The sequence below is a fragment of the Nocardia nova NBRC 15556 genome, from assembly GCF_001613005.1.
GTDB classification, from domain to species: Bacteria; Actinomycetota; Actinomycetes; order Mycobacteriales; family Mycobacteriaceae; genus Nocardia; species Nocardia nova.
In genome coordinates this window covers 1-89411 of sequence record NZ_BDBN01000037.1, presented here as the reverse complement: position 1 = coordinate 89411, position 89411 = coordinate 1, and the positions used below count along the sequence as shown (strand labels likewise).

The following is an 89411-nucleotide window of genomic DNA, read 5'->3' as shown; positions in this document are numbered from 1 at the left end:
CGGCCGCGAGTCTCGCTGAGCGGAAACGCCGGCATATGCCGGCGGCGTGCGTGACACAGTGCGGTGGTTGTGATGCTCCACACAGAAGGACCGCCCATGACCACCACGTCCATGCCCGATATCGCCGCCGTCATGCGCGAGCTGACCGGTCCGGGCGGCAGATTCGAGCTCGTCGAGGAGGAGGTTCTCGGCGCTCGCATGCCGGTGCTGCGGCACCGTCGCCGCGCGGTCGCCGAACTGCTCGCCGACTCGGTGCGCTTCGGTGACCGGGACTATCTCGTCACCGAGGATCGGCGGCTGAGCTATCGAGAACACGCCGCCGCGGCCGCCGCGCTGGCCGCCGCGCTGCGGGAGGAGTACGGCGTGGGGCGCGGTGATCGGGTCGCGATCCTGGCCGCGAACACCGTCGAATGGGTGATCACCTTCTGGGCGGCGCAGAGCCTCGGCGCGATCGCCGTCGGGCTCAACGGGTGGTGGGTGCCGCGCGAGATCGAGTACGGACTGGCGTTGACCGAACCGGCCGTGGTGGTCGTGGACGCGAAGCGGGCGAAGCTGCTCGCCGATATCGACACCGCCGCCGCAGTGGTGACCATGGACGAGGATCTGCCGCGTCTGATCGCCGCCCACGCCGGCGCCGAACCGACGGTCCCCGACGTGGCGGAGGACGATCCCGCCGTCATCCTGTTCACCAGCGGCACCAGTGGGAAACCCAAGGCGGCCTTGCATTCCCAGCGCAATCTGCTGGCCGTCACCGGCTATTTCGGTTACACCGACGCACTGGCCGCCGCGTTCACCGGAAAGACCCTGGAACCCGGCGCGCCGCTGGATCTGCGCTGCCTGCTGACCTCTCCCCTGTTCCACATCGCCAGCCTGCACAATCTGGTGGTGCCGCGGCTGGCCACCGGCAGCGCGGTGATCATGCCGCAGGGCGGATTCGACGCCGACCGGATTCTGCGCCTGATCGAGAAGGAGCGGGTGACCAACTGGGGTGCGGTGCCCACCATGGCCTCCCGGCTGCTCGAACACGGCGATATCGGACGCTACGACACCTCCTCGCTCACCGCCTTCGCCCTCGCGTCTGCGCCGTCGTCACCGGCGTTCAAACAACGTCTGCGCGAAGAGGTTCCGTTCGCCGCCGACGCCTTGGTGGACAGCTACGGCCTCACCGAATGCAGTACCGCGGTCGCCGTCGCCACCCCTGCCGACCTCGCCGAATCCCCCGGGACGCTGGGCCGGCCGATCATCAGCGTGGCACTCGAGATCCGCGATGCCGACGGGACACCCGTTCCGGAGGGCGTCGAAGGTGAGGTTTACGTCCGCAGCCCGTTCGTCATGCTGGGTTACTGGCGCAATCCCGAAGCCACCGCGGCGGCGATCGATGCCGAGCGCTGGTTGCGCACGGGCGATTTCGGCGTGATGGAACAAGGTCGCCTGCGCCTGACCGGCCGCCGATCGGATCTGATTCTGCGCGGCGGCGAGAACATCTACCCGGTCGAGATCGAGCAGTGCCTCGACGAACACCCCGATGTCGTGGAATGCGCCGTCGTCGGTGAACCGCACCCCGATCTCGGGCAGCAGGTGGCGGCCGTCGTCGTTCTCACCGAGGGGTCCACGGCGTCGGAGGCGGATCTGCGCGAATTCGCCCGCGAACGGCTGGCATATTTCAAGGTGCCCGAACGGTGGCGGATCACCTCGGATCCGTTGCCGCGCAACATCACCGGCAAGCTGATCCGGTCCGGGATCACGGTCTGACACAGGGGTTTCGAGGTGTCGTCCGGCGCCCGCGACTCGATCCGGTGCCGATATTGCCGAATGTACGCCACGCCGGGCTCTACACTGGTGCGGACCTGATTGCCCTGTGTCACAGAGTGAGTGGTGTGCATGCCTCCGGATCCCGACCAGATGACGGCGGCGTTCGAACGATTATCGGCCCGAATGACGGTGCTGCAGGCCGGAATGCTGCTGGCACCGACGATGCACGAACAGGGTGCCGCCCGCTACGGCCGCATTGTCGCGGCGCAGCTGGCGGCACTCACGATCCGCGGACATGTCGATGTGCATGTCGGTAACGACGGATTCGAGGGCGCGGATTCGCTGCGAGCGGTCCTGCTGCCCGGCCCGCCCGAACCGGTGGCCGCCGAGGAGCGGCAGTTGTTGCGGCATCTGTTCGGCAACGGCTACTCCGTGCGCATCGCCGCCTGCACCGACGGGCCGGGCTGGGATCGGCTGAACGCGACGGTGCGCCGCGAGTTGATCGGCAACGGTTTCGGCTGGGCCAAACCCGATCGATACCGGGCGCTGCGCACGATGGTCCGGCTGCGCCGGCGCATGCTCGATTACGCGGCACAGCGACCGGCGTGGCAGGACAACGAGGCGCTGCACCTCGCGGGCTATCCCTACGCGGTGCTGTTCGCCGTCGACACCGGTCCGGGCCCGCATTGGCCGGGACCGGAGGAAGGCTCGCAGGCGCAGCTGTCCCTGCCGTGGAATCTGCCGCAGGCCTGCGCGCACGCCGTCCGCGATTCCGGCGAGATCGCCTACAGCGCGCCACCGGTAGGCACCGAGGAGCGGCTGGCCGAAGTCGAGCAGCTGCTGATCGCCATGGATTCCCATTCGCAGGGGGTGCGGTACCACCATATGGTCGAGGCCGAGCGACTGCACCGCTTGATCGACGATTACCGCTGGCGCTACAGCTTTCACACGCTGACCACCTCTCCTCGCCCCGAGCTGCTGCGGGCCGCACTGCTGGATCTGGTGCGCGAAACCGAAACCGTGCGCGCGTATGTGCGGCCCGGAGTGCCGGGTCACGAAGAGGCCGTGCTGGTTTGGATGTACGCGGTGCGGCTGTCGGATCTCGTCCTGGACCGCACGCCGTGACCCGAGGTCAGGAGCCGACCACGTCGCGGGCGCGGCCGACGAGGAGCGGATCGGCGGGAGCGACGATGTCGAGTTCCTTGTTCTCGTAGTCGAACAGGCCCAGGACGTGGCGCATCGCGTTGAGGCGGGCGCGTTTCTTGTCGTTGCTCTTGACCACGATCCACGGCGCGTAGTCGGTATCGGTGTGTTCGAAGTTCTCCTCTTTGGCGGCGGTGTAGTCGTCCCAATTGTCCAGCGACGCCAGATCCATCGGCGAGAGTTTCCACTGCCGGACCGGGTCGACCTGCCGGATCGCGAAGCGAGTCCGCTGCTCCAGCGGCGATACCGAGAACCAGAACTTCACCAGGTCGATCCCGTCGTCGACGAGCATCCGCTCGAACAGCGGCACCTGGTTCAGAAAACGCCGATGTTGTTCGGGCGTGCAGAATCCCATCACACGCTCGACGCCGGCGCGGTTGTACCAGGATCGGTCGAACAGCACGATCTCCCCGGCCGCCGGCAGGTGTTCGACGTAGCGCTGGAAGTACCACTGAGTCGATTCCCGGGCGGTGGGCTTCTCCAGCGCGACGACGCGGGCGCCACGCGGGTTGAGGTGTTCCATGAAACGCTTGATGGTGCCGCCCTTTCCGGCGGCGTCACGTCCTTCGAACACGATGACCAGCCGCCGGCCCGTGGCCTTGACCCAGTTCTGCAATTTGAGCAGTTCGATCTGCAGCAGGCGTTTGTCGGCCTCGTAGACCTCGCGGTTCAGGCGTTCGTCGTACGGATAGCCTTCACGCCAGGTGTCGACGACCAAACCGTCTGCGGCGGTGAGCAGTACGGGATCGTCGTCGTCCAGGTCGTCGACGATGAATCCGGTGGTGTCGGTCAGGTCGACGGCGGACTCGAGGTCGGCGACGGCACTGAGATTGCGCTGCATGTCCGCCCTTCAGTCGTGGAATCCGGTGAGCGGCCAGCCACCGGCGGCGAGCTTCGCCGCGACCTGGCGCAGATCGTCCTCGCTCGGTTCGCAGCGGGTCACTTCCACGATCGCCGCCTCGACCTGCTCGCGATCGACGACGTCGGGCCGGCCCGCCAGCAGCAGGCCGAGAATCCGGTCGAGTTCGTCCTTGTTCAGTTGCTTCTTCAGCAGCGCGAGCAGCGGGAAGTAGTCCTTCGGTGGGACGCCGTCCGGGTAGCCGGCGCGCAGCCAATCCAGGATCTGCGCGAGCAAGCCCTCGTCGTTGGTCCTCGAATTCACCTGTGTACTCCTACTTCTCGACCAGGGTCGGATAGATGTGCTCGAAGCTGACCGCCTTGCCGAAACCGGACGCGACGATGATCGTGATACCGACGGCGATCGCGGCGACCACGACGGCGAAGACCACGACGGCCACCGCGGCGCCGAACGGATTGGGCCGGTGGACGGTTCCGTCGGCCGACTCGTGTCCGTCGGCGACCGCGAGACCGCGCACGCCGACGGCGAACAGCGCGGGCAGACCGGCGCCCAGCACGATGCCGACGAGCAGAATCTTCCAGACCGATTCGAGAACGAGCTTTATCGTTTCCATGGTTCTCAGACCTTCGCGATCGTGTCCGCGGGAGCGACCGGCTCGTCCCATTCGGCGTTGACGTTGGTGTGGTCGACCTTCTGCGCTTGGGCGCGCCGGTACATGTAGACCGAGAGCGCGCACAGGATCGCGAAGGCGATCAGCGGGCCCAGCAGGGTCGGGATCTTCGCCGCGATCACCCACATCACCGCGCCCACCACGGCGGCGGCCGGCAGGGTGATGACCCACGCCGCCACCATGCGCAGCGCGATGTTCCAGCGCACCTGCGCACCGGGCTTGCCGACACCGGAACCCAGGATCGAGCCGGTGGCGACGTGGGTGGTCGAGAGCGCGAAGCCCAGGTGGCTGGAGGCGAGAATGATTGTCGCCGAGGAGGCTTCGGCCGCCATCCCCTGCGGCGAACTGATCTCGACCAGTCCCTTGCCGAGCGTGCGAATGATGCGCCAGCCGCCGATATAGGTGCCCAGGGCGATGGCGGCGGCGCACGCGAACTTCACCCACAGCGGCACATTGTCGGTCTCGTGCCAGGCGAGGGGGCCGGTCGACTGCGGATCCGAGGCGCTGTAGCCGATCAGCGCCAGGGTGATCACGCCCATCGTCTTCTGGGCGTCGTTAGTCCCGTGCGCGAGCGAGACCAGGGAGGCGGTGCCGATCTGCCCCCACCGGAACCCGGCCTCGGTGAACCGTTCGCCGATACCGACCACGATCTTGAAGATCAGGAAGGTGCCGACCGCGGCCACGATGCCCGCGATCACCGGTGAGAACAGCGCGGGCATGATCACCTTGCCCACCACCCCGTCGATCTTCCCGTGCCCGATCCACACCACGCCCGCACCGGAAGCGATTGCGGCGCCGATCAATCCGCCGAACAGCGCATGCGAACTCGAGCTCGGCAGGCCCAGCAGCCAGGTCAGCAGATTCCAGATGATGCCGCCGATCAGTCCTGCCATCACGATGATCAGCAGGGCCCGCCCGTGATCCGCGGTGAACTCGGCTTTCGGTGTCCCGTCCTTGTTCTGGATCTTGACCACCGCGTTGGTGACCGTCAACGCGACCTCCACCGACAAGAACGCACCGACCAGATTCAGCAGCGCCGAAAGAGTCACCGCGGTCGTGGGTTTGAGGGCACCCGTCGCGATGGACGTCGCCATCGCATTCCCCGTGTCGTGAAAACCGTTGGTGAAGTCGAAGGCAAGCGCCGTGACGATCACCAGCAGCAGGATGATCAGTTCGCTGTTCACTCTCGTGATGGTGCGGTGTGCAGGCCTCGCCCACAATCCCCTGCCGCTTTTCGGCAACGCCGCCTAGCTGGGCGTTTCATCGACGTCGGGCAGAGGTTCATCGAAAGTTCCCGATGGAATCGTCTGCCTGCCACTTGCCGGAATCGGCGGGGCCTCCGGTGAACTGATCGCCCTGAGGATCTGCGGCGCTAGGCGGCGACGATGGCCTCGGCGACCAGGCGGAGATCCGGCACCGCGCCCCGCGGTTCACGCACCCAGGTCCGGCGCGGGTTGCCAGGGGTGGGGAGCGCGATCAACGCGCCGGGACCGGTCTGGGTGACGAAGCAGCGGAACAGGTCCAGCGACCACCATCCCGCGCCCTCACCACAACGGGGATTCTCGGCCAGAAACGACCACACGCACCGGTCCCCCACCCCGACCCGCATCACCGGCACCGCCAGATCACCGAGTATGCCGAGCACCGAAGCGCCCCGCTCGGCGGGTGTCATCACCGCACAGAGGCGCCCCGACCGCATGACCAGCGCCCCGATCCGTTGTTCGTACCAGGTGTCACCGAATATCTCCCGATATCGCGACTGCGCGGGCGCAATGCACGGAGTGGTCTGTTCGGTTACCTGCTCGCTCGCGTAGATGGCTGTCATCAGCCGATCCTCCAGCCCGTTCGCTATCGGACTGTGGCGGTGGAGTGACAGACGTGCTACAGAACAGCGGGGACCGTCCGGCACAGTTCGGTGGGGGCCGAAGGGTTTCGCTTCTACTCTCCCGGCATGAGTTCAGCTGTGCAGCAGAGTCGTGAGGCCGAGGCATTCCTCGAGGCGCGCCGGGCCATCGCTCCGGAGGTGGTCAGCGCGTGTGCGGGGTGGACGGCGCATGAGGTTACCGCGCATCTCGTGGCCGGGGCCGTCGAGATCAGCCGGCATCTGGAGCCGTATCTGAACGGTGAGCCGGTGCCCGCCACGCGCGGGTTCGAGGAGCGGGAGGCGCCGTTTCGGGCGATGAGCGACCCGGAATTGATGCGACGGCTGGAACTCGAGGAGCAGCGGTTGCGGGGGCTGCTCGGGGATGTTCTGGCCGCCGACCCCGACGCGGTCGTCCCGTGGACCGGCCGGACCATGCCCGTGGCGATGTTCCTGCCGCATCTGCGCAGCGAGTTCGCCGTCCACCGCTGGGACATCACCGGGGACGACGGCATCGGCGACGAACTCCTCGCCCAGCCCGAACTCACCGCCCACGCCGTGCGCGCGCTCGGCCCGATGCTGCTGGCGTCGGGCGTGCGCCGCGATCCGTGTCTCCGGATGAGAATTTCGACGTGCGGCTGTGCTCACCGGGGGCGCCCGATATCCGGCTGTCGGTCGAATCCGGTTGCGCTGCACTGAGTTCGGTCGAGGACGCATCCGACGCCCCCGGCCTCGAGCTGGACGCCGCGGCCCGCCTCCTCGTCCTGTGGGGACGCCGCCCCGAGCCCCGCACCCGCGTCCGCAGCACCCTCACTCCCGCCCAACTCACCAGGCTGCACGCGCTGCTCGCCGGCTACTGACACGAAAGGGCGAAACCGCCCTCGCGCCATCCCCTTTCACCACCAGACGCCACCCGCCCGAGCCCAACTAGGCCGTCGCACCCCCGACCCGGTAGCATCCCCCACGCGCGTGCAGCGCGGCGAGGGGCGGTAGCTCAGTCGGTTAGAGCCGCGGACTCATAATCCGCTGGTCGTGGGTTCGAGCCCCACCCGCCCCACAAACTCTCTCTCACTCGAGGGCCGCCACCCGACTACCGCCCCGCGAGTTCGGCGACGACCGGGGCGAACCGGTCGGCCATGTCGGCGCCGAAGACGAAATAGGAGAAGCCGATCTCTTCGCGGCGTCGTTGGATTTCCTCGAGGGCGGCGGCCGGATCATCCGGGAGTACGTTCAGCGCGTCCGCCGCGCGCAAGGCGGCCGGGTCGGTGTCGGGGGATGCCATGTACGGCGCGACGGTATCGCCGACCACGGGCACGGCGAGTGCGAGCTCGAGATCGCCGGTGGTGCGGAAGTCGCGGGCCAGGCGTTCGACCTCACTTCGAGGTTGGTCCCCCAGCGCGAAGGTGACCGTGTCGGCGACCTCGGCCGCCAGCGCTCGGGCCTTGGGACCGAGGACGGCCATCGCCACCGGGGTGTGACGGTCGGGGCCGTCGAGATCGCGCAGCGCCTTCACCGTCTCACGTACCTCGGCCAGCCGCTCGCTCGGCGGGAGGATGGGCAGCCCTTTGTCGCGCAGCTCGTCCTCGATACCCGGCCTGCCGGTGCCGATGCCCATCTCGAAGCGGCCCTCGGTCAGCAGCGACAGCGAATGCGCTTCCCACGCCGTCTGCCAGGGCGGGCGCAGCGGAGAGGCGTACACCCAGGTGCCCACGCGCAGGTCGGTCAGGGCCGCGGCGGTGGCCAGCATGGGGCCGGGAGCCGGTTGCGTGAGCGGGAAGTCGGGCACCAGCAACGTCGAGTATCCGCTGCCGGCGATGCGGCGCACGCGATCTCGCCACGTCGGCACATCGGTTGTGAGCGGGGCGACGACCCCGAAGCGAAACGGTCTCGTCATGGCTGAACTCCTGTCGGTCGGTGCGTTCGAAAACATGGACGGCGGATCCCCGCGAAATTCATCGGCGCGGCCGGAAAGCGTCCGGCCATGCACCGACCACGTCGCGGGGTGGGCGACGATGAGCGGCCGGTCGGACTGGCGAGGTTCTCCAGCCGTATGCCTCAGCTGTCGCCCACCAACTGCGGTGCGTAATCTTCGGTGGGCCAAGCGTTCTCGCAAGAGGCGGGAGGGAAACCCGCCGCCGTCCGAGCCCAGGGAACTATCGCCGCCCCGCCCGCATCGCTGTCAACTGCGCCGCGCCCTCGCCGGTGAGCCGGTCGAGGGCCGGCGCGCGGCCGGTGATGAGCAGCAGCAGGTCGGCGGCGGCCCCCTCGACGACCGGTCCGGCGCCGGCGGTCCATCGGCAGTCGGAGGCCACGAGGCGGTAACTCCCGAACTTCGAGCGGGCACGGAACGGAAAGCCACCGTTCCATACGCGATCGAGGGCCGATCGCGCTGCGGGTACCGGCATTTCGCGGGGGATGCCGAGCGGGATCGCGATGTCCTGGCCGTGTACGAGCAGATCCATCAGGCGGTCGACGGGCGTCGTGCCGACGGGTGTGCGCCGAACGCCGATACTGTCGTGCAGGTCGGCGAGCAACCGGGTCGTGGTCCGGCGGTCGGCGTGGCGGATGGCGCTGTCGCGGACCATTCGATCGAAGTCGCCTCGGGCTCGGATCAGATGGAACAGGATCGTCCCGAGGCCGGAATCCGCCGACAGGATCAGGTGTGCGACCACATCGCGAACCCGCCAGCCCGCACACAACGAAGGCTGCTCCCAACCACTCTCGGGCAGGGCCCGCAACAGTTCGACCAGGCTCGCGCGCTCGGCGGCGACGGCCTGCCAGAGCTGCTCGGTATCGATCGATGTCTTTCCAGCCATTGTCGGAACTCCTCAGGGTGATCGGTGTTGCCGTACCGTAGGAGTTCCAGCCGGGTGGAGGTTCCAGCAACTGTGACCCACAACACACGTCGCGATGGTCTGATCACCATCGGAGAGCTGTCCGAACGCACCGGCGTCCCGGTCCGCACCATCCGCTTCTATTGCGACGAAGGGGTACTGGACGCGCACCGCAGCGCGGTCGGGCATCGACTGTTCGATCCGGCGACGGCGGTGGATCACCTGCAGCTCGTGCGCCGGCTGCGCACGCTCGGCCTCGGGTTGCAGGCGATCACGGCCGTACTCACCGGCACCACCTCGATCGCCGACGCCGTCGCCGCCGAAAGAGCCACGCTCGACGCCGAATTGGAGGCACTGACCTGGCGCCGGGCCGTGCTGGCGGCGGTCGAGGACGCCTCGCCCGGCCGGCGCGCCGCGCGGCTGGAACTACTGGCCGCCGTCGGCGACAGCCGGCGCGCCCGCGACGATCTGGTCGCGTTCTGGCGCCGAGTGCTCACCCCGATCGCACCGGAGACATTCGACGGTTTCGTCGCCATGAACATTCCGGCCCCGCCCGCCGATCCGACGCCCCGGCAAGTCGTCGCCTACGCCGAGCTCGCCACCGCGGTGACCGATCCGCGCCTGACCGCCGCGATGACACAACAGCTCTGGCGACACGACCCCACGAATATCCGCGACAAACGCGCACTGCTGTCCGGCGTCGCCGAAGCCTGCGAAATCGTGGACCCGCTGGTCGCGACGCGCGTGGAACCACGGCCGGGCGCGGAACTCGACCGGTTTCTCGCCGCCCACGCCGCCGCCCGGCGCGTCCGCCCCACGGCCGAGTTCCGGCGCCGGCTGCTCCACGGCGCCGACGACAACGATCCGCGCATCCGCCGGTACTGGACGCTCACCGCCGAAATCACCGGTACGACCACCACCGGCGCGGCGCAGGACTGGCTGTACCGGGCGCTGAGCCGGTGGTAGCGACGCCGCGCGGCCCTACTTCTCCAGGTAAGCGACCATTCCGTCGATGAGTCCCTGGATGGCGTCGTCGAGGTTGCCATAGGTGCCGAGGGTGCGTTCGGAGGTGATGCCGCGCATGGCGGCGGGGATGAGTGCGGCGACGCGGCGGATTTTGACCGGGTCGACGCCCAGGTCGGCGAAGGCTCGTTCACATGCCTTGTCCCAGTTGGGTTTCCACGAGGCGAGTTCGGCGGCGGTCAGCGGATAGTCGCGTTCGAGTTCGGCGTGGTCGCGAGGCAGGGCGGCGCGCAGGGTTTCGATGGCGAGGGATTCGGGGCGGCGCAGTCCGATCGCCATGGTGTTGATCAGGGCGGCGACCCGTTCGGACAGGGTTCCTTCGGTCGCGATACCGGCGGGCAGGTCGCCGCGTTTGTCGGCGGTGTAGCGAAGCACCGCCGCCCAGAGTCCGTCGATATCGCCGAACTGATATTTCACGACTCCCCAGGTCGCGCCGATGTCGCGGGCGATCCGGTTGCCGGATACGGCCGCGGGGTCGCCGGTGGCCAGCGAGGTGATCGCGGCCTCGAGCATGGCCTCCCGCGATTGGATACCGCGCTTGTTCGCACGCCTCCCGTGCACCGCTACCTCCGTCACGACGGTCGATAATACCGTCCCTGAACTGCGGCATCCAGTTTCAACGAACCCTCTTGTTTTCTTTCATAGAGGCTTCTACTCTTGTGTCGCCGGGCGCGGCGGTCTGCGCCGCGACGTGCAGCCCCTCGCCGAATGTGGAGGATCGAGATGGCAAAACCACCCCTGTCGATGGAGCCGACGGGCTGGTTCCAGGTCGCGTGGTGCACCGAGATCCCCATCGGCGCCGTCCACAAGATGAAGTACTTCGGCCGCGAGATGGTCGCGTGGCGCTCGGCATCGGGGCAGCTCGCGGTATTCGACGCGTACTGCGAACATCTCGGCGCGCATCTGGGCTACGGCGGGCGCGTCGACGGCGAGAACCTGGTGTGCCCGTTCCACGGATGGGAGTGGAATCGGCAGGGGCGCAACGTCTGCATCCCCTACGAGGCACATCCCAACAAGGGCCGCCGCATCCGCAGCTATCCGGTCGTCGAACGCAACGAGGCCGTGTGGATCTGGTACGACATCGACGGCCGCGCACCGTATTTCGAGGTGCCGGACATCTTCGAGGCATTCGGTGACGACAAGACCGCCGCCGACTACTATCCGCCGGTGCCCGCGGCCACACTGTTCCGGCCGGGCCTGGAACTGCATCCGCAGTACATCATGGAGAACGGCGTCGACTTCGCGCATTTCAAGGTCGTGCACAAGACGCCGTTCGTGCCGGAGTTCACCCGCCACGACTTCTCCGGCCCGGTGTCCTACGTGGACTTCACCATCGCCTTCGACGAGGGCATCAGCGAATCGGACGTCAACAGCGGCGTGGAATCGATCAACGCCGGGCTGGGCTGTTCGATCACCAAGAGCTGGGGCATGGTCGACAACCGCACCATGCCCGCGGTGACGCCGGTGGACGAATACACCTCCGATGTCCGGTTCACCGTGTGGATCGGACGCAAGACGGGCGACGACAGCCCCGAGATCAGCCGATACGGAAAGACGATGGCCGATTTCGTGATCGAACAGTTCGAGGCCGACATCAACATCTGGGCCCACCAACGCTACTCCGATCCACCCGCGTTGAGCCGCAAGGAATTTCAGGGATTCACCGCGCTACGCCAGTGGGCGCTGCAGTTCTATCCCGACGGCGGCCCCGCGGGCACCGACCCGCACCGGCCGCACAGCGGCGCCGTACATCCCGCGGCCGACGCGACCGCCTGAGCACCGTCACCCCCGCAGCCACCACACCGAAAGGCACGCGATGAGCACCTCCGACACGATCCGGGTATTCCAGGTCGCCACCGGCAATCTCGGCACCGAGATGATCGGGCGCATCCGCAACCATCCCGATCTCGAGCTCGTCGGGTTGCACTGCTACACGCCCGAGAAGATCGGCCGCGACGCCGGTGAGATCGTCGGCCTCGACCCCATCGGGGTCACCGCGACCGGGACTGTCGAGGAGATCATCGCCGCGCGGCCCGACGTCCTCACCTTCCACGGCGTCTTCCCCGACGAAGATCTCTACGAGAAGGTCCTCGAAGCGGGTATCAACGTGGTCACCACCGCGGACTGGATCACCGGTTTCCACCGCGACACCAACCACGCCCATCCCTCGGGCCGCAAGGTCAGCGAGGTGATCCAGGCCGCCTGTGAGCGCGGAAATGCCACCTTCTACGGCACCGGCATGAACCCGGGTCTGTGCCAGATTCTCGGCATCGTGCACACCGCGGACGTCGCCGACATCGAGAACATCACCGTCACCGAATCGGTCGACGTCTCCTGTCACCACTCCGTCGACACCTGGAAGGCCGTGGGCTACGGCCGCCCGGTCGACGACCCCACGATCCCGGATTCGCTCTACCGCTACACCGCGGTGTTCGCCGACTCGGTCTACCTCATGGCCGACGCCTTCGGACTCGAACTCGACGAGGTGACGTTCGGCTACGAACTCGGCGCCTGCACCAAGGACGTCGACCTCGGCTGGTACTTCATGCCGAAGGGCTCGCTCGGCGCGAGCTACATCAAATATCAGGGCATGGTCGACGGTGTCCCGCGCGTGGAGACCCATCTCGAGTGGCAGATGACGCCGCACACCGACCCGTCGTGGGAGATCAAGGGCTGCTACATCACTCAGGTGACCGGCGACCCCAACATCTACAGCAAGCACATGATCTTCCCGCGCAAGGGTTTCGATCTGTCGAACCCGGAGAACTTCGCCTCGATCGGCATGACCGTCACCGGCCTGCCGGCCCTGAATGCCATTCGATCCGTGGTGGCCGCGCGCCCCGGCATCATCACCAGCGCGGACCTGCCGCTGCGCACCTTCGCGGGACGCTTCAGGATCTGAACGCTCGGCAGCCGCATCCCGGCCCGTCGCGTGGATCGCGCATGCACGGGGTGCGGCTGAATCTTGTTGCGGGCTTTCGCGCTCCGCGCCGGTTAGTGTTGGGCAGGGGTTGCCTAGTCGTCTGATCGGAGGTGTGGGATGGCTGATCTGTTTTCCACCGCGCTGCGGGCTCATCAGTGGATCTACGAGAAGTCGGACGGGTACGTGGGGCACCGGCTGCTGTTCGGGAACCCCACCCTGTTGTTGCGGACGGTGGGGCGCAAGACCGGGCAGCCGCGCACCAGTGCGCTGACCTATGCGCGAGACGGCGACGACTATCTGGTGACGGCGTCCAACGGCGGGTCGCCGCGGCCGCCGGGGTGGCTGGCGAATGTGAAGGCGGCCCCGGAGTGCGAGATCCAGGTCGGGCATCGGCGGATTCCGGTGACCGCGCGGCCGACGTATCCGGACGACACCGAGTACGCGCGGCGGTGGTCGCTGGTCGACAAGGTCAACAAAGGCCGGTACACGCAGTACCAGAAGATGACCGATCGGCCCATATCGGTGGTGGTGCTCAGCCCGCGGAAGTGACGCGGGCGGCGGTCGGACTGGTCACATTCGTCCGGATCGCTTGGTTTTCGGGCAAAGGTTTCGCTATCCTCGCCTCCGAGGGGAGTACTTCCCAAGCGCCACACCGGTCAGTACGGATTCCGCCGTCGGGATCCCCGGATGGCCGCCCGGATATCGGGTGAAGGAGACCTCGGGTGCTTTCGCATACCCGAGGAGACCTGTGAACTCGTCCGTTCTCGCAGCCCAGCAGCTGCACACCATCGGCTCCCCCTGGCTGTGGGCCGCCACCATCGCCGGTGTGCTGGTTCTGCTCGCGCTGGACTTCGTCGTCACTCGCAAACCGCACGAGGTGTCGATGCGGGAGGCGGTCGGCTGGACCGTGTTCTACCTGGCGTTGCCGGTCGCGTTCTTCGGCATTCTGTGGGCCGGATTCGGATCGAAGCCCGCCACCGAGTTCATCACCGGTTATCTGCTGGAGAAGTCGCTCTCGGTGGACAACCTGTTCGTCTTCATGCTGCTGCTGGCGGCCTTCGCGGTCCCGGCGGTGCTGGCGCAACGGGTGCTGCTGTTCGGCATCGTGGGCGCACTGGTGCTGCGCGGCATCTTCATCGCCGTCGGTGCGGCGGCGCTCGCCTCGCTGGACTGGGCGTTCCTGCTGTTCGGCGCGGTTTTGCTGCTCACCGCGCTCAAGCTGATCCGCGACGCGGTCACCGGGCACGAACAGGAAGTCGACATCTCCCGGATGCGCTCGGTGCGCCTGATGCGCAGGCTGATGCCCGTCACCGACGACTACCGCGGCACGAAGATGGCCGTGCGGGAGGCCGGCCGCCGCGCCCTGACCCCGCTCGCCCTGGTGGTCACCGCCGTCATGGCCACCGACCTGGTGTTCGCGATCGACTCGGTGCCCGCGGTCTACGGCGTCACCGGCGACCCGTATCTGGTGTTCGCCACCAACGCCTTCGCCCTGCTGGGCCTGCGCGCCCTCTACTTCGTCCTGCAGGCGGTCCTGGCCCGCCTGGTGCACCTCGCCTACGGCCTGGCCGTGATCCTCGGCTTCATCGGCGTCAAACTGGTGCTGCACTGGGCCCACGGCTACTGGGACTGGCTGCCGGAGATCCCCACCGCCGCCTCGCTGCTGGTGATCGTGGTGGTGCTCGGCGTAGTGACCGTGACCAGCCTGCTGGCCACCCGGGGCGAGAAGGACGGCGACTCCGCCACTGTCGACACGTCCGCTCGATGAGCATCGCGGCCCGCGGGCGCAGGAGTTGTCCGCCGCGCGATCTCGGCCGTACCGTGGGCCGGTGCTGTCCCGCTTCCGGCGTATCGATCCGGTCCGCACCCGGCGCGCCGTCGATGCGCTGCGATTGCCGGAGGCCGTCTTCAAGACCTGTCCCTGGCAGCCGCGGGAATTGGTGGACACCGGTCTGCGGCAATGGTTGCGATGCTGCGGAGCCGCGCTGGCCGACGACCAGGTGATCGGCATGCCGTCCCATGCCGTGGACGAGGCGTGGCACGGTCTGATCCTGTGCACCAAGCGTTACCGGGACTTCTGCGAGGCCGCGTACGGCCGGTTCCTGCACCATTTTCCCGAGGGAGACGGCTACGGCGGCGGCAGCGGTGTGCCGATGGCGACTCAGCTCGGACGCACCGTCGTCGCCTGGTCCCTCGTCGCCGACCCCGGCGAGGACTGCGTGCTGTGGGATCTGGATGTCGTTGTGGGAGTGGAGAATCCGTGGGGAGTCTCGCCGGAGCGGATCGCCGAGGTGGAAACCGCCCTGGGTGAGATCAGCGGAGGTTCAGGGCGCCGCGCTCGGCGGTGACGATGGCCGCCGGTCGCCACGGATTGCTCCTACCGCACAGACCCAGACCGGCGCGAACCGATCGGGTGCGGCGATCCCCCGGGCCGCCCGCGCGTGCCGGCCGAGGTGGCCGTTCGACCTAGCTGCTGCTGCCGCCACCGCAACTACTACCACCGCCACAGCTGCTACCTCCGCCACAGCTACTCCCGCCACTGCAACTACTGCCCCCGCTGCAACTGCTGCCACCCCCACAGCCGCTACCACCACCGCAACTACTGCCCCCGCCGCAACTGCTCCCCCCACCGCAACCGCTGTCCCCGCCGAAGCTGTCCGTACTGCAACCGCCTCCGCCGCAATCACTTCCGCTGAATCTGCGGCCACTGCGACCCGCATCGCCGGCCTCCCATTTCCGACGCCGCGCCGACGGCGATGCTTCTCGGCGAACGGCTGCCACCGAGATCCAGACGAGTGCGCCGACCACGGCCGCGATGACGACGAAGTGCATGAGCGGACGGTAGCCGCACAACCGGGCGTTCGCCCGGTGAGCCGGTTGTGCCGCACCCGGGCGACCTCTCCGGCCGCGAACCTCCTTCGCCGGCCGTTCGTGGCCCGCTCGGCGCAACGGTGCCATGATCGATGGCAGGAGCCCGGTCGCGGGCGTGCCGGGCGTTTCGCATGGTGGTGACGCTATGGACGTTGCGACGTTTGCCGCATTCATCGTGGGGGCGGGGGCGGTGTGCGCCGGGGTCGCGTTCGGGACCGGGTTGCGAGTGGTTCAGCAGTACGAACGCGGGCTGGTGTTCCGATTCGGGCGGGTGCGGGCGGTGCGTAATCCGGGCTTGAGGGTGCTCATTCCGTTCGTCGACAAGATGCACAAGGTGCCGATGCAGGTCGTCACGATGCCGGTGCCGGGACAGGAGGGCATCACTCGCGACAACGTGACCGTGCGGGTCGACGCGGTGGTGTACTTCCGGGTGATCGACCCGACGCAGGCGGTGGTCGAGGTCCAGGACTATCTGTTCGCCGTCGAACAGGTGGCGCAGACCTCGCTGCGCTCGATCATCGGTAAGAGCGAACTCGACGATCTGCTGTCCAACCGCGAACAGCTGAACAAGGGTCTCGAGTTGATGATCGACAGCCCGGCCCTCGCCTGGGGCGTCCACATCGACCGGGTGGAGATCAAGGATGTGGCGCTGCCGGAGTCGCTGAAACGGTCGATGTCGCGGCAGGCGGAGGCCGAGCGTGAACGCCGCGCCCGCGTCATCACCGCCGAGGGCGAGCTCCAGGCCTCACGAAAGCTGACCGACGCCGCCGAACGGATGGCGACCGCCCCGGCGGCCCTGCAGCTGCGACTGCTCCAAACCGTCGTCGAAGTTGCGGCAGAGAAGAATTCGACCCTGGTCCTGCCGTTCCCGGTGGAGCTGCTGCGCTTCCTGGAACGGTCGACCCCGCCGGAATCTGGTGCGGCGCCGGCCGAGAGCCGCCCGGACACGCCCACCGCCGAAGCCGGGACGGCGCACGCGCCGGACACGGATTCCGGCGTGGACCCCCGCGCCGCCGAACCGCCCTGGGCAGACGCCTCGCGATCACCGCAGCACGCACCGATTCGCCCCGAGTGAAGGCCGCCTGCTCTCCAGGCTCCCTCGACCCCGGCGCAAACAGGCGGACCGGTCGCATCGACCGTACGACCGGTCCCTCGCGCCGACGACGCGAAACGCGGCCTACGTCAGCTTCACCCGCGCCGCGACGAAGCGGTTGACGGCCGGGGCCAAGCGGCTGAAGTGGTACTGCAGGTGGGCTTCCGGCGTGACCGGGACGATCTCGCGGTGACGTTCGACCGCGCGCACGATCCGGTCGGCGACCTTCTCCGGGCCGTAGCCGCGTTTGCGGTACAGCGCGTCGTAGCGGGCCTGCTTCGCGGCCTCCGCATCGTCGGACAGGCCCGAGAACTTCGTTGTCGCAACGATATTCGTGTGCACGATGCCGGGGCAGATGGTGTGCACCTCGATACCCTTGCCGGCCAGTTCGGCGCGCAGGCAGTCGGAGAACATGAAAACCGCGGACTTACTGGTCGAGTAGGCGCTGAAACCTTGCTGCGGGCTGTAGGCGGCCATGCTGGACAGGTTGACGATATGTCCGCCGAGCCCCCGCTCGGCCATGGCGGCGCCGAAGGTGCGGCAGCCGTTGACCACGCCGCCGAGGTTCACCCGCAGCACCCGGTCGAATTCGGCGGCGGAGGTCTCGAAGAAGTCTCCGGCCTGGCCGATGCCGGCGTTGTTGATCAGGATGTCGGGCACGCCGTGGGCGGCGATCACCGCGCTCGCGTGCTCGCTCATCGACGCTTCGTCGGAGACGTCGACGGCGTAGGCGTGCGCGATGCCACCGGCCGCCGTGATCAGTTCCACGGTCTCCTTGGCGGCGTCCAGGTTCAGATCCGACAGGACGACCTCGGCGCCGCGGCGGGCGAACGCCAGCGCCGTTTCGCGGCCGATGCCGCTGCCGCCGCCGGTGATCACGACCAGCCGCTCGGTGAACGGCCCGGCTTGCGCGCCGACCTCGGCGCGCCGCAGCGTGCGCGGATACGCACCTGTGTCGACGGCCGTGGCGAGCTCGGTCGCCGAGGTGGCCAGCAACTCCGGATGGGAGAACGGCAGCCAATGCCCGCCCGCGATCTCGCGCCGGAACAGCCGATCGGTCCACTTCGGTGTGTCGTCGTACCCGGCCGGACGCACCGCGATATCGCGGCGCGCGATGATCAGCTGCACCGGCACCTCGGTGTGCCGCTCGCGCGGGCCGAGCATGCGCGGCAGGATGTTGGCGCGGTAGATCCGCATGCCGTCGAAGAAGTCCTGCCGGAACGCCGGGCCCAATGTGACGTTCTCCGGGGAGGTTTCGTTCATCAGGCCGATGAACCGCTTCCACACCTTCTCCGACGACAGCGGCCGCATCACCGCCTTGTTCAGGCCGGGGGTCATGAACAGGAAGGTGTAGGCCGAGGACAGCAGCTGCGTGGCCGGGCCCCACAGCGCGCCGCGGCCCATCCGATTGCGGGTCCACTTCGCCAGGTGGTCGAGATTCGGGCCGGAGACCGAGGTGAACGAGGCCACCCGGGCGGCGGCCTGCGGCTCACACACCGCCTCCCACACCTGCACCGAACCCCAGTCGTGGGCGAGCACGTGCACGGGCCGGTCCGGGCTCACCGCATCGGCCACCGCGAAGAAGTCGGAGGCGAAGCGGTCCAGGCCGTAGTCCTCGGTGCGATCGGTCCGAGTGGAGCGGCCGTGGCCGCGGGTGTCGTAGGCGACGACGTGGAAACGCCCGGACAGCTTGGGAATCACCCGATCCCACAGGTGATGGTCGTCGGGCCAGCCGTGCACGAGCAGCATGGTCGGTGCGGCGGGATCGCCGTATTCGTAGACGGCGATATCGAAGTCACCGTTGCGGACGAAGTGTTCGGAGTCCGGAACGGGGGCGGTGTCGGTCACGAGAATCTCCTCGAAGAGGGCGAGTGGAGGTCAGAGGTCGAGCACCAAACGCTCACCGGCGCACCGTGATACGCAGATGAGCAGTTCGCCCTCGGCGCGCTCGCCGGGGGTGAGGACGGTGTCGCGATGATCGGGCTGCCCGTCGAGTACCCGGACCTTGCAGGTGCGGCAGAAACCCTGCCGGCAGGAGTAGGCGATATCGGGCCGCACGCGCAGCACTTCGTCGAGCACCGAGCGGTCGGCGGGAATGTCGAGCACCTCACCGGTGCGGGCGAGCTCGACGCGGAACGGCTTGCCGTCGACCACCGGCGCGGCAGAGAATCGCTCGGAATACATTTCCACACCGGGCATTTCGCGAACGGCCGCGGCGATCGCCGAGGTCATCGGGACCGGCCCGCAACAGTAGACCGATGTGTCGACGCCGACGCCGGGCAGCAGTTCCGCCGCCGTCGGCACACCCCCCTCGTCGTCGGTGCGCACCGTCACCCGGCTGCCGAAGGATTCTGTTTCGGCGAGGAACGGGATGGTGTCGCGACTGCGGCCGGTGTAGACCATGGTCCAGTCCACGCCCAGCCGATGCGCCATCCGCACCATCGGCAGGATCGGCGTGATCCCGATGCCTCCCGCGACGAAATGCACACGGGCAGCGGAGGATCCGTGGCCCGGCAGGACGAACGGAAAGGCGTTGCGGGGCCCGCGGATGGTGAGTTCGGCGCCGACGCGGAGGTCGTCGTGCACCTCGACCGAACCACCCAGTCCGCCCGGTATCCGGCGCACCGCGACGCGGTAATGGAACCGATCGGCGGGGTCACCACACAGCGAATACTGCCGCAGCCGGCCCGACGGCAGTTCCAGGTCCAGATGGGCGCCAGGTCGCCAGGTCGGCAGTGCGCTGCCGTCGGTGGCGCGCAGCACCAGGCTCACCACATCGGCGTCGTGCGCCTCGATCCGCCGCTCGACCACCCGCACGCGCAACCGGCCGCTGTCGACCGCGCCGGTCACCGGACGCCGATGGATCAGCGACGCCCACCGCATCCGCGCCTCGGCGACCGCGCCGATGATGCCGATCGGCCGGTCCCAGCCGCGCCCGCCGTAGAGGTCGGGCGGCAGCTCGGTGGGCACGGGCCTGCGTGTCGTCACGACGCGAGTGCCTGCGCCGCAGGCGATTTCGCCAGATACGCCACGGCCTGCGCGGTCGATCCGACCGAGGCCGGGGTGTATCCGGGCTTGGCCACCGACAGCGCCGACCACAGCAGCGAGGGAATTCCGGGCAGCGCACCCCGCCACATCGCACCGAGCGCCTTGCCCACGATGCGGGGATACCCCATATTCGGCAGCTCGGCGTCCTGGTGCACCAGATACTTCGTACCGCGCAGCAGCAGCGCCACGAAGATCGGGAAGGTGATCGCCATCAGCGCGCACCGGCGCACGTAGCCGACCTCGAAATATCCGGCGACATCGTGGGCGACGAAGCGGTGCTCGACCTCCTCGGCGCCGTGCCAGCGGTACAGGTCGAGCATGTTGGGCGCGGCGTCGAACCGCTCCAGATCGGCGTTGATGATCCAGTCGCCGAGGAAGGCGAAGAAGTGCTCGAGGGTGGCGATGAAGCCCAGCCGTTCGACGAGGGTCTGGAACTCCTCGCGCGGCGTCTGCCCCTCTCGCGGACCCAGCGCCTTGCGGAAGATGTACTCCATCTGCCGTGCGTAGCTGTCGACGTCGACGCCGTGGGCGCGGAAGACCTGCTGCAGCGAGTCGTTGTGGGTTTCGGCGTGCATGGCCTCCTGCCCCATGAAGCCGATGACCTGTTCGCGCAGCTTCTCGTCCTTGATCAGCGGCAGCGCCTCGGAGAAGGTCTGGATGAACATCCGCTCGCCCTCGGGCAGCAGCAGGTTGAGCGAGTTGAACACATGCGAGGCGATGGGTTCGGCGGCCAGCCAGTGCAGCGGGGTGGCCCGCCAATCGAATTGCACATTCCGCGCGTGCAGCGCCACCTCACCGGGATCGCCCACGCCGCGGTTGCGCATGGGAAGTAACTTCATCGGTACTCCTGGTCGTCATCTCGGCCATCGGTTCCGGCCGCACCGGCACCGTTGCTACAGCAGCGTAGCAATTATCGGGCGGTAAGCGACACCCTGAGTACCACATAATTTTAGCCGCCGGAGCGGTTCAGCGCGGAGTTCTCGGCCAGGTGAAGGTGTGACCGTCGGCATCCACGGTGGTCACCTTGGTGAAGACATTGCCCGGCCGCGCGACGTCGGTCAGCGTCAGATGCACCTTTTTGGTGACGTACTTGCCGGCGGCGCAGTTGGGATCGCAGGTGTTCTCCCGCTCGACACCGTCTCCCTGTGCCTGATCCGGCCCCCAGCTCTGCCACACGATCTGTTCGACCTGAGCACCCAGATCGGCGCAGGCGAGGATCATATTCTCCGGCCGGACCGCCGGCTTACTGAAGGAACAGTCGATAACTTCCGGGACCGTGCTGGCGGTGGTCGCCTTCGGTGCGACCGAGTCGGCCGGGCGAGCGTTCCCCGAGTCGGACGAGCCGCAGCCGGTCAGTATCAGCAACGCGGCGGCCGCGGCCGCGCCGAACAGCGGGCGGCTACCGCGCCGAATCGTGTCACCGTTCATGTCAGTCCCCAGATCTTCGTCGAACTCCACCCGCCGCCCGTGGGCGTGTCTACCAAACCTAGTGGATCGATTCCGCGGCCGTGGGCACGCGACACCGGCGCATACGCGCAACCTCGGCACCTATCGCCCGCTCGGTCGACGACAGCGACTATTCCCCCACCGCGCCGGCGTCGAGATTGCTCGCCGCCCACGCCCACAGCGGTTGCAGCGCCCGCACGAGTTCGGTTCCAGCCGTGGTCAACTCGTAGGCCTTGTCGGCGCGTTTGACGATCACACCGGCGCCTTGCAGGGTCTGCAGGCGCACCGAGAGCATGCTCGAGGAGCAGTTGTCCATGCGCCGGCGCAGCTCGAGGAAACCGAGAGGTCCCGGCGTCAGTTCCCAGACGACGCGCAGCATCCAGCGCTGCCCCAGCAGTTCCATCGCCGCCCGCGGGGCGCCCTCGCGCTCTCTTGCACTTCTCATTTCGAACTACCATAGTGATTCTGAAAGAGAAGCAACGAGTGGGAGTGCGGGTGGATTCACAACGCATCGTGTTGATCACCGGCGCCTCCCGCGGCATCGGGGCGCAGACCGCCCGGATTCTCGCGGGGCGCGGCGATCACGTCGTCCTGAACTATCGCGAGAAACGCAGGCGGGCAAGCATTCTCGCCGATTCGATCGCCGCCGACGGCGGATCGGCGACGCCGGTGGGCGCCGACCTGTCCGATCCCGGGGCCGCCGCGGCCATGATCGAGGAGATCCGCACCCGCTTCGGGCGGCTTGACGTGCTGATCCTCAACGCCTCGGGCGGGCTCGAACACGGCGCCGCGCCCGATTACGCGATGGCGATCAACCGTGACGCCCAGGTGCGGCTGGTCCGGCTGGCGCTACCGCTCATGGCCCCGGGTGCGCGCATCGTGTTCGTCACCAGCCACCAGGCGCATTTCCACGGCCGCAAACCCACCCCGGCGGACTACGAGCCCATAGCGCGGAGCAAGCGGGCGGGCGAGGACGCGCTGCGCGCCATGATCGGCGAATTCGACTCGCTCGGAATCGGTTTCACGGTCGTGTCGGGCGACATGATCGAGGGCACCATCATCGTGCGCCTGCTCGAACGCCGCGATCCGGACGCGGTGGCGGCGCGAACCGAACACGGTGCGCTGCCCACGATCGACGAGTTCGCGACCGCGATCGCCGATACCACCACGGCCGATACCGAATCCGGCCATACGGTCTATGTCGGCGGGACCGACTACCTGGCCGACGCCATCGATCCGGCTACCTGACCGTCGGACGCGGAGCCGGCACCGCCACGGCCACGCTCCGACCCCTCGCTGCGAAGCGGCTACCGTTCGCGGACGGCCGAGCCGACCAGCGGCCGCGGCGCGCCGGCAGCCCGGCCACGATCGGTCCACATCGGCCGCCGCCGGGCCCGCACGATCACCCGTGGGCGTGATCGAACCACTGATACGGGATCGACCAGTCCCATTCGGCCGCGGCCGCTTCGGCGTCGCGGTAGTCGTCGACCTGGCACTCGTTCAGGTAGACCGGAACCATCGCGCCGAAACCCGCACCCAGCGCGGACAATCCGTTCAGCACACAGCGCCACAGAGCGGACTTCTCGAGTCGGTGCACCGGAATCGACCTCCTTGTCGCACTCGGCGAGCGCCCGGGGCGATGCGATCACCCTCGGCGCCTTCGCCGACCAACGCTGTGGGGCAAAACGGTACGCCCGGCAGGCCCCGGCTGTGTCCGGTTTCGGCAATCTTCACAGCAGACCCGCAGCGGTCAGATCCCGGACGTATTTCCCGATCAATTCCCGGCTCAGATGCGGAATGTCGCCGTCCGGGCCGGTTCCCGCCGCCCGCACGGCGGCCCGGAACCGCTCGGCCGGCAGCGCCGATCCCGGAACTGCCGGAGCCGGACGACGGAAACCATGCAGCAGCGGCAGAACCGAATGCCGCCGCTGCCGCTCGGGCAGGGCACGCAGCGCGGTCTCGAAACGCGCCAGCCAGTCGGCGTAGTCGGCGATGCGAGTGATGCGGTGACCGTCGGCGACGAGCCAGTCGACGAAGGTGTCCAGGCCGATGCCGTCGTCGTGCGGGTTGAGCACGTCGAAGGTGTCGAATCCGCTGTCGGCGCCGGGGCCGAGCGCGGTGATGGCGGCGGCGGTGAAGTCCGCGGGAAGGCCGTCGTAGTGGGCGCGGGCGCGACCGCCGTCGGCGGCCGGGCGGTAGAACGATTCCGGTGCGAGGCCGGTGGCGAGCACGCTGAGCAGCAACCGGGTGAACAAGTCGGGCAGATTGAACTGCCCGGCGAATTCGCTGTGCGCGAGGATCATGTCGGACCGGAAGACCGCGACCGGAAGTCCGCACAGGTCGTGCGCCTCGCGCAGCAACACCTCACCGGCCCATTTACTGTTGCCGTACCCGTTGGCGTAGCCGCCGTCGATGACCCGTTCCGGGCTGATCTCGCGGATATCGCCGTCCTCGGTGAAGCGCGCGGGGTCGACCTGGGAGGCCACCGCGACCGTGGACAGATAGGTCACCGGCTTGCGGCGCGCCGTGATCGCCAAGCGGACGACCTCGGCGGTTCCCACCACGTTCGGCCCGAACAGCTGGTCGTAGGGCAGCACGTGATTGACCAGCGCCGCCGGGTGCACCACCAGGTCGACCGTTTCGGCGAGTTCGCGCCACCGGTCCTCGCTCAGCCCGAAATTCGGTTCGCCGATATCGCCCGGCACGACGGTCAGCCGGCGGTCGGCGAGCTCCCGATACCGTTGCAGCAGAACCGGATCCCCGCTGTCGAACGCCTCGTCCAGGCGCGCTCGCGCGGCGTCGGCGTCACCGCCGCGGATCACACAGATCAGGGTGCCGTCGCAGGCGTCGAGCCGGTGCAGCCATTCCAGGCACAGGAACCGGCCGAGGTAACCGTTTGCCCCGGTCAGCAGAACCGTGCGCGGCGGGTCCGATGCGGGCGGCAGAGACTTTGCGGCGGTGAGGGTTTCGTGGTCGATGAACGCGTCGAGGGTCAGATCCGCGGCTCGCACCCGCGGGCCGCGCCCGTGCACGGCGACCAGGGTGGGGCGGCGGCCGCCGCCGCGTCGTTCGGTGTCGATGTGTTCGGCCAAGCGCCGCAACGTATTCGCCGGATGGACGATGGTGCCCACCGGCACCTCCACGCCGAACAGTTCGCTCAGCAGATTCGACAGTGTCAGCGCCGAGAGCGAATCGCCGCCGAGGTCGGTGAAATGCGCCTCCGGCCGGATATCGCCACTCGCGCAGCCCAGCAGGGCCCGCGCGGCGCGGCCCACCGTCTCCAGCACGGGGCGATCGGCCGCACCGTGGCGCAGTGCGGCCAGTTCGTCGGCCTGTTCCTGGGACAGTTCGGCGTAGAGCCGCTCCAGACGCTCGCCGTAGCGCTCCTTCAGTTTGGGCCGCAACAACTTTCCGATCCCCGACAGCAAACCGTTGTCCTGAGTGAACGGTTCGGTCTCGAGCAGGAAGTCGCGCGGAATCTCGTAGCTGTTGAGCCCGGCCTCCTTCGCCAGCTCCTGCAGTGATTCGGCCAGTGCCGCACGAAGATCCGGGAGCGCCTGCGCCTCGTCGGTCGGCACGATCACCGCGAGCAGGTAGGCGCGTTCGCTGCTGCCGTAGACGAAGATCTGACGGATCAGCGCGCTGGTGGAGAACACCGACTCCAGCTTCGCCACGGTGACGAACTCGCCCTGTGACAGCTTGAGCACGTTGTTGCGGCGATCGACGTAGACCAGATGGTCGGGGCCGAGTTCGGCGACCACGTCGCCGGTGCGGTAGAAGCCGTCCTCGTCGAACATCTCCGCGGTGATCTCGGGGCGTTTGAAGTATCCCGGGAACATGGTGGTGGTCTTGAGCAACAGTTCACCGCGCGGATGGGGCTGGTCGGTGCCGAAGTAGCCGAGTTCGGGGACGTCGGCGAGCTTGTAATCCAGCACCGGCGGGCGCCGGACCTTGTTGTCGACGATGACGCTGCCGCCGGCCTCGGTGGAGCCGTATCCGTCGTGCAGGCCGATGGTCAGCACGGATTCCATGAAGGCGCGCATCTCCGGCGCCAGCGGCGCACTGGCGCACATCGCGCCGAGGAAGCGGCCGCCCAGAAGTCGTTCGCGTAGTTCGGCTTTCACCTCGTCCTCGATGACGCCGCGCTCACCACCGGCCGCGATCCGGGCCTCGACCTCACCCTGGTGGTGTTGCAGCAGCATCTCGCAGACGCGCGGAACGAAGACCAGTTCGGTGGGCCGGGTCAGCTCCAGATCCTCGAACAGCGTCGACATATCGCTGCGCGCGGTGAAGTAGGCGGTCCCGCCGCGAGCGAGCGTGCCGCCCAGTTGCAGACGCCCGGCCACATGGCTGAGCGGCAGATAGTTGAGGGTGATCGCGGGCACCGGCGCCTTGGCGGTGTACAACCACATCGCGGCGGCCAAGCGGTCGGTGTACATGGCGCCCTTGGGCGTTCCGGTGCTGCCGGAGGTGTAGATGAGCAGCGACAACGGATCGTCGCCGGGCGCGCTCGCGAGCGGCACGGCCGGGAGGGCGAAACCGTGCTCGACGAGATCGTGCAGCGAGTCGAACGCGATCTCGCGACCCGATTCGGCCAGCCGGGCGCGAGCCGCCGCGACGGCCGCGCGTTCGTCGTCGTCGCCGGTGCTGTCGAAGACGACCAGTTGCCCGATCGTCGCACTCGCCAGCGCGGCCTCGACAGCGGCGTCGAGCAGTTCGGCGCTGCAGGCCAGTACCCGCGCCTCGGTTTCGGCGATGATCGAATTCCATTGCGCGACAGCGGCGGTGGCCTGGAGCGGCACCGCCACGGTACCGAGCCGCACGCCCGCGAGGTCGACGGTGACGTAATCGCTGCTGACGAATCCGACGGTGCACACGAAATCACCGGCGCGCACCCCCGCGGCCTGCCACGCACTCGCCAGCGCGCCGGCGCGTGACCACAGCTGCCGATAGCTCAGGGTTTCGAAGCGCGGCAGCAGCCGCCGCACCCGGCGCCCCTCGGCGTCGACGACGATCTCACCGGCCCGCTGCCCGACGGCCGGACGGTCGGCGTACGCGGTCATGACCGTGTCGACCAGTTCGGCCAGGCGCAGGCCCGGGCGTGCGAGTGCGGCGCTGACGTCCGCATCCGGCCATGCCGCACGCACCTCGTCGTCGGCCATCGCCGCCGCGAGGCGCCGTTTACGCTCGGCCTTCTGCACGTCATCGGGCATGGGTAGGTCTCCCTGGGTCGTCTACCGGCGGACGAGTCGTCCCCACGCGCCACTGTAGCGCGCATCACGGTTAACTTAGCTCCGCTAACTACCCGTTCGTCAAGCCTTTGCGCCAACGATTCGGTAGGCAGCGGCGGAAATGCCTACTCACATGATGGCCGCACCCCCCTGGGCGTCGTTCGATTCCGGTGTGAAGACGTTTCCGTTCCGGCGCCGGGGCGAGACTCCGCGTGGAATAAGTGCGCCACCCACACGCTTCCATATATACCCCCCGGGGTATATGACCCAAGAGAGAAGAGAGAGACATGGCAACTACGACAGTGACCAAGGCGAACTTCGACCAGGTCGTCGCGGGCTCGGACCTGGTGGTTCTGGACTTCTGGGCATCCTGGTGCGGTCCGTGCCGGATGTTCGCGCCGATCTTCGAGCGCGTCGCCGCGAAGCATCCGGACGTCGTGTTCGGAAAGGTCGACACCGAGGCGGAAGAGGAGTTGGCGGGCGCGTTCCGGATCAGCTCCATTCCGACGCTGATGATCGTCCGCGACGGTGTCGTGCTGTACGCGCAGCCGGGCGTCGTCCCCGAAGACGCACTGGAGCAACTCATTTCACGGGCACGCGAGTTGAACATGGACGACGTGCGCCGAGAGATGGCCGCGCAAGCGGCGCGAGTGTGAGCCGGGTCGCTGCCGGATCGCCCCTCGGAACCACCGCGGCTTCGCCGGTTGTTCGGCCGCCGAGAAGCGGTCGAACGGCAGGGGCACGGTGACTTTGTGCCCTCTCGCACCGGGCCGCGCGGATGCGACTGTCCTCCTCATGCAGAACACCGTTTCGCCGGCGGAGCCGATCCTCCAGGTCTCCGCCGGCCGCTATGTGTCGGATGCGGGAGCGGACTACGCGCGGGAGAAGATCGGGCGTGCGCTGGCCCACGCGCCGGAGCCCGTCCTGTCCGCGCGAGTGCGGCTCACCGGTCACGGTGATCCCGCCCTCGGCGGATCGGTTGTCGCCCAGGCCAATGTGAATCTCGCCGGTCGCCCGGTGCGGGTGCAGGTCACCGGCACGAGCACGCGGGAAGCCGTGGACCTGCTCCGGGCGCGGCTCGAGTCACGCCTCGCCCGCATCTCGCGGCACTGGGAAGCCGTACGAGGGGGACGGGGAGCCGGAGCGGTCCACGAATGGCGGCACGGCGCTGCTCCGCGAAACGGATTGCCGTACCACCCGCGTCCGGCCGAGGAGCGTCGAGTCGTGCGGCACAAGTCGTACGCACTGACGAACGAGACCGTCGACGAGGCGGCCTTCGACATGGAACTCATGGACTACGAGTTCCAGCTGTTCACCGAATACGGCAGCCGCGTCGACAGCGTCCTCTATCGCGACGGCGCCACGGGTTACCGTCTGGCGCAGGTGGATCCGCGTCCCGACGCGGTGACCCGCGGCCTGCCGGCATTGTCCGTCAGCAGCCGGCAGGCGCCCCGGCTGAGCGTGCCCGAGGCGATCACCCGGCTGGAACTGACCGGATGGCCGTTCGTCTTCTTCCGGGACCGGGATCTCGATCGCGGCTGCGTGCTCTATCACCGCTACGACGGGCACTACGGCCTGATCACGCCTTCCGACGCCGCAGACCGCACCGACGCCGCGGACCGCACCGAATAGGCCCGGCGCACACGGGAAGAGGAGATACCTATGAGCGGACCGGATACACCGGCGATCGTGGTCGGCGCCGACGGCTCGGAGATCGCATTGCAAGCCGTGGTGTGGGCCGCCGTCGAGGCCGCGTTGCAGCACTGCGCGCTGCACATCGTCACGTCCTACGGCGTAGCGCCGAATCCGGGCCTGACCGCTGCGCTGGCCGCCGCGGAACAGCAGTGGCTGCGCGCGGACGGGGAACGGGTACTGGCCGAAGCGGCTGCGGTGGCGCGCCATGCCACACCCGATGCGACGCCGGCGATCAGCACCGAACTCAGTTTCGACATGATCATCCCCACCCTGCTCGAACATTCGGCGCGGGCGCGGATGGTGGTGGTCGGCAGCCATGGCCGCGGGGCGATCGGGCGGATGGTGCTCGGCTCGGTCAGCACCGCGCTCAGCCGGCACGCGCACTGCCCGGTCGCGGTCGTGCACGGCGATCCGGCCGCCGACGCCGGATGGGCGCGGAAACCGGTCGTGGTCGGAGTGGACGGCACCGCGAACAGCGTCCCGGCCGTCGAACTCGCCTTCGCCGAGGCGTCCCGGCGCGGGGCCGGGTTGGTCGCGGTACACGCGTGGAGCGATCGGAGCGGCTACGACCTGCCCGTGGTCGGCTGGGAGGCGATTCGCGAGACCGAGCGGGTGGTGCTGGCCGAGAGACTGGCCGGCTGGGCGGAACGGTTCCCGGAGGTATCGGTCGAGCGAGTCGTGATGTGCGACAGCCCCGTTCGGGCGCTGCTCGCCCACTGCGAGGACGCGCAACTGCTGGTGGTCGGTACCCACGGGCGCGGCGGGTTTCCCGGTCTGGTTCTGGGTTCGACCAGTACCGCGCTGCTGCATCTCGCGCACTGTCCGACGATCGTCGTCCGGGGCGGCGAGGCCGACGCGGCGGTCACCGAACACGTAACCGCCGGGGCGAAGGGCAGTCGCATGAGTGCCGGCTCGTTCCGCGACGACGAGGGCCGCGGCCGGTGATTCGTCTACCGAAATTGGTCAGCCCTGCTCGGTAGCATCCACCGCATGCCCATCAAACTCGAGAACGTCGGCATCGCCGTTCGCGACCTCGAAGCAACGATCGCCTTCTTCACCGACCTCGGTCTCACGGTTCTCGGCCGGGACACGGTCAGTGGTGAATGGACCGACACCGCCGTCGGTCTCGACGGCAATCACGTCAAGATCGCCATGCTCCAGACCCCGGACGGTCACGGTCGCCTCGAGCTCTTCGAGTACATCCACCCGGATGCGATCGAGACGGAACCCACCCGCCCCAACGAGATCGGCATGCACCGGGTCGCCTTCTCGGTCGACGATATCGACGCAGCCCTCGAGATCGCCGCGAAGCACGGCTGCCATCCGCTTCGCGGCGTCGCGACCTATCAGGACATCTACAAGCTCACCTACCTCCGCGGCCCGAGCGGCATCCTCGTGATGCTCGCCGAGGAGCTGAAGAAGGACTGAGGGCGGATCGCCCGCTCGAGCGAGCCGATCGTGCAAACCGTGGCCGATTCCCTCACCGCGGAGAAGGGCCCGAATACCTCGTGGGCCGGCCCCGGACGTTCCCGCAGCAGCTCCCTGCGAACGACGATGGTGTGCATCATCGGAAAGATCTCGGTGCGCCGGTGATCCCGATGTGGCAGGGAACGTCCCAGCGCCTGTGGGCAGGTGCGGGGGTGAACTAATCGTGCAAACCGCGGCGAGATGTGTCGGGAAAGACGATCTGCGGATTCTTCCCGCCCAGTTCGAGGGTGACCTTGCGGAACTGGCCGCCGGCGCGCGATTTCCGTCATCGTCGGCGAGGTTTGCGCGATTAGTTCAGCCGGACGCGGGGTCGGAGGGGATCGCGGCGAGGCACTATCGTGAACGGCCTGACTATCGCACGGGGGTAGACCATGGATGCGGTGCGAGCGCGGCATATTGCCCGTCCGGACGTGGACCTGCACGGGGAGGAGGTCGGCGATGGGCCGACGGTTGTCTTGCTGCATGCAGGGGGTGAGCGGCGGCAGGTGTGGGCTCCCGTCGTGGAGCGACTTGTCGAGGACGGATTGCGGTGTGTCGCTTTCGATCAGCGCGGGCACGGTGACAGCGGTGGGTCACTCAGGAGGCTGGACGAGTGCGGGGGCGATATTGCCGCGATAGTCGATGCGGAACCCGGATGCGTGCTCGTCGGCGCCTCACTGGGCGGGCTCTCCGCCGTTGCGGCATTGGGTGATCCGCGCACCCGAGCCAAGGTCACGGGGCTGGTGCTGGTGGATGTGGTGCCCAATCTCGATGCGGGCCGAGTGCGGCGCTTTCTCGATGCCGGTGGCCTGTCGAATGTCTACCCGGACTTCATCGACGATGTCTTGGCCCACGTCCCGCGGCTGCGACAGATCACCGCACAACTGGATATCCCCATCCTTCTGATCCGTGCCGGTCGGGGCTCATCGCTCACCGACGTCGAGGCCGACGGGTTGCTCCAGCTGGCTCCGCACGCCACGGTGACCCGAATTCCGGGCACCGGGCATCTGGTCGCCCGCGATCAGCCGGAGGCGTTGGCGCGGACGATCGCGGATCTCACGACACCGTGGCCGGCGCTGGCGCTGCTGCGCGAACTCGGCGCGGCCCGGGTGGCGCATCCCGGTGGGGATCTCCGCGATCATCTCGAGCGGGTGCGGCAGCTGGTCGCCGACCTCGGCGGAGGTACCCGGGTTCGGCTGGCCGCACTCACCCACGCCACCTACGGCACGGACGGCTTCCCACATTCGCTGCTGCCACCCGACCGGCGATCACGCCTGCGCGCGGCAATCGGTCACGACGCGGAAGCGCTGGTCTACCGCTACGGCGCGTGCGACCGAGCCGAGACCTATCCCCACCTCGGCACCACCCCACTTCCGCTCACCGACCGCTTCACCGGCGAGGTGGTCGCCGTAGACGGCACCGACCTCGCGGACTTCGCACTCCTCACCGTCGCCAACGAACTCGACGTGGTGCGCCATGCCGCGCTGACCACCGAAACCGTTCACGGGATCCGGGCTCTCATCACCGCGTGTGCGACATACGTGCCCGATGCCGCCGCTGGGGCCCTCGCCGACCGGCATCTCACCTGAGAACACCGGACACGATTCGAATTGCGTTGCGCCAGAGGGCTGAACTTTCCGTGCAAACCTCGGGGAAATGTGCGGGTTTCCGTCAATGTGGGCGGGGTTTGCACGAAAAGTTCAGACAGATCACCGTCCGGGCCCCAATCGAGCGGCACCCGCCAGGTGCGCCCTCACCGCCAGCGACGACAGATACGCAAGAACCACCGAAGCTCAAGGGAGATAAGGACTTCGGGGCATCTCGACCGTAATGAGCGGAGAGGGCTACGCCCGATCGAACCGGCCGCGCTGGACGCTGGTGGTGAAGAAGGACCGCTCCGAGGGAGTGAACAACAGCGCGGGGCCGGTGGGATTCTTCGAATCGCGAACGCCCACAGCATCATCGAGGAACGCCACCTCGACGCACTCCTTGCTCGCTCCCGAGCGGCTTGATTTGAACCACTTCGCCGCGGGCAGATCGCTGCTCATGGCGTGCGCTCCTTGGTTGGTCACGCGCGATCGAAGTGGCCGCGCTGCACACCTGAGGTGAACGTGGACCACTCCGAGGGGGTGAAGATCAGGGCCGGGCCGGTGGGGTTCTTCGAATCACGAACGCCGACACCATCATCGAGGAACGCCACCTCGACACAGTCCTTCGTAGAAGTGGACCGACTCGACTTGAACCACTTCGCCGTGGAGAGATCGTTGGTGCTCACCGGCTGTGCTCCTTGCAGATTTCGGACATCAACTTCTTCGACTCGACCCCGTCCAACGCTACACGAGTGATCTCGCGTACGACTCGTTGATATCGCCGGATCTCGGTCTCTCGTTCCAGATAGAGGTCGCCTGCGTAACCCTCCGAGTAGACGATCGGAGGAGGCACCAGATTGGCCGAGAGGACTGGAAATTCCACCATCGTGAACGATCCTGCGAACCGCCCGACGTGCGGGCCCGCACTGAACGGTGTGACCCGAATGTCGATGTTGGGGAGCTCGGACAGCGTGATCAGTTGGCGAATCTGCCCCGCGATGACAGCCTTCCCGCCGACCTGATCACGCAAGACCGCCTCCGACAGAAATGCGGCAATGTGCAGTTCCGGATCCTTCAATCGCTCTTGGCGATGCGTCTGCCATTCAATGCGCCGTTCCAGTTGCTCGGAAGGCAGGTCGGGCGATTCTGCCCACGCTATAGCGCGGCGATACTCAGGAGTCTGCAGCAGTCCAGGAACGATCATCAACTGCCAGATCGTGAGTTTGTTGGCGGCATCCTCCAGGGCAAGATAGTGGTCGAATCCAGTAGTTTGCGCGTCCGCATACGCCCTCCACCAGCTGGCCGTCACCTTCCCCTCTCGCGATGCGCGAATCTCCTTCACCAGATCCAGGCAGATGCGCCGCTCCTCATCGGTCGCCCCATAGCTGTCGCACAGTGCGTTCACTTGCAGGCTGGTGATCCGCGTCGTCTGGCCCTCTTCGATGCGGCCGATGGTCTGATGCGACGTTTCCGCGATGCGCGCGGCCTGGGATTGTCCCATTCCCTTGGCATTTCGCAGCCGCCGCAGTTCACGCCCCAACGCTCGTTGCGCGAGTGTGCTCCCTGACCCCATTCGTTAGCTCCCCTATCGATTGTGTCCCGGCTTTCTGGACAGGTCCCCACTGGACAGGTTGCTGGTAGACGAGTTCAAACAATCGGTACGGCAACGGATACCCGAAATCCCCACCATTCGACTACAACTCGCGGCCGAGTCGATGCAACCTCAACGCTGACAACCACTTTCACATCGCAGGGGAAGTATCCACCATGGGACTGCTCAACCACGATCGAATGCCGATCATGACCGTCTCCTACGCGCACATCATCATGCAATTGCATATCGACTGCGCTTTGTGCGTGTGCCCGGTCAAACAGCAGGCGAAGCAGCGGCTCATCGAGGCAAAACACCTGGTGCCGGATTCGGGTCGGGAGTGACGCGGATGTTCTGGGAATTCGTTCTGCTGATCAGTATTCCGCTGACGGTCATCGTGCTCGCGGTGTTCTGGCCCGAGCAGATCTCCAAGCCGGACACACGATATTCGGTGCGCGCCATTCTCGACCGCATCGCCGACGAAGACCGAGCGCGAAAGGCGAAATACCGTGACCGATACCGGGAATAACCAACACTTTCGCACGGCGGCCGGCCCATCGTCGGTGTGGTGGCGGGTCGGCGACCACGGCCGAATCGAGATCACCCACCTCGCCGATCGCGAAACACCCATCGATACCGCACGTTTCACGCACCACGCGGCCACCCCCTACTCCTGCGACGGGGTGATGTTCACCGTCACGCCGACGCTCGCGCAGGCCCATTCACTCCTGCCGGAATACCACCCCCTGTGGTGCGCGGTGAGCGAGGAGTTCCGGCGTCGATTCGCCTCCTGACCGCCGGGCGTCTCATGCGGCCACGAATCCGCAAACCGAACTACAGTCCGGACACCTGTCCGAGATCTTGGGGGCGGGCATACACTGACCCATAGGTGAACCGGCACCCTCGACGCGTAAAGGAGATTCCATGTCCCAGAAGGTTCGCGGCGTCATCGCCCGCAGTGTGGGCGCCCCGGTCGAGATCGTCGATATCGTCATCCCCGATCCGGGCCCGCACGACGTGGTGGTGCGGGTGCAGGCCTGCGGGGTGTGCCATACCGATCTGACCTACCGCGAGGGCGGCATCAACGACGAATTCCCCTTCCTGCTCGGCCACGAGGCGGCCGGCGTGGTGGAAACGGTCGGCGACGCCGTCACCCACGTCCAGCCCGGCGACCACGTGCTGCTGAACTGGCGCGCGGTGTGCGGCCAGTGCCGGGCCTGCAAGCGCGGCAAGCCGTGGTACTGCTTCGACACCCACAACGCGAGCAAGCCGATGACGCTGGCCGACGGAACCGAGCTGACCCCGGCTCTGGGCATCGGCGCCTTCGCCGACAAGACCCTGGTGCACGAGGGACAGTGCACCGTGATCGACCCGGAGACCGATCCCGCCGTGGCCGGACTGCTCGGCTGCGGCGTGATGGCCGGACTGGGGGCGGCGATCAACACCGGCGGGGTGAGCTACGGCGATTCGGTCGCGGTCATCGGCTGCGGCGGCGTCGGTGACGCCGCGATCGCGGGGGCCCGGCTGGCGGGCGCAACCACCATCATCGCCATCGACCGCGATCCGCGAAAGCTGGAGTGGGCCAAGGAACTCGGCGCCACCCACACCCTCGAGGCCGGTGATGACGTGGTCGAGCGGGTGCAGGAATTGACCGGCGGTTTCGGCGCCGACGTGGTGATCGACGCGGTCGGGCGGCCGGAAACCTGGAAGCAGGCCTTCTACGCGCGCGATCTGGCCGGCACGGTGGTGCTGGTCGGCGTGCCGACGCCGGATATGCAGCTGGAGATGCCGCTGATCGACTTCTTCTCGCACGGCGGCTCGCTGAAGTCCTCCTGGTACGGCGACTGCCTGCCGGAACGCGACTTCCCGATGCTGCTCGACCTCTACCGCCAGGGACGGCTGCCGCTGGAGCGGTTCGTGAGCGAGCACGTGGCCCTCGACCAGGTCGAGCAGGCGTTCACCACCATGCATCACGGTGACGTGCTGCGATCGGTGGTGACGTTGTGAGGATCGACCGCGTCGTCACCTCCGGAAAGTTCGAATTGGACGGCGGCAGCTGGGATGTCGACAACAATGTCTGGGTCGTCGGCGACGACCGTGAGGCCGTTGTGATCGATGCCGCCCACCAGGCCGAGCCGATCATCGCGGCCGTCGGCGATCGCACGGTGCGCGCGATCGTCTGCACCCACGCCCACAACGACCACATCAACGTGGCCACCGAACTGGCCGAGGCGCTGCGCGCCCCGATCCGGCTGCATCCGGCCGACGAGGTGCTGTGGAGTGCCCTCTATCCCGACACCCGCTACGAACCGCTGCACGATCGGGAGCGAATTCCGGTGGCGGGCAGCGAGATCGAGGTTCTGCACACACCGGGCCACTCCCCCGGCGCGGTGAGCCTGTACCTGGCCTCGGAGAAGACGGTCTTCACCGGTGACACCCTGTTCCAAGGCGGACCCGGCGCGACGGGTCGATCGTTCTCCAGCTTCCCCACGATCATCGAATCCATCCGCACCCGCCTGCTGAATCTGCCCGCGGATACCACGGTACTGACCGGACACGGCGACTCCACCACCATCGGCACGGAGGCGCCGCACCTGTCGGAATGGATCAAACGCGGTCACTGAAAATCACTGCCGCACAGTCATATACGCGCCGAGGGCCGCACGAGCGATCGTGCGGCCCTCGGCCGTGACACTCTTACCGTGGCGGCCTCGCTCACCCCTTGACGAGCGGGATCAGGTAGACGCGAGCGAAGGCGGCCAGGTCTTCGTCGTTGTGGAATTCTCCGGCACAGTACGGCGCGAGGATGAGGGAATGCACTATGCGGCAGAGCAATTCGGCGCGGGTGAGCAGGTCGGGCGCGTCGGGCAGTAGCCCACGATCCACCGCGCGCTGCAAGACCGCCGCCGTCGCGGAGACGCACATGGCGAAGGTCGTGGCGCCCTCGGCGGTCAGCTTCATGATGACCCGCTCCGGCTCGAGGGCCATCATGCGCTCGACGAGCGGGTTGGTCCGCCAGCGGGTGAGGACGGTGACGAAGACGTCGGTCACGAGGTCCTCGACGGTGTCATGGCGCTCGGGAATCTCGGCGACATCGGTGAGCACGGCGGTGACTTCGCGGTTCACCACCGCCTGCACCACGTCGTCGCGGGAGCCCATGCGCCGGTAGACCGTGACCCGGTCGACGCCCGCTTCGCGGGCGATGTCCTCGATGGTGGTCTTCTTGACGCCGACCTTCTGGAACCGGACCAATGCCGCGTCGAGGATGCGCGCTTCCACGCCATCGGCGACATTGTCCCGGGTAGAGGCCGTTTTCGACGCGCTGATCACACTGTCCACGCTAACAGAGGGACCACCCTTTGCAACATTCTCGAGAAAAATGTTGCGCGCAACATTGCAATAGAAAATGTTGCGCTGTACGTTCCGTGTATGGCTTCGACAGCTGGCGCGACGAGGCGCCCCTACCGCGACGAGGCGCATGCGATCAACGCGCGCGACGTGCACTTCGACTTCGCCACCGTGCCCATGCACTACATCCCCGGTGAGGCGCTGGCCACCCACATCGTCAACGTGATGCACCTGCTGCTGCCGGAAGGTGAGCGGGCGATGGCCCAGGCCCTCGCCGAGTCGTTGCCCTACATCGACGACGAACGGCTCCGCGAGGAGGTGACCGGATTCGTCGGACAGGAGACCATGCATGCCGCTACCCACGAGGCCGCTCGCACGCACCTGCAGTCGATCGGGCTGGACGTCGACTCCTACGTCGGCGCGATCGGCTGGGCCGTCGATCGCATCCTCGGCGACCACGGACTGACCGGCCGCGCCAAGGAGGAATGGCTCAAGGAACGGCTCGGACTGTTCGCCGGCATGGAGCATTACACCGCCGTATTCGGCGAATGGTTGCTCAACGCCGAGGTGCTCGAGCGGAAGGGTATGCATCCGGCCATGCTCGATCTGGTGCGCTGGCACGGCGCCGAAGAGGTGGAGCACCGCAGCGTCGTGTACGACGCGTTCATGCACGTCGACGGCAGCTACGCCCGCAAAGCGCGGACGGCGCTGGTCGCGAGTGCGACGCTGCTGCCGCTGTTCGTGCTGTCGGCCGCGTACATGTATCGCAAGGACCCATCGCCCGACAAGGGCCGGTTCTGGGGATGGCAATTCGTCAGCGCGACCCGTCGCAAGGTGATCCCGAGCTGGACGACGTTCTTCACCGAGATCCCGCGCTACCTGCGGCCGGGATTCCATCCCTCCCAGCTCGGCCCGATGGACACGGCGTTGCGCTACCTCGCACACTCGCCCGCGGCCAGGGCGGCACAGCGATGACCCGCGCGGCGACCAGCGTGCCCGCCGGGCTGCGGGTGCTCGGCGGCGTCATCGACGTCTACAGACACGTGTTCGTCTCGGGACCGGCCGCCACGGTGTTGTCGCGGCCGAACCCGGTGCGGCGCAACGGTTTCGACCTGAACATGGTGGTCGAGTCCGTCGAGCGGGAAGCCGACGACGTGGCCGGCTTGACGCTGCGCGCGTCCGGCGGTGACGAGCTGCCGAGCTGGCGTCCCGGCTCACATCTGGACGTCTTCCTGCCGTCCGGCCGGCAGCGGCAGTATTCGCTGTGCGGCGACCCCGCCGACCGGCAGCGCTACCGCATCGCGGTCCGCCGCATCGCGGACGGGGAGGGCGGTTCCCGGGAAATCCACGAGACGCTGCGAGTGGGCGACCCACTGCGAATTCGCGGTCCGCGCAACGCCTTCCCCTTCGTGGAGGCGCCGTCCTACCTGTTCCTCGCGGGCGGCATCGGGATCACCCCGATCCTGCCGATGGCCACAGCGGCCGGCGCGCGCGGACAACTGATCTACACCGGCCGCACCCGCTCCGCCATGCCGTTCCTGGCCGAGCTGCCTGCGCACGCGGAGATCCGGCCGGACGACGAGTGCGGCGTGCCCGCGGTCGCGGACCTGATCGCGCGGGCCGAGCCCGGCGCGGCCGTCTACGTCTGCGGGCCGCCGCCGATGCTCGCGGCCGCCCAGCGCTGCATGTTCGAGCTGAACCCCACCGGCTCCCTGCACACCGAACGGTTCTCGGCGCTGCCCGTCACCGACGGCAAGCCGTTCCGGATCGAGCTGGCCCGCTCCCGCCGGACGGTGCGGGTGGAGGCGAACGAGACCGCGCTGAGCGCGATTCGGCGCGTGGCGCCGGACGTGACCTTCTCCTGCCGCCAAGGATTCTGCGGAACCTGCAAGACCGGCGTGCTCTCCGGCGCCGTGGACCACCGCGACCGCCTGCTGTCCGACGCCGAGCGCGGCGACCGGATGCTGATCTGCGTCTCCCGCGCGGCGGGCGACGATCTCGTGCTCGACCTCTGAGCGCTCGACCTCCGACACCGAGAAGGGACAACGTTGTCCGAACAAGCGCATGCCACGCCGATCGCGGTACTGCACGGAAGGAACCTGCGATGAACACACCTCGCGAGCACATCGGCATCGCCATCGTCGGCGCCGGATTCGGCGGTATCGGCCTGGCCGTCAAACTTCGTGCGGCCGGCTTCCACAATCTGGTGATCCTGGAACGCGCGGACGACCTCGGCGGCACCTGGCAGGCGAACACCTACCCCGGCTGCGCGTGCGACGTCCCCTCGCACCTGTACAGCTATTCGTTCGCCCCTAACCCCGACTGGTCGCGCACCTACGGCAAGCAGCCCGAGATCCTCGACTATCTCCGCTCGGTGGCGGAACGGTTCGATGTGGCCCGGCACATCCGGTTCGGCACCGAGGTGCTGGACGCCCGGTGGGACGAGGACGAGTCGGTCTGGCGGATCGAGACCTCCCGTGGCTCGCTCACGGCCAATTTCCTGCTGTCGGCCGCCGGGGTCTTCGCCGAAGCGAAGTATCCGGCGCTGCCGGGCCTGGAAACGTTCGCCGGCAATGCTTTTCACTCGCTGCACTGGGATCACGACCATGACCTCACCGGCGAACGGGTCGCGGTGATCGGCACGGGAGCGTCCGCGGTGCAATTCGTGCCCGAGATCCAGCCGAAAGTCGGCAAGCTGCTGCTCTTCCAGCGCTCCGCGCCGTGGATCGTGCCGCGAATGGACCGCGCCACGCTCGGCGCGGAGCGGCTGGTACTGCGCACGCTGCCGATGGCGCAGAAGGCGATTCGCGGCGGCTGGTACGCCACCATCGAGGCCTTCGGCCTGATCTCGCTGGTGGACAAGCGCTTTCGCCATCCCTACGAGGCCCTGTCCAAGTGGCACCTGCGGCGGCAGGTGCGCGACCCGGAGCTGCGCGCCAAACTGACCCCGGACTACGTGATCGGCTGCAAACGCGCGATCTTCTCCGACGCGTACTTCCCGGCGCTGGACCGGCCGAACGTGGAGGTGGTGACCGAATCCATCGCGGAGGTCCGGCCGCACTCGATCGTGCTACGTGACGGCTCCGAGCACGAAGTGGACACCATCATCTTCGGCACCGGTTTCAAGCCGATCCCCTCGGTCTTCGAGCGCTACCACGGACGCGACGGCGTGACGATGGCGCAGCTGTATCACCAGCAGCCGCAAAGCTATCTGGGCATCGCACTGGCCGGATTCCCCAATTTCTTCTGCACCCTGGGTCCGTTCGGGGCGGCGGGCAACCAGTCGGCGATCTACATGATCGAATCCCAGATCACCTACATCGTCGACGCCCTGCGCACGATGCGCCGCAAGGGCGCGCGCCGGGTCGAACTGCGACCGCAGGTCCAGGAGCGCTTCGTCGAGGAGATGCGGGAACGCAGCACCTCGACGGTCTGGCTCACCGGCGGATGCCAGACGTACTACACCACTCCCGACGGCCGCAACGCGGGCCTGTACCCGAACTGGAGTTTCGAATACCGCCGCCGCACAGCCGGTTTCGACGCCGAGTCCTACGCGGTGAACGCATGATCGGCCTCGGAAGACTGCTCGGGCCGGTCGGTCTCGGCGGCGAGCGCTACGACGTGAACGGACGGGTGGTGCTGATCACCGGCGCCGGTCAGGGCATCGGCCGGGAACTGGCCGCCATCCTGCACCGGCGCGGCGCGCGGATCGCGGTGGTGGACATCGATGCCGCGGCGGCCGAGACCGCCGCGCGTGATCTCGGCTCGCGCGCGCTCGGCGTGGGGGCCGACGTCGCCGACCGGGAGGGTATGGAGGCCGCCGTCGCCTGGCTGATCGACCATTTCGGCCGCCTGGACGTCGTGGTCGCCAACGCGGGGGTCGTGCCCGAGGCCGCGACCCTGCGGACGATGACCGGGCCCGCGTTCGACCGGGTGATGGCCATCAACCTCACCGGCGTGTACAACACCGTGCATCCCGCGCTGGACCAGATCGTCGCCCATCGAGGACACGTCGTGGTCGTCTCCTCGTGCGCGGCGTTCGCACCGGGGATGGCCGGATCGCCGTACATGATCAGCAAGGCCGCCGTCGAGCAGTTGGGCCGCGCCCTGCGGGTGGAACTGGCCGGGTTCGGCGCGAGCGCGGGCGTGTCGTATTTCGGCGTGGTGGAGACCGAGATGACGCGCAGCACTCTCGATCGCGATCCCCTCGGCCACGAACTGGACAGCCTGCTGCCGTGGCCGCTCAACGTCCGGATCAGCGCGACCGAGGCGGCCACCGTGATCGCCGACGGCATCGCCCGCCGCGCACCGCGCACCGTCGCGCCGCTCGGCTGGCAGCCCTACGCCCTGCTACGCGGCGCGGTGAACGTCGTACTCGACAGTCGACTGGCCAACGACGCGCGGATGCACGACCTGGTGCGGCGCGTCGAACAGCGGGCCCGGCCATGACCGGCCGGATCGGCGAAAACCGTGCCGAATACCAGGAATTCGCCACCGCCGGCATGTTCCCGGGAGACCACACCGTCACCGCGGCGCCGGCCTCGCCCCCCGCCCGGACACTGCGTCGGATCTCGGCACTGCTCGGGGTGGGCACCGTCCTCGCCGCCGTCCCGGTCGACCGGCGCACCCTCGCTGCCGCGCGCCTGCTGCTCGAACACGGTATGCGCGCGGCCGCGCCGGTGCTCGGCGGGACCGGCATCGACCCGGTGGACGACGGCCCGGTTCCGGGCGAATGGGTGCGCGGACCGCGTGCCACCCGCGACGACGCCGCTGTGCTCTACGTACACGGCGGCGGGTTCGTGGCCGGCTCGCCCCGGTCCTACCGCGGCGTCGCCTCGCGGCTTTCCACGGCCACCCGGCTGCCGGTCTTCACGCCGGCCTACCGGCTCGCTCCCGAGTATCCGCATCCGGCCGCCCCGCGGGATGTCGCGGCGGCCTACCGATGGCTGCTGACCCAGGGCTACAGTCCGGACCGCATCGTGCTGGCCGGCGATTCCGCGGGTGGCTATCTGGCCGCGGACTTCGCGATCACGCATGCGGCGCAGGGTAATTCGCGCCCTGCCTGCCTGCTGCTGTTCTCGCCGATGACCGATCTCTCCCTGGATACCGCCGCGCGCTCCGCCCATCGGGACACCGTGCTGGGCCCGGCCGTCGCCCGCGCGGCCGTCGCGCAGTTCACCGCGCGACCGCAGCGGCTGCGGCCGGTCGCGGGAACGGCTCTACCGCCGACCCTGATTCACGTCGGCGGGGACGAGTTCTTCACCGCCGACGCCGTCGCCCTCGCCACGGCGCTGCGGGCCGCCGGCGCACACTGCTCGCTGCACACCTGGCCCGGGCAACTGCACGTGTTCCACGCGCTACCTGCGGTCGTGCCCGAATCCCGATCCGCCTACCGCGCCGCGGCCCGCTTCGTCGCCGCCCATCTCGATCCGGCCGGGGAGACAGCGGCGGCGACCGCCGCACCGGGCCGATCGGCGCGGTCAGTAGGCTGACTACTCCACGTCACCTCCGGGAAAGAGACCATGTCGCAGTTCGAGAACGTCAGCGTGGCCACGAAGGCCAATGTGTACTTCGACGGCAAATGCGTGAGCCACGACCTCACGCTGCCCGACGGCACCAGGAAGTCGGTCGGCGTGATCCTGCCGTCGACATTGACCTTCACCACCGGCGCCCCGGAGATCATGGAACTGGTGGAGGGCGAGTGCGCCGTGACACTACCCGGCGCGACCGAGCCGACGACCTACCGCGGCGGCGAATCGTTCTCCGTGCCCGGCGACAGCTCGTTCGACATCGAGGTGCGGGAAACCCTGCACTACGTCTGCCACTTCGGCTGAGCAGCCGCTAACCCCGCAGCCCCGAGAACCACTACCACGCAAGGGTTTACCGAAGGAGGGCCGCACGAGCGATCGTGCGGCCCATGCGGCGGCACGGGCCGCCGTTGCTCCCCCGCCACCCCGATGACCTTGTCCATTTCCCGCCGGATCGCCGTCGCTCACGACGGTAAGGTCCGGGCCATGACACCGGACAACAGGACCGTGGTTCAGGCTGCCTGGCGGGCCTTCGCCGGCCACGACGCCGAGCAGATCGCAGCATTCTTCACTCCGGACGCCGAATGGCTGGCGCCGGCCGGCAATGCCACCGCGGTCGCCTTGGACGCTCCCAGCCACATGATCGGGCGCGAGGCCATCACGGAGTTCATCGCGAACGGTTTTCCCCGCCTGTTCGTCGCCGATGTCGCGCTGGATTTTCACGGCTTCTACGCCGAGGGCGACCGGGTGATCGTGGAGGAGACGATGACTGCCACGCTGGCGAACGGAAATCGCTACAGCAACGACTACTGTTTCGTGTTCGAACTGCGCGACGGACTGATTCACCGGGTTCGCGAATACATGGACACCGCGCGCGGGCACCGTGACGTCTTCGGTGAACCGGCGGTCACCGGCTGACAGCTTCGGTCACCGTTCCCGATCGTCGACGCCGACAAGCGCGAGGGCGCACCTCGGTGATGATCAAGGCCGGGTGTCGAGCAAGGGGCGGATCAGCTTCGCGCCCTTGGCGTCGAGCCAGTCCCGGAAGGTCATCAAGCCCGGGTGCAGTGCGCGCAGTTCGTCGACGTCGACGTCGGGGATGCTGCCGTCGCCGCTGTTGAGCAGTTCGTAGCCGCGGGCGAATCGTTCGTTGATGCGGCGCAGTTCCTCGATCGGGCGCTGGATGTACGGGACCGGCCGCCCGAGGGCGGCGCCGACCTGCGCGGCGACCTCCGGCGGCGTGAGCACGTCGCCGACGAGTTCCAGTGTCCGGCCGCGATAGTCGTCCGGATTCCGCAGGGCGAGCGCGGTGAACGCGCCGATATCGTCGAGCGCGATGAATTGCTGACGCACGTGCGCGGCGGCGGCGGTGCGCAGCGCGCCGTCGCTTATCCCGACCGTCGCGGACTGCGTGATCAGATTCTCCATGAAGGAACTCGGCCGCAGCACCGTGGCCGAGACACCCGACGCGGCGATGTACTGCTCGATCTCCCATTTGGTCGGCTGGCCGCCGCGATCGGCACCCAGGCCAGAGCTGTAAACCAGGTGGGCCACACCATATTTCACCGCCGCGTCGGTGACGGCCTTACCTGCCTTCACCTCGTCCTGCTCCGGGGTCAGCGGCCCGGGATGCACGCTGTACACGCCGTAGGCGCCGTCGACGCAGCGGTCGATCGTCGCCGGGTCCTCCAGCGAGCCCGCGATCACCTGCGCGCCCGTTTGCGCCAAGCTTCGCGCCCTGTCGCTGTCGGGGCGACGAGTCAACACCCGCACCTGCCATCCGTCGGCAAGGAGACGATCGGCGACCGCCCCGCCTTGCTGTCCGGTCGCGCCGATGACGAAAACAACCTGTTCCATGAGCCCTCCGTAAGCGAATCTTCGGATCTACCGCGCCGCCGAGCCGCAGTAAACGGAGACCGTTCTCCGCTTCCGCTCACTATACGGAGAGGAGTCTCCGTTTAGCAACGGTGGCGGCTACGATCGAGCGATGGGTAAGGACGCGGGGCAGGTTGCCAAGCCACTGCGCGCCGACGCGCGCCGCAACCGGGACCAGGTACTGGCGGTCGCCCGGGAGATGCTCTCGGTGGACGGCTCGTCGGCGTCGTTCGACGAGATCGCGCGCCGAGCGGGCGTCGGCGTCGGCACCGTGTACCGGCATTTCCCCACGCGTTCCGCACTGTTCGAGGCGGTCGTCGTCGGCCGGGTGGAGGAGTTCACCGAACGAGCACGCCTGCTCGCCGGCACCGATACCGCGCCGGAGGACGCGTTCTTCGACTACTTCACCCACCTCGTCGGCGAGGTCGCCCTCAACCAGGCGCTGTGCGAAGCGCTGGATGACGACGGCGGCACGGCCGTAGCGATCCCCGACGAACTCCGGCACGACTTCATCCGGTCGTTCGACACCCTGCTCTCCCGGGCGAAAGAGGCAGGGGCCGTACGACCCGACATCGATGTCGCCGACGTGCTCGACCTGGTCATCGGCGCGGCGACGGTCGAACGCCGCGCCCGAGCGCGCAACGCGCCGAACCCCCTGATCGCCGTCGTGCTCGACGGCCTCCGCGCGCCCGATCACCGAGCGCCTGCGTGACCGACACCGGTTGCCGGACCACTGCGCTGGGAATGACGCTGGGCCACAACGCATGTCGCGCACACGACCGAGGGCCGCACGAATGATCGTGCGGCCCTCGGTTGTCCCCCAGCCCTTTTCCCCGGGTCTAGGAGTATTCGACCTGCCAGTGTTTGATGCCGTTGATCCAGCCCGAGCGCAGGCGCTGGGGGTCGGAGATCTGGTGCAGGTCGGGCATCACGTCGGCGATGGCGTTGAACATCAGGTCTATTTCCAGGCGGGCGAGGTTGGCGCCGACGCAGAAGTGGGCGCCCGTTCCGCCGAAGGCCAGATGCGGGTTGGGATCGCGCAGCACGTCGAAGTCGAACGGCTTGTCGAAGGCCGCCTCGTCGAAATTGGCCGAGCTGTAGAACAATCCGACCCGCTCACCGGCCTTGATCAGCTGCCCGCCCAATTCCACATCCTCGGTCGCGGTGCGCTGGAACGCGGTGACCGGAGTCGCCCAGCGCACGATTTCGTCGACCGCCGTGCGCGGACGCTGCTGCCGGTACACCTCCCACTGGTCCGGATGGTCGACGAAAGCCTTCATCCCGTGCGTGATCGCATTGCGGGTGGTTTCGTTTCCGGCGACGGCGAGGAGAATGACGAAGAATCCGAATTCGTCCGAACCCAATGCCTCGCCGTCGATATCGGCGCTGACCAGTTGGCTGACGATATCGCCCGACGGTTCCGACCGGCGCGCCTCGGCCATATTCCACGCGTAGCCCAGAATTTCGGCCGAGGCGACCGCGGAATCACCGTATTCCGGATCGTCGTAATTGAGCATCTGATTCGACCAGTCGAACAGCTTGTGGCGATCGTCCTGCGGGACGCCCAGCAGTTCGGCGATGGCCTGCAACGGCAATTCGCACGCCACCTGTTCGACGAAATCGCCGCCGCCGGATTCCTTGGCGGCGCGCACGATTCGCTCGGCCCGCTCGGTCAATGCCGCCCGCAGGCTCTCCACGGCGCGCGGGGTGAAACCCTTGGAGATGATGCGGCGGATCTTGGTGTGCTTGGGCGGATCCATGTTCACCAGCAGCGCGCTGGTCACCGACAACTGCTCCGGCGTGGCGAAACCGGGCAGCCGGATGATGGAACCCTTCTTCTCCGAGGAGAAGACGTCCGAGCGGCGCGAGATCTCCTTGATGTCCTCGTGCCGGCTCACCACCCAGTAGCCGGCATCCTCGAACGGGTAGGACTGCTCCTCACTCTGGGCGTTCCACCAGACCGGCGCGGTGCGCCGCAATTCCGCGAATTCGGCGACCGGACTTCTCTCGGCCCACAGTCCCGGGTCGGTGAAATCGAATCCGGCCGGTATCGACGGAGCAGCCACAGTTCCTCCTCGTGTCCGCTGCACTGCGAATCATGGATTTTTCGAAACGTGTTCTTCCTTGATTAGAACACGTTGCATTGCAGCGGAAAAGAGCTGCGGATGCGCGCATTCCGGAAAAACAGAAGTTATGACAAAACTATTTCGAGCATACGAAAAACCGCCCGATCGGCGAGATTTCCCGATCGTCCGGACGCGCATCGCTCTACGCTATCGGTCTGTATCGCACTGTTCGGTCGGCGAAAACCCGAGTGGCACCCGGGAATTCAACGGCGGGTTTCGTTCATCCGCTCACCTCGGTTCTCCGGTCGCGATGCAGACGGGGCGCGGCCCGCCCCGCCGGCAGCGGCAGATCGAGATAGGTGCGCACGCCCGGTTCGGCCGCCACGACATAGGGGATCGCGTTCACACAGTTGAGCGCCGTGGCGACGATCGAGGGATTGCGCCGGGCCCCCTCGGCCGGATCGTGGGCGTGCAAGCCGGACAGCGTCAGCACACAGCCGGGGTCGCCGCGCACCTCGACCTCGAACCGCTGACCGTTCGGCCCGAAGCTCCACGCCGGGTCGAAGTTCCGCTCACCCATGAACCAGTTGACCGCCGCCGTGATCACCGGTTCGCCGTCGACCGTGCCCTCCCACCGAAAGCGCTGGGCCGCAACCTGTCCCGGTTCGATGACGCCGATCGGTGAGTCGATCGGCGCGGTGGCGACCGCGATGTCGTGCGTGGTGCGGATATCGGGATCCAGATCGAATCCCAGTTCGTCGGCGATCATCAACACCGACTGGCTGTAGCCGCCGGCCAGCATCGCCGCGACGGTGCTTCCCGCGGCCTTCTCCGGATCGGCGCCGAACATCATCCAGTGCCGCACCACATCCGGAGCGCCGTAGGTGCGGATATCGGAGAATTCCTCGGCTCGGACGCCGGTCACCGAACCCGACAGCGCGGAGACCACCAGCGGCAACCGTTCGGTGAGGCCGCCGGGGTGAATTCCGGTGCCGTGCAATGTGACTCCGCCCTCGGCGCAGACCGCGTCGAACTTCTCGCGGTCGCGCTGCCGGGGATAGAACCAGCCCAGCGGGGTCACGACGTTCTTGCCCGAACGCAGGATCGCGCGCAGCACCGAGGTATCGGCGAAGACCGGGCTGTAGATCACGCAGTCGGCGTCGAGGGCGAGCAGGGCCTCGGCGTCGGTGGTGGCGGTGACGCCGATGGGCTCACGCCCCACCAGGGTGCCGAGATCGACGCCGTCCTTGTCGGGGCTGTGCACCCAGGCGCCCACCAGTTCCAGCTCCGGATGGTCGAGGACGCCTTCGATCGCGGCGCGACCCACTCCACCGGTCGCCCACTGGATCACCCTGATCACGAACGCTCCCCTTCCCGGACGGCCGCGCCCATCACTGGTCCCGCACGATCGAGAGCGCCTGGGTCGGGCAGTACCGCACCGCGTTCTCCACATCCGCGCGGTCGGCCTCGTCCACCTCGGGCCGCACGATTTCGACCTTGCCGTGTTTGGGCACGTCGAAGTAGTCCGGCGCCTCGGCCTGGCACATCGCGTGGCCCTGACACAGGTCCAGATCCACTTCGATACGCATCAGCTCTGTGCCTCCTTATCGGCCTGGTCCGGCTCGCGCAACGGGGCTTCCGGCTGCACCTCGACCAGCACCAGATGCGCGCCGCGCGGTGTGTTGACCACCGCGGCGATCGCGGCGGCGAGGTCGGAGGCGCGCAGGAAGAAGGGGTGGCGGGCGAAGCCCCATTTCACCCAGTCGTCGAGCAGTGGTCCGACCTGCTCGGGTGCGGCGTTCATCCCCATTCCGGTCTGGGTCGCTCCCGGCCGCACGATCGAGGCGCGAACACCGGTGCCCTCCAATTCCATTCGCAGCTGGCGGGCCATCGCCTCGAGTCCGGTCTTGGCGGCGTTGTAGGCGCCGTTGCGGGGGCGGACCTGGTCGGCGCAGTCGGAGCCGATGAAGACGAAATCGCCGCGGCGCCGGGAGATCATGCCCGGCAGGATGCGATGGGCCAGCCGTTGCGCACCTACCAGATGGACGTCGACCTGCTTCAGGAAGGTCTGCGGTTCCATCTCGTGGGCCAGACCGAATTCGATGTCCCCGGCGCCGGATACCGCGACCTCGATGGGCCCCAGCGCCTCCTCGGCGGCAGTGACGAAGACGTCGACCGAGGCATCGTCGGTCACGTCGAGCGAACCCGCGAAGGCGGTGCCGCCGTTGGCGGTGATCTTGTCGGCCAGTTCGCGGCAGGTCTCCACCCGGCGCGCACCGAGCGCCACCGGGAATCCGGCCTCGGCCAGCATGATCGCGGTCGCGGCGCCGATTCCCGACGACGCCCCGGCGATGAGAACCGGTCGCACATCCGGGTGCGGATCGAAACGCGGCATACTATGAAACCTCCACGGTGACAGGGAGTTTCGCGAACCCCCGGACATTGGTCGAATGCACCCGCTCCATGGCGGACTCGTCGATCGAGTACTCCCGGACGCGGGAGGCGAACTCGCGCAGGGCGACAACCGTCTCCAGCCGGGCCAGATGCGCGCCCAGGCAGAAGTGCACGCCGCCGCCGAAACTGGCCAGCGCGCTCTTGTCGGTGCGTTCGATGTCGTAGCGATCGCCGTCGGTGAAGACCGCGTCGTCGCGATTGGCGGAGCCGATGAGCAACACCACCTTCGAACCGGCGGGGATCACCCCGTGTTCGAACGGCACATCGACGACCGAGGAGCGCGCCACCATCTGACTCGAATTGTCGTAGCGCAGCGTCTCCTCGACCCAGTCCGGCACCAGGTCGCCGTCGGCGACGACCTTGGCGAACTGTTCGGGGTTGCGGCCGGCCCAGTACAGCGCGTTGCCGAGCAGTTTGGTGGTGGTCTCGTTTCCGGCCACGACCATGAGGAACATGAAACCGATGATCTCGTCGTCGGTGAGTTTGTCACCGTCGATCTCCGCGTCGAGCAGCGCCGAGGTGAGGTCCTCGGTGCGGCTGCGGCGGCGCTGGGCGACCATGTCGGAGTAGTAGACGACCAGATTCAGCGAGGCCTCGATGGCCGCCTCCGGCACGTCGAGCACACCCTCCTCGCGGTGCACCACCAGGTCGGCCATCCGGCGAATCTCGGCGCGATCGGGTTCGGGCACGCCCATCATGTCGGAGATGACGTCCATGGGCAGCTTGCCCGCGAAATCCTCGATCCAGTCGAAACTGCCCTGCTCGAGCGCGGGTTCCAGGTGCTGCAACGTCAGTTCCCGGATCCGATCGCCCATACCGGCGATCCGGCGCGGCGTGAAGCCCTTGTTGACCAGCTGGCGCATGCGCAGGTGGCGCGGATCGTCCATGGCGAGAAAAGACATGGTCTTGTGCGCGTGCGGACCCCACGCGGCCGGGTCCAGGGAGACGCCGTTGGCACTGGACAGGCGGGTGGCGTCGCGGAATGCGGCCGTCACGTCGGCGTGGCGCGACAGCGCCCAGAAGTCCAGGTCCGGGTTGTAGTACAGCGGCGCCTCCGTGCGCAGCCGCCGATACACCGGATACGGATCCTCGTGGAAGCGGTAGTCGTAGGGATCGAATACGACCGGTTGCGCAGATGCCACAGTCATCACACCCACCTCTCGAAATATAACGCGTTCACATGAAGCCTCATCCGCACACCGCCAACCGAGACACAGGACTGGACATGTGTCTGGACGCTACCACCGGACCGGAATCCGGACAATGGGCGAGCCCGAGCGCCACCATCGGCTTCACGATCCCTCGCCGAACAGCGGCCGCAGCTCGGCCACCGACCACGGCGGAGTTTCCGCATGGTCGCGATAACCGATCGACTCGAGCTTCGGCCGGACGAAGCGACCGACGAATCCGCCTGCCGCAACGAAGATCTCGCCCGTCGTGGTGGCAAGATCGGAGGCGAGATAGACATACAGCGCGGCCGCGTAATCGGGCGGCGGCGCGTCCAGCGACGACTGCGCGGTGAACTCGTCGAGCAGCCCCCGCTCGCGCAGCTCGGCGATCTTCGCCTCGTATTCCGGTCCGGTGGACAGTCGCGTCCTGGCCCCCGGACAGATCGCGTTCACCCGGATACCGTGCTCTTTCAGCTCCGCGGCCATGGCCAGTGTCAGGCTCGCGACCGCGCCTTTTCCGGCCGGATAGCCGGTGCCGCCGTAGTCGCCGAGATAGGCGAACGAGCCGGTGTTGACGATCGAGCCGGCGCCGCGGGCCACCATCAGCGGCGCCACCGCGCGGCAGGTGTTGAACACCGTGGTCAGGTGGGAATCGAGCTGGGCTCGCCAGTCCGCGGTGGAGATATCGAGGATCGAGGAGTGCGCGGGTTCGGCGATCCCGGCACAGTTGACGAGAACATCGACGGCACCGAAACTTTCGACGCACCGGCTCACCAGCGCGTCCGCGATCGTTTCGTCCGCGGCCGAGCCCGCGACCGCGACGGCACGACCGCCCGCCGCGCCGATTTCGTCCACCACCGCGGCCACCGCCGCCTCGCTCCGGGAATTGACCACCACCCCCGCGCCCTGGCGCGCCAGTTCGACGGCGACGGCCCGGCCGATGCCGCTCCCGCCACCCACCACGATCGCCGCCTTACCGGCCACCGTCGCATCTCCGGTCATCGCCGGTACCGCCTCTCACCGATTCGATCAGTCTGCAACACGTTCTTGTATTCACAGCTCCGTCCAAACTATATTCCGTACAGGTGTCCAGACAGCCCTATCGGAGAGGCGAATGACGAAACTGCTCCCCCCAGGCGAGGGATCCCGGCTTCTGATCGACGGCAAACTGGTCGCCGGCGGCGCGGGGGTGTTCGCAACGGTCAATCCGGCGACCGAGGAGATCCTCGGCCAGGCCGCCAATGCCGACGCCGCCGATATGGACGCGGCCATCGCCGCCGCCCGCGCGGCCTTCGACAACACCGAGTGGTCGCGCGATCACGCGTTCCGCGCCCGGTGCCTGCGGCAACTGCGCGACGCGCTGCGCGACAACATCGAGGAACTGCGCGAGATCACCATCGCCGAGGTGGGCGCCCCGCGCATGCTGACCAGCGGCCCGCAACTGGAGGGCCCGATCGGCGACCTCGGCTATTTCGCCGACCTGGCCGAAAGTTACGAGTGGGTCAGCGATCTCGGCGTCGCGAAACCGATGGGAATCCCGACGGCGCGCACGCTGCGCCGGGAGCCGATCGGCGTGGTCGGCGCCATCACGCCGTGGAATTTCCCGCATCAGATCAACTTCGCCAAACTCGGCCCCGCCCTGGCGGCCGGGTGCACCGTGGTGCTCAAACCGGCCCCCGACACCCCGTGGGTCGCCGCGCTGGTCGGCACGGTGATCGCCGACCACACCGACATTCCGGCCAGCGTGATCAATATCGTCACCTCCGACGACCATCAGCTCGGTGCCCAGCTGGTCACCGATCCGCGGGTGGACATGATCTCGTTCACCGGGTCGACGCAGACGGGCCGGACCATCATGGCCGGTGCGGCGCAGAGCCTGAAGAAGGTCTTTCTCGAACTCGGCGGGAAGTCGGCCTTCATCGTCCTGGACGACACCGATGTGGCCGCCGCGGCGAGCTACGCGGGGTTCACCGTCTGCGTCCACGCCGGCCAGGGTTGCGCGCTCACCACTCGCCTGCTGGTTCCGCGCGAGCAGTACGACACGGCGGTCGCCGCGGCGGCGAAGTCGATGGGCGGCATCGTCCCGGGTGATCCGAACGAGCCGGGCACCGTCTGCGGGCCGGTCATCTCGGCGCGGCAGCGCGACCGCGTGCAGCGCTACATCGATATCGCACGCGCCGAGGGCGGCACCATCGTCACCGGCGGCGGCAGTCCCGATCGCGACCGCGGGTTCTTCATCGAACCCACCCTGATCAGCGGACTGTCCAACACCTCGACCGTGGCGCAGGAGGAGATCTTCGGCCCGGTGCTGGTGGTGATCCCGCACGATGGCGACGACGACGCCATCCGGCTGGCCAACGAATCGCCCTACGGGCTCTCGGGCGAGGTGTGGGGCACCGACCAGGCGCGAATCGACCACGTGGTCAACGGTGTCCGGACCGGCACCCTCGGCGTCAACGGCGGAATCTGGTACAGCGCCGACGCCCCGTTCGGCGGTTACAAGCAGTCCGGCATCGGCCGCGAACTCGGTGTCGCCGGATTCGAGGAGTACCTCGAAACCAAGCTCGTCGCCACCGCGCAGAAATAGACAGCACGCGACCTCGTCGCGAATTATCGACAGGAGAAGACAACTCATGGCTCGTTTCACCGATCGCGTCGCGATCGTCACCGGCGCGGCCCAGGGCATCGGCGCCGAATACGCGAGGGCACTGGCCGGCGAGGGCGCCACCGTCGTCGTCGCCGATCTCAACGAGGACAAGGGAAAACAGGTCGCCGAGGAGATCAGCAGCGGCGGCGCCACCGCGGTCTTCCATCCGGTCGACGTCTCCGATCCCGAATCGGTCACCACCCTGGCCGACTACACGCAGAACGAGTTCGGCGCGATCAACCATCTGGTCAACAACGCCGCCATCTACGGCGGGATGAAGTTGGACCTGCTGCTGACGGTGCCGTGGGACTACTACAAGAAGTTCATGAGCGTGAATCTCGACGGCGCGCTGAACATGACCCGCGCGGTGTGGCAGCACATGTCGAAGGGCGGCGGCGGGTCCATCGTGAACCAGTCCTCCACCGCCGCATGGGTGTATTCGAACTTCTACGGCCTCGCCAAGGCGGGGGTCAACAGCCTCACCCAGCAGCTGGCGGTCGAACTCGGCGGATCCAACATCCGCATCAACGCCATCGCGCCGGGACCGATCAACACCGAGGCGACGCAGACCGTCACCCCGGGCTCGATCGTGAACGACATGGTGAATCGCCTGCCGCTCAAGCGGATCGGCACCCCGCAGGATCTGGTGGGGGCATGCCTGTATCTCCTGTCCGACGACGCGGCGTGGGTCACCGGGCACATCCTCAACGTGGACGGCGGGCAGATCATCCGATAGCGCGCGACGCCCGTCCCCTCGACGGGCGTCCCAGCGGGCCGGTGGCAGGGTCGGTGCGGTGAGCCGGGCTGGGCCGCTTCACCTTTCGCGATCAGAGGTCGGCGCTGCCGCGACGGACGGTGACCGGCTCGGCCAGGCGCTTCTCATCGCAGACCTGCTGCAGAGTCTCCAGGGTTTCGTCGAGTCCGGGGCCGAGCCGCGGGCCGGGTGTGAACGTGGCCGGCAAATGGCGCATACCCTGGATCACGCCGATCGTGTCGTAGTGCACCGCGCCGCCGGGATCGCACCGGAAATCCGGCAACCGATCGAGCACCGCGACCAGCATGCGCTTGAACACCGTGCGCGCCACATTGGAACCGATGCAGCGGTGGACGCCCAGACCGAAGCTGAAGTGGCGGTTGCCCTTCCGATCCAGGTCGACGGTGTTCGGGTCCGGGAACAGTTCCGGGTCGCGGTTGGCCATCGCCCACGACAGCCACAGCCGCTCCCCTTCCTCGAGCCGGATGCCCGCATATTCGCAATCCGCGGCGATGGTGCGGCCGTCACCGGGTGCGGGAGTGAAGTACCGGAGGAATTCCTCGGTCGCCGAGTTCAGCAACAGGTCGCGTTCGGCGCTGAGGATCGCCCGCTGATCCGGATGCTCCGAGAGCCATTCCAGCGCATGGGCCGTCAGCGCGGTGGTGGTGTCGAAACCGCCACCGATCAGCAGGCCCAGCATGCCCAGGATTTCGATATCCGGCGGCGCGGCGCCGTCGATCTCCAGACGCGTCAGCGCCTCGATGATTCCCGGACGCGGATTCTCGCGCACCTGGGTGAGGTTGATCAGCAGATCCAGGCCCATCGCCTCGTGCTGGCGCCGAACCCGTTCGATATCGGGCGAATTCGGTGGGGTGTACACCGAGGCGTGCGCGGGTTCGCAGTACAACTGCCATTTGCGCAGCGGGATACCCAGCATCGCCAGGGTGAGGACGGCCGGCACGATATTGGCCAGGTCGTCGACGAAATCGATACGGCCGCTCTCGATCCGATCGTCGAGACTCGCCCGGACCACCTCGTCGACGAACGGCACCCAGCGCTGCACCGCGGCCGGCGACAGATACGGATTGAGCGCCTGACGCCACAGCCGCTGCTCCGGCGGATCCATTTCGAGGATGCCGTTGCGGATGACATTCCCGGTCTCGGGAAACGGAATGGTGATGCCGCGGTAGCCGCGGCGCTCCCCGTTCGGATCGTGGTCGCTCGACACGTGTTCCGAGCGCGCGAGGCTGAACACCTCGCGGCTGCCGGCCGCCACCCAGTGCCCGCCGTAGGTCGGCGACCACGCGAGCGGACACTGCCGGTGCATCTCGGAGGTGATCGCGTCGAAATTGTCGCGGTACTGCGGCGCATGCCGATCGAAGTCGTAGCGCGGCTGTCTGTGGTCGTCGGCGTGCACGGTCACGATGCTGTCCTCTCGGGCGTCCCCGGTCTCAGGCTCCAAGCACACAGAATACGGCGAACGGCAATATTGCTCTCCGATTTTGAGAATGCTATTTCAGGCAATATCGACGTCATAGGTATGCGCTACAGTGGCTCGCCGATACGATTCACAGCACGGACGGGGGCACGGTCGATGTCGACACCGACCACGACACAGCGCATTTCGACGAGCCGGGCGCGGTAGGCGATGGCCACCGACGATCGTTCGGATTCCCCGCAGCAGCCGCCGTCCGGCGAACCGGGCCCACCCCCGGCGCCGCCGACCCGGGCCTACCCCGGCGGCGTGCCGGATCCGGGCGCACAGCCCGGCGGGCCCGGCCCGCAGCAGCCGGCTCCGCCGACCCAGGCCTATCCGGGACAGCCCGCCCCGCCGACACAGGCCTACCCCGGGCAGCCGGCGCCGCCGACACAGGCCTATCCCGGCGGGCAACCGGGGCCGCCGCCCGGTTCCCAGGATCCCACCGTGCATGCGGGACAGGGATATCCCGCCGGCGTGCCGTATCCCGGGGACCCGAATCAGCCCCCGATGTACGGGCAGGCATATCCGCCGGGCGGCTACCCCGAAGGCGGATATCCGGGCGCGCAACCGTATCCGCAGCCGTATCCCGACCCGCAGTACGGGGGCGCGCAGCCCTACCCCTATCCGGGTGCGCCGCAACCGAATTCGGGTGGCGGCAAGGTGCTGGCGATCGTCGCGGCAGTGGTCGTGGCGGTCCTGGTCCTGGGCGCGGTCGTCGCGGTGATCGTGGTGCACAACCACAACAAGAACAGCGATACCGATGCGGCCGCCGACCGGTCGACGAGCGCCGGCCCCTCACCGACGTATTCGACCTCGACCGCACCCACGACCCGCGAGACCACCCGCAACGCTCCCCCGCCGCCTCCGCCGACCCCGGCCGACGTCTGGATCGCCGCGGGCTACGACGTCGATACCGGCAAGGTGACCTGGGCGCGCAGCACGGTCAGCTCCGATGACGCCACCAACCAGGTCCAAACCCGTTGCCCCGGTTGCGCACAGCCGGCCGCGTGGGCGCGCAACGCCTGCGTGGCGGTGGTGGTCGGCCAGAACAACGGCTGGGCCTCCACCTGGGGCACCACCGCCGAAGAGGCCGAATCCAAGGCCATCAGCAGCGCACAGGACAACTACGGGGTGTCGGGACCGTTCAACAAATGGTCCAAATGCGCGACGGAGTAGGAACGGCACGGATCTCTTCCCAGCAACGGGAGTAAAGCCTCCCGACGCCACCCTTATGCTTCCGGCAGTGATGTCGGTGGGCACCACCGGGTCGGCGCCGGCGGCGCACACGAAATACCGTGTCGCCGAAGGTGGACGACCTCCCTCCCGTTCCGGGAAGTCCGGTCACCGACGCGTGTCGACTCTGCCTGGTTGAGAGCGAGGCCCCGATGAGCTCCGATGGCACCAGCCGACTGGGCGATCTGCACGAGCTCCCGGACTGTGCGCCGGCGGGCTTGAAAGCGCTTTTCAGCGCCGCGGAAGGGGTTATCCAGGAACAGGTTCGGCTGCTCGGTTCGGGCACGCCGTCGAAGGCGCCCGACCTGCGCGGAATGTTGCGCGGCCAGGGAATCGCCAATCCCGAGGACGAGTCGGCGATGATCGACAAGTACAGCGATCACAAGAGCCAGATGCACACGGCGACGTCCGGCATCCAGCGCAAGGACGCGGGCATCGTGGTGCGAACCGCGGGCATCGGCGATGCCGTGACCGAGGCTTACGGGGCCGTCGATACCGCGGTGGGAGAACTCAACACGAAGATCGACGCCTCCTTCAAATCCGTGCGGACGGTGAAGGACAAGGACGGCACCTCCCACAAGGAATTGCCCAGGGACATCATCGACGGCCTGTTCAAGGGCGTGTGGGAGACCGTCGGCACGACATACGACAAAGTCCACGGTGTTTCCGACCAGGCCGCGGCCGCGGCGCTGAAGATCAAGAGCGACGCCCCGCCGTCCTCCACCGGCAATCCGATACCGGCTGTGTCGCCCGGTTCGAGTCCCTCCGCGGGAGCCACTCCGGCGGGATACAACGGAAGCACTCCGTGGAGCGGCCAGTCGGGATCCATGGGCACCGCGATCATTCCGACCACGGAAAAGCCCACCGCGATGGCGATGATGAAGTACCTCATCGATACCTACCACTTCACACCGGCGCAGGCCGCCGGCATCGTCGCCAACGCGAAATTCGAGTCGGGATTCGACGTTTCCGCCACCGGCGACAACGGATCGGCAAAGGGCCTGTTCCAGTGGCGTTTCAACCGGCTTTCCGGCCTCCAGGCCTTCGCGCAGAGGCCCGGTGAGAATATCGGCGACTGGCATACCCATCTGGATTACATGGTTCAGGAACTGCGCGGTGGCGACTATCAGCAGGCGAACAATGCCGTCACCGCGAACCCCAACGACGCCCGGACCGTGGCCGAGGCCTTCGACAGGTACTACGAGAAGAGCGCGGGCCTTTCGACCAACGACCGGCGCAATTACGCGGCAGGGCTGCTCGAGGAGTACAACAAGTCGGCGCTCGCCGTGTGAGTGCGGCGGCGGGGCGCGGCCGAGGCGACATCACTGCTCCCGGCGTTCGGCGCGCTACTGCTTCGAGTAGTCGGTGCTTAGCCACCGTTCGGGGCGCATCCGGATCACCACCGAGTCCGGGCCGAGGTTCTGCTCGGCGAATGCGGCGCCTTCCTCGGGTCCCAGATAGCGCACCGCGATCGCGCGGACCACCTCGGGCGAGGCCGCGTCGATCGCGGTGACCGAGCCCTCGGCGGTGACATACCGGTACGGCGGCTGTTCCACCTGCGCGGTGATCGAGAACCGCCCGGCGGCCCGGATGAGCCGCTCCTTCAGCGTCCCGGCGTCGGTCCACAGCACGACCTCCCCGCCGGGCTCGTACCCGTACCAGATCGGCACCGCCAGCGGCGCCCGATCGGGCCGCTCGACGGCGATGACCCCCACGTGCAATTCGGCGAGGAACTTCTCACGCTCGGTACGGGTCATGGTCGGCATCGACGGTCCTTTCGCGAGTCGAGTCTGTCTTCCGCGACAACCCGTGGCGACGGCTGTCCTATTCCGCACCGCGGATCAGCAGCGGCAGGGTGGTGTGGCGGCGCACGAGGATGCTCGGGGTCCACTGCAGCGGTGCGGCGAGGCGGATGTCGGTGCTGCGGTCGAGGAGGGTCGTGATCGCGGTGCGGGCTTCCAGTTTCGCCAGGGCCGAGCCGACGCAGAAGTGGAGCCCGCGGCCGAAGGCGGTGTGCGACTTGATATTCGGACGGTGCAGCTCGACAGCGGCCGGTTCCGGGAAGATCGCCGGATCGCGATTGGCCGCGCCCCACAACAGCAGGAGATGGCTTCCGGCCGGCAGGGACACCTCCCCGAGACGGGTATCGGTGGTGACGTGGCGGTAGTGGCCGCGAAACGGGGATTCGAGGCGCAGCACCTCGTCCAGGAAGGCGGGAATCAGGTGCGGTTCGGCGCGCAGCCGGTGCTGAATATCGCTGCGGGTGGCCAGAATTCGGGCCGCGGAGGTGATCAGGCCGGCGGTGGATTCGCCGCCGGCGCCGACCAGTTGAACGAGAATCAGCACCGCGACCTCCTCGGTGAGCGTGCCGGCGCGGCACGCGCGGGCCAGCGCGTCGAGCACGGTGCGTGGCGGACCGTCGGGTTCCGCCGCGCCCCGCGTCCGCCGCAGCTGTTCGGCGAGGTAGCCGGCGAGCAGTGCCGCCGACTGCACCAGTCGCGGGAGACGGTGCGCGTCCACCACGGCACCGAGCATTTCGGTGCTGTCGTAGGCCCATTCGAGCAGTTGTGGCACATCGTCGCCGGGCAGCCCGATCACTGCCGCGACGAGGGCGAGCGGCAGGCGGTCGGCCATCTCGGCCGCCCAGTCGATGCGGCCGTCGCGCACGTGTTCCGACCAGAGCCGGTCGACCAGATCCGCGGCCATCGGCGCGAGTTCCCGGATGCGCCCGGCCAGCACACTCGAGACAAGTTTGCGGTGAACGGCGTGGGACGGATCGTCGGCCGTGGCGAGAACATGCACCGCGCGACCGCCGCCGTCGAGATCGAAGGCGGTCGCGGCGGCTCCCGGATGACGCAGCAGTACCGCGGTGAGGTGGGAGGAGAACTCGGTGGTGCGGGCGGCCGCTTCGGTCACGAGATCCCACGACGACACCAGGTGAAAGCCGGTGCCGGGCACCCGGTAGACCGGCGCCTCGTCGCGCAGGCGGTCGTAGAGCGGGTACGGATCGTCGAGACGGGCGGACAGGAACAGTTCGGATCCGTCCGGCACTGTCGTGGTCATCGGTGAACTCCCTCCGGGAACGGGTGCGCTCACCGTGCGCGCGTTGGAGACGAGTGTCAATCGGTGTCGCACAGTGAGACGTGGAAGGCCGCCTCCGCGCGTTCGTCGACAAGCCCGAACACGTGGACTGCCGTTATCTACGCACTTCACAGGCATATACCGAGAGAGGCAAACCTGAGACAATAGTGCTATGTCGTCTCGTCTCGAGACGCCGCAGAGTGAAGGGATCGTATCCGGCGATGCGAACCACCGAGGTGGACTGGCTTGCGGGCGGGGTCCGGCGCACCGTCGCCCGCTCGCGCATCGAGGCGGCGGCCGCCGACCTCTTCCTGGAACGCGGAATAGAGCGAGTGAGCATCGACGACGTGGCCGAACGCGTGGGCTGCTCCCGGGCCACCGTGTACCGGCACGTCGGCGGTAAGCCGGAACTGGTCCGGATCGTGACGGCCTCGGCGGCGCGGGATATCGCCGAACGCGTGGCGGCGACCGTGGCACCGCTGCGCGGCCCGCGGCGCGTGGTGGAGGCCGTCCTCGCCTCGCTCGCGGCGATCCGCGCCGAACCCACCCTGTCGGCGTTCCTGGCCGGTGCGGGCGCCACCGGCGACCAGGTGGTGGCCACGCCCGAACTGCGCGGCATCGCCACCGCGCTCACCGGAATCGCCGCGGACGACGATGCCGCACAGTGGATCGTAAGGGTGGTGTTGTCGCTGCTCACCTGGCCCCTGCCCGACGCCGCCGCGGAACGCCGGACGGTGGAGCGGTTCGTCGGCCCGCTCGTGATGCGTCCGGCCGCACCGGCGCGGAAGGGATGAGATGAACGTCCCCCTCTTCGTCGGTCTCACCACCGTCGACCTCGCCTACGCCGTCGACGCCTATCCGGCCGAGGACACCAAAACCCGTGCGCGCGACCAATTTCTGGGCGCCGGCGGACCGGCCGCCAATGCCGCGGTGGCGTGCGCGATACTGACCGGCGGGGCCCGGCTGCTCACCGCCGTCGGCCGGCATCCGCTCACCGCGCTGATCCGCGACGATCTGCGGTCCCACGGCGTGGAACTCGTCGACACCACGGCGCGGCGCACCGATCCGCCGCCGATCTCGTCCATCGTGGTCGCGGCCGGCGCCGGGACGAGAACCATTGTCTCACTGGATGGTTCGGGGATCGAGGCGCCGTTCGACCACGCATTCGCCGATCTCGTCCGGGAGGCGCCGGTGGTGCTCGTCGACGGGCATCACATCGAACTGGCCCTCGGCATCGCACGGGTGGCGCGCGACGCGGGAGTTCCGGTGGTGCTCGACGGGGGACGCTGGAAACCCGAACACGCGCAACTGCTGCCGCTGGTCGACATCGCGATCTGCTCGGCCTCGTTCGCGCCGCCGGGCGCCGAGGACGTCTTCGACCACCTGCACCGGATCGGGGTCCGGGCGGTGGCCGTCACTCGCGGACAGCAACCGATCCTCTACTCCGCCAACGGGATTCGAAACGAGATCGCGGTGGGCGAGGTGGACGGCGCGGATACGCTCGGCGCCGGGGACATTCTGCACGGCGCGTTCTGCGCCTACCACTCGCGCGGCCACGACTTCGCCGACGCGCTCACCCGCGCCGCCGCGGTCGCCACCCTGTCGTGCCGGTTCTTCGGCACCCGCGCATGGGGAGACCGGCTCCGTGAGCCGCGCACCCCAAGGCTCACCGACCCGGGCGAATGAGGTAGCCGCCGCGGACCGCGCGCAACACGAGGTCGGCTCGGTCCGCGGACCGCGCGATGAGACGGGCATTCGGCAGATCGCTGCCGGCCACCATGGCTTCTGCCCGATCCGGCGATTTACCGCCGCGCAGATGCCGGCGCAGCAGGCGCTGTTCGATGACCGCTTCCTCGGCATCGAGGTACCAGACCTCGTCGAGATATTCCCGCACCTCCCGCCATCCCGGCCGATCCAGCAGAAGGTAGTTCCCTTCCACGATCGCGACCCGTTCGCCGGTGAAGACCACCGCATCCGGGACCGGGTCGTGGCGGGCCCGATCGTAGACCGGCCACGGCACCGGCACGCCGATCGCACTGTCGCGCAACCGCCGCAGCCGGGCGACGAACGACGCCACATCGAAGGTATCGGGCTGCCCTTTGCGGCCGAGCGCGCCGGCATCTCGCAGCAGTGCCGAGCTCAGATGGAATCCGTCCATCCCCGCCACCTCTGCGGACACTCCCGACCTCCGCACCGCATCCGCCAAACCCTGTGCCAGCGTGGACTTTCCCGCTCCCGGCGGTCCGGCGACACCGACCAGGTACCGGCGTCCGCCCGCATCATCCGCCGCGCGCACGATCCGCGCCGCCAGCTCACCCGGCCCCGTCACCTTCACGATGTTCCCGCCCCTCATTCGACCAGGACGACGATCAACCGCCGGGGCCCGTGCACGCCCTGCACGCGGGTCATCTCGATATCCACGGTCGCCGACGGACCGCTGATCCAGGTGGTCGGGCGGCGCGAGTCGAGACGCGGAACAACCTCCGGCAGCGCGGATTTCACCTGCTCCGCGTGAACCACGCACACGTGACAGTCGGGCACGAGCGTGGGCGCGCGGCGGCCCTGGCCGGCGTCGCCGTCGAGCACGATCGTGCCCGATTGCGCGATCGCCGCGGCGCAGGTGGTCACGACCGCGTCGATCTCGCCCAGCTCGGGCGTGGTCAAGGGCGGGTCGTCGATCACGACCCGGTGCTCGGAGCGGTCCGCCCACAGTGCCGTCCACATGTCCGGCAGTCCGGGTGGCGTCAGCACCACACCGGCCGGCGCACGCCGCAGTTCCCGATCCACGGCGGTCGCGATCCCCGCCGGCGTGGTCCGATGCACCTGCGCCCCATACCGTTGCAGTCGCTGTTCGAACAGGTCCAGGATCGCGGCGCGATCGTCGGGATCGACGCCCGGCGCGGTCCGCAGGTAGTCACGCGGCACGGTGACCGCGTCCGCCGGTTCGCCGATGGCCTCGCGGATGCGCCGCAGAATCGTCTCGCGCGCATTCACGAACGGCCCCCGTCCTCGTTCGCGGTGTCGCGCGGCCCGGGTCCGTCGCCGTGGCGGCCGCCCTCGGTGCGCGCCCACCAGCGGCGGAACGATTCGGCCGGAATGTCGGGTACCCGCCGGCTGTCGGTCCACCCGCTCAGCGGACCGGGCAGATGCCGCTTCGGGACCGCGACGCCGATGCGCGCCGCCGACCGCACGGCCGCGCCCCACAGCGCCGGATGGCTCATGACTCCCGCCATCGCGGCGAAGGCCACCCGTTCGACGCGATGTTTCACCGCCGCCTCACCCTCGGCCACCCGGTGGCGCAGGGCCAGCAGATTCCCGGTGATATCGATGCCGACCGGGCAGACGTCGTCGCAGGCCCCGCACAGCGCGGAGGCATACGGCAGCGCGGCGGTCTGCGGATCGTCGGCACCCTTCAGCAACGGGTTGAGGATGGCGCCGATCGGCCCCGGATAAACCGACCCGTAGGCCTGTCCGCCGGTGCGTTCGTAGACCGGGCAGATATTCATGCAGGCGCCACACCGGATGCAGCGCAACGCTTCCCGCCCGAGTTCGTCGCGCAGGGCGCGGGTGCGCCCGTTGTCGACCAGGACCAGGTGGAAGGCCGAGGGGCCGTCCTGCGCGGTGACGCCGGTCCAGGTCGACACATACGGCGACATCCGCTCCCCGGTCGCGCTGCGGGCCAGCAACTCCAGATAGATCTCCAGGTCGCGCCAGCTCGGAATCACCTTTTCGATGCCGGCCACCGTGATCAGCGTCTCCGGCAGGGTCAGGCACATCCGCCCGTTGCCCTCCGACTCCACCATCACCACCGTTCCGGTATCGGCGACAAGGAAATTCGCGCCGGTGATGCCGACCTTCGCGCGCAGGAACTTCTCCCGCAGGTGCAGCCGCGACGCATCGGCGAGCGCCTGCGGATCGTCGGTCAGATCGTCGGGCGCGGGGCGGCCGTGCTTGCCCATCTCGCGGCGGAAGATGTCGCGAATCCGGCTGCGGTTCAGGTGCATCGACGGCACCACGATATGGGAGGGCAGATCGTCGCCCAGTTGCAGGATGATCTCGGCGAGATCGGTTTCGCGGGTGTCGATTCCGGCCGCGGCAAGCGCCTCGTCCAGCCCGATCTCCTCCGACAGCATGGATTTGGCCTTGACGATCTCGGTTTCACCGGTGGCCAGGACCAATTCGGTGACGACGGCATTGGCCTCGGCCGCGTCCGTCGCCCAATGCACCACTCCCCCGGCGCCTTCCACCACAGCCGCCAATCGCTCCAGATAGGTGTCGAGACGGCGCAGCACATCGTCCTTGACCGCGGCGGCGGCAGTGCGCAGTTCCTCCCAGTCCGGGCGTTCGGCCACCAGGGCGTCGCGCTTGGCGCGGATGGTGTGGGTGGCACGGTGCACAGTGGCACGCAGCTGTTCGTCCGCGGTCGCGGTGCGCGCGGCCTGCGGGAACGGTGGCCAGCCCACGAAACTCTTACTCACGAGCGGGCTCCCGCGGCCACCGGCAGCCCGGGCATCGGCCCGTCGGCCTTCGTGCGCGCCAGGATTTCCACCAGATGCAGATCGCGCACCGGCGTCGCGTCGGCGGCCAGGCGCCCGCCGATATTCATCAGGCACGAATTGTCCACGGCCGTAACCACACTCGCGCCCGTCTCGCGCACGTGGGCGGCCTTGTCGGCGTTCATCGCGCCGGAGGCGGCGGCGTTCTTCACCGAAAACGTGCCACCGAATCCGCAGCATTCGTCGGCCGCGGGCAATTCGATCAGCTCCAATCCGGCCACCGCCCGCAACAATCGGTACGGCCGGTCGCCGATGCGCTGCACGCGCAGCGAATGGCAGGTCGGATGGTAGGTCACCCGATGCGGGAAATAGGCGCCCACGTCGACGACATCCAGGTCGTCGGTGAGGAATTCGGTCAGCTCCCGGATTCTGGGGAGCAGCGCCTCGGCATCGCGAGCCAGCCCGGAGTCACCGACCTGCTCGGCCACCACCCGGTAGAACTCGCGCGGCGCGGCGCCGCACGAGGCGGACGGCACGACGATCCGGTCGTAGTCACCGAACACCGAGACGAAATGCCGGGCCATTTTCGCGGTGTCGGCCCGATACCCGGTGTTGGCATGCATCTGGCCGCAACAACTCTGGGCCATCGGGAATTCGACCTCGACGCCGAGCCGGCGCAGCAAGGCCACCGCCGCCCGGCCGGTTCCCGGATACATGACGTCGTTGACGCAGGTGATGAACAATGCCGTACGCGCCGACATGCGGCCCCTCTCGTCACCGATGCCGCGGGCCGGGCACTGTTTCTGGAGCGGCACCTCGATACGGATACTCGCGAACGATCCCGGCCAGAATACGCCGCACGCACCGCGGCGAGACGGATCTGCGGGCCGTGTGCACCCGCGGATCCGCCTCGCCGGCGGCGTCGGTCAGCTCATCGCCTCCGCCCCGGTGAGCGGCGGCGGCTCGGAATCGAGTTCGGCCACTTCGTCATCGGTGAGCAGCCGGGACCGGATCAGGAACCGCACTCCCTCGGGAGCTTCGAGCGAGAATCCGCTCCCCCGCCCGGACACCACATCGACGGTGAGAAACGTGTGCTTCCAGTACTCGTACTGATCGGCGCTCATCCAGAACGGAGTATCGGCGCCGACCCGGCCGAGCAGCACATCCGAGGCGCCCACGCGGAATTCCCCGCGCGGGAAGCACATCGGCGCGCTACCGTCGCAACAGCCACCCGACTGATGGAACATGACCGGGCCGTGCTGTCGAATCAGGTTGTCCAGCAACGACTCCGCTGCCTCGGTCAGGTCGACGCGGGTACCCATCAGAAGAAGCCGAGTTTGTTCGGTGAGTAGCTGACCAGCAGGTTCTTGGTCTGCTGGTAGTGGTCGAGCATCATGCGGTGGTTCTCGCGGCCGATGCCGGACTTCTTGTAGCCGCCGAAGGCGGCGTGTGCGGGGTAGGCGTGGTAGCAGTTGGTCCATACCCGGCCGGCTTTGATGCCGCGGCCGAGCCGGTAGGCGGTGTTGCCGTCGCGGCTCCATACTCCGGCGCCGAGGCCGTAGAGGGTGTCGTTGGCGATCGCGAGGGCTTCCTCGGTCGAGTCGAAGGTGGTGACCGCGACGACGGGGCCGAAGATCTCCTCCTGGAAGACCCGCATGTCGTTGGTGCCCTTCAAGATGGTCGGCTCGACGTAGAACCCGCCCGGCAGGCCGTCGACCTTGCGCTGGCTGCCGCCGGTGAGGACCTCGGCGCCCTCTTTGCGGCCGATGTCGATGTAGGACAGGATCTTTTCGTACTGGTCGTTGCTGGCCTGGGCGCCGATCATGGTGTCGCTGTCGAGCGGGCTGCCGCTGACGATGGCCTTGGTCCGTTCCAGGCAGCGTGCCATGAACTCGTCGTAGATCGAGGAGTGGATCAGCGCGCGCGAGGGGCAAGTGCACACCTCGCCCTGGTTGAGGGCGAACATCACGAAGCCCTCGACCGCTTTGTCGAGGAACGCGTCGTCGGCGGCCATCACGTCGGGCAGGAAGATGTTGGGGCTCTTGCCGCCCAGTTCGAGGGTGACGGGGATGATGTTCTCGCTGGCGTACTGCATGATCAGCCGGCCGGTGGTGGTTTCACCGGTGAACGCGACCTTGGCCACGCGGGGGCTGGATGCCAGCGGCTTGCCGGTTTCGACGCCGAAACCGTTGACCACGTTGAGAACTCCCGGCGGGAGCAGATCGGCGATCAGCTCGACCACCTTCATGATCGAGGCCGGGGTCTGCTCGGCGGGCTTGAGCACGACCGCGTTGCCGGCGGCCAGTGCCGGGGCCAGCTTCCAGGTCGCCATCAGGATCGGGAAGTTCCACGGGATGATCTGGCCGACCACGCCGAGGGGTTCGTGGAAGTGGTAGGCGATGGTGTCGGCGTCGATTTCGCTGACACCGCCTTCCTGGGCGCGGATGGCGCCGGCGAAGTAGCGGAAGTGATCGACCGCCAAAGGCAGGTCCGCGGCCAGGGTTTCGCGGACCGGTTTGCCGTTGTCCCAGGTTTCGGCGACGGCGAGCTGGTCGAGATTCGCCTCGATCCGATCGGCGATCTTGTTCAAGATGTTGGCGCGATCGGCGGCCGACGTCGCACCCCACGCGTCGGCGGCGCCGTGCGCGGCATCCAACGCCAACTCCACATCGGCAGCCGACGACCGGGCCACCTCACAGAAGGTCTCCCCGTCGACCGGCGACGGATTCTCGAAGTATCTGCCCTCGACCGGTGCCGTCCATTCGCCACCGATGAAATTGTCGTAGCGGTCGGCGTAGGAGACGATGCTGCCTTCGGCGCCGGGCTTGGCGTAGATCATGACGGGTGCTCCTCGATGAGTCACGAAGGGTCGCATCACGACAGGGGACGTCGTGATGTGGACCACTATGAGCCCCGAGGGTTGGCACAAGGTTGAATGCCGCGGGGCGCGTCGCCATCAGCTTCGCAGTGCGCTGTGCAAGCGCGCGGCGGCCACCGCGCGGCGCGCGTCGCGAGCGGGCAGCAGCCGCAGCGCGTGTTCGTGGATCTCGATGTCACCGGGCGCCTTGGCGCCGTAGTCCAGCGCGTATTCGGCCTCGCCGGCCGAGAGCACCGCGGTGCGGATACCGACCTCCAGATATTCGCGCCATTCGACGACGCCCGGGGTCTGCGAGCCCGGCAGCAGCGGGCCGCGATACAGCCGCACGGCGGTGGCGGTATCCCCGGCGGCCAGGGCGGCGAGCATATCGGTCGCATCGCAGGACACCGGTGTGGTCAGCCGATAGACCCGATTGCTGATATCGCCGCCGGTGGCGCGGCGCAGATGCGAGACGTCGGCCTTGAGTGTGCTGGAACCGGTGGGCCGGTCGCCGTAGACGGCCAGCTGCAACCGTTCCGGTGTGTAGCCGTCGGGCTCGAGGGCGAGCAGGGTGAGGATCTCGAGCAACCGGCGGCGCAGGCGCAGCGGCCGCCCGCCCCGGGTCAGCGCGGCGCCGCCGAGACATTCCAGTCGCACCCCGGGTGCCGTATTCGCCACGCCGCCTTGCAGTTTCGCCTCCACCGCCGCGGTGAGCGACAGCACCGTGGACATGGCCAGCGGGTGCGAGCGATCCCAGGTGGTGGACAGATCCAGCACACCGAGCTGGCGGCCGTCGGCAGCGCGGATCGGCGCGCAGTAGCAGACCCAGCCGTGCAGTGCCTCGACCAGATGTTCGGCGGAGAACACGCTGCTCGGGCGGCCGGTGTGCAACGCCAGGGACAGCGCGTTGGTGCCCATGTGGTTCTCGTCCCAGCGACCGCCGGGCGTGAAACCGACCCGCTCGGCGCGGCGGCGCATCACCTGGCCGCCGTCGGACCACAGGATGGTTCCCGCTTCGTCGGTGACGGCGGCGACGAATCCGGCGTCGTGGGTGATGCTGTGCAGCTGATCGGAGAGTTCGGCGATGGGGCCGCGCAGCGGCGAATCGGCCCATTTCGACGCGACATCGCCGGCCACGGCGGGCGCGCAGTCGGTGGCCGGATCGACGAACGCGCGCGAGCGCACCCAGGACTGCGCCACATCGGCCCGGGGCTGCGCCGCCTCGGCATCGGGGGCGTCGGCATCCGGTGCGTCGGAGGCGGCGGGGCCGGATTCGAGAGGACACACGGCCGGGCTCGCCGGGAGATCGCGCGGGCTCGGAACCCAACGCGCCCACTGCCGTTCCAGTGCCGCGCGTCGCCGCAGCAGAGCACTGTCGTGTCCTGATCGCATCCGCATCTCACCCGTCGCCGCTCGGTCCGCACCGTGCGTTCCGGCGGCGCCTGGGGCCGGGCCGCACATCGTCGGCTCGGCCCCATTGTCCAGCAGGTCGGCTCGTCGCGGGAGCGAAACCGGCCGGTGCGGACGATCGAACCCGGCTCAGATGGGCGTCAGTTCGAACAGCCGGAACCGGCGCGCGCCCGCCAGCCGCTGCTCCATGGTGTATCCGGGCCAATAGGCCACCGCGCGGGCCCACGCCTCCTCGCGTTCGGCGCCGCTCAGCTGCCGGACCCGCACCTTGATTCGCTTACCGCCGCTGTGGATTTCGGCATCGGAGGCCGCGGCGAGATTCGCCGACCAGGACGGATGCTCCGGCCGCCCCCAGTTGGACCCGATCAGCAGATACCGCTCGGGCCCATCCGGGACGTACAGCAGCGACACCGTCCGCGGCAACCCGGATTTACGTCCGCGCACCGTCAACTCCATCGACGGCAGACCCGCCAGATCGAGCACTCCGTGCCGGCCGCCGGTGAGCCGGCGGATGATGCGTTCCAGGACGACGACGACCGGACCGGTGCGCATCACCCACGGGATCCGCGCGATCGCCCGTCCGAGAGCGGACAGCGGGTTGCCGATACGTGAGCGACGGGTGCGATCCGACATGACGGCCTACTGCGAGGTCGCGGCGCGCTTGGGCAGCTTCCAGCCCGGCCGTGGGAAGTGGCAGGTGTAGCCCTCCGGATAGCGCTGCAGGTAATCCTGGTGCTCGGGTTCGGCCTCCCAGAAATCGGACGCCGGGGTCACCTCGGTGACCACCTTGCCCGGCCACAGACCGGAGGCGTCCACATCGGCGATGGTGTCGAGCGCGATCGCCTTCTGCTCGTCGTCGAGATAGAAGATCGCGGACCGATAGCTGCTGCCGATGTCGTTGCCCTGGCGGTCCTTCGTCGACGGATCGTGGATCTGGAAGAAGAACTCGAGCAGCGCCCGGTAGTCGGTGCGCGCGGGGTCGTAGACGATCTCCACGGCCTCGGCGTGGCCCGGATGGTTGCGGTAGGTGGGGTGATCGTTGCGCCCGCCGGTGTATCCGACGCGCGTGGAAATCACACCCGGCTGCTTGCGGATCAGCTCCTGCATACCCCAGAAGCATCCGCCTGCCAGAATCGCCTTGCGCGTGTCGGTCACGCTTCCTCCTTCGGATCGGGTCCCCGCCCCCAGTCTCGCACCGGTACAACCCGGGTGCGGGCCCGAAAAGTCCCGCCGCGGCGCTCGCCTCGGCCGCCTTCCGTATTCCGCATACCCGCTCTCCGGGCGGATTAACGGACTATCCCCGGTCGCGCCCTGCGGTCGTCTCCGAACGCGTTGGCGCCGAAGCGATTTCGGCGCGCATCGCGACACGGGTCCCGTCGGCGCCGGTGGTGATCTCGACGTCGCGCACCAGGGCGCGCATGATCGCCAGTCCCCGCCCGCGCACGGGATCCGGAACCTCGGCACGGGGTTCCCAGCTGCCGTGGTCCACGATGGTCAGGTACAGGTCCGAGCCGCTGATCTCAGCACGCAGCCCGACCATGCCGGTGGCGTCGCGGTAGCCGTGTTCCACGGCGTTCGTGCACGCCTCGTCCACCGCCAGCAACAGGTCGTAGATCTGTTCCGAGCCGACTCCCTCGCGCTCGAGCCAGGCCCGCAGATCGTGGCGCACCTCGGCGATCCGGTCGGCCTGCGACGGGAAATTCGCCTCGAAGGGGGCCACCTGTAGCGGGTGCGGCTCGCGTATCGCGGGCCCTGGGGCGGGGTCGCCCGGGGGATCTGGAAATCCGCTCATGTCCTCATTCCGATCGCAACCGATGATCTCCACTCGATGATCTCCTCGGCATCCGCGATACCCCCTTTCCCGTACGCCATGCGGCGCCGTCGGCCTACCTCAGTCGCGCAGCGCCTTCTCGCGCAACTGTTTGAGCGTTCTGGTCAGGATCCGCGAGACCTGCATCTGGGAACAGCCGAGTTCGTGCGCGATCTGTTCCTGCGTCATTCCGCCGAAGAAACGCATGGTCAGCACGTACCGCTCCTTCTCCGGCAGGGCGTCGATGAGCGGCTTCACGGTCAGAGTGTCATCGATCGCCCCGAAGGTCGGATCGACGTCGCCCAGAGTGTCGAGGATCGCATTCCCGGAGCGACTGTCGTCGTCGGAGGTCGGCGTGTCCAGCGACTGAGTCTGGTAGGCGTTGCGGGCGATCAGTGCCTGCGTCACCTCACCCAGATCGGCGTCCATCTCCTCGGCGATCTCGCGCGCCCGCGGCATCCGGCCCAGCCGTTGCGACAGCGACTCCACGGTCGGGCCCAGCGCGGTCTGGATCTCCTTGATCCGCCGGGGCACGCGCAGCGCCCAGGTGTGATCGCGGAAGTGGCGGCGCACCTCGCCCATCACCGTCGGCACCGCGAAGGCGAGGAACGGCGACCCCTGCGAGGGATCGAACCGGTCGACGGCCGCGACCAGGCCGACCCGGGCGATCTGCAGGAGATCCTCGAAGTTCTCGCCGCGCCCGCTGAACTTGCGCGCGATGTGCTCGGCCAGCGGCAGGCAGCGGTTGATGATTCGTTCGCGCAGCCGGTCGCGCTCCGGATCGTCTTCGGGCAGGGCGGCGAGCTCGACGAACAGCGGTGCGACGTCGTCGTAACCGTCGGGGTGGCGGGCGGTGCCGGTACCGTTCTCAGTCGACATCTGTTCCGCCACGTGCCCAGCGGAACTCGACGACGGTCGGGTGCCCGCCCACGGCTGCGTCGTAGTCCGAACTCTCGGTCTTCACCCATTGGGTGAGAGTCGAGACGATGTGCCAGCCGAAGCTGTTGGTGTCCGGGCCACCCGCGGTCGTGGTGACGGCGGCGACGCGCACGTCCATGGTGTTCTCGCTCGCGGTGAATGCGCAATCGATCACGGAACCGGCGGCCGCGTCCACGATCAGCGCGCTGACCACCTCGTCGACGGCGAGACGAATATCGGTGGCCTCGTCGATACCGAAATCGGCGACCAGAGCGACGGTTTCGGTCAACGCCCGGACCATCATCAATTGCGCCGCATCGGCCGGCACCTGGAATCCGACCGCAGTGGTCCCCGCGTCCGGGGACACTTTCTCGACCATGCCCATTCCTTGCTCCCAAATATCGTGCCGCGAGACGATTTCACAGCGTACGCGAGCGCTCGCCGGACGCCCTCCGATCGCGGTGACGGCCCCCGTTCGGATCGCGCCGAAACGGGTATGTTGGTCAGCGGCGAATCGTCGCCACGCCGCGGACAGCGGCGCAGATCGGAATACGCCGGAGGTATCGAAGTGGCGAAATGCGGTACGAATCGCCTCGCGCTGGGGTCGGCCCGATGAGCGGCGAGCGGGTGTCACCGCTGCTGCGCACCGAGCAGCGCACGGAAGGTTCGGCCGTGGTCGTGACCGTGGCCGGTGAGGTGGACATGAATTCCGCGCCGGAGTTGCAATCGGCTCTCGACCGGGCGCTGCAGGCCGAGCCCACCGCCGTGGTGCTGGATATGACCGAGGTCCGTTTCCTCGGATCGGCCGGGCTGAGCGTGCTGCTGGCCACCTCCCAGTCCACCGCGACGGGCGGTCTGCGAGTGGTCGCGTCGCCCGCGGTGCGCCGCCCGATCGAGGTGACCGCGCTGGACGCGTTGCTGCGTCTGTTCCCGACCGTCGCGGACGCGCTGGCCGCGCCGGAGCAGACCACCTCGGCCTGATCCGGCGCCCGCCCGGCGCGTTCCTCGCCGCCGGCGTCATCGCTGTCGTGGCAACCGGACGACCTGAACGAAGAATTCGTCGATGTGCTTGATCGCGGCGATGAATTGATCCAGGTCGACCGGTTTGGTCACGTAGGCGTTCGCGTGCAGTCGATAACTGCGCAGAATGTCCTCTTCGGCTGCCGACGTGGTGAGTACGACCACCGGAATATGGCTGAGGTCCGGATCGGATTTGATCTTTTCCAGAACCTGGCGGCCGTCGTATTTCGGCAGGTTCAGATCGAGCAGAATCAGATCGGGCCGCGGCGCCTGCGCGAATTCCCCCTGCCGGTAGAGGAAGTCGAGCGCTTCCTGACCGTCGTGGGCGACGTGCAGCGTATTGCCGATCTTGTTGTCCTCGAACGCCTCCCGGGTCATCAACTCGTCGCCGGGGTCGTCCTCCACGAGCAGGATGTCGATGGGCTGGCTCACCGGTGCGGTCATGCGTCGGCTCCTTCGGATACGGGTTCGAGCGGTGCGAGCGTGGCGGCCTGGGTCGCCAGGGTGAAACGGAACCGGGCGCCCCCGGTGTATTCGGTGTCGATCCACAGATTGCCACCGTGGTACTCGACGATCTTCTTGCACAGCGCCAGGCCGATGCCGGTGCCGCTGTAGTCCTCCCGATTGTGCAGGCGCTGGAAGATCACGAAGATCTTGTCCGCGAATTCCGGCGGGATGCCGATGCCGTTGTCGGACACCGAGAATTGCCATTCGTCCAGGTGATCGCCCGGCTCGCACTCGATGCGCACGACCGGCGCGGTACCGGGGGTATGGAATTTCACGGCATTGCCGATGAGGTTCTGCCACAACATCGTCAGCAGCGTCGGCTGGCCCGCGACTTCGGGCAACTGCTCCGGACGCTCGATCACCGCGCCGGATTCCTCGATCGCGCCGGACAGGTTGTCCATCGCCGAATTCAGCGTCGAGTCCAGGGCGACGAGCTCGTTGCCCTCGATCACCCGGCCCACGCGCGAGAACGTCAGCAGATCGTTGATCAGCCGCTGCATCCGCTTGGCGCCGTCGACCGCGTAGTCGATGTACTGTTTGGCCCGCTCGTCGAGCTGATCGCCGTAACGCTTCTCCAGCAACTGACAGAACGCGGCGACCTTGCGCAGCGGCTCCTGCAGGTCGTGGGAGGCGACGTAGGCGAACTGCTCGAGTTCGGCGTTCGAGCGGCGCAGTTGGACCGTCTGGCGATCCAGATCGTCGGCCTGCCGGGCGAGCTGCAGCTCCTGCGCCCGCGAGGACCCCAGTTCGGAGACGATGCGCACGCGCATCTCCTCGACCGCGTCGGCGACCGTGGCCAGGTCGGCCGGGCCGTGCGCCTCGATGTGATGATCGAATTCGCCGGCCGAGACCCGCCGGGACGCCTCGGTGAGCTCGTCGAGCGGGCGAGCGACCAGCCGCCGGATCAGCACGGTCAGTGCCAGGCCGGTGAGCAGGATGAGGACCACCACCGCGATCAGCACGCTGTCGCGCACGGTGCGCGCGTGATCGAGGTCGCGGCGGTCCGTGGCGATCGCGGCCGCGGAATCCGCGTTCTGCGCGGCGAACTTCTTGCGCAACTCGTCGAACAAGGCCTTGCCACGGGTGACCAGGGCGGAGGATTCGGCCGGCGATACCTTGCCCGCCGCCGCGATCATCGGCTGCACGTATTCGGAACGCCAGCGCTGGGCGGCGGCCTCGACGGCGTCCAGATCGTCGAGCAGTGTGGTGCGGCCGGCGGCCAGCTCACGCAGGCGGCCCGCGGCGGTGGCCTCGTCGGCGACACCCTGGTTGTAGGGCTGCATGAACTGCTCATCGGCCGAGATCGCGTAGCCGCGCAGGCCGGTTTCCTGGTTGACCAGGGCGGCCTGCAGCCGATAGGCCTCGGTCGCGGCCGGCTGGGCGCGATCGAGCAGCCGGTCTTCGATGGCGTCGGTATGGGCGATCACTTGCGCGGAGGCGATCGCACCGGCGATCACCACCACGAGCATCAGGGCGAGGACCAGCTGAAACCACATCTGTGCGGTGAGCCGGCCGACGATCCCCTCGCGGTGTCGGACGTCGCTCACCGGACCCACTCACCCCCGTGCCAGCGCAGATAGACGATCGCCAAATCGTCGTCGAGTCCGCCGGCCGGGGCAGCCGCGGATTCGACCTGGCCCAGCAGTTCGTCCAGATAACGGGCGGGCTGTTCGACCGACACCCCTTGCGCCATCGCCAGCAGGCCGTCCTCGCCCAGCCAGTCGCCCGCACCGGTACGCACCTCGAACAGGCCGTCGGTGAACAGCACCAGCCCGGTACCGGCCGGCATGGCCACCTCCGTGACCGGCCAGTCCGTCCGGCCCGGCATGAAGCCCAGGGCCGGTCCGCCGGGCACCTCCAGCCATTCGGTGCCGGTCGGCGAGTGGACGAGCATGCCGGGGTGACCGGCCCGGATCACCTCCACGGCGCCGCGACCGGGCGGGGCGTACAGCGTGGTGAGGGTGGCGAAGGTCTGTGGTCCGGTGCGTTCGGCAACCAGCACCTCCTCCAGCAGTTGCAGCTGCCGGGGCCCGGTGATGCCGCTGAATACCAGTGTGCGCCAAGCCAACCGCAGACCCACGCCGATCGCGGCCTCGTCCGGGCCGTGGCCGGCCACATCGCCGATCAACGCGTGCACCGTGCCGTCGGCCTCCTGGACGACGTCGTAGAAATCGCCGCCGAGCAGCGAATGCGCGCGTCCGGGCCGATACCGCGAGACCACATCGACGATCGGCGCACCGCGCAGCAGTGGCTTGGGGAGCAGCCCGCGTTCCAGGCGGGCGTTCTCCTGGGCGCGCATGGTGCTCGCGCGCAGCGCCGCGGTGGTGCGCTCGGCCTGTTTGCGCTGAATCGCATAGCGCACGGCCCGGCCGAACCACTCCGGCTCGACCCGGCCCTTCACCAGATAGTCCTGCGCCCCGGCCGCCACCGCGGCCAGGCCGGTCTGTTCCTCGTCCAGGCCGGTCATCACCACGACCGCGACCTGATCGGTGTACTCGCGCAACTGCGCGAGCGCGTCCAAGCCGTGGGAGTCGGGCAGGTTCAGATCGAGCAGCACACAGTCGGGCAGGCCCGCGGCCAGCCACGCACCCGCTTCGGCGAGCGAGCGCACATGTTCCAGGCGCACACCGGGCGCACCGTCGGCAACGAGTTCCTCGACCAGCAGGGCATCCCCCGGGTCGTCCTCGACCAGCAGGATCGTCTGCCCGAGCGGGGAGGCGGTGCCCAGTGGCGTGACGCCGTCGAGGGGCGGGCGCACGGTGGAGCCGCGGCCGTCGTCTCGAACGGATGCGGAAGTGGGACCCTCGGACGAGTGGCCCGCGGAACGGCCGGATACATCGCGAAACCGCGGGGACTGTTCCATCACCGCGGCCGGGCGGGGCCGCGGGGTCGCGTCGCCGATGCGACGAGGTCGCACGATGTCGGCCCGCAGCGCACCGGCTGCATCGGACCGCGACGAGGGAACAGCAACCGTGCCTGGGACGGCACGCTTCGACAATGCTGCCTCCGATCAACGAAGTGGCGGCCCGAGCGCACGCCGACTTGCTCAGCGGCCCGTTTTTCGACCGTGAGGCTTGCCGATCCTATCGGACCCCGGCCGACCACGCTGCGCGCACCATGGGGCAGGCCACGATCAGGAGGTCGCGTCGGCACCTGCCCGAGATCGGAGGAGAGGCTGGTGCACCACCGTTTTCGCTACGAGAGGCGCCCCCGCGCGGATGGCGGCCGAGGTGCGCCGAAGGCGCAATTTCGCCGTCCACACCGCGACCACCGCCGCGTGCACCGCAATGACGATCAGTGATACCGAGCCGATCACCATGAGCAACGCAACCACGACTGATCCCGGTCCTCTCCGAGTTGGATGTCCTGTGTACCGACGGAAAGATGCCCCGAAACCCCCATACCAAACAGATAACGTGCGCGGGGCACGTCACATCCCGTCCGACCTGGTGTAACAACCGACCGCAATACGGCGGATACTGTGGAACGTGAGTACGGAACAGTCGCCACGCATCGCGCCGCTCGATCCCCTGACGAGCGTGCTCGGCGCCCAGTCCTGCGATCACGTCGGCTGGTTCCGATTCTGGTTCGCCGATCAGCGCTGGGAATGGTCGGACGAAGTGGCGCAGATGTACGGGTATCAGGGCGCCGATACTCAACCCACCACCGAACTGCTCATATCGCACAAACATCCGGACGACCGCGAGGAACTGGCGGCCAGCATCGCGATCTCGGTGAAAACCGGCGACCCGATCTGCGGCCAGCACCGCATCGTCGACGCCGACGGGGACACCCACGACATCATCGTCGTCGGCGAGCAGCTCACCGACGACGACGGCGCGGTGGTCGGGGCCAGCGGATATTTCGTCGACGTCACCGAGACGATCGCCGAGGAGCGCAACGACGCGCTGTCGGAGGTGCTGCCCGAGGTGATCGAGTCCCGCGCGGTGATCGAACAGGCCAAGGGCGCGCTGACGCTGGCCTACGGCATCAGTCCCGAACAGGCGTTCCGGGTGCTGAGCTGGCGTTCGCAGGAGACCAACACCAAGCTGCGGGATCTGGCCGCGCAGTTCATGCAGGAGTTCCGCCGCCTGAACGGGGAGAACACCGCCCTGCGCAGCCGGGTCGACCACATCGTCCTGACCGCCCACCGCCTGATCCCGCACGACTGAGCGCCGGTCGGTGCGGTCAGGAGACCGCTTCGGCGACGACGATCTCGCGGGTCGGGCCGGTGCCGACTGCCGTGGCGTGGGCGTCGATGCGCACCTCGGTGCGGCCGCGGATCGCGCGATCGCAGCGCACGGCCAGGTCGTGACGGTCGGTGCCCGGTTCCTCGATCGGCAGCAGGACGAGTTCGGCGACGATGCCCTTGGCGCGCAGGACGCGACGGGCCGAGTCGAGGAAGGTGTCCACACCGACGAAGCCGGGAACCGTCGACGTCTCGCCGGCGCCGTTCAGATAGCGCAGCCGGATCGGCTGTACCGGCGTGGCGGTGTCGACCGCGGCCTGGAACAGCGCGGGTCGCATCCGGCCGTGCGCCCGGCCACACCAGGTCGTGCCCTCGGGGAACAGGCCGACCCGCTCCCCCGCCGCCAGCCGTGCCGACATCGCCGCGATCACCTCGGGCAGCTGCCGCAACCGATCCCGATCGATCGGGATCACTCGCATGAGCCGGGCCAGCTGCCCCAGCACCGGCCACGACACCAGATCGCCGCGGGCCACGAAGCCCATCGGCGAGAACGCCGCCAACGCCAGCACATCGGACCATCCGACGTGCGCGGCCACCACCAGCAGGCCGCGCCCGGAATCACCCGCAGCACCGCCGCCGCGCACCGCACTCTCGACTCGCACCGCGCCCGCGTCGACCGCGCCCCGCTCGTCGACGACACGCAAAGCGATTCCGCAGCAGCGCAAGGCAGCCCGTGCGTACCGGCGATGCAAGGCCGTCCGCCGGGCAGCCGGCGTCACCACGTTCACCACCGGAAACGCCACCAGCAACCCCACCACACCCGCGATCCGCGCCACAGTCCGCACCGTGCCCGCGGTGTCGGGCACGGCCACACAGCCGGCGCCGCACGGACTCGCGGGCATCCATGCGTGGACCGCCGGTTCCGCCACGGGCCGAGGATCGAACGGCGTCTCCACTGCCGCGCCGGCGGCCTCGGCCGCGGTCCGGCCGACAGTGTCCGCGCCGCTTCGGAAATCGGTTGTCTCGGTCATCGTGCTCCTCCGCCCGTATCGCGGGCCCGCGCGGCATCGCCTTCCGACGCGCGGGCGTCTGTGCCTTCCGACGCGCGAGCGTCCATGGCTCCCGCGGCGCTCTGCAGGCGTTCCAGGTAGCGGGTGTTGATCGTTTCCAGGCCGAGGAGGGCGACGAAATCCGCGACGCCGAAATCCGGGTCGTGGGCCGGTTCACCGCAGATCTCGGCGCCCAGGCGCAGATAACCGCGCAGCAGCGGGGGAAGTTTCGGCCGGGCCGGGGCGGCCAGTTCGTCGAGCCCGCGGCCGTCGACCACGACCGGGCGGTACGGGCGCACGCGGCGGGCCGGATCACCGGCGTGCTTGCTCAGCAACAGATCCCGGACCGCGGCCACGTTCGCGCCGGGCGGATCGGCGGGGGTGTCGCGCATCGGCACCGAGACGCAGCCCATCACCCAGTCGTAGCCGGTGAGCTGGATGTAGTGCAGGATTCCGGCCCACATCAGGGTCAGCACCGAGCCGTTGCGATGGTCCGGAACCACGCAGGCGCGGCCCATTTCGACGATCCGGCGTCCTTCGGGATCCATGGCGCTCAGATCGAATTCGGTGGCCGTGTAGTACCCGCCGGCGGCGCGCACCTTGTCCGGCGGCAGCATCCGGTAGCAGCCGACGAATTCGCCGGAGGCGTCGTCGCGGACCAGCAGATGATCGCAGTGCTCGTCGAACCGGTCGGCGTCCAGGCCCTCGGCGCTGAAGGGAATGTCGAATCCGGGTTCGCCGGCGAACACCCGGTAGCGCAGCCGCTGCGCGGCCCGGCGATGGTCGAGATCGGAGGACACAACCAGGGAGTACTGTGGCGCCGCCACCCCTGGGCCTGTCGTGCGGGTCGGGTTCAGCACGGACGATGGCGTCATGGTGTCGATGAAGCCAGGCCGATTCGGCGAGGCGGCGACGTTCGAGTGTCGAGCGAATGCCAGTCCGGTGAACGAGATCCCCGTCACACCGAACGTTCACTGCGTCGTTCCCCCGAGTTGGCCCACACGCCCGAAACCGCCACGTCGGACGCACCGGCGTGGCGGTAACGAGTAGCGGTCAGGCGTTCTCGCGGGCGAAGCTGCGGGCGCCGACCACCATCAGCAGTACGGCCACCGCAACCGTCAGCCCGGTGCCGAGATAGACCTCGGTGACCGCGAAATCACCGCGGAACAATGCCCGCGCGGCCTCGACGGTGTGCTGGAACGGATTGATGTCGGCGATGATCCGCAGCCAGTGCGGCGCCAGGCTCATCGGCAGCAGGATGCCCGACAGCAGCATCAGCGGCACCGAGACGCTGTTGAGCACCGACGCCAAGGTGTCCTCCGAACGCGCCCACAGCGCCAGCGCATACGACCCCGAGGCCAGCCCGGCCGCCATCACCGAAATCAGCAGCACCGAGGCGATCAGCCCGAAAGCGCTGGGCCGCAACGAGAATGCCGCCATCGCGACCGCGACCAGGACCAGCGCCTGCACGATCAGCACGACCATATCCTTGAGCACCCGGCCCACCAGCAGTGCGCCGCGGTGGGCCGGGGTGACGCGCTGGCGTTCGATCACGCCGGCCCGCAGTTCCTGCACCATCGCGAATCCCGCGAACATGGAACCGAACAGTCCGACCTGGATGACCAGGGCGGGCGTCAGCACCTTCCAGGGGTCGGTATCGGCGCCCAGCGCGGGTGCGATCGCCTTCACCAGCGGACCGAACAACACCAGATACAGCACGGGCTGACTCAATCCGATGATCACCCACACCGGATTGCGCAGCTGCGTGCGCAGTTGCGACCAGAACACCAGCCCGGTCTCCCGCAGAAAACTCATTTTCCCTCCCGCAGCGAACGCCCGGTGACGGTGAGGAACACATCGTCGAGGCTCGGTCGTTTCACGGTCAGCGCGCCGGGCACGATGCCGTGCTCGTCCAGTGCGCGCAGCAGCGGCACCACGGCGGCATCGCCGCGCGCCACCGTCAGATGCACCAGTCCGTCGGCGCGCAGCTTCGAGCGCAACTCCAGCACCGAGTCGGCGATCTCGATCGCGAGATCGGCCTGTGCGTCGGCGGTGTCGAGGCTGATCACATCGCCGGAGATCCGCTGTTTCAACTCGTCCGGCGTGCCGGAGGCGACGATGCCGCCGTGATCCATGACCAGGATCCGGTCGCACAGCGCGTCGGCTTCCTCCAGGTAGTGCGTGGTGAGCACGATCGTCGTGCCCTCGGACCGCAACCGCCGCACATGTTCCCAGAGGTTCGCGCGGCTCTGCGGGTCCAGCCCGGTGGTCGGCTCGTCCAGGTAGACCAGTCGCGGACGATGCACCAGGCCGAGCGCGATATCGACGCGGCGGCGCTGCCCGCCGGACAGCTCGCGGCAGCGCCGACGGCCGAGTCCGTCCAGTTCCAGCGTCCGCAGGAGGTGTTCGGCACTCGCCGTCGCCTCGGCCTTGCTCAGCCCGAAAAGCCTTGCCTGCAGGACCAATTGGTCGATCACCAGCTCATCGTCGTTGGTCATGCCGCCCTGGGCGACGTACCCGATGCGAGCCCGCACCTCGCGCGGCGCCTCGCGGAGATCGGCGTCGGCGATCCGCGCCTGGCCCGCGGTCGGCGCGAGCAGCGTCGCGATCATCCGCAGGGTGGTGGTCTTACCGGCGCCGTTGGGACCGAGCAGTCCCACGATCTCGCCCTCGCGGACCTCGAAGTCCAAGCCGTTCACGGCCTGCACCGGTCCCGTTTTCGTCGTGAACGTCCGCGCCAGCCCCCGCACTCGGATCGCCGAGGTGCGGGTGCGGTCACGAACGGTAGCCGTCGTTTCCATACCGCACACGGTAGGAACGACGGCTCAAATAGTCAAGCTTTACTATTCAGTCTTGATCAACTGCGGCTCCGGCGTCGTCCCGCGGATGCTCGAAGAGGGTGTACGGCGCCGAGGACCAGACGTCCAGCTCGCCGTTCTCGATGCGCTGCAAGGTTTTTCGCGACCACTCTAAGTCGGCGCGGGTATGGGCGGCGGCCAGCGCGATCGCGTCGGCCACGTGATACGGCTCGGTTTCGGTCGGATCGCCGCTGCCGGACAGGATCCGCTGCTCCTCCCGCTCGAAATAGCCCAGATCGGCCTCGAACTTCAGAATGCGGCTGCGCAACGCCGCGATCACATCGCCGCGCGGCGCGAACGGGAACAGCGCCACCGCGGCGTGATACGGATGTTTCGGCTGCTCGGCCGACCACAGACCCTCCCGGATCAGATCGGCGAGCACCTTCTCCCCCTCCGACGTCAGCCGATACGAGGTCCGTTCCGGGCGCGCGCCGTCCTGGCCCACGCCCTCTACGGCGATGAGCCCGTCGCGCTGCAGGGTGTTCAGCGCACCGTAGACCGATCCGGGTTTGACGTTGGCCCAGTCGTCGGCATGCCAGGACAGCAGCTCACGCCGCACGTCGTAACCGTGCACGGGTTGCAGCAGCCGCACCAGGGCCAGCACCAGCAGTCGAGTCGTCGGAACAGCCATACCGAAAATTCTGCCCCCGCTGCCCGGTACCCGCCGCCGCGACCCGGCCGATCACAGCGGGTTGTTCGGATCCCGTTCCGGCAGCGGGCGTTCGGTGATCACCGGGCGGCCCAGCGGATTGCGGACCCGGCGCTTGGCGGCCTGATAGACCTGAATCGTCTCCGCGGCCACCACATCCCAGGCGAAATCGGCGGTCAGCCGCGCGTGGGCCGCGTACGCACGCTGCTGCGCCGCGATCGGATCGTCGAGGACGGCCGTCACCGCCTCGACCAGTCCGGTCACATCCGCCGGTTCGAACGAAGCGCCGGTGACTCCGTCGACGACCAGCTCACCGAGCCCGCCGGCGGTGGAGGTCACCAGCGGCGTTCCGGCCGCGGCGGCCTCGAGGGCGACGATGCCGAACGGCTCGTAGCGGCTGGGCAGCACGATCGCGTCGGCGCCGTGCAGCCAGCCCAGTAGTTCGGCGTGGTCCAGGCGGCCGGCGAAATTCACCGCGCGGGCCACCCGATGGACCCGCGCGCGCTCGCGCAGCCATTCGAACTGCGTGCCCACCCCCGCGATGGTCAGCGTGGCGCCGGGATGTGCGCGACGGATCCGCGGCAGTGCGGCGATCGCGTCCTGCACGCCCTTCTCGTATTCCAGCCGGCCCACGTACAGCAGCCGCGGCGGACCCGAACGCGGCGCGCGGTCGCGAAATGTCCACGCCCCCACGTCGATTCCGTTGCGGATCACCGTCACCGGCACCAGTTCGGGGCCGTAGAGCTTTTCCACCTCGTCCTGCATCGAGGTCGAACAGGTGATGAGGGCATCGGATTCGCGGGCCAGCCACCACTCGACCGAATGGACCTGCTTGTTCACCCGGCCCGAAACCCAGCCGCTGTGGCGGCCCGCCTCGGTGGCATGAATGGTCGAGACCAGCGGCACGTCGTAGTACTCGGCCAGGGCGATCGCCGAATGCGCGACCAGCCAGTCGTGGGCGTGCACCACATCCGGCGTCCAGCCCTCGGCGATACCCGGTTTGCTCAACGCGATACCGGCGCGGACCATCGCATGCCCCATGGCGAGGGTCCAGGCGAGCATGTCCTCGCCGAAGTCGAAGGCGGGCGGATCCTCGGCGACGGCGACCACCAGCACCCGATCCTCGATGAAGGTGTGGGTGGGGTGCGTCGTGGCGTCGGTGCCCATCGGCCGGCGCGCCAGCACCACGACCTCGTGACCGGCGGCCGCCAGTTCGACGGCCAGATGATGGACGTGCCGGCCGAGCCCACCGACAACTACCGGTGGGTACTCCCACGACACCATCAAGATCTTCATGCCGGTCCTTCTGTTGCTCCCGCCGAGCGGTGACCGACTGCGGGGATGTCCGTACCTCGTGCGTCGAGTCGGCGCGCGTCGAGAGCGGGGAAGAATCCGTCGGCCGCGTACCATCCTGCCGCCAACTGCCGTGCTTTGGCGAGTTGGCCCGCGGTGACGGCCCCGGCGATCTCGCGGACGGCGTGCGCGTGCTGATGCGCGCGGTCGCGGGCATAGCCGGCCGCGGAGTCCTTGCTGACCATGAACGCCCAGTCGCTGGAGACGGCCAGAATCGCCTCGCGCAGCAGCTGATCGGCGACCGGATCACGCAGACCGTCGGACTGCGCGGCCATCTTGTCCAGGGTGTCCAGGGCCGCACGCACGATCTCGGCGTTGAGTTCGACCAGGTCGCGGACCTGATCGCCGGCCCACACCCGCCAGTCCTTACCCGAACCCCACGAGGAATCGGCCAGCTCGACGGGTTCGCCGACGAATCCGTCCGCCCGCGCGTCGGCGAGGGTGCCCACGGTGACCCCGGCCTCGGGCAGGGCGCGCAACACCTGTTCCAGCCACTGCGGCCCCTCGTGCCACCAGTGGCCGAACAGTTCGGTGTCGAAGGCCGCCACCACCAGCGCCGGCCGGCCGATCCGCTCGGATTCGGTGATCAGCCGTTCGCGCACGGTCGCCACGAAATCGGCCACATCGCGTTCGATCGCCGCCGCGGCGGCCACGGGATCGTAGGGCGCCTTGTCCGGACCCGCGACCTGCTTGCCGGTGACGCGGGACGGTTTGAGACCGGTCTCGTGGTCGTAGTGATGGAAGTCGCGGTAGTGGGCCTGGCCCGGATATCCGGATTTCGGCGACCACACGCGATAGCTGACCTGCAGATCCCGCCCGAACGCGACCACATCGCTGTCCCAGACGGGCCGGCCGAGGGTGGTGTCGCCGCGCAGCGCCGGACCGTCGACCATGAAATGCGTCACACCCGCTGCGGCATAGCCGCTTTCCATCCCCGGTGTGAAGCCGCATTCCGGCGCCCAGATCCCCGCCGGGGTGCGCCCCCAGCGATGCCGCGCGTCGGCCAGGCCTTCGCGCAACTGGAAGTCACGCAGGCGCGCGTCGAGCAGCGGCTGGAACGGATGCGCCAGCGGACCGCCCAGCAGTTCGATCGCCTCGGCGTCGATCAGCTCCCGCCACACCGGCGAACCGCCGTGCCGCCACCGCTGCTCGAAATCGGCGAGGGCCTCGGCGGCCAGTGCGTGTTCGTAGCCGCCCAGCTCGCGCTTGCCGGCCATCGATGCCTCGTCGGCGCGCATCTGCCAGTTCCCCAGCCAGTGGTGCATGGCCGCCAGCGCGTGCGGATCGTCGAGCTGGGCGGCCAGCACCGGCGTGATGCCGAAGCTGAGCAGATGCGAACGACCTTCCGCGGCAAGGGTTCTCAGCACCCGGGCGACCGGCAAATAGGACGCCGCCCACGATTGATACAGCCATTCCTCACCCACCGGCCAGCGGCCGTGATGGACCAGCCACGGCAGATGGGAATGCAGGACCAGGGTGAACCGGCCCGGCACCGCCCGCGAATCGCTCACGGCTTCACCGCGATGGCGACCAGATCGAGGCTGGCATCGATCTCCGGATCCCACGCCGGGACGGCCGAATTCGAGGCCGGACGCAGTTCGAAATCGTCGGTGCGGACACCGGCCACCGCCGCGGTCAGTTCGGTGGGCCAGGGTTCACCGGCCAGCGCCCGCTCGATCTGCGCGTCGATGAACGAGCCGCCCCACCGCTCGTCCAGAGCGACCAGCGCCGGGCCGTGATGCACACCGGCCATCACGTCGACGCGGAATCCGGCCTGCTCCAGCAGTTCCGCGAGTTCGGCGGCGTTCAGCTCGCGAGTGTGGAAGGGGTTCAAGGGCGTATCGCGACCGGGCGAGAAGGTGATCCGGTTCGGCGTGCTGATCAGCAGCTGCCCGCCGGGGCGCAGCACCCGCAGGCATTCGCGCAGGAATTGGCCCTGGTCCCAGAGATGTTCGATGACCTGGAAGTTCACCACCACATCGACCGAGGCGTCGTCGAGCGGCAGGTCGGCGAGATTGCCCTGGATCATCTCGACCCGGGGGTAGGCCGCGCGCACATGCTCCACCGCGCTGGTGTCGTAGTCCAGGCCGATCACCCGGGTGGCGACGTCGGCGATCATGTTCGCGCCGTAGCCCTCGCCGGAGCCCGCCTCCAGAACCGTTGCCCCGGCGCATCGTTCGAGCAGGCGCGCGTAGACGATCTCGTGTCGGCGGAACCAGTAGTTCTCCTCCGCGATACCCGGCACGGTCCGTTCGCCGGTCAGTGGCAGCGACTCCACCCCGGCAGACTCCCCGCTCACCGGGGAGACGACAGCCTCACTCATTGGATCGACGTTAGCGGTTGCCTGTATCACACCGGCGCCCGGACCGGCCATGGAGAACATCACACCCTAAGTTACCCGTGAGTAACTTAATGTAGGGTAATCTCCCGGACGGAGCTTTAGATGTGACGGAGCTTTTCACGTGGACGTACGGCCACCCGATCGTGCGACCCCACCTCACGTGCCACCAGAACAGGAGGTCGACGAAGACCAATGCCGAACATCGTCGTACTGATCAAGCAGGTTCCCGACACCTGGTCCGAGCGCAAGCTCAGCGATGGTGACTACACCCTCGACCGGGAGGCCGCCGACGCGATCCTGGACGAGATCAACGAGCGTGCCGTCGAAGAGGCTCTGCTGATCAAGGAAGCCCAGGGCGGCGAGGTCACCGTTCTCGCCATGGGCCCCGAGCGCGCCACCGAGGCCATCCGCAAGGCGCTGTCCATGGGTGCCGACAAGGCCATCCACGTCAAGGACGACGCCATCCACGGTTCCGACGCCGTGCAGACCGCGTGGGTGCTCGCCGGTGCGCTGGGCCAGATCGAAGGCATCGAGCTCGTCATCGCCGGTAACGAGGCCACCGACGGCCGCGCCGGCGCCGTGCCGGCCATCATCGCCGAGTACCTGGGCATCCCGCAGCTCACCCACCTGCGCAAGCTGACCGTCGACGGCGACAAGATCTCCGGCGAGCGCGAGACCGACGAGGGCGTGTTCAAGCTCGAGGCGAACCTGCCCGCCATCGTCTCGGTCACCGAGAAGATCAACGAACCCCGCTTCCCCTCCTTCAAGGGCATCATGGCCGCGAAGAAGAAGGAAGTGCAGACGTTCACGCTGGCCGACCTGGGCATCGACCCGTCGACCGTCGGCGTGGGCAATGCCGGCACCGCAGTCTCCGGTGTCACCCCGAAGCCGCCGCGCACCGCGGGCGAGAAGGTCGTCGACGAGGGCGAGGGCGGCAACCAGGTCGCGCAGTACCTCATCGGCCAGAAGATCATCTGAGCCCACCGAGCGCAATCACCACAGACTTCAGGAGAAGCAACATGGCAGAAGTACTCGTGCTCGTCGAGCACGCCGAAGGTGCCCCCAAGAAGGTCACTACCGAACTCCTCACCGCCGCCCGCACGCTGGGCACCCCGGCCGCGGTCGTGCTGGGTGCGCCCGGCACCGCCGACAAGCTGGCCGACGCGCTGACCTCGGCCGGTGCCGAGAAGATCTACGTCGCCGAGTCCGACGACGTCGAGGGCTTCCTGGTCACCCCGAAGGTCGACGTGCTCGCCGGTCTGGTCGAGTCGGCGTCGCCGGCCGCCGTGCTGGTCGCCGCGTCCGCCGAGGGCAAGGAGGTGTCGGGTCGCCTGGCCGCCCGCATCGGCTCCGGCCTGCTGGTCGACGTCATCGACGTCAAGTCCGACGGCACCGCGGTCCACTCCATCTTCGGTGGCGCGTTCACCGTGGACGCCAAGGCCACCGGCGACGTGCCGGTGATCTCGGTGCGCCCGGGTGCGATCGAGGCGGCTCCGCAGGCCGGCGCCGGTGAGAAGGTGACCGTCGAGGTTCCGGCTCAGGAAGAGGGCGTCACCAAGGTGACCTCCCGCGAGCCCGTCGTCGGTGGCGACCGTCCGGAACTCACCGAGGCCACCATCGTGGTCTCCGGTGGTCGCGGCGTCGGCAGCGAGGACAACTTCCACAAGGTCGTCGAGCCGCTGGCCGACGCGCTGGGTGCCGCGGTCGGCGCCTCGCGTGCCGCCGTCGACTCGGGCTACTACCCGGGCCAGTTCCAGGTCGGCCAGACCGGTAAGACCGTGTCGCCGCAGCTGTATGTGGCCCTGGGCATTTCGGGCGCGATCCAGCACCGCGCCGGCATGCAGACCTCGAAGACCATCGTCGCCGTCAACAAGGACGAAGAGGCGCCGATCTTCGAGATCAGCGACTACGGCATCGTGGGCGACCTGTTCAACGTCGCGCCGCAGCTGACCGAGGCGGTCAAGACCCACAAGGGCTGATCGAGACCCCTGCAGGGAGTACGGCTCGCCGAATCGGTACCTCGCGGTATCGGTTCGGCGAGCCGTCTGCGTTCCGTCCGCGTGCTCGGTCCGCGCTGTTCAGTCCGGTGGCCGCTGCGCCTGGTTCCCGCCGACGGTGATGCCGATGACGGTCGGTATGCACAGCGCCAGCCCCCACGGCACCGCGACCCAGAACGGCCAGAAGTACCCGGCGCCGGTGGCCAGCCAGATCACGACGCACAGGATGTTGACGAAGATCCACGGCGTCCACATGATCAGCACCCACGGCGGCACCCGCCCGGGCCGCGCGGCGCCCGGCCGATCCCGCACCGCGGGCAGATCCGACAGGATCGGCGACAACTCCCCGTAGGTACGCGCGGCGTAGACCTGCTGGACCCGATCGTCGAATTCGGCGAGATTCAATCGCCCCTCGTTCATCGCCGTGCGCAACCGCTCGACGATCTTCTCCCGGTCCGCGTCCGAGGCCCGCACGTGCTCGTTTCCCACGGCCCAAGCCTAGAGGCGACCATCGCCACACGCGGGGGAACATCACCCGGAACCACCTGGGGCAGGCGATAATCCGCTTGCGCTCCTCCGCTGCCCTCGGCCAGGCTGAGGCCGTGCCGACTCCGACCGGACCGCCGATCGCACTCCCACCCGAGGTCGTCGAGACCGTGAGCACGGTCTTCGGCGCGCGCGGCCGGACCTGGCTCACCGAACTTCCCGAGCGCGTCGAGGCGCTGTGCGCGCAGTGGCAGCTGACCTCGCTCGGCGCCGCCTTCGCCGGTGGCACCCACTCCTACGCCGCCCCCGTCCGCCGCGCCGACGGTTCGGTGGCGGTGCTGAAGATTCCGGTCGTCGACGAGGAGAACGTCGGCGAGGCGGCCGGCCTGTACTGCTACGACGGCGACGGAGCGGTCCGCCTCCACGACTACGACCCCGGTAGCGGCGCGCTCCTGCTCGAGTGTGCCCGGCCGGGCACGCCACTGCTGGCGCAGCCCGGATTCCCGAGCCTGGAAGGCCTGCCCGAACATGCGGACAAGGTCGATGTGGCCTGCCGGTTGTACCGGCGTCTGCGCCGCCCGCCCGTCGCGCTGCCGGACGGATATCCGGACATTCCCACCGTTTCCGCTGTGCTCGCCGACTGGTCCGTCCGCTTCGGGCAACCGAAATCCGAACTGGTCCACGCCGTTCCGTCCACCCTACTGGACGCCGCGGTGGCTCGATGCGCCGAACTCGCCCGGCCGCAGGGACCGCCGGTCCTCGTCAACCGCGATACCCACCTGGGCAATATCGTTGCCGCCGAACGGGAGCCGTGGCTGCTGATCGACCCGAAGCCGTATCTCGGTGAGGCCGCATTCGATATCGGTTTCCTGATCATGATTCGGATTCAGCGCTTGCCGACCGCCGAGCACGCGAAACGAATGGTCACCGATACGGCCGCGGCCACCGGCGTCGACCCCGGCCGCGCGTGCCGGTGGGCGTTTCTGCGGGCGATGGAGGAAATATCTTGGGCCCCCGACGATCACGCGCCCGCTGACCTGCGGTTACACCTCGCCGTCGCCACCGCCCTGAGCGGAATTGCGCCATCTTTCGAGGTGGGTTGAGCCGCACCGAAACAGGACGATTGCGAAACACCGGCGATGAAGATATTCCTACCGAGCCGTAGATAACGAATCGGTCGCTGCCACACGGAATTGCTGCTATCTTTGCTGTCGTCGGGTGCTGGGGCCGATCGGGATCCTCCCGCCGGTGGGTCGATGCTGAATTCGCCTGTCCGGTAAGCGCTTCGAGGTCTCCTCCAGGTTAGGTGCAGTATCATCCTGCCTGCCGCGTTCCCGCCGTCCGACCTGAGTGTTATCCCGGCCGCGCCGATCGCGGTCGTCGAGTTGGAAAGGACGAAGCGGCCGGAAATCCGGCACCGAGGGAACTGATGAATCAAGCTACCGCCGTGACTCTTTCGTGGATCCTCGCCGCCATTCTGATACTGACGATCGCGGGAGCTCTGTACGCCGCGTATTACGCGTCGCAGCAGCGCGCCCGTGCCCGCAGTGCCGAGGCGGAATTGCGCGCCCACGAGGACGAGCTCGAACATTTCACGAGCACCACAATGGGTTTGGTGGCCGACTCGGTGCGCCGCGCCGAATCGACGGTCGAATTGCCCGCCATCGACCGCGGCGGTTCTCGCTTCGCCCAGCTGCTGCAGCGGCTGACCGAGCGTTACGCCGACGACCTGCACCGAGTGGCCGCCGAAACCCATGAGCGCACCAGCCATGAGCTGGAATACGAGAAGCAGCAGGCGATCTCCGCCACCGAGGCCAGCATCCGCGAGCAGGTCGAGAACGCCTCCCGCGAGGCGACCAGCGCCGCGGTCCGCGCGTTCGGCACCTCCGTGGTCAGCCTGGGCGCCGACGTCGGCCAGGTGGTGAGCGCCGCACTGCGCCAGCACCGCGGGGACGACGTCTACGAGACGCTGATCCGCATCGACCACAGCGTCCAGCAGATGATCCGCCAGGCGCAGTCGTACGTGATCGTCTGTGGCGGTCTGCCCGGTCGCCGCTGGCCGCAGCAGTCGCTGACCGACATCGTCGGCGGCGCCATCGGCCGCGTCCGCGACTTCACCCGGATCCGGCCGCAGCAGCTCGACCGGGTGATCATCAGCCGTGCGGTCGAACCGCTCGTGCACACGATGGCCACCCTGCTGGACAACGCGCTGCGTTACTCGCCGCCCACCTCCTTCGTGGACGTCACCTTCCAGGAAGGCCACCACGGCCTGACGGTGATCATCGACGACGCCGGCGTGCGGATGAACCCCGAACAGATGGAAGAGGCCCGCCAGGTCCTCGCCGGCGAGCGCACCGTCGACATCCACCAACTGGGCCCGACCCCGCGGGTGGGTTTCCCGGGCATCGCCGCACTGGCCCGCCGCTACGGCTTCACCGTGTACATCGACGGACCCAATATCTACGGTGGTATGCGCGCGATGGTCTACGTACCCGAGGGACTGCTGGCCGCGCGGCCCGACAACCTCGAAAGCGTTACGGCGCCACCGATTTCCACGCCGATCGAGGTCGCCGCGGCACCCGCCGCGGTCGGGAGCGCGCATGGCCGCCCCGGCCCCGGTGACCCTCTCCGCGGCACCGGCCGCGCCGGTCGCCGAGGCGGAACCGCTGCCGGCCGCGGA

At 68.2% G+C, this 89411-nt stretch carries 95 protein-coding genes and 1 tRNA gene; 43 read left to right on the top strand and 53 right to left on the bottom strand.

Annotation, left to right across the window (positions count from 1 at the left end; genetic code table 11):
- Window positions 1–96 precede the first annotated feature (96 nt).
- Window positions 97–1752 (top strand): steroid-24-oyl-CoA synthetase, encoded by a 1656-nt coding sequence (casG, locus tag NN2_RS16350; RefSeq protein WP_063014544.1) that lies wholly within the window; start codon window positions 97–99, stop codon window positions 1750–1752.
- A 183-nt stretch (window positions 1753–1935) separates the two neighbouring features.
- Window positions 1936–2877, top strand: a complete 942-nt coding sequence (locus NN2_RS16345) for a hypothetical protein (protein WP_063014543.1) — start codon at window positions 1936–1938, stop codon at window positions 2875–2877.
- A gap of 7 nt (window positions 2878–2884) precedes the next feature.
- Here the strand turns inward: NN2_RS16345 and ppk2 are convergent, their stop codons facing one another.
- From ppk2 to NN2_RS16320, 5 genes are all read right to left on the bottom strand, one after another.
- Window positions 2885–3796, bottom strand: a complete 912-nt coding sequence (gene ppk2 / locus NN2_RS16340; RefSeq protein WP_063014541.1) for a polyphosphate kinase 2 — start codon at window positions 3794–3796, stop codon at window positions 2885–2887.
- Between the two features lie 9 nt (window positions 3797–3805).
- Window positions 3806–4117, bottom strand: coding sequence for a DUF3349 domain-containing protein (locus tag NN2_RS16335; RefSeq protein WP_063909229.1), 312 nt, complete (start codon window positions 4115–4117; stop codon window positions 3806–3808).
- 10 nt (window positions 4118–4127) lie between these two features.
- A complete protein-coding gene (locus tag NN2_RS16330) occupies window positions 4128–4427 on the bottom strand; it encodes a hypothetical protein (RefSeq protein WP_063014539.1) in 300 nt (99 codons plus the stop codon).
- A 5-nt stretch (window positions 4428–4432) separates the two neighbouring features.
- Window positions 4433–5668, bottom strand: a complete 1236-nt coding sequence (locus NN2_RS16325; RefSeq protein ID WP_063014537.1) for an inorganic phosphate transporter — start codon at window positions 5666–5668, stop codon at window positions 4433–4435.
- Between the two features lie 188 nt (window positions 5669–5856).
- Window positions 5857–6309, bottom strand: a complete 453-nt coding sequence (locus NN2_RS16320; protein WP_030518462.1) for a hypothetical protein — start codon at window positions 6307–6309, stop codon at window positions 5857–5859.
- A 126-nt stretch (window positions 6310–6435) separates the two neighbouring features.
- On the opposite strand from NN2_RS16320, the gene NN2_RS16315 reads away from it, so the two are divergent.
- Window positions 6436–7044: a maleylpyruvate isomerase N-terminal domain-containing protein gene (locus NN2_RS16315; RefSeq protein ID WP_082857023.1), complete on the top strand. Its 609-nt coding sequence runs from the start codon at window positions 6436–6438 to the stop codon at window positions 7042–7044.
- Between the two features lie 284 nt (window positions 7045–7328).
- Window positions 7329–7402: transfer RNA gene (locus tag NN2_RS16310), tRNA-Ile, on the top strand.
- 33 nt (window positions 7403–7435) lie between these two features.
- Here NN2_RS16310 and NN2_RS16305 read toward each other — a convergent pair.
- Together NN2_RS16305 and NN2_RS16300 are read right to left on the bottom strand one after the other, a co-directional pair.
- Window positions 7436–8239 (bottom strand): LLM class flavin-dependent oxidoreductase, encoded by an 804-nt coding sequence (locus tag NN2_RS16305; RefSeq protein WP_063014533.1) that lies wholly within the window; start codon window positions 8237–8239, stop codon window positions 7436–7438.
- A 259-nt stretch (window positions 8240–8498) separates the two neighbouring features.
- A complete protein-coding gene (locus tag NN2_RS16300) occupies window positions 8499–9161 on the bottom strand; it encodes a maleylpyruvate isomerase family mycothiol-dependent enzyme (RefSeq protein ID WP_063014531.1) in 663 nt (220 codons plus the stop codon).
- A gap of 72 nt (window positions 9162–9233) precedes the next feature.
- On the opposite strand from NN2_RS16300, the gene NN2_RS16295 reads away from it, so the two are divergent.
- A complete protein-coding gene (locus NN2_RS16295; protein ID WP_063910780.1) occupies window positions 9234–10145 on the top strand; it encodes a MerR family transcriptional regulator in 912 nt (303 codons plus the stop codon).
- Window positions 10146–10160: 15 nt separating this feature from the next.
- On the opposite strand, the gene NN2_RS16290 is transcribed toward NN2_RS16295, so the two are convergent.
- On the bottom strand, window positions 10161–10778 hold the full coding sequence (locus NN2_RS16290) for a TetR/AcrR family transcriptional regulator (RefSeq protein WP_030518457.1): 618 nt from the start codon (window positions 10776–10778) through the stop codon (window positions 10161–10163).
- A gap of 147 nt (window positions 10779–10925) precedes the next feature.
- Here NN2_RS16290 and NN2_RS16285 point away from each other — a divergent pair, with 147 nt between their 5' ends.
- The 6 genes from NN2_RS16285 (at window position 10926) to NN2_RS16260 (ending at window position 17071) form a co-directional block, all read left to right on the top strand.
- Window positions 10926–11978 carry a Rieske 2Fe-2S domain-containing protein gene (locus NN2_RS16285; protein ID WP_063014529.1) on the top strand — a complete coding sequence of 351 codons (1053 nt, stop codon included), beginning with the start codon at window positions 10926–10928 and terminating at the stop codon, window positions 11976–11978.
- Between the two features lie 40 nt (window positions 11979–12018).
- Complete coding sequence (locus NN2_RS16280; RefSeq protein ID WP_063014527.1) at window positions 12019–13104, top strand: NAD(P)H-dependent amine dehydrogenase family protein; 1086 nt, start codon at window positions 12019–12021, stop codon at window positions 13102–13104.
- 138 nt (window positions 13105–13242) lie between these two features.
- Window positions 13243–13674: a nitroreductase family deazaflavin-dependent oxidoreductase gene (locus tag NN2_RS16275; RefSeq protein ID WP_063014525.1), complete on the top strand. Its 432-nt coding sequence runs from the start codon at window positions 13243–13245 to the stop codon at window positions 13672–13674.
- Window positions 13675–13873: 199 nt separating this feature from the next.
- Window positions 13874–14893 (top strand): TerC/Alx family metal homeostasis membrane protein, encoded by a 1020-nt coding sequence (locus NN2_RS16270; protein WP_063014523.1) that lies wholly within the window; start codon window positions 13874–13876, stop codon window positions 14891–14893.
- A gap of 61 nt (window positions 14894–14954) precedes the next feature.
- Entirely contained in the window at window positions 14955–15473 is a 519-nt protein-coding gene (locus NN2_RS16265) for a UCP032817 domain-containing protein (protein ID WP_063014521.1), read from the top strand.
- Between the two features lie 668 nt (window positions 15474–16141).
- Window positions 16142–17071, top strand: coding sequence for a slipin family protein (locus NN2_RS16260; protein WP_082857022.1), 930 nt, complete (start codon window positions 16142–16144; stop codon window positions 17069–17071).
- A 102-nt stretch (window positions 17072–17173) separates the two neighbouring features.
- On the opposite strand, the gene NN2_RS16255 is transcribed toward NN2_RS16260, so the two are convergent.
- The 5 genes from NN2_RS16255 to NN2_RS16235 form a co-directional block, all read right to left on the bottom strand.
- Window positions 17174–18937: an SDR family oxidoreductase gene (locus NN2_RS16255; protein WP_439955855.1), complete on the bottom strand. Its 1764-nt coding sequence runs from the start codon at window positions 18935–18937 to the stop codon at window positions 17174–17176.
- Window positions 18938–18967: 30 nt separating this feature from the next.
- Window positions 18968–20077, bottom strand: coding sequence for a PDR/VanB family oxidoreductase (locus tag NN2_RS16250; RefSeq protein WP_063014516.1), 1110 nt, complete (start codon window positions 20075–20077; stop codon window positions 18968–18970).
- Window positions 20074–20976: a metal-dependent hydrolase gene (locus NN2_RS16245; RefSeq protein ID WP_063014513.1), complete on the bottom strand. Its 903-nt coding sequence runs from the start codon at window positions 20974–20976 to the stop codon at window positions 20074–20076. The genes NN2_RS16250 and NN2_RS16245 overlap by 4 nt, the downstream gene beginning before the upstream one ends.
- A gap of 127 nt (window positions 20977–21103) precedes the next feature.
- Window positions 21104–21565 (bottom strand): hypothetical protein, encoded by a 462-nt coding sequence (locus tag NN2_RS16240; RefSeq protein WP_063014511.1) that lies wholly within the window; start codon window positions 21563–21565, stop codon window positions 21104–21106.
- Between the two features lie 148 nt (window positions 21566–21713).
- Window positions 21714–22028: a winged helix-turn-helix transcriptional regulator gene (locus tag NN2_RS16235; RefSeq protein ID WP_227462808.1), complete on the bottom strand. Its 315-nt coding sequence runs from the start codon at window positions 22026–22028 to the stop codon at window positions 21714–21716.
- 50 nt (window positions 22029–22078) lie between these two features.
- Here NN2_RS16235 and NN2_RS16230 point away from each other — a divergent pair, with 50 nt between their 5' ends.
- Complete coding sequence (locus NN2_RS16230; RefSeq protein ID WP_245658731.1) at window positions 22079–22831, top strand: SDR family oxidoreductase; 753 nt, start codon at window positions 22079–22081, stop codon at window positions 22829–22831.
- Window positions 22832–22985: 154 nt separating this feature from the next.
- Here the strand turns inward: NN2_RS16230 and NN2_RS16225 are convergent, their stop codons facing one another.
- Both NN2_RS16225 and car read right to left on the bottom strand, forming a co-directional pair.
- Window positions 22986–23180, bottom strand: coding sequence for a hypothetical protein (locus NN2_RS16225; RefSeq protein ID WP_030515762.1), 195 nt, complete (start codon window positions 23178–23180; stop codon window positions 22986–22988).
- A gap of 133 nt (window positions 23181–23313) precedes the next feature.
- Complete coding sequence (gene car, locus NN2_RS16220; protein ID WP_063014509.1) at window positions 23314–26796, bottom strand: carboxylic acid reductase; 3483 nt, start codon at window positions 26794–26796, stop codon at window positions 23314–23316.
- A 305-nt stretch (window positions 26797–27101) separates the two neighbouring features.
- Between car and trxA the strand changes: the two genes are divergently transcribed.
- The 6 genes from trxA to NN2_RS16195 all read left to right on the top strand — a co-directional run bounded on the left by trxA (window position 27102) and on the right by NN2_RS16195 (window position 31565).
- The gene (gene trxA, locus NN2_RS16215) at window positions 27102–27470 is read left to right on the top strand and encodes a thioredoxin (RefSeq protein ID WP_030515760.1); all 369 of its coding nucleotides are present in this window, start codon (window positions 27102–27104) and stop codon (window positions 27468–27470) included.
- Window positions 27471–27609: 139 nt separating this feature from the next.
- The gene (locus NN2_RS16210) at window positions 27610–28446 is read left to right on the top strand and encodes a ribosome hibernation promotion factor (protein ID WP_081879512.1); all 837 of its coding nucleotides are present in this window, start codon (window positions 27610–27612) and stop codon (window positions 28444–28446) included.
- Window positions 28447–28476: 30 nt separating this feature from the next.
- Entirely contained in the window at window positions 28477–29454 is a 978-nt protein-coding gene (locus NN2_RS16205; protein ID WP_063910779.1) for a universal stress protein, read from the top strand.
- A gap of 45 nt (window positions 29455–29499) precedes the next feature.
- Complete coding sequence (locus NN2_RS16200) at window positions 29500–29937, top strand: VOC family protein (RefSeq protein WP_063014507.1); 438 nt, start codon at window positions 29500–29502, stop codon at window positions 29935–29937.
- 39 nt (window positions 29938–29976) lie between these two features.
- Complete coding sequence (locus NN2_RS38960; protein ID WP_281208827.1) at window positions 29977–30102, top strand: hypothetical protein; 126 nt, start codon at window positions 29977–29979, stop codon at window positions 30100–30102.
- 275 nt (window positions 30103–30377) lie between these two features.
- The gene (locus NN2_RS16195) at window positions 30378–31565 is read left to right on the top strand and encodes an alpha/beta fold hydrolase (RefSeq protein ID WP_156511350.1); all 1188 of its coding nucleotides are present in this window, start codon (window positions 30378–30380) and stop codon (window positions 31563–31565) included.
- 255 nt (window positions 31566–31820) lie between these two features.
- Here NN2_RS16195 and NN2_RS16190 read toward each other — a convergent pair whose 3' ends face one another.
- From NN2_RS16190 to NN2_RS16180, 3 genes are read right to left on the bottom strand one after another with little or no spacing between them, the layout of a single operon-like run.
- Entirely contained in the window at window positions 31821–32024 is a 204-nt protein-coding gene (locus NN2_RS16190; RefSeq protein WP_063014503.1) for a DUF397 domain-containing protein, read from the bottom strand.
- Window positions 32025–32044: 20 nt separating this feature from the next.
- Window positions 32045–32251, bottom strand: a complete 207-nt coding sequence (locus tag NN2_RS16185) for a DUF397 domain-containing protein (protein WP_063014501.1) — start codon at window positions 32249–32251, stop codon at window positions 32045–32047.
- Window positions 32248–33105: a helix-turn-helix domain-containing protein gene (locus NN2_RS16180; RefSeq protein WP_169812416.1), complete on the bottom strand. Its 858-nt coding sequence runs from the start codon at window positions 33103–33105 to the stop codon at window positions 32248–32250. The genes NN2_RS16185 and NN2_RS16180 overlap by 4 nt, the downstream gene beginning before the upstream one ends.
- A 227-nt stretch (window positions 33106–33332) precedes the next feature.
- Between NN2_RS16180 and NN2_RS37750 the strand changes: the two genes are divergently transcribed.
- The 5 genes from NN2_RS37750 (at window position 33333) to NN2_RS16160 (ending at window position 35780) form a co-directional block, all read left to right on the top strand.
- Window positions 33333–33500, top strand: coding sequence for a hypothetical protein (locus NN2_RS37750; protein WP_167331926.1), 168 nt, complete (start codon window positions 33333–33335; stop codon window positions 33498–33500).
- Between the two features lie 5 nt (window positions 33501–33505).
- On the top strand, window positions 33506–33685 hold the full coding sequence (locus tag NN2_RS16175) for a hypothetical protein (protein WP_146098655.1): 180 nt from the start codon (window positions 33506–33508) through the stop codon (window positions 33683–33685).
- On the top strand, window positions 33666–33950 hold the full coding sequence (locus NN2_RS16170) for a hypothetical protein (protein ID WP_156511349.1): 285 nt from the start codon (window positions 33666–33668) through the stop codon (window positions 33948–33950). The genes NN2_RS16175 and NN2_RS16170 overlap by 20 nt, the downstream gene beginning before the upstream one ends.
- Window positions 33951–34080: 130 nt before the next feature.
- The gene (locus tag NN2_RS16165; RefSeq protein WP_063014493.1) at window positions 34081–35163 is read left to right on the top strand and encodes an S-(hydroxymethyl)mycothiol dehydrogenase; all 1083 of its coding nucleotides are present in this window, start codon (window positions 34081–34083) and stop codon (window positions 35161–35163) included.
- The gene (locus tag NN2_RS16160; protein ID WP_245658730.1) at window positions 35160–35780 is read left to right on the top strand and encodes an MBL fold metallo-hydrolase; all 621 of its coding nucleotides are present in this window, start codon (window positions 35160–35162) and stop codon (window positions 35778–35780) included. The genes NN2_RS16165 and NN2_RS16160 overlap by 4 nt, the downstream gene beginning before the upstream one ends.
- A gap of 91 nt (window positions 35781–35871) precedes the next feature.
- On the opposite strand, the gene NN2_RS16155 is transcribed toward NN2_RS16160, so the two are convergent.
- A complete protein-coding gene (locus NN2_RS16155) occupies window positions 35872–36486 on the bottom strand; it encodes a TetR/AcrR family transcriptional regulator (RefSeq protein ID WP_063014574.1) in 615 nt (204 codons plus the stop codon).
- A gap of 99 nt (window positions 36487–36585) precedes the next feature.
- On the opposite strand from NN2_RS16155, the gene NN2_RS16150 reads away from it, so the two are divergent.
- The 7 genes from NN2_RS16150 to NN2_RS16120 all read left to right on the top strand — a co-directional run bounded on the left by NN2_RS16150 (window position 36586) and on the right by NN2_RS16120 (window position 42950).
- A complete protein-coding gene (locus tag NN2_RS16150) occupies window positions 36586–37479 on the top strand; it encodes a metal-dependent hydrolase (protein ID WP_063014489.1) in 894 nt (297 codons plus the stop codon).
- Window positions 37476–38519 (top strand): PDR/VanB family oxidoreductase, encoded by a 1044-nt coding sequence (locus NN2_RS16145; protein WP_063014487.1) that lies wholly within the window; start codon window positions 37476–37478, stop codon window positions 38517–38519. The genes NN2_RS16150 and NN2_RS16145 overlap by 4 nt, the downstream gene beginning before the upstream one ends.
- An 89-nt stretch (window positions 38520–38608) precedes the next feature.
- Window positions 38609–40072: a flavin-containing monooxygenase gene (locus tag NN2_RS16140; protein ID WP_063014485.1), complete on the top strand. Its 1464-nt coding sequence runs from the start codon at window positions 38609–38611 to the stop codon at window positions 40070–40072.
- Complete coding sequence (locus tag NN2_RS16135; protein ID WP_063014483.1) at window positions 40069–40953, top strand: short-chain dehydrogenase/reductase; 885 nt, start codon at window positions 40069–40071, stop codon at window positions 40951–40953. Before NN2_RS16140 ends, NN2_RS16135 begins: the two co-directional genes overlap by 4 nt.
- On the top strand, window positions 40950–41996 hold the full coding sequence (locus NN2_RS16130; RefSeq protein WP_063014481.1) for an alpha/beta hydrolase: 1047 nt from the start codon (window positions 40950–40952) through the stop codon (window positions 41994–41996). Before NN2_RS16135 ends, NN2_RS16130 begins: the two co-directional genes overlap by 4 nt.
- A 30-nt stretch (window positions 41997–42026) precedes the next feature.
- Window positions 42027–42338 (top strand): pyrimidine/purine nucleoside phosphorylase, encoded by a 312-nt coding sequence (ppnP, locus tag NN2_RS16125; protein ID WP_063014479.1) that lies wholly within the window; start codon window positions 42027–42029, stop codon window positions 42336–42338.
- A 180-nt stretch (window positions 42339–42518) separates the two neighbouring features.
- Window positions 42519–42950: a nuclear transport factor 2 family protein gene (locus tag NN2_RS16120; protein ID WP_063014572.1), complete on the top strand. Its 432-nt coding sequence runs from the start codon at window positions 42519–42521 to the stop codon at window positions 42948–42950.
- A gap of 63 nt (window positions 42951–43013) precedes the next feature.
- On the opposite strand, the gene NN2_RS16115 is transcribed toward NN2_RS16120, so the two are convergent.
- The gene (locus NN2_RS16115; protein ID WP_063014477.1) at window positions 43014–43889 is read right to left on the bottom strand and encodes an NmrA/HSCARG family protein; all 876 of its coding nucleotides are present in this window, start codon (window positions 43887–43889) and stop codon (window positions 43014–43016) included.
- A gap of 130 nt (window positions 43890–44019) precedes the next feature.
- On the opposite strand from NN2_RS16115, the gene NN2_RS16110 reads away from it, so the two are divergent.
- The gene (locus tag NN2_RS16110; RefSeq protein WP_063014475.1) at window positions 44020–44619 is read left to right on the top strand and encodes a TetR/AcrR family transcriptional regulator; all 600 of its coding nucleotides are present in this window, start codon (window positions 44020–44022) and stop codon (window positions 44617–44619) included.
- Between the two features lie 127 nt (window positions 44620–44746).
- On the opposite strand, the gene NN2_RS16105 is transcribed toward NN2_RS16110, so the two are convergent.
- The 6 genes from NN2_RS16105 to NN2_RS16080 form a co-directional block, all read right to left on the bottom strand.
- Window positions 44747–45973 (bottom strand): cytochrome P450, encoded by a 1227-nt coding sequence (locus NN2_RS16105; RefSeq protein WP_063014473.1) that lies wholly within the window; start codon window positions 45971–45973, stop codon window positions 44747–44749.
- A gap of 280 nt (window positions 45974–46253) precedes the next feature.
- Window positions 46254–47333 (bottom strand): NAD(P)H-dependent amine dehydrogenase family protein, encoded by a 1080-nt coding sequence (locus NN2_RS16100; RefSeq protein WP_063014471.1) that lies wholly within the window; start codon window positions 47331–47333, stop codon window positions 46254–46256.
- A gap of 31 nt (window positions 47334–47364) precedes the next feature.
- Window positions 47365–47562 carry a ferredoxin gene (locus NN2_RS16095; RefSeq protein WP_030515738.1) on the bottom strand — a complete coding sequence of 66 codons (198 nt, stop codon included), beginning with the start codon at window positions 47560–47562 and terminating at the stop codon, window positions 47365–47367.
- Entirely contained in the window at window positions 47562–48368 is an 807-nt protein-coding gene (locus NN2_RS16090) for an SDR family oxidoreductase (protein WP_063014469.1), read from the bottom strand. The genes NN2_RS16095 and NN2_RS16090 overlap by 1 nt, the downstream gene beginning before the upstream one ends.
- A 1-nt stretch (window position 48369) precedes the next feature.
- On the bottom strand, window positions 48370–49575 hold the full coding sequence (locus NN2_RS16085) for a cytochrome P450 (protein WP_063014570.1): 1206 nt from the start codon (window positions 49573–49575) through the stop codon (window positions 48370–48372).
- A 144-nt stretch (window positions 49576–49719) separates the two neighbouring features.
- Window positions 49720–50598 (bottom strand): SDR family NAD(P)-dependent oxidoreductase, encoded by an 879-nt coding sequence (locus tag NN2_RS16080; RefSeq protein ID WP_063014467.1) that lies wholly within the window; start codon window positions 50596–50598, stop codon window positions 49720–49722.
- A gap of 112 nt (window positions 50599–50710) precedes the next feature.
- On the opposite strand from NN2_RS16080, the gene NN2_RS16075 reads away from it, so the two are divergent.
- Together NN2_RS16075 and NN2_RS16070 are read left to right on the top strand one after the other, a co-directional pair.
- Window positions 50711–52183, top strand: coding sequence for an aldehyde dehydrogenase (locus NN2_RS16075; protein ID WP_063014465.1), 1473 nt, complete (start codon window positions 50711–50713; stop codon window positions 52181–52183).
- A 46-nt stretch (window positions 52184–52229) separates the two neighbouring features.
- Complete coding sequence (locus NN2_RS16070) at window positions 52230–52979, top strand: SDR family oxidoreductase (RefSeq protein ID WP_030515733.1); 750 nt, start codon at window positions 52230–52232, stop codon at window positions 52977–52979.
- 91 nt (window positions 52980–53070) lie between these two features.
- On the opposite strand, the gene NN2_RS16065 is transcribed toward NN2_RS16070, so the two are convergent.
- Window positions 53071–54423 (bottom strand): cytochrome P450, encoded by a 1353-nt coding sequence (locus NN2_RS16065; RefSeq protein WP_063014568.1) that lies wholly within the window; start codon window positions 54421–54423, stop codon window positions 53071–53073.
- Between the two features lie 222 nt (window positions 54424–54645).
- On the opposite strand from NN2_RS16065, the gene NN2_RS16060 reads away from it, so the two are divergent.
- Entirely contained in the window at window positions 54646–55653 is a 1008-nt protein-coding gene (locus NN2_RS16060) for a DUF4189 domain-containing protein (RefSeq protein ID WP_063014463.1), read from the top strand.
- A gap of 209 nt (window positions 55654–55862) precedes the next feature.
- Entirely contained in the window at window positions 55863–57002 is a 1140-nt protein-coding gene (locus NN2_RS16055) for a phage tail tip lysozyme (protein ID WP_063014461.1), read from the top strand.
- 54 nt (window positions 57003–57056) lie between these two features.
- Here the strand turns inward: NN2_RS16055 and NN2_RS16050 are convergent, their stop codons facing one another.
- Complete coding sequence (locus NN2_RS16050) at window positions 57057–57476, bottom strand: pyridoxamine 5'-phosphate oxidase family protein (RefSeq protein ID WP_174554977.1); 420 nt, start codon at window positions 57474–57476, stop codon at window positions 57057–57059.
- A 58-nt stretch (window positions 57477–57534) separates the two neighbouring features.
- The gene (locus tag NN2_RS16045) at window positions 57535–58773 is read right to left on the bottom strand and encodes a cytochrome P450 (protein WP_063014459.1); all 1239 of its coding nucleotides are present in this window, start codon (window positions 58771–58773) and stop codon (window positions 57535–57537) included.
- Window positions 58774–59012: 239 nt separating this feature from the next.
- Between NN2_RS16045 and NN2_RS16040 the strand changes: the two genes are divergently transcribed.
- The gene (locus tag NN2_RS16040; RefSeq protein WP_063014564.1) at window positions 59013–59585 is read left to right on the top strand and encodes a TetR/AcrR family transcriptional regulator; all 573 of its coding nucleotides are present in this window, start codon (window positions 59013–59015) and stop codon (window positions 59583–59585) included.
- Between the two features lies 1 nt (window position 59586).
- Window positions 59587–60477 carry a PfkB family carbohydrate kinase gene (locus tag NN2_RS16035; RefSeq protein ID WP_063014457.1) on the top strand — a complete coding sequence of 297 codons (891 nt, stop codon included), beginning with the start codon at window positions 59587–59589 and terminating at the stop codon, window positions 60475–60477.
- Here the strand turns inward: NN2_RS16035 and NN2_RS16030 are convergent.
- The 12 genes from NN2_RS16030 to NN2_RS15975 all read right to left on the bottom strand — a co-directional run bounded on the left by NN2_RS16030 (window position 60458) and on the right by NN2_RS15975 (window position 70661).
- Entirely contained in the window at window positions 60458–61144 is a 687-nt protein-coding gene (locus NN2_RS16030; RefSeq protein WP_063014454.1) for a nucleoside/nucleotide kinase family protein, read from the bottom strand. The two genes, NN2_RS16035 and NN2_RS16030, sit on opposite strands and share 20 nt — an antisense overlap.
- Window positions 61141–61785: a LutC/YkgG family protein gene (locus NN2_RS16025; protein ID WP_063014452.1), complete on the bottom strand. Its 645-nt coding sequence runs from the start codon at window positions 61783–61785 to the stop codon at window positions 61141–61143. Before NN2_RS16025 ends, NN2_RS16030 begins: the two co-directional genes overlap by 4 nt.
- Window positions 61782–63269: a lactate utilization protein B gene (locus NN2_RS16020; RefSeq protein WP_063014450.1), complete on the bottom strand. Its 1488-nt coding sequence runs from the start codon at window positions 63267–63269 to the stop codon at window positions 61782–61784. Before NN2_RS16020 ends, NN2_RS16025 begins: the two co-directional genes overlap by 4 nt.
- Entirely contained in the window at window positions 63266–64048 is a 783-nt protein-coding gene (locus NN2_RS16015) for a (Fe-S)-binding protein (protein WP_063014448.1), read from the bottom strand. Before NN2_RS16015 ends, NN2_RS16020 begins: the two co-directional genes overlap by 4 nt.
- A gap of 165 nt (window positions 64049–64213) precedes the next feature.
- A complete protein-coding gene (locus tag NN2_RS16010) occupies window positions 64214–64609 on the bottom strand; it encodes a DUF779 domain-containing protein (protein WP_063014446.1) in 396 nt (131 codons plus the stop codon).
- Window positions 64609–66126 carry an aldehyde dehydrogenase gene (adh, locus tag NN2_RS16005; protein WP_063014444.1) on the bottom strand — a complete coding sequence of 506 codons (1518 nt, stop codon included), beginning with the start codon at window positions 66124–66126 and terminating at the stop codon, window positions 64609–64611. The genes NN2_RS16010 and adh overlap by 1 nt, the downstream gene beginning before the upstream one ends.
- A 117-nt stretch (window positions 66127–66243) precedes the next feature.
- Window positions 66244–67536, bottom strand: a complete 1293-nt coding sequence (locus tag NN2_RS16000; RefSeq protein ID WP_082857025.1) for a transcriptional regulator — start codon at window positions 67534–67536, stop codon at window positions 66244–66246.
- Window positions 67537–67683: 147 nt separating this feature from the next.
- Entirely contained in the window at window positions 67684–68187 is a 504-nt protein-coding gene (locus NN2_RS15995; protein ID WP_063910777.1) for a nitroreductase family deazaflavin-dependent oxidoreductase, read from the bottom strand.
- Window positions 68188–68193: 6 nt separating this feature from the next.
- Window positions 68194–68661, bottom strand: coding sequence for a peptide-methionine (S)-S-oxide reductase MsrA (msrA, locus tag NN2_RS15990; protein WP_228794851.1), 468 nt, complete (start codon window positions 68659–68661; stop codon window positions 68194–68196).
- A 187-nt stretch (window positions 68662–68848) separates the two neighbouring features.
- Window positions 68849–69346, bottom strand: a complete 498-nt coding sequence (locus NN2_RS15985; RefSeq protein WP_146098653.1) for an ATP-binding protein — start codon at window positions 69344–69346, stop codon at window positions 68849–68851.
- Window positions 69347–69445: 99 nt separating this feature from the next.
- Window positions 69446–70243: an RNA polymerase sigma factor SigF gene (locus NN2_RS15980; RefSeq protein WP_063014558.1), complete on the bottom strand. Its 798-nt coding sequence runs from the start codon at window positions 70241–70243 to the stop codon at window positions 69446–69448.
- Window positions 70233–70661 carry a hypothetical protein gene (locus tag NN2_RS15975; RefSeq protein WP_063910781.1) on the bottom strand — a complete coding sequence of 143 codons (429 nt, stop codon included), beginning with the start codon at window positions 70659–70661 and terminating at the stop codon, window positions 70233–70235. The genes NN2_RS15980 and NN2_RS15975 overlap by 11 nt, the downstream gene beginning before the upstream one ends.
- A 233-nt stretch (window positions 70662–70894) precedes the next feature.
- Between NN2_RS15975 and NN2_RS15970 the strand changes: the two genes are divergently transcribed.
- A complete protein-coding gene (locus NN2_RS15970) occupies window positions 70895–71263 on the top strand; it encodes an STAS domain-containing protein (protein WP_063014556.1) in 369 nt (122 codons plus the stop codon).
- A 36-nt stretch (window positions 71264–71299) separates the two neighbouring features.
- Here NN2_RS15970 and NN2_RS15965 read toward each other — a convergent pair whose 3' ends face one another.
- From NN2_RS15965 to NN2_RS15955, 3 genes are read right to left on the bottom strand one after another with little or no spacing between them, the layout of a single operon-like run.
- On the bottom strand, window positions 71300–71746 hold the full coding sequence (locus NN2_RS15965) for a response regulator (RefSeq protein ID WP_030515710.1): 447 nt from the start codon (window positions 71744–71746) through the stop codon (window positions 71300–71302).
- Window positions 71743–73305 (bottom strand): sensor histidine kinase, encoded by a 1563-nt coding sequence (locus NN2_RS15960; RefSeq protein WP_063014554.1) that lies wholly within the window; start codon window positions 73303–73305, stop codon window positions 71743–71745. The genes NN2_RS15965 and NN2_RS15960 overlap by 4 nt, the downstream gene beginning before the upstream one ends.
- Before the next feature lie 47 nt (window positions 73306–73352).
- The gene (locus NN2_RS15955; RefSeq protein WP_245658728.1) at window positions 73353–74567 is read right to left on the bottom strand and encodes a PP2C family protein-serine/threonine phosphatase; all 1215 of its coding nucleotides are present in this window, start codon (window positions 74565–74567) and stop codon (window positions 73353–73355) included.
- Between the two features lie 730 nt (window positions 74568–75297).
- Here NN2_RS15955 and NN2_RS15945 point away from each other — a divergent pair.
- On the top strand, window positions 75298–75981 hold the full coding sequence (locus NN2_RS15945; protein ID WP_245658727.1) for a PAS and ANTAR domain-containing protein: 684 nt from the start codon (window positions 75298–75300) through the stop codon (window positions 75979–75981).
- A gap of 16 nt (window positions 75982–75997) precedes the next feature.
- Here the strand turns inward: NN2_RS15945 and NN2_RS15940 are convergent, their stop codons facing one another.
- From NN2_RS15940 to NN2_RS15905, 8 genes are all read right to left on the bottom strand, one after another.
- Window positions 75998–77029 (bottom strand): lysophospholipid acyltransferase family protein, encoded by a 1032-nt coding sequence (locus tag NN2_RS15940; RefSeq protein WP_245658726.1) that lies wholly within the window; start codon window positions 77027–77029, stop codon window positions 75998–76000.
- The gene (locus NN2_RS15935) at window positions 77026–77922 is read right to left on the bottom strand and encodes a GNAT family N-acetyltransferase (protein ID WP_082857024.1); all 897 of its coding nucleotides are present in this window, start codon (window positions 77920–77922) and stop codon (window positions 77026–77028) included. Before NN2_RS15935 ends, NN2_RS15940 begins: the two co-directional genes overlap by 4 nt.
- Before the next feature lie 178 nt (window positions 77923–78100).
- Window positions 78101–78862, bottom strand: a complete 762-nt coding sequence (locus NN2_RS15930; protein ID WP_030515703.1) for an ABC transporter permease — start codon at window positions 78860–78862, stop codon at window positions 78101–78103.
- The gene (locus tag NN2_RS15925) at window positions 78859–79848 is read right to left on the bottom strand and encodes an ABC transporter ATP-binding protein (protein ID WP_063014436.1); all 990 of its coding nucleotides are present in this window, start codon (window positions 79846–79848) and stop codon (window positions 78859–78861) included. The genes NN2_RS15930 and NN2_RS15925 overlap by 4 nt, the downstream gene beginning before the upstream one ends.
- A gap of 46 nt (window positions 79849–79894) precedes the next feature.
- Entirely contained in the window at window positions 79895–80536 is a 642-nt protein-coding gene (locus NN2_RS15920) for a PadR family transcriptional regulator (RefSeq protein ID WP_063014434.1), read from the bottom strand.
- Window positions 80537–80587: 51 nt separating this feature from the next.
- Complete coding sequence (locus NN2_RS15915) at window positions 80588–81850, bottom strand: glycosyltransferase family 4 protein (RefSeq protein WP_030515700.1); 1263 nt, start codon at window positions 81848–81850, stop codon at window positions 80588–80590.
- Window positions 81847–83418 (bottom strand): 1,4-alpha-glucan branching protein domain-containing protein, encoded by a 1572-nt coding sequence (locus tag NN2_RS15910; RefSeq protein WP_063014431.1) that lies wholly within the window; start codon window positions 83416–83418, stop codon window positions 81847–81849. The genes NN2_RS15915 and NN2_RS15910 overlap by 4 nt, the downstream gene beginning before the upstream one ends.
- Window positions 83415–84230, bottom strand: coding sequence for a class I SAM-dependent methyltransferase (locus tag NN2_RS15905; RefSeq protein WP_063014428.1), 816 nt, complete (start codon window positions 84228–84230; stop codon window positions 83415–83417). The genes NN2_RS15910 and NN2_RS15905 overlap by 4 nt, the downstream gene beginning before the upstream one ends.
- Before the next feature lie 210 nt (window positions 84231–84440).
- On the opposite strand from NN2_RS15905, the gene NN2_RS15900 reads away from it, so the two are divergent.
- Both NN2_RS15900 and NN2_RS15895 read left to right on the top strand, forming a co-directional pair.
- The gene (locus NN2_RS15900) at window positions 84441–85226 is read left to right on the top strand and encodes an electron transfer flavoprotein subunit beta/FixA family protein (protein ID WP_030515697.1); all 786 of its coding nucleotides are present in this window, start codon (window positions 84441–84443) and stop codon (window positions 85224–85226) included.
- A gap of 41 nt (window positions 85227–85267) precedes the next feature.
- Window positions 85268–86227, top strand: coding sequence for an electron transfer flavoprotein subunit alpha/FixB family protein (locus NN2_RS15895; protein ID WP_030515696.1), 960 nt, complete (start codon window positions 85268–85270; stop codon window positions 86225–86227).
- A 99-nt stretch (window positions 86228–86326) separates the two neighbouring features.
- Here NN2_RS15895 and NN2_RS15890 read toward each other — a convergent pair whose 3' ends face one another.
- Complete coding sequence (locus tag NN2_RS15890) at window positions 86327–86734, bottom strand: DUF1707 domain-containing protein (RefSeq protein ID WP_063014426.1); 408 nt, start codon at window positions 86732–86734, stop codon at window positions 86327–86329.
- 113 nt (window positions 86735–86847) lie between these two features.
- Here NN2_RS15890 and NN2_RS15885 point away from each other — a divergent pair, with 113 nt between their 5' ends.
- Both NN2_RS15885 and NN2_RS15880 read left to right on the top strand, forming a co-directional pair.
- Entirely contained in the window at window positions 86848–87834 is a 987-nt protein-coding gene (locus NN2_RS15885) for an aminoglycoside phosphotransferase family protein (RefSeq protein ID WP_082857018.1), read from the top strand.
- A 344-nt stretch (window positions 87835–88178) separates the two neighbouring features.
- The coding region (locus NN2_RS15880; RefSeq protein ID WP_174554976.1) for an ATP-binding protein at window positions 88179–89411 on the top strand (1233 nt) is incomplete at its 3' end.

What these genes read in the sequence shown, in the direction of transcription:
- NN2_RS16085 (WP_063014570.1), bottom strand. Translation starts at nt 49,575, where the DNA reads ATGACTGTGGCATCTGCGCAACCGGTCGTATTCGATCCCTACGACTAC.
- NN2_RS16090 (WP_063014469.1), bottom strand. Translation starts at nt 48,368, where the DNA reads ATGCCGCGTTTCGATCCGCACCCGGATGTGCGACCGGTTCTCATCGCC.
- NN2_RS16285 (WP_063014529.1), top strand. Translation starts at nt 10,926, where the DNA reads ATGGCAAAACCACCCCTGTCGATGGAGCCGACGGGCTGGTTCCAGGTC.
- NN2_RS16235 (WP_227462808.1), bottom strand. Translation starts at nt 22,028, where the DNA reads ATGAGAAGTGCAAGAGAGCGCGAGGGCGCCCCGCGGGCGGCGATGGAA.
- NN2_RS16205 (WP_063910779.1), top strand. Translation starts at nt 28,477, where the DNA reads ATGAGCGGACCGGATACACCGGCGATCGTGGTCGGCGCCGACGGCTCG.
- NN2_RS37750 (WP_167331926.1), top strand. Translation starts at nt 33,333, where the DNA reads ATGGGACTGCTCAACCACGATCGAATGCCGATCATGACCGTCTCCTAC.
- casG (WP_063014544.1), top strand. Translation starts at nt 97, where the DNA reads ATGACCACCACGTCCATGCCCGATATCGCCGCCGTCATGCGCGAGCTG.
- NN2_RS16095 (WP_030515738.1), bottom strand. Translation starts at nt 47,562, where the DNA reads ATGCGTATCGAAGTGGATCTGGACCTGTGTCAGGGCCACGCGATGTGC.
- NN2_RS16145 (WP_063014487.1), top strand. Translation starts at nt 37,476, where the DNA reads ATGACCCGCGCGGCGACCAGCGTGCCCGCCGGGCTGCGGGTGCTCGGC.
- NN2_RS15935 (WP_082857024.1), bottom strand. Translation starts at nt 77,922, where the DNA reads ATGACGCCATCGTCCGTGCTGAACCCGACCCGCACGACAGGCCCAGGG.
- NN2_RS16280 (WP_063014527.1), top strand. Translation starts at nt 12,019, where the DNA reads ATGAGCACCTCCGACACGATCCGGGTATTCCAGGTCGCCACCGGCAAT.
- NN2_RS15905 (WP_063014428.1), bottom strand. Translation starts at nt 84,230, where the DNA reads ATGAGTGAGGCTGTCGTCTCCCCGGTGAGCGGGGAGTCTGCCGGGGTG.
- NN2_RS16055 (WP_063014461.1), top strand. Translation starts at nt 55,863, where the DNA reads ATGAGCTCCGATGGCACCAGCCGACTGGGCGATCTGCACGAGCTCCCG.
- NN2_RS16030 (WP_063014454.1), bottom strand. Translation starts at nt 61,144, where the DNA reads ATGAGGGGCGGGAACATCGTGAAGGTGACGGGGCCGGGTGAGCTGGCG.
- NN2_RS16130 (WP_063014481.1), top strand. Translation starts at nt 40,950, where the DNA reads ATGACCGGCCGGATCGGCGAAAACCGTGCCGAATACCAGGAATTCGCC.
- NN2_RS16245 (WP_063014513.1), bottom strand. Translation starts at nt 20,976, where the DNA reads ATGAAGTTACTTCCCATGCGCAACCGCGGCGTGGGCGATCCCGGTGAG.
- NN2_RS16210 (WP_081879512.1), top strand. Translation starts at nt 27,610, where the DNA reads ATGCAGAACACCGTTTCGCCGGCGGAGCCGATCCTCCAGGTCTCCGCC.
- ppnP (WP_063014479.1), top strand. Translation starts at nt 42,027, where the DNA reads ATGTCGCAGTTCGAGAACGTCAGCGTGGCCACGAAGGCCAATGTGTAC.
- NN2_RS16045 (WP_063014459.1), bottom strand. Translation starts at nt 58,773, where the DNA reads ATGACCACGACAGTGCCGGACGGATCCGAACTGTTCCTGTCCGCCCGT.
- NN2_RS15985 (WP_146098653.1), bottom strand. Translation starts at nt 69,346, where the DNA reads ATGAGCGGATTTCCAGATCCCCCGGGCGACCCCGCCCCAGGGCCCGCG.
- NN2_RS16015 (WP_063014448.1), bottom strand. Translation starts at nt 64,048, where the DNA reads ATGTCGGCGCGTACGGCATTGTTCATCACCTGCGTCAACGACGTCATG.
- NN2_RS15980 (WP_063014558.1), bottom strand. Translation starts at nt 70,243, where the DNA reads ATGTCGACTGAGAACGGTACCGGCACCGCCCGCCACCCCGACGGTTAC.
- NN2_RS15915 (WP_030515700.1), bottom strand. Translation starts at nt 81,850, where the DNA reads ATGAAGATCTTGATGGTGTCGTGGGAGTACCCACCGGTAGTTGTCGGT.
- ppk2 (WP_063014541.1), bottom strand. Translation starts at nt 3,796, where the DNA reads ATGCAGCGCAATCTCAGTGCCGTCGCCGACCTCGAGTCCGCCGTCGAC.
- trxA (WP_030515760.1), top strand. Translation starts at nt 27,102, where the DNA reads ATGGCAACTACGACAGTGACCAAGGCGAACTTCGACCAGGTCGTCGCG.
- NN2_RS15975 (WP_063910781.1), bottom strand. Translation starts at nt 70,661, where the DNA reads ATGGTCGAGAAAGTGTCCCCGGACGCGGGGACCACTGCGGTCGGATTC.
- NN2_RS15960 (WP_063014554.1), bottom strand. Translation starts at nt 73,305, where the DNA reads ATGTGGTTTCAGCTGGTCCTCGCCCTGATGCTCGTGGTGGTGATCGCC.
- NN2_RS16240 (WP_063014511.1), bottom strand. Translation starts at nt 21,565, where the DNA reads ATGAACGGTGACACGATTCGGCGCGGTAGCCGCCCGCTGTTCGGCGCG.
- NN2_RS16035 (WP_063014457.1), top strand. Translation starts at nt 59,587, where the DNA reads ATGAACGTCCCCCTCTTCGTCGGTCTCACCACCGTCGACCTCGCCTAC.
- NN2_RS16135 (WP_063014483.1), top strand. Translation starts at nt 40,069, where the DNA reads ATGATCGGCCTCGGAAGACTGCTCGGGCCGGTCGGTCTCGGCGGCGAG.
- NN2_RS15995 (WP_063910777.1), bottom strand. Translation starts at nt 68,187, where the DNA reads ATGTCGGATCGCACCCGTCGCTCACGTATCGGCAACCCGCTGTCCGCT.
- car (WP_063014509.1), bottom strand. Translation starts at nt 26,796, where the DNA reads ATGCCCGATGACGTGCAGAAGGCCGAGCGTAAACGGCGCCTCGCGGCG.
- NN2_RS15925 (WP_063014436.1), bottom strand. Translation starts at nt 79,848, where the DNA reads ATGGAAACGACGGCTACCGTTCGTGACCGCACCCGCACCTCGGCGATC.
- NN2_RS16140 (WP_063014485.1), top strand. Translation starts at nt 38,609, where the DNA reads ATGAACACACCTCGCGAGCACATCGGCATCGCCATCGTCGGCGCCGGA.
- NN2_RS16345 (WP_063014543.1), top strand. Translation starts at nt 1,936, where the DNA reads ATGACGGTGCTGCAGGCCGGAATGCTGCTGGCACCGACGATGCACGAA.
- NN2_RS16080 (WP_063014467.1), bottom strand. Translation starts at nt 50,598, where the DNA reads ATGACCGGAGATGCGACGGTGGCCGGTAAGGCGGCGATCGTGGTGGGT.
- NN2_RS16275 (WP_063014525.1), top strand. Translation starts at nt 13,243, where the DNA reads ATGGCTGATCTGTTTTCCACCGCGCTGCGGGCTCATCAGTGGATCTAC.
- NN2_RS16330 (WP_063014539.1), bottom strand. Translation starts at nt 4,427, where the DNA reads ATGGAAACGATAAAGCTCGTTCTCGAATCGGTCTGGAAGATTCTGCTC.
- NN2_RS15900 (WP_030515697.1), top strand. Translation starts at nt 84,441, where the DNA reads ATGCCGAACATCGTCGTACTGATCAAGCAGGTTCCCGACACCTGGTCC.
- NN2_RS15895 (WP_030515696.1), top strand. Translation starts at nt 85,268, where the DNA reads ATGGCAGAAGTACTCGTGCTCGTCGAGCACGCCGAAGGTGCCCCCAAG.
- adh (WP_063014444.1), bottom strand. Translation starts at nt 66,126, where the DNA reads ATGATCTACGCCAAGCCCGGCGCCGAAGGCAGCATCGTCTCCTACGCC.
- NN2_RS16305 (WP_063014533.1), bottom strand. Translation starts at nt 8,239, where the DNA reads ATGACGAGACCGTTTCGCTTCGGGGTCGTCGCCCCGCTCACAACCGAT.
- NN2_RS16040 (WP_063014564.1), top strand. Translation starts at nt 59,013, where the DNA reads ATGCGAACCACCGAGGTGGACTGGCTTGCGGGCGGGGTCCGGCGCACC.
- NN2_RS15940 (WP_245658726.1), bottom strand. Translation starts at nt 77,029, where the DNA reads ATGACCGAGACAACCGATTTCCGAAGCGGCGCGGACACTGTCGGCCGG.
- msrA (WP_228794851.1), bottom strand. Translation starts at nt 68,661, where the DNA reads ATGCAGGAGCTGATCCGCAAGCAGCCGGGTGTGATTTCCACGCGCGTC.
- NN2_RS16110 (WP_063014475.1), top strand. Translation starts at nt 44,020, where the DNA reads ATGGGTAAGGACGCGGGGCAGGTTGCCAAGCCACTGCGCGCCGACGCG.
- NN2_RS16115 (WP_063014477.1), bottom strand. Translation starts at nt 43,889, where the DNA reads ATGGAACAGGTTGTTTTCGTCATCGGCGCGACCGGACAGCAAGGCGGG.
- NN2_RS16315 (WP_082857023.1), top strand. Translation starts at nt 6,436, where the DNA reads ATGAGTTCAGCTGTGCAGCAGAGTCGTGAGGCCGAGGCATTCCTCGAG.
- NN2_RS16070 (WP_030515733.1), top strand. Translation starts at nt 52,230, where the DNA reads ATGGCTCGTTTCACCGATCGCGTCGCGATCGTCACCGGCGCGGCCCAG.
- NN2_RS15970 (WP_063014556.1), top strand. Translation starts at nt 70,895, where the DNA reads ATGAGCGGCGAGCGGGTGTCACCGCTGCTGCGCACCGAGCAGCGCACG.
- NN2_RS16300 (WP_063014531.1), bottom strand. Translation starts at nt 9,161, where the DNA reads ATGGCTGGAAAGACATCGATCGATACCGAGCAGCTCTGGCAGGCCGTC.
- NN2_RS16010 (WP_063014446.1), bottom strand. Translation starts at nt 64,609, where the DNA reads ATGGGTACCCGCGTCGACCTGACCGAGGCAGCGGAGTCGTTGCTGGAC.
- NN2_RS16165 (WP_063014493.1), top strand. Translation starts at nt 34,081, where the DNA reads ATGTCCCAGAAGGTTCGCGGCGTCATCGCCCGCAGTGTGGGCGCCCCG.
- NN2_RS16150 (WP_063014489.1), top strand. Translation starts at nt 36,586, where the DNA reads ATGGCTTCGACAGCTGGCGCGACGAGGCGCCCCTACCGCGACGAGGCG.
- NN2_RS15930 (WP_030515703.1), bottom strand. Translation starts at nt 78,862, where the DNA reads ATGAGTTTTCTGCGGGAGACCGGGCTGGTGTTCTGGTCGCAACTGCGC.
- NN2_RS16060 (WP_063014463.1), top strand. Translation starts at nt 54,646, where the DNA reads ATGGCCACCGACGATCGTTCGGATTCCCCGCAGCAGCCGCCGTCCGGC.
- NN2_RS15920 (WP_063014434.1), bottom strand. Translation starts at nt 80,536, where the DNA reads ATGGCTGTTCCGACGACTCGACTGCTGGTGCTGGCCCTGGTGCGGCTG.
- NN2_RS16050 (WP_174554977.1), bottom strand. Translation starts at nt 57,476, where the DNA reads ATGCCGACCATGACCCGTACCGAGCGTGAGAAGTTCCTCGCCGAATTG.
- NN2_RS16190 (WP_063014503.1), bottom strand. Translation starts at nt 32,024, where the DNA reads ATGAGCAGCGATCTGCCCGCGGCGAAGTGGTTCAAATCAAGCCGCTCG.
- NN2_RS16320 (WP_030518462.1), bottom strand. Translation starts at nt 6,309, where the DNA reads ATGACAGCCATCTACGCGAGCGAGCAGGTAACCGAACAGACCACTCCG.
- NN2_RS16175 (WP_146098655.1), top strand. Translation starts at nt 33,506, where the DNA reads ATGTTCTGGGAATTCGTTCTGCTGATCAGTATTCCGCTGACGGTCATC.
- NN2_RS16000 (WP_082857025.1), bottom strand. Translation starts at nt 67,536, where the DNA reads ATGCGATCAGGACACGACAGTGCTCTGCTGCGGCGACGCGCGGCACTG.
- NN2_RS16260 (WP_082857022.1), top strand. Translation starts at nt 16,142, where the DNA reads ATGGACGTTGCGACGTTTGCCGCATTCATCGTGGGGGCGGGGGCGGTG.
- NN2_RS15965 (WP_030515710.1), bottom strand. Translation starts at nt 71,746, where the DNA reads ATGACCGCACCGGTGAGCCAGCCCATCGACATCCTGCTCGTGGAGGAC.
- NN2_RS16200 (WP_063014507.1), top strand. Translation starts at nt 29,500, where the DNA reads ATGCCCATCAAACTCGAGAACGTCGGCATCGCCGTTCGCGACCTCGAA.
- NN2_RS16075 (WP_063014465.1), top strand. Translation starts at nt 50,711, where the DNA reads ATGACGAAACTGCTCCCCCCAGGCGAGGGATCCCGGCTTCTGATCGAC.
- NN2_RS16120 (WP_063014572.1), top strand. Translation starts at nt 42,519, where the DNA reads ATGACACCGGACAACAGGACCGTGGTTCAGGCTGCCTGGCGGGCCTTC.